A 112,683-nucleotide genomic window follows, 5' to 3' on the forward strand; every position below is an offset into this window, starting at 1 on the left:
GACGGGCCGTGTGAGGCGGATGCGGGATGATTTGGATTGGGTAGCGGTAGACATAGTGGATAAAAACTGCGTTTTAATTGGTTTCTGAAAGGTGACGGGCACCGATGATCGGGGCCCCGTATTGGTGGCACGCTGCGGCGATGGCCGCGCGGTAGCTGAGAGCCGTCGCCGGATCCGGCCGTGGCTGGTATTCGAGCCGGTGCGTGTAGCGGCCGATCTCGTCACCGCCGATGCTCTCCAGGATGACATCGCGGCCGGGCAGGATTCCGCTGATGCGGTAGGTGATCGTGGGCGTGTCCGTTTTCATGTGAGAACGGCAGCGAGTTGGATCAGCAGAACTAGGCCTGTCGCCGTGATGGCTGCGAGTGCCAGGCGGCGGGTCTGCAAAGCCGCTGCAAACGGCGTGCGGCGGTCGTCCAAGGGCAGGTGCGCGTGGGTGTGGTAGTTCATGCAGCCTCCTTCAGCTCGACGGCTTCGGGCCGTAGCACACCCAACTCAACCAGCCAGCGCTGGCGGCATTGGGTGGCCAGTTGCTTGGCTCCGGCCTCGCCATTTTTACGGATGGAAAACTGGATCACACGCACCACGCCGGCCGCCATGATCGAGGCGACCCAAAAGGCGGTCGGGTTGCCGTAGCCATCGATACGCACCTGTCGAGACACCCCTTTGGTGAGCGAGGTACGCGGGCGGCGGTAGCGACCCACGTAGTCGCAGATGCTGAGGTAGCCATGGCCATTGCGGGCCCGCTTGAGCGGACGATCGGTGATTTTGTGGCTCATGGCTTCAGTTCCAGTCGTTCTCGTTGGTGGCGTTCTGGCGGATCGTCAGGTGGGCGCGCACGAAGTGGCTCCACGCGATCGACTCCTCGCCCTTCTTCGCGAACTTCGCCGCGTAGCGCAGCCGCTCGGTGATCGCCTTCAACCCCTCCTCCTTGCCGATCTGCTTCAGGATGGCGTAGGGCTCATCGGTAAAGCTCACCCCGCCCACCTTGACCGTGACGGAGAAACCCTTCTCGGGCATGTCGAGCCCGAGGTGCTCGCAAATCGCCGCCACATCGCCCCGACTCGGCTGGTCCGGTAAAACTACCCGGTGCACGCCCCGGCGCAGTAGCTGTTCGAGATCGCTCCGGTTATCCTTGATCGACTTGAACAGCAGCTCGGTGCCGCACAGCACGATCCCCACCTCGGTGTGGTCATAGATTTCGCGCAGCACCTCCAAGCAGGCAAAAAAGCTCTGCTTGCGGTACGTGTACATCAGCTGGTGGAGCTCGTCGAAAATGAGCAGCGTGTTGGGCCGCTTTTTGAGCGCCGTTTTTATCCGCCCCACCAACGCCGGGGTAGCCGATTTATCCGAAATCCCCAGCGACTCCGCGATCGCGCGCACCATACCCATCAAACCGGACGCCGCCGCCATGCGCACGTAGACCGTATGCCCATGGTTGTTGCGCTCCTTGTACTCGATCAGCGACCACGTTTTCCCAATATGCGACGGCCCGATTAAAAACACCGGCGAGCGCGACTCACGCGCCAGATCGCAGGCGGTGAACATCCGCCGCGCGGTGGGCGTCAGCACGAAGTCCTTACGCGCCGTCCGCGCACCCTCGGTGCAGAGCTCGCGGAAAGTCCGCATCGCCTTCACCAACTTGTCGCCGATCGGCAGGCGCACCTTGGTTTCCGGGTGGATGTAGGTGCCCCGGATGATGCGGGAAATCGTCGTCTTGTCCGAGTGCACCTGGAGCGCGAATTCGGCGAGCGAGACCGGGTGCATATCGTCGATGCACCACAGGAAGCACCACGAGAGGAGCTCCTGCGCCTCGGCGGCGGCGTGGGAAATGTTCTTCTGGAGATCGTCCAAGGAAATGTTCCAGGACGCGCGAGCGTTGTTGCCGTTGCCGCCTGCGGGTTCGTCTTGCGGGGCCGGTGCGGCGGGAGTTGTGTCGTTAATAGCCATGATGGATGAGGTGTTTTCTTTGCTGATTATGCTGTCGTTGTGGTGAGCCTGCCGCCGGTCGCGCTAACGGCCGGTGGCAGGCGTTTTTTTAGTTCTCTAAAACCTCAGAGGAGGTCTTCGCTGGGAAGGTGGGTGACGCTGTGCGGCTTCATCGCCGGAGCGCGGGTGGTGCTGGTGGTGGCTGGGGTCGGCTCGTCGATCAGGCTGGCCGATTCGTCACTGGCCCGTTGCAGGCCCTTTTCCTGGGAAAAACGCTGGGCCTGCTGCTGGGCGACTTCGCCCGCTGCCATGCCGATCCGCTCGGCCTTGGTCAGCCCGGCCGTCTCGATCTTATGTGCGGCGATGATCGCATCGTTGTGCTCCCGGTCGGCCTTGAGTTCGGCATCCTCACCAGCGTGCCGCTCGCGCAGTTCGCCTACTGCCCGGTTAAAGACCGTCGCCGTGAGTGCCGCCGCCTCACTGAGTTTCTCCTTGTTGCGGATGTCGACTGCGCCCTTGGTCCCGCCGAGCCGGACCAGCTGCCCCAGATGGCGACCCGTTGCCGTCGCCACCACTTGGATTATTTCAGGCGTGGCTGGGTTAAGATAGGCCAGCAGCTCCGTGCCATCGGCCAGATCCCGCAGCACATCGCCGGAAGCATCAAGGTAGGTATAGCCCGTGCGATCATGGATAAAAGCGACCTGGTGGTTACGGTAGGTCACCCGCTTGGGCGTGAGTAACAGCAGCGCGAGCACCACGGGCGGGATCACTGAAAATTTAACCCCTACGCAGAGGGCCGACCAACGTTCTGCCACGCTCTCCATGCGCTCGACTGGCACCACTGCGCCGAACTGCTCCGGCTGCAAAGTAGCCAGTGCCTCGTAGGGAACTGGAGCCTCACCCTCTGCTAATAAAAACTCGGTAACTCGGCGGAACCCGATGTAATTGTGATTCGTGCGCTGTTCGGAAAGTGCGATCACGCCCTCGAACGCTGCCACGGCCTCATCGGGTGAGGAGAACGGCAGGCGTAGGCGTGCTACGGCCTCGGGTGGCAAGTTGAGCGAGCGCTCACCCACGCCGATCAACATGCGCGTATACTGCAACTTCTTCTCCAACTCAGCCGGCCCATTCAGCCGCTCGTTGCTGCCCTTATAGCCCTTCATTGAGCCGAGCATGTTCCAGAGCTGGTTAAACGTGCTCTCGATCCAGCCCTTTTCCCATGGCTTACCGCCGCCCTGGGCAAACCCATTGGTCAGCGTCTTGTTGTCGATCAGCCCCGTGCGCTCGATTTTAACGCGACCCTCAAACAGCGTCTCGATGCACAACTGCATCTCTGGTGAAATCGAAGCCGCCGCGTTTTCGCACAAAATGGTTACCGGGTAGTCGGGCAGACCGTACTTCTCGAAAAGAGAATAGAGCAGCAGCTGAACGTCGATGCGGGCGATGCCGGTACGGATTGTTTTAACTGTGCCATCAGCCTGCTTCTCCTCGCGCTCCAAACGCTGCCCCAGACCCCACACCAGATTCTTTCGGGTGCCTACATCCTTTGCGAGCAGCCCAGCCATGCGCCCGATCTGGCCCTTATGACCGGCGCTGGGCGGGAATATGCAGTAGCAGTCTAATTCAAAGTCGTCGAACGTGATCAACTCCAGCGGGCGTAACTGCGAAGGGTCGCGCTTCACACAGGGAAAGTGTTTTTTGGAGGCGGCAACCCCACGCTGTAGCAGTGACCGGGTCCCCTTGCTTGGGCCGTAGCGGAGTAAGTTGCGCGGACTCCAACCCTGGGGATAAAATCCACGTGGCCATGCCTTGGGTAACGGTGCACCGGGGAAGCGGACCAGATAGAGTTCCATCCACGTCCCCCAGCCGGGCACAACCTCGCCCCGTGTCCAGGCCTCGCGCAATTGTTCCAGCGCTTCCGTCTGCGATCGGTGGTTAAGCTCACACCGACGACGCACCTCCTGTGCGAACTCCGCTGGCTGTTTACTCTGCGCCTTGTAACCCTTGATCAGCGAGCGCCAGCCACCGGCCAGATACGCCTTGTATTTGCGATCAAGCGACACCTCCGAAAGCCCCCGCAGCGCATGCCGGTGCAAATTGGCCACCTCCGCGAGCGCCGCCATTTTGCCAACGTTCGGGATGAGCTCATGCAACCGCTCCAGCACCCGCAGGGTGTACAGCATCTCCGTGCGCCACACCTCCGCAATGGCCGTAAACTCCTCCATCTCCGCCATCGGCACGGCAAATACCGGGACGGTGGCAAGGGTGTTGCAGGTGGTGTGCAGGGAGAGATCAGCGACCATGGCAGAGGCGGGTTAAAGGGCTAGGGGGTGTCGGAAAGAGACGGGTGAAAAGCCGCAGATCAGGCAGCCTGCAGCAGCGGTTTGGCGGCCTTCTCGACCCTAGTCGCGATGCTATTGAGCGCCTCGACTACACCCCGGATAAATTCAGGGCGACGGATCATGTGCTGGAGTACGTTTTGCTGGATCAGCAGCGACTCGATCCGTTCGATCGCCTGACCCACTTCGTCGCTCGTCTGATTGGCGAGCTGCTCGGCAGTGAGGACCGGCAAGGCGATCTTTTCTCCCGGCGTGCGAGCGCCGCCCAGTTTCGGCGTGATGATACCAAGTTCTAACTGCAAGCCGCGCATGGACTTGTTGGCGATGAAGTCCACCACCGCAGCCCGCTTATCTTGATCGTCTTGATCGAGTTCCGAAGCGGGAAGGGAAAACACTCGCACGGGGTCGGCGATCTGGAACTTGCGGGCCGTGGCCTCCGCGATGTCGCGGTAACGGCGGGCGGTGGTCTCTGCAATTTCAGGTGCGTGCGAACGCATCCAGAGCTTGAAACCGCCCTCATTTCCACGTCCTCCAGAAACCGCGCCACACGTGGCGCGGATTGTTTGTTCGACCGCCCAGAAGGCGGCACCGAATCGCAGGATGGCGAGTTCGGCGGCCTGCGCATCGTTATAAAGCTCGGTCAGTTTTGCGCCGATAACGGCATCTGCGCCGCCCGTAGGCGTGCCGGTGAGTTCGAGCTCGGTGAACGAGCGGATGACGGGGACGAGTTGTGTTTCTTTTTTGGACATGGGAGAGTGGTGAGGTTTGGTTTTGGCGCGCGCTTCTGTTCGGGCGGCGTCCAGGCAGTCCGCGGCGATGCGGCACTTGGCGACGTGTTCCAGGTCATGGATCACTCCGACCGGGATGCGGGCAGCGACCCCATCCGCGTGGCAGACGTGGGCCCGCAGACCCCGCACGGAGAACTTGGGCGTATGGCAGCGCGGGCAGGTGAGCAGGATTTCAGGCAGGGGATTCATCGGAGGGCTTCGTTGAGGGAGTGCATCAGGCCCTTGCGGGCGGCGGCGGGGAAAGAGCGGGCAACCTCGATAAACAGCTGCTGGCGGGTGGCCTCGGGCATGGTCGCCAAAAACTTCATGCGCAGGTCTACCGGTCCGCTCAGGTTGGTGAGCACGTAGTCCCGGTAGCACTCGATGGGCACGCGGGCGGCGAGGCGGTTGGTTTTGAACGTGGCGATATTGATCACGACCAGCTTGCCCTCCTCGACCTGGGTGCAGAGGTGGCGCACCGAGCAGCCGATCTTTTCGCCGATCTCACGCAGCAGCAGCGTCGATCGACCGGGGAAGTCTAAGCTAGAGAAAAACTGGAGCTGCTCGGTCATGAATTCGGGTTACGGGCAGGTGAGCGCTCAGGCGGCGAAGCGTTGATCGCGGACGAGCGTGAGGCGGACTGCTTTTACCGCGCGGAGAGCAGCCTCACGCATTTCACGGCGCATGAACGAACGCTGGAGCTTGGAACAACGACCTTTGGCAGCCGCGCGCTCGCAGTAGCGGTAGGCTAGAGCCTCAAACAGATGCGCTCGTGGCTCGTCGCGATAGAAGTCGAGGTTGGTGATCTTGCGTAGTGTCTTCATGGCGTTCAGGCGGCGGGTTTGATGGCGTTGCGGTAGAAAAAGAACGTCTCATCGGGTAGCCCTAGGGCGCGGGCGCATACGCGCAGAGTTGTGCGTGGCGGCACGCCGCCCGATTTCCAGCGCTTCACCGTCGCAGGTCCGACGTAGGTCCCACGAATGACCGAGTTGAGATCAACTCCGCGCTGCTTGGCTATGCGCTCAAGAGCTTCAAAGAAGGTGCCGATACGAGCGTAGGCCCCGATGCTGTTGAGCACTTCAATATAGATTTTCATGCGGCGAGCTGTTCGAGTTGTTGTTTCAGTTTGGCGGACTTACCGCGTACGCCGGGGCGCACCCCAGTGATCAGGCGGCTAACAAGGACGTCGGATACCCCGTGGTGCGCGGCGAACGATTTGATGGAATGCCCCACCATCATCAGCCCGGCGCGAATCCTTAATTGCTCGCGTCGGCTGCGCTGATGGAACTTGTTCCTTGAGTTAGTTACTTTAACCATGGCGTCACCATCAGTCACCACTTGTCATCACGTCAAGCGGTTATTGTGACATTTAATGACATTCATCGAAAAATTAGTGACACTCTGCACCCGGCGTGGGGTATCTCCACGGGCGGTAGCTCTTGATATTGGGTTTGATCCAAGTGCCATCGCTCAGTGGAAACGCAGGGGGGGGTTGCCTCGACCTGCTGTTTCGGCTCAGATAGCCGATTACTTCGGTATCACCGTGGAGGATTTGCTCGACGATTCGCGTGTTTTACTAGGACAGGAACCGGTAGTCGCGCCGGTCGTAGCCGCTCCCGTTAAATCCGCCCCACCACCCGTAATACCCGTGGCGCGCCAGAACGAACACCCGGCCATGAACCAAGCAGCCGATGCGCTGCGTGCGCAGGCTGCTGCCTTGTTTGCACAGGCTGCAGCGCTGGTGGCGATAGCCGATCAGATCGACCGAGAGCCGGTGCGCCCACCGAGCATGTTCGATACCCCTGAGTCGCGGGCCGAGGGACGCAGGCTCACAGAGGAAATCCTGGCACGGGCTGCGCAGAGGCGACCTTTCGACTCAAGTAAAGGTTCAGCTCGATCCGCCTAACGAGATCATAGGAGATCGTCCCGATCTCGCGCAGTTCATCCTGAAGCCGGAACAATTCAGCCCGCAGTGCCTCGATCTCGGTTTCCTTCTCCACGTTAAAACGGAAGATCAATTGCCCCTCGGCATCGGGTCTTTTTCGTTTGGGCTTCGCAGCAATGGGCACGTCTCATTTTAGCACGGCAAACGCCCTGAACCGTACCCACCCTAAAATGAGTTGAAGTTTTTTTGCGTGCTGCGCTCCTCGCGAGCCGAGGTTTTTTATGCCTGGTCAACCGATATTTTTAAAAATCAGATTTCGAGTTGATGGACACGAGCGGCGGGCCGATATTCCCAAAAGCCACAATGACTTTCCGTAGAAGCATTCATCATCTCATCATCGGAGCCGGTTCCTTATTGGCCCCTTCGGTTCCGGTCGTGCATGCAACGAGCCCGCTTGATTCGATCGGCAATGATTTCCGCCGAGTCGGCTGGGATATCAGTCAAGCGATGCAGGCCACCCCTCTTCCAAATGGATCTCCCCGTATCGCCCAGCAGCTCGAATTTGAAGAAATCGCCCGCGCCGCCCGTCGTTAAACCCCAGCCTGCCTTAGGGACAAATCTGGCCTTTCGGGCTGAATCATTCAGCGGGCCGCTGCCGCCGCCCGATCTGCTTGAGGCCTATGAGAGGACCAGTTCAGGGTTGGCCGACCGCATCGTAAAAATGGCCGAGGCCGAGCAGGCCCACCGACACCGGTATGAGGCGCATGAACTAAGCTGGGTATATTGGCTTCAGATGGTTGGTTTGGTCATGGGGGGCGGCTTGGCTATCGCCGGATTATTTTTGGGTGCCTGGCTGGTTTACCACGACAAAACGCTGGCTGGTTTCACCTTATTTCTAGGTGCACTTGGCGGGCTCCTTGGCACGGCAATCTATAAACACCGCCAAGGTAAAACACCTCCACCGGTTTAACCGCTAACGGTCTTTTTTTACCCCGCTCCCACCCGAGCAGGGCTTTTTTGTGCCCAGTTACCTAGGTAAAGCGGGTCAGAATTCCACCAAATCAAAAGTCCACCGCATGAACTTGTCTACTTTAGTGGAGAACTGATTGAGCCCGGTGAACCGTGGTAAAGACGAGTCTCGGCGCTTCGTTTAAGGTGGTGGCATCCAATCGATGCCAGCTCACCCGATCAGTTCAACCCAGCAGCAATCGCCCCGCCGCACAAGCACGGGGCGTGAGGGAGTGTGCGCGTGATTCACTCGCACTATCCCACCTTATCCCTGCGCGGTTTGGCCCCCGAAGCCGGTGATCTTGCGGCTCTCCGTGGGAACTCTGGGCAGTGTGACCACGGTCACATTCACTTGGGTATGGTGCAACAGCATGGTGGCAGCTTGCCCCATGTGATGCCCTCGAAAAGCAATCAAGCCACCATCGAGAACGGCGATTTCACCAGCCACAAAAGCCCCCCCCTGAAGCGTGGCCAATACGTGAAACTGATCACCGGCACGGGTGGCGATGGAGTTGATCTCGCTGCGCAAAGTTTCAGCCGCGATCTCGCCGGGGGAAACAATAGTAGGCAGCTCAAAATCCGGCAGGTGCAAGGAGGGCAAGTCGCCAAACAGCCGGTCGAGATCGAGTGCGAAGGGCAGGCCAGTGGCCCCCCCGTTAATTTTCGGAGTGGTAGTCATACAACCCACGAAACTGTACGGGCTCGGGTGTCGCCGCAAGGCGCACCGATCCCGGACCAGGAGCCCCACGCATGAACCGCTCCATTCAAATCTTCGGCTTCACGAATCCCGTCCGTCGCAAAGACGGACTCGTGCAGCTCGACGTTGTTTTCGGAGCGGGGCAGGCCGGAACGATCACCGCCACGCCCGCCATGTGGGACCGGATTACCGGGGCCTTCCTGGTAGCGATCAAGCCCGCTGCCTCCGCCCCGCTCAACCCGCAGATCGGCCAGCAAGGCCTGCCCAAGACCCCGGCCGGTGCCCACACACCTGCCCACGGTGCCGCCTGCGAAAAGTTCGGCTGCGACTACGTCTGCGAGCGTCTCGCCCCCATCACCAAGCCCTCGTGCTCTCTGCTTTGATCGGACCGCTCCTAACTCCGAATCCGGCTACTCACTACCCGCTACTCACTACTATGCAAAAAGACACCATCCTCTCTCTCATTCGCCACGCCATGACCTTTGGTGGCGGTTTTCTGGTCGGCAAAGGCCTCCTATCCGGTGAGACGCTCTCCATCGTCATCCCGGCCCTCGTCAGTGCTATCGGCGCGCTCTGGGGCGCGGTCGACGAGTTCCAGGCGGCCAAGAAAGCCCAGGCCGTTGCCGTTCCTGCTGCTCCCAGCCCCGAGCTTCCCGCTCATAACGCCTAAGCTCTACCCATGCTCGCACTGCTCACCGCCTTGGCCGAGGCCCTGCGTCTCTGGCTCCAGCTCAAGGGGGTGAGTGCGAGCTACGATCTCCAACGCCGCATCGAAGCCGACATCGCCGCCGATGAAGTACAAATCAGCATCCTGCGTCGTCGTGGCGACGATGATAACAACCGCGCTGCTGACCGGCTGCGCGAGCGTGTCCTCCGCGCCCAAGGCATCGTGGCAGCTCTACCAGCCGCGCGTGCTCCAGCTCAAGGCGGGGCAACCGGTGCAAACCCAAGCGGGGATCTACACCCCGCAGGTGGATGAAGTCTGGCACAGCGCTGCCGCTTACGAAGACCTCGAAACCGAACTTTTAAACACCGCCGCCGCCCTCGCCCAGGCACGCAACGACACGCAATGATCCCCCTCCTCGCTGAAGTACTCCCCGATCCCAACTCATCCAGCTCCATTGGCTGGGTGGTGATCATCATCCTATCGCTGCTGGTGAGCGGGAGCGTCATCTACTCGAACTTGAGGACCAACCCCGCGCTCCATCGCCAGTTCGTCACCCGCGAGGAATTTGAAAAGCACTCCGAGGACATCGGTGCCCGCCTCGATAAGATCGAAGAGGCCGGTGAGGCCCGCGTCATCCGCCTCTACGACAAGATCGATCAGACCTCAGAGAAGACCGTGGACCGCATCATCAAACTAATCAGCGAACAAAAGAAATCATGAGCCCACTCGTCATCCGCCGCGCCATCCTCAACGAGCTGAAAACCTACGGCTCGGGCCTCACGCCCTCCGGCCTGCACCAGCTCATCAAGCTCAGCCTGCCCGCCACCGCACTGGCTGATGTCGTCGAAGAGCTCACCTGGCTACGCGATCACGAGCTGATCGCCTTCACCCCAAGCCCGCTTGATGCCGACGACCGCAGCCTGCGCCAGTGGACGATCACCACGGCCGGAGAACTCGTTCTCAAGAAATAACACCCACCTTCCTGCGCCGCCATGCGCAGGGCAAACAACCAGTCGGACGGTTCCGGTAGTCATAGACCGGCGCGGGGTCCCGTTTCTAACCCGCGAAAGCGATAACCAAGCTGCCGCCCGACTGCCCCCTCTTTTAATCCGCCCTCCGTCCCCCGTCCTCCCTCCGACCCGATGACCTCCACCAAAAAGCCCCGCTCCGACTCCAAGGTAGCCGGTCTCGCCCCCGAGATCCGCGCCGAGGTGGCGCGTCGGCTCGGTGAGGCCAACGAGAGTTACAAGGACGTCGCCGCCTGGCTCAAAGCCGAGCACGGCGTAACTGTCTCCGATGGTGCCTTGTGCAACTGGTACAGCATCCACAGCTGGTCGCAGAATGCGGCCACCGCCCGCCAGTTTGCCGAGCAGGTCAAAGCCGAGTCCAAAGCCCAAGGCAACTATGACGCAGCCACCCTCGCGCTCATCCAGGAGCGCGCCTACATCATGGCCCGCACCCAAGGGGCCGACGTCAACGCCCTCGCCACCCTCGCTGGCATCATCGGCGACAGCGCCAAGCTCCGCCTCAAAGAGCGCGAGGTGACCCTCAACGAAAGCTCCCTCAATTTAAAGCTGCGCCAGTACGAGGACAAGATCAGCGCCGCGCGCGCTTCGCTGGAAAAGGCTAAGAGCAAGGGCGGCCTCAACAAGACCACGCTGGAGCTGATCGAAGAACAGCTCCGCCTCCTCTAATGGCCCGCCCCGTCAAATCCAAGGCCAAGCCAGCGGACGCCTCCGCCTTCTTCCTCGGCTACCAAGCCCGCTGGATCAAAGACGGGTCGCGCCTCAAGCTGATGGAAAAGAGCCGCCAGATCGGCTTGTCCTGGTCGTCTGCCTACCGGCTCGTCCGCGAAAAAAGCGGCGAGGGTGCGCGCCAAGACGCATGGATCAGCAGCCGCGACGACTTGCAGGCCCGTCTGTTTAAGGAGGACTGCAATAGCTTTGCCGGTATTCTTAACACGGCGGCGCAGGATCTCGGCTCGCAGGTGATCGACCCCGAGCGCGCCATCAGCGCTTACGTGCTCCAGTTCGCCAGCGGGGCCCGGATCAATTCGATGTCGTCCAACCCCGACGCGCAGGCGGGGAAACGCGGCGACCGTATTCTCGACGAGTTCGCCCTGCACCCCGATCCGCGCAAGCTCTACGCGATCGCCTATCCCGGTATCACGTGGGGCGGCTCGATGGAAATCATCAGCACGCACCGTGGCTCGGCCAATTTCTTCAACCAGCTCGTCCAGGAGATTAAGCACAAGGGCAACCCCAAGGGTTTCTCCCTGCACACGGTCACCCTCAAAGACGCGCTCGACGCCGGCTTCCTCGCCAAGCTGCAAGCCAAGCTCCCGCCCGACGATCCCCGGCAGGACATGGACGAGGCCGCTTACTACGATTTTATCCGCTCCGGCTGCACCGACGAGGAATCGTTCCTGCAGGAGTACATGTGTATCCCTGCCGATGATGCGGGCGCGTTCCTCACCTACGAACTCATCGACGGCATCAAGTACAAGGCCGATGAAAAGTGGGAGTACACCCTCGCGCAACTCGCCGCCTGCAAAAACGAGCTCTACCTCGGCGGCGACATTGGCCGAGTGAAGGACTTGACCTGCTTCTGGGTCAACGAGCGCGTGGGCGGGATGAACCTCACCCGCAAACTGGTGCGCCTTCAAAATGCGACCTTCGAGTCGCAGGAGGCCGCTCTCTACGAGCTGCTCGCCTTGCCCATGCTGCGCCGCGCCTGCATCGACAACACCGGCATCGGCCGCCAGCTCGTCGAGCGTGCGCAGAAGCGCTTCGGCGACTACAAGGTCGAGGCAGTGACCTTCACCGGCCCGGTCAAAGAGGAGCTGGCCTATCCCGCCCGTGCTGCCGCCGAGGACAAGAGCGCCCGCATCCCCGACGACAAACAGGTCGTCGCCGCCTTCCGCGCCATTCGCAAAGAGACCACGGCAGCGGGCAATATCCGCTTCCTCGCCGAACGCACCGACGGCGGCCACGCCGACGAGTTCTGGGCGTGGGCGCTCGCCCTGCATGCCGGAAAGTCGCCCGCCACCCCCGGATCCTTCCACCGCTTCCAACCACACCGGGCTGCCCGAGCCCTCGCCGCCCGCCGTGACCGTCAACTGATCGCCTAAATGAAAACCCGCGTTTTAAGCCGTTTTAAGCCCTGGGGTGCTACCTTGACCCGTTTTGGGGCCGATACCCGTCTTGCATCGAATTGCAGGGGCATTGCAGCGCGGGTTCTGGAGGTCCGCTCATGAGTATTCCCCGCCAACTCAAGGTCGCTGCCAAGTGGCGTGCCCATTTTAACCCGCTTCGTTCGCTCACATTCCAGCGCGCCGTGTCGCTGCTCGAAGAGGGCGAGCGCGGGGCCTACGCCGAACTCCAGTGGACTTACCGCTTCATCGAAAAGCGCGAGGCGACCCTGCGTGCGCTCAAACACCTGCGCCTCTCTGCCCTCGGCAAACTCGACTGGGACATTAAGACTGTGGACGATTCGCCTGCCGCCAAGGCGCAGGCCGCCAAACTCCGCGCCGCTTACGACCGCATCGACAATCTGCGTGAGGCCATTCGCTTCCTCGGCCTCGCCTCGTTTCGTGGTTACGCTCACCTAGAAAAGCGCTACGAAGGCGATAACCCCGCTGCTGCCCTGGTGCGGCTGGAGCCCGTCGAACAGTGGTTCATCGCCCGCGACACCGTCTACGGCCCGTGGGTGTACAACGAAAAAGCATCGAGCGGCACCGTGAGCGGCACGCCCATTGACAGCTCGCACTTCCTCATCCGCGAGATCGAAGACCCCATCAACGAACTCGGCCTGATCTGTTTTTTGCGCAAAAATCTTTCGCAGAAAGACTGGGACGCCTTCATCGAAGTGTACGGCATCGACCCGCTTTTCGTGGAAATGCCCGCGCAGGTGCCGCCTGAAAAGGAGGCCGAGTATCAATCTCTCGCCGAGGCCGTCGTGGGTGACATGCGCGGTGCCCTGCCCAATGGGGCCAAGATCCAGACCGTCACCAGCGGGGCGCGCGGGGTGAACCCGTTTCAGCAGCACCTCGATTACCAGGATGCCCAGCTCGTGCTCGCTGGCACCAGCGGCAAGCTCACCATGCTCAACGGCCCCACTGGTCTCGGTGGCGGCCAGAGCGAGAGGTGCATGCCGACACGTTCGCCGAGCTCGCCCAGGCCGAAGCCGGTGAGATCAGCGAAATCTTTCAGCGCCAGCTCGACCGTTCGATCCTCGGCCTTGCCTCCGGGGTGCGCCCGCTCGCTTATTTTGAACTCGCCGCCAAGGACCAGACCGACGTGGGCCAACTGCTTGATCACGCCGTCAAAGCCACGCAGGCGGGTTTCCGCCTAGATGCCGCCGAGCTCTCCGAAAAGACCGGCTTTAAACTCACCGCCGCTCCCGTGCCCGCCGCGCAAGGCTTCGGTGGTGGTGCTGCCTTTAACCGCGCCTCCTCGGCCTCTGCCGAGGCTGAGACCCTGCGCCGCGCCTCTCTCGACAAACTCACCAAGGCGATCCAAGCCGACCTCGCCCCGCTCCACGCCGCGCTAAAGGACGCGCTGGCTAAAGAGGACGACGCTGCCTTCCGCGCTGCCGCAGCCGAGATCCGCACGCAACTGCCCTCGCTCGTGAAGAAGCAGGGGGCCGACAGCGCGACCACCAAGGTTTTTGAAGAAATCCTCGGCACTGCGCTGGGCGGCGCGGGCGCAGAGGCCACCTCAACCCCAAACCGCTAACCCATGCACACCACCAGTCTGCCCATCACGCTCAACCGCTCCGGCGACGCCGCGTTCACGCTCCCTGCCGACGGCTGGGTGCACCTCGCGCCCTACGGCGAACAGCCCGCCCCCATGCAGCTGCCGGGCGGCCGCGAGGTCGCCATCGTGCAAGTGCTCGACCGCGCTGCTGCCGATGGGCTCGCCGCCCGCTTCCGCGAGAGCGCTGCCGCCGTTAATTTCCCCGGCCTGCTTGTCGACTTTGATCATTTCTCCCACGACACCGACAAATCCACGCGCGCTGCCGGCTGGATTGAGGAAGTCGCCGCCCGCGATGACGGCCTGTGGGGCCGGGTTAAGTTTTCCGCCTCGGGCAAGGCCGCACTGGAGGGAGGCGATTACCGCTTGTTTAGCCCCGTGCTCGGCTTCGCCCCCGGCAACTACACGCCCGGCGCACGCGTCACCCCCGTGGCGCTCCTGCGCGGCGCACTCACCAACGATCCCCGCCTCAAGGGCATGGTGCCCATTTCTAACCGCCTTTCCCCTGAATCCTCCCACACCATGGACTACAAAGCCGCACTGCTCACCCAACTCGGGCTCCCGCCCGACTCCACCGATGAGGCCATCCAAGCCGCCATCACCAGCCAGATGAACGAAGTCGAGAGCCGCAAAACCGCGCTCGGCACCGCCCACAATCGCATCACCGCGCTTGAGACCGAGCTGATCGGTCACGATCTCGACCGCGCCGGTCTTCAGGGCGAGGCCCGCACGGCCGCCACCGCGCTGCTCACCAAGAACCGCACCGAGGGCCTCGCCTTCATTGCGGCCCTCGGCAAGCAGGGCAGCGGCTACGCCCCCGTGCATAATCGCAACGGCAAGCAAGCCCCGAGCTTCACCCCCGGCGCAGATGATACCGGCGACCTGGGCGAAAAGCGCCGCAAGGCGATCCATGATCACCAGACCGCCAATCGCTGCTCCTTCGACATCGCCTTCCACGCTGTGCGCGCCGCGCAGCCCGCACTCTTCGTCGAGTAAACTTTTCCGTTAACCACCAACCCGTAATCCTCCCATGTCTAAACTCGTATTCGATGTCCCCATTCTGTCGATCAGCAATGGTGCCCAAGATCAGAGCCTCTCGCGCGGCTTTTTTGTTCAGGCCTCCGGCCAGCTTGTCAGCGCTGCCACCGGCCAGCTCCCCCTCGGCGTGATCCTCGACGGCGGCGTCGCCAATGTCGGCCGCAGCGCCGTGCTGCTCTCCGGCTCCGGCAAAATCGCCAAGGTTAAGCTCAACTCCGTCCCCGGCTCCATCGTCGTGGGTTCCTTCCTCACCCTGCGTGCCGACGGCACCGTGGGCCTCGACCAAGGCACCGGCACCGCCCGCGTGCAGGTTGCCCGCGCCCTCGAAGCCGGTGCGGCCAATGAACTCATCGACGCGATCCTGCTGGATACTGTCGCCCTCGCTTAACCCCAGAACTCACCACCATGTCTCAACTCGCCTCCTCCACGGTCCTTTCGACCCTCACCGACTACGCTCGCGGCATTTTCCCCGAGATCGTCGCCGCCCAAGATCCCATCATCCAGTGGCTCGCGCCCTTTACCCAGGTCGCCAGCGCCACGGGTAAGTACAAGGAGTTCTCCGACAAGAGCGCTTTCCAGACTGTGCAAACGGCCCGCGCCATCGGCGGCACCGCCAAGCGCCTGGAGTTCCTCGCCACCGATCGCGACTACAGCTGCCTACCGCAGGCACTTGAAATCGGCATCGACGACCACGAGCGCAAAGCGGCTGGCGGTCTCGAAGCTCTGCTGGAGAGCGCCAAGACCAAGACGCTGCTCACCAGTGCTGCCGTCTCGCACATCAACGATGTGGTCACCGCGCTTAACGCCGCCCGCTCGGCCGATGCGACCCCGGCTTGGTCGGTTCCTGCTTCCGGCAATCCGGTCTCCGACCTCGACACGCAGATCCAGAACATCGCCGACGACATCGGCCAGTTCCCGACCCACATCGTGTTCGGCCTCACCGCTTGGCGCTGGTTCCGCAACAGCAACGCCGTCCTCGGCCGCTTCCCCAACGCTGCTGCCGTCAACGTGAGTTCTGATGCTGCCGCTGGCATCCTGCTCAACCCCGCGATCAAGGTCGGTGTCACCACCGCGATCCGCGATAGCAACAAGCCCGGCACCACGAAGGCCACCGCCAACATGCTCGCGAGCAACGTGTGGGTGTTCTACTCCTCGCCCAACCCCGACCAGTTCGACGCATCGTTTGCCAAAACCTTCGTCACGCCCGGCGCAGGCATCGACTCGGTGCGCAAGTACCGCTCCGAGAGCAACCGCTCGGACATCCTCGCCCTCGACTGGGCCCGCGACATCCGCGTGACCAGCACGATCAGCGCCCGCCGCCTCACGCCAACCTAAAGCCCCGCGTGGTGGTTTCTTCGAGCCTCCCCGCACCAGCGGGGCGGCTCCCTAGAACTCACGACCCTTCGAAAACCCATGTCCTGGATCACACTCACCGAGGCCAACGTCCTCACCAAGCTCTCTGGCCCGGAGCTAACTGCGCTTAAAACCGCAGCCCTCGGCTCGGGGCAGATCAACCCGCTGCCCGAGATCACCTCGCAAATCGTGCGCGAGGTGCGCGGCTACGTGCGCGGCTGTGCGGGCAATACCCTGGGCAGCGGTGAGACGATCCCCGACGAGCTTCTCGGCCCGGCCATCACCCGCATCCGCTTCGAATTGGCCACGCGCCTGCCCGTGTCGTCGCTCCTCACTGAGGATCGCCGCTCGGCCAACGCCAACGCCCTCGCGCTCCTGCGCGACGTTGCCTCTGGCAAGTTCTTCGTCGTCACCCCGGCCGTACCCACCACCGAGGCCACCAGCACGCCCTCCCCAAGCTGGTCGGGCCGCGAACGCACCACCACCCGCAGCCAGCAAGCTGGCCTCTGATCATGCCCACCCTCACCACTCAACCGCTGCCCGCCGCCGTGCGTCGTCTGGAGTCCAAGACTCCGGTCGCCTCGCCGCTGCGCTCGGCTGAGTGGGCTCAGCTGCAGCTCGGACACCGTGACCGCGCATTCTTCAGCGCTGGAGTGGAACAGGCCCGTACGATCGCGCTCCTTCAGGACGGCATTCGCCAAGCCCTCGACCAATCCGGCACCACCACGATGGACCGGTCTAAATTCGTCGCCACGATCCGCCAGGCCCTTGGTGCGCCCGAGGGCGACAGCGGTGAATTGACCGACCTCGTGAGCCGCCGCCGCCTAGAAACCATCTACGACTTCCAGACCGAAGATGCCTTAGAATACGCACGCTGGGATGCCGGCAATGCCCCCGCCATCCTGGACGCTTTCCCCGCGCAGGAACTCGTGCGCATCGAAGACCGTGAAGATCCGCGCGATTGGGCCGAGCGCTGGGCTGAGGCTGGAGGCGAGTTTTTCGGCGGTCGTATGGTTGCGCTCAAGGATGATCCGTTATGGACCAAGATCAGCCGCTTTGGCCGCCCGTGGCCGCCCTTCGACTTTGGCAGTGGCATGGGCTTGGAAGACATCGCCCGCGACGAGGCCGAAGCCATGGGCCTGCTCGGCCCCGATGACTTGGTGCGCCCGCCGGATCTCGATTTCAACCACGCCCTAGAAGCCTCGATCCCCAAGGCCACCCCTGCCGTCATGGAAGGCTTTAAGCAGCTCTTCGGCGACCAAGTCGATGTGGGGCGCGACGGTAAAGTCGTCTGGCAAGGCCAGCGTATCGTAAAGCTCTACGAAGCCGCCCTCGCAGATCCTGGGGTCAAGTGGTCCATCGACCTCGGCACGACAACCGCTGCAGCCCGCGCCCAAGCAGCCGCCGCCGGCGTAGAACTGCGCCCTGAAGCCGTCCTCAACCTCGACGCCGACCACCTGCGCCATGCTCAGGCGCGGCATGGCGCGGGCGAAGCGCAAGGCGACCAACGCCCCCTCACACTCATAGACTACCAGCTCATCCCCCACGTGTGGCGCGAGCCCGATGTCGTGCGCACGGGCAACCAACCCGGTGACCTCATCTTTGAAAAAAAATTGGCCGGGAGACTCGCCATGGTCACCTGGAAGCCCGCCCCCATCACCGGCAACATGCGCCTGCACACGCTCTACGTAAAAAAAGAAGGAGGCACCCCGTGAAGAGAGCCTCCCATGCCAGCCAGTGCCCGATGTCGTTTCACCCCAGGCTTTACGTCCTGCACGTCTCAGACTGCGCACCTGCCAAGCAACCCGCCTGCACGCCCATTGCAACCGCAAAGCAGGAGGCCCGCCCATGAGCGTCGAAGTCAAAGTCGTCACCGACGAGGCCTCGCAGCTCCTGCGTGGCCTCACCACCACGCTCGGCCCCGGCCAACGCCGCCCGCTCATGTCCGTCCTCGGTCGCACCGTGGAAAAGGAATACCGCGAATGGTTCAAGATCGCGGATGCCGAAAAACCCAACCGCAGGGGCTGGAAGCGCCAGCACTTCTGGGCGCAGATCCGCAAGGCCACCGCCTTCGCCTTTGCCACCGATGACTCGGCGACCGTCACGATCGCCGATCCGCGCATCCGCACCCAAGTCTACGGCGGCACCATCCGGCCCAAGGAGAAAAAGTTCCTCGCCATTCCCCTGCGTGCCGAAGCCTACGGCGTGCGCCCGTCGTCGGGATTAATCGAGGGGCTGTTCCCGTACCGCTCCAAACGCGGCACGCTCCTGCTTGGCCGCGAAGAAGGCGGGAAGCTCGTCAATTTCTACAAGCTCGTGCGCTCGGTCACGGTGAAGGCCGATCCTTCGGCCCTGCCACCGCCCGCACTCACCAGCCAAGCCGTCCTCACCGCCGCACGCTCCTTCGTCCAGCGCCAGCGCTGATTTTTTAAAAATGCCCAACGCCTTCATCGATCTCCAGTCCCGCCTCGCCGCGCTGCTTGCCGTCGCTTTCCCGACCGACACGATCCTCACCGAAAAGCTCGGCGACCTGCCGCAGCAGATCGAAACCACCCTGCTCAACATCGGCTTCGGCATCGTAGTCACCACCGCACGCGGCACCGCTCAAAACCTCGATCAAGCCGGCTGGAGCCAGCCCATGCCCCTCGTCTTCCAGGAAGAGCTCACCGTTGCCGTTATCCACGCCCCGCTGCTCAAGACCGACCGCAATACCCTCGACGCCGTCTCCACCGCCATCGCCGCCCTCCACAACCAGCCCGTCGCCTTCGGCCAGCGCTCCACGCCCCTCATCCGTGTGACCGGGCACGAGCTCGCCACCGACGCGCCCGACGGCGTCGTCGTGCATCACCTGCTCGTGCGCACCGTCCTCCCCTTTTCCGTCTGATTAGCAAAAACCAAACCTAAAGCACACCTCCTCCAATGGCCGTTAATTCCAACCTCCAAAACATCCGCAGCATGGTAATCGGCACCACCGCCGAGTTCGCCTTCGCGGAAAATGCCACCTCCGCTGCCCTCGCTGGCGGTGTTTCCTTCCCGTTCCGCGATTTCGGTAACATGACCGTCGTCGATGTCGACTCCACCGTCGAAACCGAGGGTCGCATCGTCTCCGTACGCGGCATCCGTCGCCAGATCTCCAACGAGCCCACCCTCACCAAGCTGTCGTTTAAGTTGAAGAGCAACGAGGCCGACCCCTACAAGCTGGCCTACGCTTTTAACGCCAACATCGTCGGCGACTTCTTACAAGCCGCCCTGACCGCCACCGCCGGTCAGCCGCTCGACTTCAGCGTCGCCCCCGCCGTGATCGGTCGCTGGTACCAGCTGCGCACTGCAGGCGGCGTCTCGGTGCGTAACGTCACCGCGTTGACCATCACGACCCTCACGGAAAACACCGACTTCGTGGTGGACCGCGACCTTGGCCGCGTGCGTTTCCTCACGTCGCAAGCGGTGAGCCGCACGCCCACGATCACCGCCTCGGCCATCACCGCCGATCCGTCGAACTTGGCGATGACTCAGCTCAACCCGATGCAGACGGCCATCCGCCGTGGTTACGGCCGCTTGGCCTTCTTCGACCGCGACAGCACCAACAAAGTGTTCCTCGATTATGTCGACTTCAACTGCGAGGTCATCCTCGACGGCAACGGCCTGAATGCGCAGGACGGCAAGAGCGCCGCTGAAGTGAGCCTCATGGTCACGATCCTCGACGTCTCGGGCAGCCTCTTCGTCCGCAGCTAAGCCGAGGAACTCAACCCAACTGCGCCCCGCGAATAAACCGTGGGGCGCAACCCATCCACCATGTCCCTGCTCAACCACACGCCCTTCACCGTCGCGAAGACCGACGGCACCCACGAACAGCTCGCCCTCGGGCGCCTCTCGATTCGCAACCTCTATCTGTTCGCCCAAAAACTCGCTGCCACCGATGGCGTCGGGCTGGTTGTTTTGGCCACGGGTAAGAGCGCCGACTGGGTCGATACGCTCACACCGGCCGCGTTTGGCGAACTGCACAAGAAGATCATCGAGCTAAATTTTCCAGCGGCGACCGAGATCGCGAAGGGCGATCCCCGGCTCGCCGCCCTGCTCATGCCCTTCATTCAAGAGGTTCAGATCCTGAGCGTGATCGCGGTCTCGGCTGGGATGAACTTGCCCGCCTTGTTGCCCGTGCCTGCGCCCTCGGAGTCGAAGGTGGATGCCGCGAGCGAGTCCTCGACCTCTGCCCCGATCATCTGATGGCGATCCTTGCCGAACATCATCGCCTCCGGGCTGAACAAAACCTGCAGCTGCTGCTCTGCGTGAACCACGGTTTCAACGGCGGCGATGGGGCCACGAAGCTAGCCGAACAGTTCAGCGCTGAAGCCTCTAGTTCAACCCGCTAGGTCCAAGTCCCTGCGAAGCCCGCACCCGCTCACACTCCGCACGCCGCTGTTTGGCGGTCGCCTTATCTCCCACCCAAAGCACCGCCAGGCACAGGCCGCAGGCCAGCATCACCGGCAGCACATCACGCACCATCAACGACGCTATAATCCCCCCGAAAAAAAACAGGATTAGCAGCGCCTTCATTCCCACACCATGAGCCAAGTAGACCTCCAAATCAAGATCGGCGTCGCCACGCAGCTGGAGCAACTGCGTGCCATGGAGTCTCAGTTTGCCAAGAATATCGTGCAACTGCGCACCCTTGGCACAGGGGGTGCCGAAGCCTTGCAGAAGGTCGAAAAGAACCTCGGGCTGGTGCGTAGTCAGCTCGCCAGCATTGGCGGCATGGGTAAGGTCAGCGAGGCTGTGGGCGATGTGTTTAAGTCCATCCCTGTCGTGGGAACGGCGATGAACATGCTCAACGGCTCCGCTGCCGCCGTGGGCGTGGGGCTCACAGCTGCCGCTTATGCCGCCAACCAGTTTCACGCCTCGCTCCAGTTCGCCGATAACCTCCAGGATGTCTCCGAGCAGCTCGGTGTGTCTGCCTCCAATTTACAGGCTCTCAACGCCCATTTCGGCGACGCCGGTATCAAGGCCCCGCAAGTCGCGCAGACAATGCAACGCCTCAGCCTGGCACTGGCAGGGGCGGCCTCCGGGAGTCAGCCGCTCATCACGGCGTTTTCATCGCTGGGTCTGTCGGTTGAAACGCTTCGTGGGCTCGCTCCCGACGAAGCACTGGCCCGCGTTGGTGCCGCCTTGGCGGCGCATGCAGGCAGTGCCGAAGCTGCGGCCGCCGCCACAGCCATCCTTGGGCGGGGTACAGGCAAGCTCCTCGCCGCACTCAAAGAACTAGGCGCGGCTGGGCTGGAAAAAACCACCTCCGCGATGACGGAGGCGGGGCGTGTCCTCGACGATGCGATGGTTAAAAAGCTGGCTGCTGCCAACCAGAAGCTCGAAGAGCTGGACCAACGCTGGACCATTTTTAAGGCCGGTCTGGTGGGCATTGTTCTTCCGGGCGACCCCATCACCGGGCCCCGTGGCCGTGCCGGGGCCTACGCCAAAGTAAATCAGCCCCCAGCACCTGCGGCACGATCTGCCCTCGAAGCCCTCGCCGCCCAACCACTCAAGCCGGTTAAGACCGAAGCCGAGATCCTTCGCGCCACTCAGTCCTCCCGTCGGGTAGCCCCCGAACTGCTAGAGGAAAATCGGGGCAAACTTCGCGCCGAGTCGCAGGCCAACCAGCTTTCCAACGCTCCGATCCTCGCCGCCCGCGCTGAACTCGCCACGCTCGCCGCCACTAAAAAGGCGACGCTGGATGCTGCCGAAGCCGCCAAGGCACTCGCCGAGGCCAAGGCCCCGATCCTCGCCGAACAGGCAAAGCTCGATGCCGCCATTGACGCTGCGCAAACCAAGCAACTCGACCTCGCCACCCAGCTTGCCCTGGCTGAAGACGCCCGCCACCGCGTGATCATGCAGATGCCGGCCGCCGAAGATCAATCGGTGCAGGCGGCCAAGGACCGGCTGGCTCTCACCACCCAGCTTGCCGCGATCGACGCCGACATTGTTGCCACGAAAAACGCCCAAGCTGAAGCCGACAAGGCACTCGCCGAGAAGGCTGCTAAAGCCATAGCAGACGCCAAAGAGCTAAAGCTAAAAGAAGAGCAACTCGCGGCCGCTCGCAGGATCGCCACTGGGGATGCCGCGATTTCTAATCTTAAAAATGATCCGCTCGCTCTTAATGAGACCAAGCGCAAAGGTGAGATCGCTCTGTATGCGGAACAAAACCGCTTCATCAAAGAGCGGATCGACCTGCTCAATAAAGAGCGGGAATCAGCGACCGATGTTCGCCGTGGTCAAATTGACTCCGAGGTCTCTGGACTCAATGCCAAGGCTGGCGAGAACAACATATCAAGCATCAACGCGCAGGCTAAGTCTATAGGCACCGGCGCGACCCAAGGAGCCGTGGAATACCTTAACAGCATCCCTGATGCCGCCGGTCGGGCGTCGGTTGCCGTCTTGTCCGTTGCCCAGGGCTTGGAGAACGGCATCGGCTCAAGCCTGCAAGGACTGATCAATCAAACAATGACTTGGGGGCAGGCGCTGGCTAACATCGGCCAGTCCATCGTTGATTCAATCATTGGGGCATTTGTGAGGATGGCCGCCCAGTGGATCACCCAGCAAATCGTCATGGCGGTATTTGGTAATGCCATCCGCGCCGCTCAGCTTGCAGCGCTCCTGCCCGTCACCTCGGCAACCTTGGCAATGTGGGCTCCAGCGGCAACCGCAGCGAGTATCGCAACCATGGGCGGCGCAGCAGTCACCGGCGCGGCCGCCTCTAAAGCCGCGATCATTAGCAGTGTCGCCGGTTTTGCCGAAGGCGGTCGAATCTCAGGGCCCGGCACCGGTACCAGCGATGATGTGTTTATTAGGGCATCAAACGGCGAATTCATGATGACAGCTCAGGCCACGGCCAAATACGAGCCGCTGCTAAAGCAAATGAATGCGGGTAACTTTAACCCCGGCCAGTTGGCGACAAACACAGTCAGCAGTGGGGCTACATCGCCCGTGCAGGCAGGCGGCAACACGCAGATCAACATCGGCCTCATGGGCTACATGACCCCGCAGCAGTGGGCCGCCAGCCAAGAAGGCCAAGCCCACATCCTCGATATCGTGTCCCGCAATATCCACACGATCACCGGCAACGGCTAACTTCGAAGCTCCCAGCTCATAGCTCCGCATGATCCCGCTCACCTACAATTCCCAGAGCCTCTACCTGCTCGACGACCTGCCCGACTGGGGCACGCCGATCAAGGCGACGGCCTCGCTCCTCACCGCTCAGGAGTCGGGCCTGACCGACCGCGAAGCCCGCCGCGCTCACGGTGAAACCCTCCGCCTGCGCCTGCGTTATCAGATCAAGGTGAGCGGCACCGATGCTCGCCAACTGGCAGCCGGACTCCGAGCGCACCAAAATGAGCCGGTATGCGCCCCGCTCTGGCCTGCCGCTTGCGCATGGTCCGCCCGTGCTTCGGCTGACATCACCGGCGGACTCAAGGCCGTGTTCCCGGCTGCCGGTGGAACGCCGCGCATTTACCAAACGGGCGACACCGAGCCCTCCAGCCCCACGCCCTCGGCCAACGACACCCTTGTCCCGCTCGTCGTCGGCTATTTGGAAAGCCGCGACCTACGCTGGATCACCGACGGCTTTTGCTCCTTCGACGTGGCCCTCGTCGAAAATTCACCTGCGATCTGGGCGATCACGCCCGCAGCCTACACCGCGCCCGCAGGCCCGTTGCCGAGTGGCTACGGCACCGCCCCCCGCCTGTTTCCATTTTTAACCCATTGGGACGGCCCGCGCACCGGCTACACCCTGCGCATCGCCCGCGACGAAATCGGCTTCGGCCGCCAGACCTCCGACGTCGCCCGCGCTGCGGCCGTTGCCCGCACGGTCGAACAAACAGCGTGGGCCTCCACTGCCGACGGTTGGAGTGCCTCCAAGCTGCTGGCCTTCTTCGCTGCCCACGGTGCGGGCGCGTCTTTTTGGGCCTCGGGCCAGCAGTCCGCCGCCGTCCTCGCCTCCAACCTTGCGGCCTCTGCCACGACCGCGACCGTCACCGACACGACTGGCCTCGTGATTGGTGACCGCTTGGGCCTCGTCCAAAAAGGCCAGCTCACCGGCTGGGTTGGTCCGCTCACGACCATTGCCAGCCCCACGATTTCCTTCCTTTCCTCGGGCAACGCTGCGAGCCCTGCCGCCACGACCTCACTCGTGCCGCTGCTGCTGGCCCGTTTCGACAGCCCGAAACTTGAGCTGGAATGGATCACCGACCGCCTCGCCACGGCCTCCTTCCGCGTGCGCGAGCTGCCCCCCGAGCTGGCACTGCCCGCCGGTGAAACCCTCGGCACGACCCTCGGCAACCTCACGCCCCGCGCATGGATTTATCTGTTCGAGCGTAACTACGAAGCCGGTGGGACAATCCCCTATTTCTTCACGTCGTATGAGCGCGATTTGTATGTCGATGACGCTGATCCGGTCTTAGGCGGCGCTACGATTGCGTTTACGCGGATCACCCACGGCGACATCAAGACCGGCCTCGCCCTCGATCGTGACGAGCTTTCAATCGACTGCGACGGCCTTGATGTCGCCCCGCTGCTCGATGTCGCGCTTCTGCGAATGGACGTGCCGCTGACTCTTAGGGTCTATCGCGCTATTTTGATAGGCGGCATCGCGTACAATCTCACGGCCGCTTGGTCGGGCGAAGTCGTTTCAGCCTCGATTAAAGGCAAACGTATTTCCGCCAAGGCGACCGCCCTCGGTTCGGCCTTCGACCGCAAAGCCCCGCGTTTTTACCTACAGCCCGGCTGCAATCACGGCCTATTTTCTATGGGTTGCGGCCTGAGTAAGTCCACTTTTGTGCACACTGCAATTTTGACCGCTGTGGGCACGGCAGGTTTTCCGTACACCTTCACCATTGGCTCTCTCGCCCGCTCGGGCGGAGCCGTGCTCACCGCTGCCGATATTTTCGCAGGTGGGTGGGCCGATATAAATCCGGGCATGGGTAATCTCCGCGCCATCCTCGCATCGACCGCTGTCGTGGGCGGCTCCTGCGTGCTCACGCTTTCCGGCGACCCTTCGCCGTTCCCGAGCAACGGCACCGCCATCCTAATCTATCCCGGCTGCGACGGCCGCCGAGAAACCTGCGCGGGCACGTTTAATAATTACGCCAATTTTGGCGGCCACCCCTTCGTGCCCACCGGCAACCCCAGCTTGTTTAAACTCTCCAGCGACGCCGGAAGTGGCGGCAAAAAGTAAGCGCCGGACAATTGACGACCCATTAAACAGACATGCGCCCCGAAACCCTCAACATCGACGCACTCACCACCAATGCCTTCCTGTGGCGCGGCACGCCTTTTGCGCCCAACTCCTGCGAGCGCGGCCCGCGTGGCGGCGTGTGCTGCCACCTGCTCGTTGCCGAACTCTACAAGTCGGCTGGCCTCGATCTGGGCGAAGTCCCCCACGGCCCTCCCGGCCACGCCCGCAGCGGTGCGCCCTCGATCATGGTGCCGTGGCTCGATGCCAGCCCCCTCTTCCAGCTCCTAGCTCCAAGTTCCCAGCTCGAACCCGGCGACCTGCTCGGCTTCACCCTTGGCAGCACGATTCACCACCTCGCGATCCTTCTGCCCGGTGACCAAATCGTGCACGCGATTAACCACATGGGCGTGGTCATCACCCCGCGCCTCGACGCCACTTGGGCGAGCCGCCACGCCGCCACTTGGAGGCCCATCGCATGAGCTTTGGCGGATCTAAAAAACCCAACCCGACGCCTGACACGGGCAACGTGCAGCAAAACGAGGTCGCGACCAATCAACAGGCCGTCGCCATCCCGCTCGTCATGGGCACGAACAAAGTCGCGCTGCGCTGGATCACGCCAGCCACGAACCAATTCACCAAACCCGCGCCAACTCAACGGCCCGGCAAAAAGTAGTCGTTAAAACTATGGGCGGCTCATCATCAAAAGGCGGCGGCGGTGCAGGCGGTGGCATGAACGATTACTTCGGCGATGTCGCCGGGGTGATTTGTTCCGGCCCCATCGATCGCCTTGTCGCCATTTTGGTCGACGGCAAAAAGGTCTGGCCCGATTCCGGCACCGGCCTTGACCGCTCGGGCCAGCCGAACCCCGTGCAACTCACCGTCACCGGCTACGGCGAGGCATGGCTTTATTGGGGAACGGCAACGCAAACCCTCGACGCCTCGGGCGAGGCCAACTTGGCAACGGGCGGTCATCCGGCCTACCGCCGCCAAGCGGTTCTCAGCCTCAAGAAATTCCTCTTCGGCCGCGAAAAGGTTTCTTGTCCCTCGGTCGCGTGCATCGTCCGCCGCACGCCGGTTCAGTCCATCGTGACCGGCACCGCCGCGCTGCTTGATGCCGATGGCCAAGCCAACCCCTTGGCGGTGCTCGCTGAACTGCTGACCCATCCCGTGTTCGGCCTCGGGCTGCCGGACACCGACTTCGACCTAGACTCATGGCAGGCGACCGCCGATGCGCTCCTTGCCCGTGCGTCGACGACCTACATCAGCCCCGTGTTTGATCGCCCCGCCTCGGCGCGTTCCTTGGTAGATGATTTGCGCGGGTATTTCGACGGCTGGTTCCGCGCCGATACTGCCGCCAAGATCGTGGCGGGCCGCTTCCTCCACGGCGAGGCTGCGCCGACCTTTAACTCATCGAATACCCTCACCGCCGACGACCTCCTCGAAGAGCCATCGATCACCTCCAAGGGCTGGGCCGAAACCCTCAACGAGTTGGCAGTCAAATTTCAGGATGCCGAGAACGCCTACAAAGACTCCGCGTTTACGATCACGTCAGGCTATAACCGCCAAATCACCGGCGAGCCCCGCCAGTCCAATTTTGAGCGCCCGCACATCACGCGCCGCGCCCAAATCGCCGCCCTCGCCAGCGAATACCTCAAGCTCGCCGCCGAGCCGGGTTTCAGCGCCACGCTCGTCGTGCGCGCGCCTAAAGGCGTGGCCTACCCCACCGGCACCATTTTAAAATTCACCCACGACCTACTCGGCGTGGACTTGATTTGCCGTGTCACCGAACGCACCGAAGCCGCCCCGCCCAGCGAGCGCGTCACCCTCAGAATCGAAGCCGAGCGAGGGATCACGGCAACGCCGGTGCCCGTGGTGGCAGGCGTGAGCATCATCACCTCGGGCAACGGCGTGGAACGCCTGCCGCGTTTTTATTTCGCGATGCCGCCCGCCAATCTTTTTGGCGAAAGCTACCTGCTTGTCCCGCTCGTCGCCCGCCGCGTGGCCGCAACGCTGGGCTTCAATCTGTTTTACCGCAGCGACGATGCGACCCAGCTGCAAGAGCTCGGCACGCAGGGCACCTTCGCCGTGCGCGGCACGCTGACTCAAGCCTACGCCGCAAACCTCGGCACACCGGACGACAACAGCGAAACCCTGCGCATCGCCATTGATGCCGAAACGACCGCAGGCGACCTCGAACGCGTCACGACCGCACTCACCGAGGACGAGGTGCAAGACGACACGCTTTTGCTCTGGATCATCCGCGCCGACAACCCGAATACCGTCGAAATCCTCTCCGTTCGCGCCCTGCGACTCGTCTCGGGCCAATGGTACGCCAAAGTGCGCCGCGCCCAAGGCGGCACGGTGGCGGCATCCTTCGCCGCTGCCGACGAATGCTGGCTGATCCGTTACGAAGACCTCATCACCTACCGCCACACGCGCTTGCCCGAACTCGCGGCTGCCGGTGCGACGGTCACGCTACGCCTCCAAGCTATCGGATTCGCTGGCGTTGAGGCCGCTCTCGACGACGCTACGCTCTGCCCTGATTTAGCGTGGAAGCTGCGCCCCGGTGCGCCTGCCGACGTGACCACTTTCACCGTCGAAGGCGGGCGGTTCTCGTGGTCTGCCATAGCCGACAAATCCGTCGTTGGCTACCGGCTGCGCTACCAGCCCGGCACACGCCAAGAGTGGAGCGATGCCACCGACCTGCATACCGGCATCATCACGACCAACCCGTTCGAGCCGACGATTATCCCCAAGGGATCGACGACCTTCCTCGTCAAAGCGGTGGATGTCACCGGGGCGGAAAGCCTCAACGCTGCCGTGATTGTCACCAACCTTGGCGACCCGCTCGTAGCCAACGTGGTAGAAACATTCGACCGCCGCGCCGCCCTTTGGCCCGGCACGCGCTCGGGTTTCGCCATCGACGGATCAAACAACCTCGCCGCAAACTCGATCACGACCATGTGGGCCGCTGACGAAACGGCCCCGATGTGGGCTGGCGATGGTGCCTCCGTAATGTGGCCCGCGCTTACCTATGCCGCCGCAACCTACATCGACAGCGTGACGATCACGCAGGCTTTGGCCGGTTCGACGATGACCCTGACCTCAACGGTTGCGGGCGACCCGTGGAAAATCGAATACCGAGAAAACTCCCCTGCATCCATGTGGGCGGTCGATGCGAACGCAGCAATGTGGAGCGACGATGCGTCCGCATTTTGGGACGTGCCCGACTGGCAGGCATGGCCGGGCCAAGTCACGGTTTCCGGTAACACCATTTACGATTTCCGAATCTCGACGGGCGAAGCGCAGACGCGGGGCACCGTGTCTGCGTTCGCCGTGGTGGTCGATGCCCCCGACGTTATCGAGTCGATCAATAACGCCGTTCTGGTGAGCGGCGGCACGCGCTTGGCCCTAACCAAGACTTACAAAGTCATCAAAAACATTTCCCTGACGATCCAGCAGGACGGCAACGGCGCGGCCTCCGTGCAAATCCTCGACAAGCTCAACACCGGCCCGCTGATCCGCGCGTTTAATTCCGCAGGCACGGGCGTCGCCGCGCTCATCGACGCCACCGTGCAAGGATACTGAGCACCCAATTTCAACCCACTTAAACCATGTCACTTACTGTCGCACCCAACGTCGATTTCACCAGCGCGCCCTCGCAGGCTGCTTTCAAAACGGCCCTCAATACGCTCCTCAACGAGATGCGCACCAACGGCGCGGCCCTTGGTGACATTCGCGGGATTAAAAACAGCTTCATCAATGCCGCGATGCGTGTTGACTGGCGCAACCGTGGATCAGCCCAGACAATCACCGCTGGTGCCGCTTTGGCCTACACTGTTGATCGCTGGTATGCCTATTGCACCGGGGCTAACGTAACCGGCCAGCAAATCACGGCTTCGGGCCAGAAGCGCTACCGCTTCACGGGCGCGGCCTCGGTCACTGGCGTTGGCTTTGCCCAGCGCATCGCCGCTGAAAACTCCGCGCACTTGGCCAGCACCACGGCAACAGTGCAGGTCAAATTAGCCTCGTCATCCCTCACCTCAATCGGCTGGGCGGCCTATTACGCCAACACGACCGACACCTTCGGCACGCTCGCCAGCCCCACCCGCACGAGCATCGCCTCGGGCACGTTCACGATCAACTCCACTGAGGCGACCTACTCCGCACAGATCAGCGTCCCATCGGGGGCGATCACCGGCATCGAGATCGTGTTCACGGGCGGCGCTCTACTTGGCTCGCAGACGCTCACCATCGGGGATGCGCAGCTTGAGGCGGGTGCATCCCTGACCCCATTTGACCGCATCCCCTTAACTGCCGACATCGCCGCGTGCTCATATTATCTCCCTGTGATCAATTTCGGGGGTTATGGGTTTACGGGTCAGGCATATTCCGCCTCGTCAACCCGTACATGGGTGGCGTTCCCATTCCCTGCGCGGGTTGCTCCAACAGGTTGCTCTTCTCTCACTGGCCTCACTGCATCAGCCGCCAACTTGGCATCTGCGGGCGGCACCCCGACTTTCGCGTCGGCAACTACAAGCGGAGCGTCGATCGACGTTTCTGGTGCTTCTGGCCTCACTCTTGGTTATGCTTCTGCCCTGCAAGGGACCGCCAATGTTCACTTCAACGGTTGCGAATTATGAAAACCTACAAACAAAACCCTATCGGCACATTTGATAAATATTTTGAGGGCATTCTTGTCGCTCACTGCATCAGCACAGACGCCGAGTTTGTCGCATGGTGCGAAGCAGGCAACACGCCCACGCCCTACGTCCCGCCCGCGCTGACGGTCGCTGACTACATCGCCGCCACGCAGATGCACCTCGATGCCCAAGCTCAGGCATGGGGCTACGACGACCTTAAGAGCGCCTGCACCTACGTTGGCGATCCGTACCCGCGTTTCGCTGCCGAAGCCCTCGCCCTGCGCAACTGGCGCTCCCAAGTCTGGGCCTACCTCGACTCCACCAGCGCGGCCCCGCTGCCCGAAGTGCTACCGACCGTGGCGCAGTTCATCGCGCTTCTGCCAACCGCTCCAACGCGCCCTTTAGTCGAGTGATCACAACGGAGAACAGAACCTTTTCCGCACCCGCCAAGGGCATCGCTGACACCGCTGCTTATGGCGTTTCGGACGGCGAGGCGATAACCCGTTGCACGTTCATAGGCGGCAAGGGCAGCGAGGCGCTTAAGCTCTCAAGCAACGTGGCCAGCGCCCTTATTCAGAGCTGCACGTTGTCGGGTGGAGTTGAGGATTGCGTGGACATCCTCGGCGCAAGGCACGCTACGTTTATCGGCTGCGTGTTTGCCCGCTGCAACGCCGTGCGCGACTGCACCATCAAGGGCGGTGCTCATTCGATCATGTTCGTCGATTGCCACGGCCTGCGCTACATTAAGGCGGGCGACTGCACTATCTACGAAAAGGCGGGCCTCGGCGAACCCGTGAGCGGTTGCCATGTTAAAAACCCTGACGGCCGCAAAACCCTAGTGCTCTGCCTCAACTCGGAACCTTTCACGGGCGACGTTGTTAACCTTCGCGTGCCCAGGCTGATCGTACGCCTCTATTTCTGGGCGCGGTGGCGGTTCTTCCCGAACTGATCGCGTGACCGCAGTGGCCTTGCATCACCCCTGCAAGACTAGCGCAGTGCGTGGGTAGATGAACCGGAATCAGGCGAATGAAACGGCCTGATTCATCAAACCTTTGTCCAAACTCGTCAAACCTGATGGCGGTTTACACTAGTGGACGGTAAATACCGTCGCTTTTTATTGATGGCTGCTCGGGCTCACTGAACCGTGGCGAAGTCGCCGGCGTACCTTGGTCGTCCAAATGAAATGTGGGGTGCGTGGTGGTGATCGGCCCCGAAGGCTTAGCTGCCACTGCCTACAAACGCCGTGCGGCACCGTTGGTGATCATTTGATTTAAGCACAAAAAAGCCGCCACCGGTGAAGGTGGCGGCTTGGGGATGAAAACAAGTGTACCGTTAAGGCTTACTTGCCGCCGCGCGAACGCGACTCGGGACCGCCCGGGGTCACGATCGTCTGGTTCTGGAAGGTCGAACTCGGCGCGACGCTCTTGAGCATCTGCTTCTTCGGCGAACCACCAGGGCTGACCAAGTTGGCCGTCACAAAGATCAACAAGTTGCGCTTGCTGGTGGATTCGCCCTTGGAACGGAACAGCGCACCGAGGAAGGGAATGTCACCTAAGACCGGAACCTTGTCGCTGGTCTTTTTGACCTCTTCACGAGTCAGACCGCCCATCACCAAGGTAGCGCCATCCCATACCGTGACTTTGGTGGTGATTTCGCGCGTTGAGAAAATAGGCTGATAAAAGCCGGATGGCAACGTGACGGTGCTATCGCCTCCGATCGCCACACTTAGCCCGCCATATTCAACAAATCCTTCGAATTCGGTCACCTTGGGACTTAAATCAAGAGTGATGCTATAATCATCCTCCTCCACCGTTGGGGTCACCTTCAGCTCCACACCGACATTACGCATGGTGAACTCCTGAGGGGTGCCCGCCGTGATACTCACGGATCCACCACCACCGCCACCAGTAGTTGCCGCCGCCACAGTGCTTCGCGTCTCACCATACGACTGGGGATATCGCATTTCCTGGGCTACCACAATATTGGCGGGACTACCGGACAGAACCGTAACCTTTGGCGAGCTTAGCAGGTCTGAACCTGTTTTTTGCGATAATGCGCGAATCGAAGCAGCGACCTCTAATTCACCAAATACGGCGGTACCAGCAAACAAATTGCCAGACGCAGCCCCCAAAGCATTAGTACCCGGAAAAGTCGGAGCGCTTCCGAAGCGATCAGACGAATTAGTTGCATTGTCGCCGTTAAGATCCACTAGGTTTCCGTTGTCTAATAGCGCGCCTTGAGAGGCTCCACCCGTAGCGGAAAATGAAGAGGCCAGCGTACGATTAGAAGTTCCTAGCGACCGTCCAGTGATTCCAGCCACTGTTGCATTACGATTGGCCTGTCGAGCTGACCAGTTAACACCTAGTTCCTCGAGCGCGCCCTCCTGCACTTCCATGAACTTGGCCTCGATCTCAACCTGCTTCACATTGTCGTAGCGGTTAAGGATGTTACGGATTTTTTCGATATTCCGAGAAGTTTGATTCACCAGAATCGCCGAGCCGTCATAAACGAGACTGGAACCGGCGGTGGTGCTGAACTTCACACCGGCCTGCTCCAGGAAGTTCTGGATCGCACCGGATTCACCACCCGCGCTCGAACCGCCTGCACCAGCTCTACCGGCGGAAGGCGTCGCAAACGGATCAGCAGCTGCAGCGGGAGTCGCGCTGGCAGCACCGATGCCGGTCATACGGATCACGGTCGCCTTGGTGACCGAGAAGAATGCGCTTTCCAGCATCGAGGTGTCGCCACCCGGGCGCATAACGATGGTGTCAGCCTGCACCTCGTATTGGTAGCCGGTGGAGTCGGAGATCAGGTCGAGGATGCGCTTGAGCGACAAATTGCGCAGGGTGATACTAACGCTGGGGTTCTTGTTGGTGGGATCGACCAGGATAATGTTAACACCCTTCACGCCCTCGCTCTTGTCATACTCCTCGGAAACGGCGGACAAGGTGCTCACAACCTTAGCCAATTCTACGCCTTGGAAGTTGACGCTGGGAATGACGATGCTGGCGAGCTTTTGGGCGAGCGCCTGAGGGACAGCCGCCCTGGTGGCGTCAGCCCCACGGTCCACATAAACACCGGGGCGCTGCCAGGCATTGTTGACCTCCTCGAGCATCTGGGCACGGGACTTGCCGCGGTTGAGCTCACCAACCTTGGCCTTGTCAGAAGCAATGCGCGTGAGGAACGACTTAGCCTCGGGGCTGCCCGCGTCGATGGTCTCAACCGCGCGGAACGACTCCTGAGCGCCGTCGAGATCGCCGGCGAGATATTGGCTGCGGCCCTTGGCGACCAACTTGGCGATTTCCTTTTGGTCTTTGATGAAACCGGGGCTGACCTTTTCGATCGGCTGGAGAGGGGGATTGAGTTCGGTCGCTTCGATGGAACGGGCAACCTTTTCGACCTTCTTGGTGTCCGAGGTGGCGGCGGCGTAGGCGTCGAGTGCGGCACGCGCGCCCTCGGTGTGACCCTGCTTGAGGGCGGCCTGGGCCTTTTCCATGTGCAGGCCGTTCTTTTCAGCCTGCAGGTCGGCGATCGTGGACGTGGTGGCGGGATTTTCGGGAAGTGATGCAATCGCACCGGTTAGAACGACGGCGGCATCGTCAAAGCGGCCATCCTTGGCGAGCTTGCGGGCCTCGGAGCGCTTGGCTTTGGCGTCGGCGAGCAGGCCCTTGATCCGCTTGTTCTCCTCTTTGACCAACTGGTCGGCTTCCGCGGATTCATCCTTCTTGGAACCGGCCTTAGCAGGCGCGGTTGCGGCGACAGCGGGTGCAGCAGCCTCGCCCGTGGCAGCGGGGGCGGCAGTCTCGCTCGCAGCGGCGGGGGCGGCGGTACGAAGGGCGATCTGGTTTTCGACACCGGCCAGCAGGCGCTGAACCGTGGCATCCGACGGGGCGATGGCGAGCAGCTCCTCCAGGTTCTTCTTCGCGGTGTCGAGATCCCCGGAGTCGCGGGCGCGCAGGGCCTCGGACATGAGGCGGATTTTCGTGTCTGTTTGCCCTTGAGCCAGCAGCGAGGCGGCGGGGACCACCAGCGCGAGCATCGCGGGGGCAGCCAGACTAAGAACGAGGGGTTTGGGGAGCTTGGGTAGTTTCATTGAGAGTTTCTCGAAGGATCAGGGTTCTAAGCTAAAGGTATGGGAAAGATGGAAATGGAGAGGCTGAGCGCCGTTTATAAGGCGAAAGGCTATGCGCCCGACGGGGCTGCTGCCGGGGTTGCTGCGGGTGCGGGCACCGGAATGGCGGGGGCTGGAGCGGCCGGTGCCGCTACGGTCAACGTCTTGGTCAGGGGTTCTTTTAATAACGGTGACTCCTTGGTGACGACGACCGCGTTCGTTTCGAACGCGACCGAGTTAACCGTAAAAGTCGCATCCCCTACGGTGAACTTGGCGCCTGCCTTGTAGGCAACCGGCTCAGAGGCGCCATCGGCCTTTAGATAAGCGATCGGGGTACCTTTGGTGAGGCGGGTTTTGTTGGTGAGATTAAAGACTTCACCAGTTTTATCGTCGGAGACTTGGGCAACGGCTTCGGTTTCGATAATCACCGTTTTGCCCGTGCCTTGCTCGGTGCGGTTCTGCTTCACCTCAAAGCTCACAATCGTCAGCCCGAGATCGGGGATCTTGCGGCCCGCTTGACCGAGAATGGTTTTACCGGAAACCGCATTCTCGAAAGTGCCCCGATAGTTACCCGGCTTGCCGGTGTAGCCGACGAGTTGAAGGCGGAATGCGTCCTCTTTAACGTTGACCAGCTCAACTCCGAAGGGCGGTTCCACGGGCTTAACCACCACGACTTCAGCTGAGCTGGGCGGAGTGACCGAAAAGCGCTTATTGGCCAAGTCGTAATAGATTTCCGGGGGAGTGAACACGTCGTACACCCAAAGGGGGCCGCCGCTCTGTGCAGCAGCAGGGGACCAAATTTGGGTGGTCACGCGGAATTCGCTTAGGTTTGCCGGCACATAAAGCGGCGACTCGTTGGTGGCGCGAGCAGAGCCATTAGCTCCGCCCTTTTTACCGCCTTGGTTATAGGTCCAAGCAAGCGATGCGAGCAGCACTAACAGGGCGGCACCGCACAGGATTTTATCTAGGGATTTTGCGGCCATATCAAGGGGTCGGGGTGGCTTGGGTAGGGGTGTTGTCAACGAGGTCGATCAACTCGACGGTGACGGTGAACTTGGATAGCACCTTTTCCACAAGGGGCTTCGGCTTAACAGGTTCAACTGCTGCCGCAGCAGGGGTGTTGCCAAAAATACTGCTTAAGGTGTTGGCTGGCGCGACCTTCTCGGGGGCTTGAACTTTGATGATCGGGTCGACTTCTACGCCGCGCACCACCAAGGGGAGTTCGAAGGTGGCGAGTTTGTTCAACAGGGCACGCAACGATGCCGTATCACCGATAAAGGTGAGACGAAATGCGGAGGCATCCACAAAACCGGGGACGCGGGCTGTGATGCGCGAGTCCATCTCAAACAAGTCGTTGTTGGTGGCGGGGGCAGCCGTTCCGGAGCGTGCGGCGGGCTTGGCCGGATTAACGGAATCGGTTGGGCGTTCGCGTTGAAAGGAAACCAGCTCGCTGGGGGCGGCCTGGAACAAGGCGCCGAGCAGGTACTCGGCAACTTGGCGCTGGCGATAGACCAGAGGGATCAAGTCGCGCTCAGGGCCGGCGTTGGCATAGGTGGTAAAGCCGAAGCGCTCATCGGCCTTGATTTTAATCTTAGCTGCTTGGGCGTTGTCGCGCATCAACTCGACAAAGGTCGCGATGTTAAAAAACAGATGCGTGGGCTCGAATGGGACTTTGGCCTCGCGCAACAGCTTGGAACGCTCGTCCGACTTTAGGGTGGCCGCTTGGGTATAGGCCGCCTTCGCCTTGAGCAGGGCTTCGGCCGCAGGACCGCTGCCCTTAAGCTCTGCACGCATCTGACCAAGAGCGGCGATGCTACGGGTCAGGTCAGTATTCACCAAGGCCTTGTTTTCTTCGCTGGGAGTGGGTTGGCTGCTCGTGAGAGCGGTCAGCTCAAGGCGTTTTTTGGCCAGCGCTTTAGCACTCGAGTGAGCCGCCTGGCTCCGCTCGTAAATGCACCAGCCTGAACCGACTGCCGCCAACCCGAGAGCGGCGAGCAGGGAGTAAAATACGGGGTAGGACTTAAAGGAGGCCATTGGGCGTAAATCAGAGCGGCTTTTTGGGATTAACGACCAGAATGAAGTCGAAGCTCAAAATGCCTGGCTGTGTGGGGTTGAATTTTTCCTTCTCCACCGAGGAGATAAATTGCGATTCGCCGAAGCTCTTCAGCAGCAGTTTCACGCGCTCAAAGGAATCTTCACTGACGCGGGAAAGCGGGTTGTTTTTATCCAACAAACGGCCGCTGAGTTGAAGCCGGAGCACTGCGGGCGCAGGAGCGGGAGGGGCACCCGAGTTGCCCGCATCAACAGCCACAACGGAATCTTCGGCAGACGGACGGACCACTTGAAGTTTTTCCAGCCAAACATCCTCCACCTTGACCAAGCGCTGCTGAAGATCGGTGAAGAAGTTAATCCAATTGGATTTGGATTCCACCAGGCTTTGAATGGCAGTGATTTCCTTGCGGATCGACTCGATGCGCTGGAGATCGGCATCCTGTAACGCTTTGAGCGCGCGCAAGGGCTTGAGCTTGGCCTCGAGATCGATCGTTTGCTTGGTGGCATGGTTAACGCGGTCGTTAAAATGAACGATCGGCAACACAAGGGCGCCCACCAAAAGAACTGCGGCGGCAAGGAAGAACGGCTGCTGTTTGCGGAATGCCAGCACTTCACCAATAGCCGGGGGCAAGAGCGTAAACGCCTTCTCGTCTTTGCCGGCGGGGATCGCCAGACCGACCAGATCGGCCAGCTGAGCCGATGCGTTGCGGGCGCCAACGGCCGCAGGGGCGACATCAACGTTACGCAGTGCGTCGAAGATCTCGACGCGTGTCTTGAGCTTTTCCGCCAGGGTCACCTCGATTGAGGGCAGCAGTGCGCCGCCGCCAGTGAGGAAAATAACCGTGGGCTGCTCGGCGCCGCTTTGACGACGATAATTGACCGTTGAGCGGGTGATTTCGAGATGGAGGCGGCCAATAAAGGAATTCGCTGCGTTCATCACGGCGGCGCGGGCCGGTGACGTTTCTGGCAAATCGCTGTTACCGCCCAAAACCTGAAGCTTGAGGTTTTCGGCGTGAGCAAAGTCTTGCTTCACCTCATCGGCGATGAGCTGGGTGACGCTATTACCCGCTAAGGCGATGGTGCGGACAAAGAAACGATTGCCATCGATGAAGAGTAAATTGGCGGAGCGGGCGCCGATGTTGATCAGCAGCGTGGTGCCGGTAACATCGGGGTAGTTGTACTTGAACGCTCGGTAAAGCGCCAGGGTGGAGGGCTTTATCGCAACAGCGGAGAGACCTTCCTCGCGAACGGACTCACAGAGCGCCTCGGTGACATCCAGCTTCACGGCGGCCAACATGACCTCGAGATCAAGACCGTCGTCGCTGACGACCTGATAATCCCATACCACCTCGGCCAAGGAATAAGGGATGCCTTGTTGGGCTTCGAATTGAATGACCTGGTCGCGCTTGGTCTTATCAATCGCGGGGGTTTTGACGAATTTGGTTAACGTCAAGTGGCCGGGAACCAACAGGATGGCTGGACCTTTGGCCCCGGTGCGCTTGGCGGCGGAAGCCAAGGACTGACCAACGAGCGCGGGCCATTGCGACTCGAGCGCAACATCGGAGTTAAACGACTCAATGGCGAACTGTTCGAGTGCGAGGCGGCCGTTTTTTGCGGTATTGAATATACCGCAAGCGACGTGGCCGGCACCGCTGTCAACAGCAAGAACGCGGGGGGAAGTCATAGGGGGGTGGTAAGTGTCGGATTCAGGGAGGAGCTTAAACCCGCAAGCGGAAGTCTAAGCCGGCATGATTACCGAGCGGTCTCTAAACGGATAAAGGAGGGGGCGGGGGGCGAACCGCCATTGGCAAAGGGCGTCAGATACTGGGGAAGCAGGATGCCATCGTTAGCACCCGCGCTGCCGGACACCTTACCGCGGAAGCTTTCCACAATCTCGGGCTTGGAAAGGGTTGAGATCGGGAAGTTGTTTTTACCCAAGGGCAACGCTTTGCCGTCAACAAACACCTCAACCAAGTAATACTTAAGATCACCGTTGATTTGGTCGCGTTTTACGATCTCGGGCGGCAGATAAAAGCGGTAAACCGAACGGCTTCCGGTGGCTTCCACGGCGACCGCTTCGGCGGAAGCGCGATAGTAAGTATCAGGCACCTTGGAACCAGCTGGTGCCATCACACTGAATACCCCGAGGTTCAAAGTGACCTTAACGCGGTTAATGAAATTGCGGTTTTTAGCGCCCTCACCGCCACGCGGCTGCAACTCAATCTCGGTCACAAACCAAGTCCCGGCATCCGCACGTACAGAGTTAAACCGAACGGTGGCGACTTCGATGGGAAGTGGCGCGTTCGGGGCCGGAGCAACAGTCTGGGCTACGGCCGTGACTAAGGAGGCCAAAGCAATTGCAACGACACGGACTAAGGCACGACATGCAAGGGGGTTCATGTAGATTAGAGGGTAAGAATTTTCAGACATTGTGGAGCCGACGACTTCTGTCACGTTGAAAATCCCCGCAGGACTACGATTTCACCCCTTTTTTATATTTCCTCCACCCAACCTCCGCATGCAGCCGCCCTTCGCCCACAAAATCGCCGTGCTAGTCTTCATCCAAAACGAGCAAGGCGAACACCTACTGCTTTTACGGACAAAAGCGCCCAACCAGGGTGCATGGAGCCCGATTGGGGGTAAATTGGAGACTGCAACCGGCGAATCGCCCTTTGAATGTGCCGTTCGCGAAACCGCTGAAGAGACCGGCCACACGATCACTACCGCAGACCTCCACCTTTTCGCCATGATTGCCGAAAAGTCCTATGAAGGGAGCGCGCACTGGTTAATGTTCCTCTTCGACTGCAAGCGCCCCCTCACCAACCTTCCGCCGGCGATGGCCGAGGGTCGCTTCGGCTTTTTCGCACGAACGGCCATCGAAGCCCTCGCCATTCCTGAGTCCGACCGGAGCGCGCTTTGGCCGATCTACGATAACCACCGTAGACACTTCGTCGCGTTACGCGCCGACTGCCACCCCGATTCCCCGTTAAAGATCACGGTTGAGCAAATCACGCCAAGCTTCGTAAGCGGTAGCGGGCTGTAACGGGCATCTTCGCGGATTTTGACGCAAAGGCGCGAAAGACACGCAAAAATCGCCAAGAAATCCCCTGCCCGACCTAGCGGCATTCGGCTCGATCTTTGCTGCTTTGCGTTAAACCTGAACTCCGTAGCTGGCAGCGATGAGCTGGCGCAAGATGCTGGAGCAGATGCGCGTGACTGAATCCCCGAGGCACACTAATTAGTGCATCGAGCGGATGAATGAACGGTCAGGTGCCCAGTAGGTTGCGCCAGATCGCGATGGCCAGCTTTGGAGTTCAGGTTAAAATTCCGCCTCCTGGCTCCATCACCTTCAACAAGGCGGTTCGATCCGAAACTTGGCGTTTTACGGCCGACTGCCGCCGCTGGCACTTCGACGCATCCCCCAAAAGCCCCCCGCGCTTCTTTTATACTAGCCCTTAAAACCGAACTCCCGCGATCCGGCTTAAAATGCCGATGCACACAAACTGGGGATACGCCCAATGATTACGTCCACCTACCTCTGCGTTTGCATGTTTCTAGCCATTCGTTTCCATCCCCCTCCATTTCGTTCGTTTTTCTATGGTTTTGGTCTTGTCCTTATTTACTGCTGGGATTCTGCGCCGGGTTTCAATCGGCGTTGTGATTGGCGTGTGTGGGTGGCTGCTGGCAGCGGGGTTTGTGGTTTGGCATGCCCGCGCCATGGATGGCTATTTGACACGGGCGACGGCTACGCTCTTCACGGATGTTCCTGTGGCGACGCCGCTGAAAAGTGTGCCCCAAGCCATCGCGCCCGACGGCCAGGTGTGGATTCGGCACGCTCTGGCGTTGGTTGAAAACGGTGCCTGGCGCCTCCGCACGACCGACCTGGATAACGCTCCGGCGGGGCGGGAAATTTATTGGAACTCGGGATGGGCGCTATGGCTGGAGGCGTGCGGTCGATTGCGCCGCATGTGCACCGGTGAGCCGTTGCCTGCAGCGGTGGAGGAGGCTTCGCGCTGGGCGCAGCTGCCTGTGTTTTTATTGGTGCTCACGTTGGCTACGGGTTGGATTGGGCTTCGCTGGGGCGGTTGGGCTGCGGCGCTTACCGCTGTCGCCCTGGCCGGACATCGTGGGTTTTATGAGGGGTTTTATCCGGCATATTGTGATCATCACGGCCTGATTAATGCCGCGGTGCTGGGGCTGGTTTTAGGGGCGGTTTTTGCCGGTGCGGGATGGTGGCAACGCCGGTCAACCACGGGGTTTTCGCCTTTGCCGGGATCTGAAGCCGAGGTAATGCGGGCGGCGACGTTTTCGGCGGTGGCTGGCGCGCTGGGCCTGTGGGTGAGCGCCGCCTCGCTGGTGGTGCCGATCGCGTTAACCGGCTTGAGCGTACTCATTGCCTCGTTGTGCTGTGGACGCGCACCAGTGGGCAACAACGCCCCCGTGTGCGTACCCTTGGCTTGGCGGCGATGGGGACAGGTAGGCGCGTGGGTGAGTCTAGGCCTCTATCTTTTGGAGAACGCCCCCGACCGCTTGGGAATGCGGATGGAGGCCAATCACCCGCTTTACAGTTTGGCGTGGTATGCGGGTGGCGAACTCATCGCGGTCTTACTCATTTGGCGCAACGAGCAGCGTTCGGCCGCCTGGTGGGGCCCGCGCCTGATCGGGTGGGGGACGCTCGTGTTGGCGGTGCCGGCGCTGGTTTGGGCGAAGGGCTCCGCGGTGTTTATCCCGCTGGATCCGTTCATGTTGCGGATCCATGCTTCGATCGATGAATTTAAAGGACTTTTGCCGGCGGCGGCACAATCGGGTTGGTCGTTGTATGCCGACACGGTATTCATTTCAGCAGTGGCGGTGGTGCTTTTGATCATCTGGTGGGTGCGCAAACCGCCGCTAGCGCAGCGCATCGTAGTCACCCTAGCTGCCAGTGTAGCCTTGACGATGACCGTGCAGGGTTGGTTTCAGCGCCGTTGGTTACTGCCAGCGAGTAGCCCGCAAATCATCCTGATTATTGTCTTACTTGTGGCCTTGGTCGTTCCGTTACACCGGCTATGGCGTGCGGTTATCTTGATGGCAGTCGGTGCGCTGCTGTTTTTTCCCGGCCCGTGGTTACTTGCAACTGACCTGCTCAAGATGAAGCGCTTAAATGACTTCTTTGCGGGTGAAGCGATGCAACTGCTGTACCGCGAAATAGCAGGAGCTTTGCGCAAGGCAGGAGCTGATGAGCGCTCGGTTGTGCTCGCCAGCCCCAACGCCTCGGTCGGGGTCGGTTATTACGGTCGGTTGCGCACGGTGGGCACGCTATATTGGGAGAATCACGCGGGTTTGAAGACGGCTGCGGAGGTATTCGGTGCCCGCGACGAAGCGGAGGCAGCGGAGCGTATCCGTGCCGCCGGCATTACCCATGTGGCAATGGTGTCGAGTTACGATTTTCTCGCCGAATATGCCTACGCACACGACGGGGTTTGGCTTTCGCCTGAAGCCGGCCGGGAACGGTTCGGCTCGCGGTTACTTTATCAGCATCGGGTGCCCTTGTGGTTGCGACCCTTGCGCTACCAGGTGCCTGCGTTGCTTGCGGGCCTGAGGAGTCAAGTTGCCTTGTTTGCGGTCGATTTTACCACTGAGCCCGCTATAGCGCATGAACGTATTGGTCGTTATCAACTCGGCCTCGGTGCGCAGGATTTGGCGGAGGCGAGTTTTCTTGCATCACTGGCGAGCGATGCGAACCGCCCCGGAGCTTGGCTATGCCAAGGCGAAATTTTGTTAGCGCGCGGACGGTTTTCCGAGGCGGGGAATTTTATTCAAGCGGGCATCCAGCGAACCCCTAACGAACAACGGGAGCAATTACTCCACGATGCAGTCGTCATGTTGGCGCGTCAGGGTCCAGCCGGCCAAGCCGAGGCAGACCGGTTGCTCGCTTTGCTCACACAGTGAAGTCGGTTTTGGATAGTCGAAAATCCGCGAACTGGGGGATGTGTACATCGGCAACCTATAACCCGTAAACCATAACCTGCTGTGTTTTAGTTGAGTAGAGAGCACAGCGAAGCGGTAATCCGCGCAAAGCTACCCTCTTTACGATACTAAACAATTCTTGATTTCTAAGCCATCCAACAAAGACTCCGCCCTTTAACAACCAACTCGATTTAACCCGTGAGTAATAAAGCTGTACCCAACGCCGACCAAAAAGTCGAAGCCCCCGTCGCCTGCGCCGGCTCCCACGCCTCGGCACCGATCAACTCCGCGTTGTCCAACGAAGGTAAAATCGAACTCCATCGCAAGATGGTGCGCATCCGCCGTTTCGAGGAGCGTTCATTGCGCGCCTACCAGTCCAAAAAAATCGGCGGCTTCCTCCACCTTTACATCGGCCAGGAAGCAGTTGCCGTGGGCTGTTGCTCGCTGATGGGCCCGAACGACCACGTCATCACCGCCTACCGCGACCATGCCCACGCCATCGCGGTGGGCATGGACACCAAGGCCCTCATGGCCGAGCTTTACGGTAAAATCACCGGTTGCTCCAAGGGCAAGGGCGGCTCGATGCACTACTTCGCGCCCTCGCTCAACTACTGGGGCGGCCACGGTATCGTCGGCGGCCAAATCCCGCTCGGCACCGGCCTGGCCTACGCCGTTAAATACCGTAAACTCAAGGGTGCAGCCATGGCGTTCATGGGTGACGGTGCGGTTAACCAAGGTGCTGTCCACGAGGCCTATAACCTCGCTGCGCTGTGGAACCTGCCAGTGGTCTTCGTCGTTGAAAACAACGGCTACTCCATGGGCACCAGCCAGGACCGTTCCTCGGCCGGCCCCGGCCTCGCCCAACGCGCTGAAGCCTACGGCATGAATTGGGGAACCTGCTTCGGCCACGATGTTTACGAGGTCCGCGCGACGATGGACAAGTTCCTCACCCTCGCCCGCGAAAAGAACCTGCCCTCCGTCGTCGAGATCGACACCTACCGCTACCGCGGCCACTCGGTCGCCGACCCGGACAAGACCTATCGCACCAAGGAAGAAATCGAAGAGTACCGCCGCACCAAGGACCCGATTCAGGTCTTCCAGGCCGCCCTCCTCAAAGAAGGCGTGCTCACCGATGCGCTGATCGAACAAATCAACACCGAGGCCGTTAACGAGTCCGAACACGCCGCTGAATTCGCCGAAATGAGCCCCTTCCCTACCGTCGACGACATCCAAAAGGACGTTTACTGGGAGGTCGACAACCCCAGCCAGCGCACCTCCAAGGGCCGCTTGTTCTTCGACTAAGCCCCCACGTCATCCTGGGCTTTTCACTCCACCTTATCGCTTTATTTTCCATCTCTTAACATGGCCGTTTTAACCTACCGCGAAGCCATCCGCGCCGCCCTTGCCGAAGAACTCGCCCGCGACGAAAACGTCGTCCTTTTGGGCGAAGAAGTCGCCCAATTCCACGGAGCCTACAAGGTCTCCGAGGGCCTGCTCGAAAAATTCGGCCCCGACCGCATCGTCGACACGCCCATTTCCGAAGCCGGTTTCATCGGCATGGGCGTGGGCGCCTCCATGCTCGGCATCCGGCCGGTTATGGAGCTCATGTTCTGGTCGTTCTACTCGGTCGCCTTCGACCAGATTTTGAACAACGCGGCCAACGTCCGCTACATGTCCGGCGGTCTGATCAACTGCCCGATCGTCATTCGCGGGCCGGCCAACGGCGGCACCAACGTCGGTGCCACCCACTCCCACACTCCCGAAAACGTCCTCGCCAACCACCCCGGCGTTAAAGTCATCGTGCCGGCCACCGCCCGCGACGCCAAGGGCCTGCTCAAGTCCGCCATTCGCGACAACGACCCGTGCTTCTTCCTCGAAAACACCATTCTCTACGGTGAAAAGGGCGAGGTTCCCGACACCGAGGAGCTCATCCCGCTCGGCCTGGCCGACGTGAAACGCACCGGCACCGACCTGACCATCGTCACCTACGGCCGCTGCGTCCTGCACTCCTTGGCCGCCGCCGAAGTTCTGGAAAAAGACCACGACATTTCCGTCGAGGTGGTCGACCTGCGCACCATCCGCCCGCTCGACTTCGACACCGTGCTCGCCTCGGTCAAGAAGACCCACCGCGTGCTCATCGTCGAAGAGCAAAAGCCCTTCGCCAGCGTGGGTTCGCAACTCGCCTACATGATCCAGCGCGAAGCCTTCGACGAGCTCGATGGCCCCATCCACCGCCTCGCCACCATCGACGCCCCCGCGATCTACAGCCCGCCCGTCGAAACCGAACAGCTCCCCAACGTGCCGCGCGTGATCAAAGCCGCCCTGGCCGCAGTCGCCTGATTTCCTAAAAACACACCACTTTACTACCATGGCCAATATCATCGAAATGCCGAAACTCAGCGACACCATGACGGTGGGCACGCTGGTCAAATGGCTCAAAAAAGAAGGCGATGCCGTACAATCCGGCGACATCCTCGCCGAAGTTGAAACCGATAAAGCGACGATGGAGCTCGAGTGCTTTTTCGACGGCACGATCCTCAAAATTTTCGCCGACGCCGGCGCCCAAGTAGAACTCGGTGCCCCTTTGTGTGCAGTGGGTAAAAAAGGCGAAGTCGTCCCCACCCCCGCCGCCGCCCCGAAGGCAGAGACCAAAGCTGCAGCCCCGGCCCCAGCCCCTGCTCCCGCACCTGCGCCTGCGCCCGCCCCGAGTCCGGTTGCCGCCCCTGCCCCCACAGCAGCCCACGCCCCAGCCACCCCAGCGCTGGCCTTCGGTGATCGCGTCAAAATCTCCCCGCTCGCCAAAAAGCTCGCCGCCGAGCTCGGCGTCGATGCCTCCACCGTGCAAGGCTCCGGCCCCTCCGGCCGCATCGTGCGGGCCGACATCGAGGCTGCTGCCAAGGCCGGCTCCGCCGGCAAATCACAAAGCGCAAATCCCAAATCCCAAATCGGCACCGTTGGCAGCGTGGGCGCCAAGGGCCCGATCCAAGTCGAGCGCACTGTCGCGGTTTCCACCATGCGCGGCGTGATCGCCAAACGCCTCGTCGAATCCAAGACCACCATCCCGCACTTCTATCTCGAAATCGAGATCGACGCCGAGCCGCTCCTCGCCTTACGCGAACAGCTCAACAAGGGCCTCGCCGACGCCGGCGTAAAGCTCTCCGTCAACGACTTCATCCTCAAGGGTAGCGCCGAAGCCCTGCGCCGCGTGCCCGATGTGAATGCCGCGTGGGAAGGCACCCAGATCCGTTATTTGGCCGCTGCCCACGTTTCCTTTGCCGTGGCGCTGCCCGACGGCCTGATCACTCCGGTCGTGAAAGATGCCCACGACAAGTCGATCTTCCAGGTCAGCAGCGAAGCCAAATCGCTGGGCAAATTGGCCAAAGACAAGAAGCTTAAACCCGACCAATTCACCGGCGGCACCTTCTGCGTGTCCAACCTCGGCATGATGGGCATCCCCAAGTTCTTCCCGATCATCAACCCGCCCAACGCAGCTATCCTGGGTGTCGGCACCACGGTGACCAAACCGGTGGTGAAGAACGGCCAGATCGTGATCGGCCAGACGCTCACGCTCACCCTCTCCGCCGACCACCGCGTGGTCGATGGAGCGGTCGGCGCGCAGTTCCTCGCCGCCCTCAAATCCGTTCTCGAAAGCCCCGCGTTGCTCTTGGTGTAAGGGAGTGCCCTCGGCGCAAACACCCTGAGCTCACGCTCAAGGCCACGAGGAGTATTTTCACGAAGAGTATCGGATCGAAGGGTGTGGCCTTGAGCGTGAGCTCAAGGATCTCGCCCCCCCCTTCATATCAGCCGATTAGTGCCACAGCCAACGCCCTGCTCAGTCCCAAAGAAAAACCCCGGTCGTCCACCACGACCGGGGTTTTTCGTTTCCTGAAGCAGCGTTGCCGCCCGACTCACGCCAGCTCGCAGGCACCGCCGGCGCAGGCAACAATGTCCTTGAGGCTGGTTTCGTCCGTGTGCTCATGGAGTTGGGTGTAATCCACGGGACGGGGACGCAGGGCGTTCCACTTGGCGATATCAGAGTCGGTGGAGACCTCTTCGCGCGGAGCCTGTGCGTACACTTTGTCGCCCGCGTCCTGCAACAACGACACGCCCGTAAACAGCGCCCGATTCGACCAGATGAAATCCGCCACCGCCGCCCACTCGTCGGCGCGCACCGTGCAGGTATTGGAGACGTTGTGATGCAGCGTTGAACTGCGCGACTCGGGATCGCCGCCAGGAATCACCCACGACTGCTGGACCAACATCACCAGCTGCAAAAACTGGATCGCATTGAGGTCCTTGCGCAGAATCGCGCCCTCCGGTGCCGACACGGGAAAGGTGATCACGTCGTCGGTCTGCGGGCTGTAAACCGAGGGCTCGGTCATCTGCGAATTGAGATTTTTAAAGAAGGCGTAGATCGGCTCCTTGCGGTTGGCTTGCACGCGGCGGAAGTAGTGGCGCGCGTGGTGCGGGTGGATGCCGGAGGCGGCGTCGAGCAGCAGCGAAGCGGTGCCCTCGGGTTTGCAGGTGGTGATCTTCGCTGCGGGGCGAATGCCGATGGCCTCGGCCACAAGGCGGTTGGTCGCCCGGCAAAGGCTCGCGCCCGCACGCAGGATCTCGGGGTCAAAGAGAACGCGGGGGTTGTCCATGAAGCCGCAGATGGAAACGCCCAGGAGCGCGTCGTGTTCATTGATCAGCCGGGTGATCGGCCCAAGGTAGGGCATGTCGGTGTAGGCGGCCTGCAGGGTGCCCACGGTCGTGGCGGCGATACACGCCTCGAAGAACTTTTCCGGGGTGGTGGCGGCGCGGCCGTTGATGGTGGTGAGGTTGCAATGCTGGAAACCCGAGAGCCGGGTGGTGCCGGGCAGGTCGCCCTTGTAGCCCCATGCAAACAGCTTGCTCAGTTCCTCGCCGGAGAGCTCCCAGTCGATGACCGGCAGCAGGTTAATCTCGGCGCAGGGATTGCAGCCGGCATCGGGGTGGTCACAGAAGAAAAACCCGGGCTCGCCGAACTCCTTTTGGGCTTTGAAGAGGCGGTGGAAATACACCGCGTTGTCGGCCGAACGGGCGAGGGAAACGGAGTTGTTGGAGGCGGAGCGCTGGGGATGGGTTTCGAACCAGTTGCCGGTCTTGGCATCCATCATCTCCTCGTCGTCGGGGGAAAACAGGCAGATCGTAGCCGAGCGGCGAATACCGCCGGCGAGCACGGCCTTGGCGACAAACATGTTGATATCATAGACCTCGATCGGCCGCAGGGTGCGACCGGCAGCCTGATCCAGGATTCCCTCGATGCGCGTAAGGGCCTGCTTGAGCGGGAGATGCCCCGGGGCCTTGCCACCCGAGGTGCGCAAGGGCGTGCCGCGCGAGCGCACGCCGGAGTAGTTAAACTCGATCTTCTTGCCCTCGTAGAACGAGCCGAAAAGCGCGTGCAGGGAATCGGCCCAACCCTCGATCGTGTCCGCAACCGTGTAATGCCAGACGGGCAAATCATGGGCCGGCAGGCGCGAGGGCAGCGAGGGGAGCAACGCGACGTGGTGTTTCTGAACCGAGAAGCCCACGCCACAGCCGCTCAGCAGAAGGAAGAAGTATTCGCGGAAAAACTCCACCCGATCGACGTTGGAGAAGCTGCAATTGAACATGCGGCTGTGGTTTTTGAGGATGGCGTCGCCGCCAAACTGCATCGAGCGCATGCTGGGAAGAATGCGCTTGGCGGCCACATCGGTAAAAACCTGCTCGATCACCTCGCCCAATTCCTTGCCGCAGAGCTGACGGGTCAACAACTTGGCGTTGTCGCCGGCCAGCGCGGTGATTGCCGAGGGTAATTCGGCGGGCAGGCGCTCCGACAACTTGGACTGAAAGAACGTCTGGTGCATCTCCGCCACACGCTCGACGCCCTCGGTAAACGTTTCCCGGCGGCCCAGTTCGGCGCGGTAGCGGGAGTATTTGGCCATGGCGATGTAGTCGGCCAGCCCGCTCTGATTGTACTCAGCGAGGCGGGTAAGCGCATGCCGTTCGCGGTAAAGCATGTAGGAGCGGGCCACCTCCCAGTGACCGGCTGCGGCGATGGATTTCTCCACGGCGTCCTGCACCTGTTCAATCGTGGGGTGAGTGCCCTGCCGATAGTACAGCTCGAGCATCTTCGAAACCGCCTCGGCGATCTTGGCCGCCGCGATGAAGCGGTCGCTGTCTAACCCGAAGCAGGCCAACAGGTCGTCGCGATAGGGATTGGGGGTGTTGTTGGCAAAAACCTCGCGGAACGCCAGGGCGATGGCGCGGGTGACCTTATTTTGGTCATAGCGAACGAGCGAACCGTCGCGCTTGATGACTTGGCGCTCGGCGGCGGGGATGTGGCGTTGCAACAGCTTGGCGCCGTGGGCGGGCGCGGAAGGGGATACGGGGCGGATAAAATCGGGTGCGGAGGACATGGAGGGGGAAAGTTCGAGAAAAGGGTTTGAGCAAATCGGCCCGAGCGCGAAGCCCCGGCCAAAGAGTGGAGATCGTCGCGTGGCAGGCCTTGGTTTGACCAAGATAACACGTCTGCCCGAGAAATCGAGCGCCACCACATATTGGGCTAAATAATCGGTCAACCCCTACATAGAGCCTGTCCCGAAAGCATAAAAACCTAGCAGTGAACTATTAGCATAAGTTTAATGATGCCTAAAGAGGGGTAATTCCCTGGTTTTGGTCAAAAAAAAGCCGCTATAATCGGCCATGAAGTCAAAACCCGTATCCGCCACCTCGGCCATTGCCCTGCAACGCTGGTTGCGTCCGGCGCTAACGCCAGTCGGTGCCAATAAAGATTACGCCGAGTTTCGCCAGCAATTGGAAGGACTCGACGCGTTGTTGCGTGGCAGCCACTTGGAGACGATGGCGATGGACTTTGCCAAGGCGGGGGCAGGCCAAGCCAGTGTCGCACAACTACGCCAGCGTATGGAGTTTGCGCTCAAAGCGTTACGCTTTGAAGTGTTGCGGGTGCATTTGGGCAACATATCCTTTCGCGAGCTTTCCCGTAGCATTGCCTCAAGTGATTTACTGGCGGATTTTTGCGGTGTTCGCACGCTTGAGGGAATCAAGGGGGCGTCCAAAAGTGTGCTGGAGCGGGCCTCGAAGTTTTTCACCGCCGAACAGGTGCGCTGGATGGGGCAAGTGTTGGTGGAGATGTGCGGCGAGAAGGATCGCGCCACTGAACTCGGGTTGAGCGCGCCGCTGGACATGGATGTTTGCCTCATCGACGGCACGTGCTTGGAGACCAACATCCACTTCCCGGTGGACTGGGTGCTGTTGCGTGATGTGTCCAAGACTTTGCTCAAGGCCATGATTTTAATCCGCCGCGCTGGACTGCTCCACCGTATGCCTGAAGAGCCGGAGTGCTTTGCCAAGCAGATGAACAAGTTGTGCATGTCAATGACCCACGCAGGCCGCCGCAACGACGCCAAGCGCGCGCGTAAACAGATCCTGCGCAAGATGAAGACGCTGTTACGCACGATCGGAGAACATGCCCGCCGCCACCGCGACCTGTTGGCGCAGAAGTATAGCCAAACCCATTACAGCCAACGCCAAACCAAGCGGATAACCACCCGCATCGACGCTATGCTCGGCCAACTGCCCGCCGTCATCAAGCAGGCCCACGAGCGCATCATCGGCGGACGCCCGGTGCCCAACGACCAAAAGATCCTCAGCGTGCATGAACTTGATGTGAACGTACTGGTTCGCGGCAAAGCAGGGAGCCAAGTCGAGTTTGGCAACTCGTTGCTGTTGAGCGAGGCGCTCTCCGGTTTAATCACCGACTGGCAACTCTACCAGGGCGCGGCTCCGGCAGAATGGTGCCAACTCGAGGAAAGCCTGGCGCGGCAGAACCGCTTTGACCTGAGTGCGCCGATTAGCGCGGTCGGCACCGACCGCGGCTTCGCCACCAAAAAAACTTCCGCAATGCTCAAGCAACAAGACGTTTACGATGCGGTATGCCCGCGTGATCCGCACGCGCTCAAGGAGCGTTTGAGCGAAAAACGCTTCGCCCAATTGCAGCGGCGCCGTTCGGCGACCGAAGCGCGCATTGCGATCCTCAAACAACGCCTCGGCGGACGCTTGCGCTGTAAAGGGTTTGCCAACCGCTACCGTTCGGTGGGTTGGAGTGTACTCGGTCACAACCTCTGGCTGGTGTCACGAATCCTTGCCGAGGAAATAACACTTCCGCTGGCCGCTTAATTCAATTTTCCGGCAAAAATGTGAATAACCCTGGGGCTCGCCCCGGCTTTGCCGTACCTTACTACCGCGCTTGGGGGCGGGAAAAATCGATTCGGGCCGCCGTTTAACGTCGCTGGGGTGATTCGTGCCACCTCGTTCGCCCGCAATCCCAATGGACCTCTGCGCACTTTTTAAAAATCCGTAAATTTGGGACAGGCTCTACATATAGTGGAAATCAGGGTATTAACTCAGGTTTTGAGTCCGTTCAGAAACCGCTTTAAACCGCCGCGAAAACGCCCGTTTTTTGGCTCCTGGGTGCTCATGCCCGCATCTTGGACACCGTTAGCCTCCACTGCAGTTTAAAGCTAGTAGACAGTACCATTCAAGTTGTCGGATCTACCGCCCCAGTAAAATCAACGGAATACTTCGATCCTTTTAGCCGCGAAAGATCGCAGAGAACGCATAGAAATACAGGGTTTGTTCTTTGCGCTCCTTGCGTTCTTTCGCGGCCAAACTGCCTTGGATTTTTGATCCGACACTTTGAATGTTACTGCATACAAGGACGGAGGCGGCGAAGCGCAGGTTTTAACGCAAGGATAGGGAAACGAAACGGCTTCTGGTTTACGGATACGAATCGCGTCCGTTTTATCAGTGGCACGCAGTGCTAACCAGTGGTTAACCGCCTCGATTCCCGTGTCCGACTCCGAATATGCACCGAAACGGGGTTAAATCTTCAGGTGCCAACGCAAGACACCCGACTCACGCCCCAATCAACGCGCGGGGCTTAAAAAATGGTGGACACCACTGGACTCGAACCAGCGACCCCATCCGTGTGAAGGATGTGCTCTAACCAACTGAGCTAGGTGTCCCAAAGGTCGGCCAACGTGGGGAAGCCTTTCGCGCAAATCAACACCGATTTCACGCGATCTGTGCCCAAAACCGAATCCATCCCCGAAAAGTCGGTGGCAATCCGGGGCTTTTTCGGAAACCTGTCGGCATGCGTTTCCTCGTCGTTATGACCGCTCTCGTCGGTGCCGCCGCAATACTCACCGGAGCGTTCGGCGCGCACGCCCTAAAAAGCAACCTGCTCGCCTGGGGCACCTTGGCCACGTGGCAAACTGCGGTGCATTACCACTTGATGCACGCCGCGGCCTTGCTCGCCGCCTGCCTCTATGCCAGTGGCAACGCGCCCGCTGCTGCCCGCCGCTGGCTGTTGCGCGCCTGCTCCTGCTGGGGCCTCGGCATCGCCCTGTTTTCGGGCTCACTGTACTGGCTGGCGGTAGGCGGCCCCCACTGGCTGGGCCCCGTGACTCCCTTCGGCGGCCTGTTGCTCATTGCCGGCTGGCTCTGCGTGATCGGCGCCGCCCCCACGCGCCCCGCCTCCGATACGTCTGCCTAACGTCCCGCTTCGCCCACGCCCTTCCGCTCGCCCCACCCCACGATGGAACTCCCCCCTGAGCTGCGCCCCGTGCTGGACGCCCTGCGCCGCGTGGCCCGCCCCCGGCTCGCCGGTGGCTGCGTGCGCGACGCCCTCCTTGGGCTGAGCCCCAAGGACTTCGATGTCGAGGTGCAGGGCATCACCTTCGACGCGCTGCAAAGCGTCCTCGCCCCCTTCGGCGCCACCGACGTGGTGGGCCGCAGTTTTGGGGTAATTAAACTCCGGCTCAAAGGAGCCGAATACGACTTCAGCCTGCCCCGGCGCGAATCTAAAACCGGCTCCGGCCACCGCGGTTTCGCCGTCACCCCCGACCCGCTGCTCAGCGACGCCGATGCTGCAGCCCGGCGCGATTTCACGATCAACTCGCTTACCTGCGACCCGTTTACTGGCGAAATTTTCGACCCGCATGGCGGTCAACGCGACCTGCGCGACCGCGTTCTGCGCCACACCAGCCCCGCCTTCGCCGAGGACCCGCTGCGGGTGCTGCGCGCCTTCCAATTCGCCGCCCGCTTCAACCTCACCCTCGCGCCCGAGACCGCCGCGCTCTGTCGCAGCATTGCCGATACCTACCGCGAACTCCCGGTGGAGCGCGTGTGGGGCGAATGGGACAAATGGGCAACGCAGGCCACCTGCCCCTCCCGCGGCCTCGCGGTGCTGGAGGAAACCGGCTGGCTGGTGCATTTCCCCGAAATCGCCACCCTGCGTGGCTGCCCCCAGGATCCCGAATGGCACCCGGAAGGCGACGTGCTCACCCACACCGCGCATTGCTGCGACGCCCTGGTGAAACAGCCCGACTGGGTTAACTCCCCGCCAGCGCGCCGCCGCATTTTACTTTTGGCGGTGCTCGCCCACGATTTCGGCAAACCCGCCACCACCGCCCAGTCCGAGGTGCGCGGACGCCTGCGCTGGCGCAGCCTCGGCCACGAGTCCGCCGGCGGGCCGCTCGCGGACACCTTTCTGCGCCGCATTGGCGCGCCCCACGCGGTTCTGGATGCCGTGCGACCGCTGGTGGTCTTGCACCTGGCCCACCACCACGGCAGCGGCGAATTCAGCGACAGCCACATCCGTCGCCTCGCCCGCAAACTTCACCCCGCCACCATCGACGACCTGTGCGCAGTCATGATCGCCGATTCGCTGGGCCGCCCGCCGCTCAGTGGAACCGAAAGCCTGCCGCTGATCGAAACCCTGCGCAAACGCGCCCACGAACTGAATCTCCGCCAAAACCCGCCCCGCCCCATTCTGCTGGGCCGACACCTGATCCACCTCGGTCACACCCCCGGGCCGCAGTTTTCAGCCATTTTGCACGCCGGCTTCGAGGCCCAGCTCGACGGGGATTTTACCGATGCAGAAGGCGCGCTCATCTGGTTGAGAAACTATTTGCAGAAAATCCCTCATCCCGAGTCGTGACAAAACCCGCGCAACGCGTTCTCGTTGCACTCCCCTTTTTCTCCCAAAACATGTCCAACCAACTCGACCAGCTGAAGCAGTTCACCGTCGTCGTCGCCGATACTGGCGACTTCGCCTCCATGAAGGAGTTCGCTCCCCGCGATGCCACGACCAACCCGTCGCTCATCCTTAAGGCCGCCGCGATGCCCGCCTACGCCTCGCTCATGGATCAGGCCATCAAGGCCGCTGGCGCCACCGCATCCTTGTCCGACGTCATCGACCGCCTGCTGGTCGTCTTCGGTCTGGAGATTTTAAAAATCGTCCCCGGCCGCGTCTCCTCCGAGGTCGACGCCCGCCTGTCCTTCGACACCGCCGCCACCGTCGCCAAGGCCCGCGAGATCATGGCCCTCTACGAAAAAGCCGGCATCGGTCGCGACCGCGTGCTGATCAAGATCGCCTCCACCTGGGAGGGCATCAAGGCAGCTGAGCAGCTCGAAAAGGAAGGTATCCACTGTAACCTTACCCTGCTGTTTTCCTTCGCCCAGGCCGTCGCCTGCGCCGAGGCGAAGATCACCCTCATCTCGCCGTTCGTTGGCCGCATCCTCGACTGGCACAAGGCCAAGAACCCCGCTGGCAACTTCGCCGGCGCTGCCGATCCCGGCGTGATTTCCGTCAGCCAGATCTACACCTACTACAAAAAGTTCGGCTACAAGACCGAGGTCATGGGCGCGTCCTTCCGTAACACCGGCGAGATCGTCGAGCTGGCCGGTTGCGACCTGCTCACCATTGCCCCGACGCTGCTGGCCGAGCTGAAGGCGTCCAACGAGCCGTTGGTTCGCAAGCTCGACCCGGCCGCCGCCGCCAAGGCCGACCTGAAGCAGGTTTCGTTTAACGAAGCCGGCTTCCGTTTCGCCATGAACGACGACGCCCTGGCCACCGAAAAGACCGCCGAAGGCATCCGCCAGTTCTCGGTCGACATCGTGAAGCTCGAGCAGCTCATCGCCCAAAAGCGCGGTTAATTCGCCGACTACTGAAGTGGCACGGGCGTCTCGCCCGTGATCGTCGATCGACTCAGATTCAAAAGCCCGACGCCCTCACCGGCGCCGGGCTTTTTGGTGCGCACGCGAAACCCATGTGCTCAGGACCGGTCGACGAGCTTTCGGACTCCGACAGCCCCTCATTCCAGCCATCCGTCCTCCGATCACACCCCGCCTACGCAAACGCTCGCCTCCTTCGTTACGCTCGCCTTTGTGTCTTCACCCATGGACGGCACTTTTTTCATTCAAGACCTCGCCATCGTGCTGCTAGCGGCCGGCCTCGCCGGTGCCGTGTGCAAACGCCTCGGCCTGTCCGTCATCGTCGGCTTCCTCGCCGCCGGAATCATCATCGGCCCCCATTCGCCGCCGTTCTCTTTGGTGACCGACGTCGAACGCATCCAAACGCTCTCTCAGGTCGGCTTGGTTTTCCTGATGTTTTCCATCGGCCTGGGACTCAGCTTGACGAAGCTCGCGCGGCTCGGCCTGCCCACTTTGGCGGGCACCGCGCTGGGCGCCTTTGCCATGCTGCACCTCACCCAGCTCCTGGGAGCCTTGGCCGGCTGGTCGCCGCTGCACAGCCTGTTTGTCGCCAGCATGCTCATGGTCTCCAGCTCGGCCGTCATCGCGAAAACCGTCAGCGACCTCAAACTCACCCACGAAGGGGCCGCCCAACGCGCACTCGGCATCTCGGTGATGGAGGACGTCGTCGCGATCGTCATGCTCACCCTGCTTGCCAGCCAGGTTCAGATCGGCGACCACGGACACACGCCCCACCTGGGCATTCAACTCGCCACCCTGAGCGCCTTCGTAGTCCTGCTGGTGGGCGTCGGGCTGTTTTTCATCCCACGAATTTTGCGCCGGCTGGAGGCCCGCGCCGACCCCGAGTTACAGACGATCATCGTCGCCGGCGTGTTGTTCATGCTCTCGATCCTTGCCGTGAAAGCCGGCTACTCGCTGGCCCTGGGGGCATTCCTACTCGGCGCGATCATCGCTGAAATGCCGCAGAAAATCGCCGTGGAAAAAGCCTTCCTCGGTCTGCGCGACCTGTTCAGCAGCGTGTTCTTTGTCTCCATCGGCATGTTGATCGAACCCGCCCTGTTGCTCCAATCCAGGGCGTGGATCCTCGGCCTGTTTGCCTTCGTGCTGATCGCCCGTCCGCTCTGCACGACGGTGGCCATGGTGTTGACCGGCACGGCCCCCGCCGAAGCCCGTCGCGCCGGCTTACTGCTGACCCCCATCGGCGAATTCTCCTTCATCATCGCCCAGCTCGGCGTAAGCAGCGGCGTGCTCCCGCATACTTATTACCCGATCGCCGTCGGCACCTCGATTTTAACGGTGTTAACCACCCCGTTGATCAACCGCCACGCCGACGCGATCGTGCACTTTTCGCACCGCCTCGAACCCCGCTGGCTGACCCGCACGCTGGACGCCTACCACGGCTGGATTCAACAGCTGCAAAACCGCAAAAACACCCCGCTGGCGTGGCGGCTGGTGCGCACCCGCCTGCTGCAAATCACCGTGGAAATCCTGCTCGCCACCGGCCTGATTATTTTTTCCAGCCCGCTGCTCGCCGCCATCAAAACCACCTTCACCGAAGACCACGTCCAGGACACCGTGCTCGCCTCCGGTTTCTGGGCGGTAGTCGGACTGCTGATGCTCATCATGCTGGTCGCGCTGTGGCGCAACGTCACCGCCGTGGCTATGATCCTTGCCGAGGGCCTATCCGCCGGCACTCGCTTACCGCCCCGTGTCCTTTTTAACAGTCTGCGTACCCTCGCCCTGCTCGCGCTCGGCTACTGGCTCTACGCCATCCTGCCCGTAGGCGCCCTGCCCGGCTGGGGTTGGGCCTTGGTCGCCTTGATCGCCGTCGCGGTGGTCGCCGTGAGTTCCAGCCGCCTGATCTACTGGCACAGCACGTGGCAATCGTCCGTCCACGATGTTTTCATTCCCGACACCCCTACCCCGGCCAACCTCCGCGCCTCTGCCCGTGTTGCCCTCGACCAAGGACTGGTATCTTGGGACCTCCACCTTGACGACTGCATCGTGCCCGATGACGCGGCCTACGCCGGCCAAGACCTCGCCCACCTCGCTATCACGACCCGCTTCGGCTGCTCGGTAATCGAGCTGGAGCGCAACGGCTACGTCATCACCCGCACCGGCCCCGAGCTGCGCGTGTACCCCGGCGACAAGCTCCTCCTGCTCGGCAAAGCCGCCAACCTTGCCACCGCGCGCTCCTACATCGAGGGGGAAAAAAGAACTGCGTCGGAAGGTGCCGACGCCTTCAACGGCTCCGTCCTCCAGACCCACGCCCTTCCAGCGGGCCCACACGCCGGCAAGTCGCTCGCAACCCTGCAAATCGCCCGCATCACCGGCGTGCGCGTGGTCGGTATCCAGCGCGGCCACACACAAATCATCAACCCTTCCGGCGACCAACGCCTGGACGCCGGCGACAACCTGCTGGTGGTCGGCACCCTCACCGAACTGCGCGCTTTCCGCCGCTGGCTGCGCGGCGGCACCGAGACCCTGTCGCCCTTTGCGATGCGCCCTTCAACAGCCGCTGACTCCGCTTCATGATTCGCGCTTTTCAATGGGACCTCGCCCGCCAGGTCGAGCGCCTCGATCACCTGCTCGCCCTCCTGCCCCGCTACGCCGACTGGGGTTATACGCGCTTGTATCTGCATCTTGAAGACGCCGTGGATTACCCGTCCCTGCCCGGCCTGGCCCGTGCCGACGCCTACACCTGGGCGGAGCTGGAAACACTCGTCGCAGCCGCAGCCTCCCACGGCATCCAAACCGTGCCCATCGCCAACCTCCTCGGGCACACCCAGTACGTGATCAAACACCCGGACTGGCGCGACCTCAACGAGCTGCGCGATCCGGCCACCGGCGAAGCGCTGCCAACGGGACAAATCTGCCCGCTGCACCCGCGCACGGCCGATTTGGTGTCGCGACTTTTTGGCGACCTCGCACCTCTCTGTACCGCCGGCGAAATCCACGCCGGGCTCGACGAAAGTTTTCATCTGGGCAAACACCCGCTCTCCCGCGCCGAGGTGGCCGAGGTCGGGCTGGCGGCACACTTCGCCCGCCACGTCACCCGGCTGCACGCCTCAGCCACCCGCCTCGGCCTGCGCCTCGGCCTGTGGGCAGACATGCTGGCATTGCTCCCCGAGGCCATTCCGCTGCTGCCGGCGCACGCAGGACTAGCCGCCTACGACTGGTATTACCACCCGTTCGGCCGCCACCCGCGCATGGAGTTGTATAATTTTGCCGAGTACGACCTCGCCCCCGCACTCGCGGCGGCCGGCATCGCCTACTGGGCCTGCCCGATGAACGGTGCCTTCCGCCACGAGTCCGCGCCGGTGTGGACCGACCGCCTGCAAAACCTCGCCGCCTGGAACCGCCGCGCACAGGACACGGGAGCGGCCGGTTATTTGGTGACCAGTTGGGAGCCGCACCGACTGGCCTTTCCCACGACGTCGCTCATGGACGCGGCTGCCGCCACGCTCTGGCTCGACCCGAGCACCCCTGACGACCCCGCCAGCCTGCTCGCCGCCGGCCTGCGGCGCTACGAACCGGTGCTCGGGGCTGTCGCGGCCCGTAGCCTCGCCCGCCGTATTCTAGCCACTGACGCGCAGGCGTTTGTGGGCAACTCGCGCTGGGAAATTAACAACGGCTGGGCCCCAGTCGCGTCCCGTCGCGACAGTCCCCTGCCCTTCGCCCGCGCCTCACGCCGCCTCTCCCGCCTAGCCACTACGCCCGAGTTAACCGAACAGGACGGCCTCAAATTCCCGCTCCAATTCCTCGCTGCCACCGCCCGCTTCCTCGCCTACCTCGCCGAGCGCGAGGCATTTGTCCGCATCTGCGTGGCTCATATCCACCGCCTGCGCCGCCTGGTCAACAGTGAGGCCGCGGACGACTCCGCTGCGATGCACGAAACACTCCGGCTGGCAGACGAGCAGGCCGCCCGCTTCGCCGACTCGCTCAGCCACGCCCGCGAGGACGCCCGCCTGCTCTGGACGACTTCGCGCTCCGCCGACACCTTTGCCTCCTCGCCCAACGCCCGCCTGCTGGCTGTCGACGAGGCCCAACTGCTCGCGCTGCGCGCATGGTTCGACGCCTGCGGTGGACAACTCGCCCACGTCTTTCGCGCCTCGCCGGTGTGCGGCCGCTGGACGCTACGGTTCATCCTCCACCACTTCGCTCCGGCCCACCAAAAAGTGGTGATCGAACAACAGTCGCCCGACGGCACCTGGCGGGAGTTACACAGCCGGGTGTTGATCGAATTCCGCGGCCAGTCGGCGCAGGTGAACACGCCGAAACTTCGCTTCGAATTCGCCTGCCCGGTGGAAAACCCCGACGCCCCGCTACGCATCGCTTCGCGGTGCTTGGGGGAATTTGCAGTGAGCCACATCGAGTTGACCGACGGGGTGGACACGCGGCGGATGCGGAAACCGGAGATAATCCATGGGCGAGACGCCCGTGCCACACCGGAGCATCAATCCCATGGGCGAGACGCCCATGCCACGCCGGGGCATCAATCCCCTGGGCGAGACGCCCGTGCCACACCGGAGCGCCACCGGCTCGGCCAACCCGCGCCGACCTCAGGATGGCCCAAAATCGATTGGTTGACTAACACCGGCGAGCTGCCGCTGAACTTCGGCTAATCCACGGCCAAATAAAACACCTCGGCGAGGAGCGGCAAAGCGAAGGAATGAAGTAGCGCAGGCTTCCAGCCTGCATTCTGTTCGGAGCAGACTGGAAGTCTGCGCTACTTTCACCGCCTAGGAGCGACTAAAGTCGGCGCTACTTCGCGACCTTCTTCGCTGCCTTTGCCTTCGGTTTACCTGTGAGCAATGCGTCAATCTGCGCCACCGCCTTCGCGACTGCCGCGGCGGACTTAACGACTGCCGATTCCTTACGCGGACTGACCCGCACGGGCTTCACCGTAACCTTCGGCACCCGCTTGGCGGACTTAACACCAACTTTCGCGGCCGACTTCGTTGGCTTCGTCCCCTTCGGCTCAGGCTTCGCAACATTCTGCGCGGGCTTCACCACTGGGGCGGACTTCGCCACCTGACGCCCCTTGGCGCGGACCTTTAAGGCGGGCAACGCCGGCGCGGTCGCCTTCACCGGTTTAAGCGGCGTCACCCGCGCCAACACCGCAGGCACTGTCGATATAACAGGTGCTGCCGCACCGCCAATATCGATGCCAAACACATCCGCCAAATCCGCGTCTGCCAAAGAGGCGGTGGCCGAGTCTGAGGCGAGGACCGAGCTCCGCGACACCGCGCTAAGCGCCTCGGCAACGAGTTCCTGATGGTCCACTCCGCGTAGTAAAAACAATAACTCCGGGCGCGAATCCAGCCGTGCACCCACGCCATAAAGCACGGCGGCCAGGTGCTTGCACAGGCTCGCCGAATCAGGGCACGAACAGTCCAACTCAATCTCGTTCGGGGCCGGAAACAATCCGCTGGCCCGGTCGGTGATTACCCGCAACACCTCGTCGGGCAGGCGGCCTTGGAGCAACCCGACAAGCGAAGTGATTTTACCCGCGCAGGCCGCCTTGATCGCCACCCAGCGCGCGGGAGCGAGCGGTTTGATTTTAATGCTTTCCTCATAAAGCGAGGAGCCTTGCACGCGCGCGGTGATGAGGCCGGCAGTAATTTGCAGGTCCACCACGGAGCCGTTGCGCACGTAGGTGCGGCCACGGGGCAGACGGTTTTCGTAATCGCTGTAGGATTCCAAATGGTCGCACCACGCCTTACCCCAGAAGGTGGTGGCGATTTTTTTACCCGTGATAACGACAGGGCTCCAACCGGAGCCGTTTTTGGCGGCCTTGGCGGCGGCCTTTTCCGCCTGAGCGCGGCGTTGAGCGACCGGCACATAAGGAGCGAAACCGGAATAACTGCGCGAACGGGAGGAATACCAGGCCATGAGCGAGGAGGTTAACAGTGAAAGTATGCGAGACGCGGTGATCGCGAAAGCGGGTTACTCTCCCCGGCCTCCAAGTGGATGCAAGACTCCAATCCCGAGCCAAAGCCTACCCCATTGTGTTAGGCTTTTGCTCGGGCTGCGGTGGGGGAAGCGGGTTCGACATGGACGGCGCGGACGACACAGAGGTCGTCCCTCCGGGGGCTCGGGATCGAGGGAGGGTCCACCTCCGTGTGGGCCGGCTCAGGCGTCCGCGAAAAGTAGCGCAGACTTCCTTGTCTGCCTCGGGCGCTTGCCTGGACTGACGCGGAGCAGACTGGAAGTCTGCGCTACTTTCCGATCCCGAACGACACGGAGGTCGTCACTCCGACCGAAGGAGGGCACACTTCCGTGTGGGCTAGCTCAGGTGGCGTCCGCCGCCGTCGCGGTGCGCAGGTCCAGCGCGACAAACTTCAACAGTTCGTCGTCACCCATCTCGGTCAACGCCACCTCGCCGCCCGCACTCAACACGGCGTCGGCCATCGCCCGCTTTTCCGTGATCAGTTTGTCGATACGCTCCTCCAGCGTGCCTCGACACACGAACTTGTGCACCAGCACGTTCTTCTTTTGCCCAATACGATACGCGCGGTCCGTCGCCTGATTCTCCACCGCCGGATTCCACCAGCGGTCAAAATGAATGACGTGCCCCGCCTCCGTGAGCGTGAGCCCGGTGCCGCCCGCCTTGAGCGAGAGAATAAAAAAGGGCGGTCCGTCCGGCTGCTGAAACTGCTCCACCAAGCGCCGCCGCTCGGCCACCGGCGTGCCACCGTGCAACACCAGTCCCGGCTTTCCAAATACGCCCGCCAGAAAATGCTGGAGCGGCCCGGTCATCTCGCGGAATTGGGTAAACACCAAAACTTTCTCCTGCCGCTCGGCTATTTCTCCAGCGAGCTCGGCCAGACGCATGAACTTGCCGCTTTCCTCCGGCACGTAATCGCCACCCGCTTGCGCGCCGGCCCACTGCGCAGGGTGGTTGCAGAGTTGCTTGAGGCGCATGAGCAGCGCCAACACCAGCCCTCGCCGCTCCATCGCGTCGGCGGCCGCCAGCTTCTCCTTCAGCTCATCGACCATGCCGGCGTACAGAACCGCTTGGCGTTTGGAGAGGCTGCACAGGGCGTTGACCTCGGTCTTGTCGGGTAAATCCGCGATGATGCTGCGGTCGGTTTTCATGCGGCGCAAAATGTACGGTGCCACCAATTGGCGCAGCGGTGCGTAGCCGGCGGGATCAGCCGATTGCGTGAGCTTTTTGGCGAAGCGGGTGAACTCGGCGGCTTTGCCCAGCAGGCCGGGATTAAGGAAATCAAACAGCGACCACACATCGCCGAGGCGGTTTTCCACCGGCGTGCCCGTTAAAGCGATACGCCGGGGCGCGCGTAGTTCTTTAACCGCCCGGCTTTGGCGCGAACCGGAATTCTTGATCGCCTGGGCTTCGTCGAGCACCACCAGGGACCAGTCGCGGGCGCGCAGGCCGTCGAGCTTGGCCACCAATCCATAGGTCGTGAGCACCACGTCCACCCCCGTCAGCGCAGCCGGTGGCGGTGCGGTGAGCACCGCCAGTTCTGCTGGCGTGCAGGCCGAACCGTGCGCCACCCGCAGGCGCAACGTCGGGGCGAACTTGGCCGCCTCCGCGCTCCAGTTGCCCAACAGCGAAGCGGGCAACACCAGCAGCGCGGGCGGGGCGTCCGGCTGCGCGGCGCGGGCGTGCAACAGCAGGCCGAGCACCTGGATGGTTTTACCCAGCCCCATGTCGTCGGCCAGACACGCGCCGAGGCCCAGGCGGCTGAGAAAGCGCAACCACTCCACACCCGCCGCTTGATATGGGCGCAACGTCGCCAACAGGCCCGGCGGCAGGGGCGGGGCGGACGGAGCCTTACCATCCGCCGCAGCGTCGCCATCCGTCTTTTCGCCATCGGCGCCGGCCTCCGCACGGGTGGACGCGCCGGGATTACGCATGGCCGCCAGGGTGGCGCGCAACCATTCGCCGGGCTGCACGCGGGTCCAGCGGCGCACGTCGTCGGACTCGGCCTCGGGCGCACCGGTGCCGGTCTGCGCCCCCGCCAGCAAACGCAGGCCCTCGGCAAAACTCACCCCGCCCGAGCGTCGGCCTTTTTCCAACTCGCGCCAATGCGCCAGAACCTGGTCGAGCTTTTCGCGGTCCACCTCGACCCAGCGGCCCTTTAACAACACCAGCCCCTCGGAACTGGCGGCGAGTTGCGCCCACTCCTCGGGAGAAATGGTTTCGCCGTCCAGGGTGAGTCCCACCTGAAAATCGAGCATGGAGTCCAGCCCGACGCCGACGGGCGATTTGCCGCCCACGGTCACCGACACCGCTGGACGCGCCGGTTTACCGCCCCGCCACCAGTCGGGTAAGCGCACGAGCACGCCGCTGTCTTCGAGCGCGGCCACGTCGCGCAAAAAGCGATACGCCTCGGCCGGCTTCCAGCGCTGGGGTTGAAACACGCGCTGCGAATCCACCAGCTCGCGCACACAAGCGCTGCGCTCGGCGGCGCGTTGCACGGGTGCGAGCAGAGCAACGAGGGCGGGGCGCTGCTCGGCTTGGGCGTATTCCTGCAACGCGCGTCCGAGGGGCAGGTATTGGGGCTTGGCCTGCTCTGAAAGGCGGTGGGTGTAGGTGGCCAGAAACGCGAAGGGGAAATCGGGATCACGTTTATTTTCCGCCAAGTGAAAAGTCACCCGGCCGACCTGGTTCCACAGCGGATTGCGCTCGTGCAACCAGCCGCCCGCCCCGCCCGCATGCAACCGGCCCAGCGCCGCCACCGCCGCATCCATGTCGGCCCACAGAGCGGCCAGCACCTCGGGGCTTAGGTATTCACCGCCAGGCAGGGGCGGCGCAGATAACACAACGTCCATGCCCACCGCTTCCAGGGGAGCGACGAGCGCGCCAGCGGACTCGGGCTGTTGGCAGAGTTGCGAAAAGTAGCGGCGGGCCAACTCGCGCCAAAACACCCCGGCCACCGGCAACGGCTCACCCAACGCCTCGGTGCCCAGCCAGATCAAAATCCGCGCCGAGCCGCTCGCTGGTGCCGCGAGGTCGTCCGCGATGGAACGCTCCGCCGTGGCCCGTGCGAGTCCGTCCGCCACCGCCGTCGGCAGCGCGGCCAGCTCCGCAGCGTAGGGCCGCAAATGACCGTGGGGCGTGAGTAAAATCGGCATGTTAACGGGGCAGCGTTGCCCGGCCCGTCCGGCTGTCAAATCCCCCGTGTTTTCCTCCGCAATCCCCGCCCGCTAGCCCGCCCTCGCCCGCTCGCATAAGCCCAATTCGCAATCAAGGTGAGATTAATTAACCTGGTCTCAGGGGATAGGATACCGTCGGGAAGCACCCTGCGCTCACGCTCAAGGCCACGAGGAGTGCATTCGCGAAGCGTGTGGCCTTCAGCGTGAGCTCCAGGATGCCGTAACACTCAACTTGAATGCTCATTGGCCTCAGCGGCGCGGTCGCGCGGGCGGATGCAGGCGGGGCGCCGAGTGGTCAAAGACCGACTTAGCGCGGCGGAAAATGCGGCGGGTTAACCGGGCCTGGCGGACCTTGACCTCCGCCAAGAGCTTTCGGGGAGGCCGCCGCCTGGCCCGCTTCAGCTGGGCCCGATAAAGGTCGAGATCCAGCCGATGGCCGAGGAGCGCACCGAGTTGGTGGGTGCGCCGGAGCCGTTTGGGGCGCCGCAACCAGCGCTGGAGGGCGAGTGTTTGGTAATAGAGATCCTTCACTCGCTTGCGCCAATCGTGAAGCGGCTCCCCCTCGGGTTGGTGCCGCGCCACTTGCCAGGCCTGTTGCGCGCGGCGGCAGGTTTTTTGGTAGCGCCGTTCCACCCGCTCCCAGGTGAGCGCAGCTAAATCCAGCGCATGGACTTGCCGGGTGAGCGCGTAGGCCAGCCGGAGTATCGGCACGGGATCGATGGGAGCGCTTTGAGGCGGACGGGTGCGTCCGCCAAGGTCCCGGCCCAATGCGCTGAGCACATCGGTATCGCGCTGGGCAGCGACGGCGCCCTTCAACTTGCGGATGGAATCCCGCAGTTCGCGTAGCGCCGCAGGCTGCGCACCGGGCGGCACCAACCGCAGCAGGGACTGGAGTTTTTTCATGCGTTTGCGCAACGCGTGAATCGAGTTCGAGGGCCAGAGGGGAATTTTAGCCACATCTTTAACGGCTTGGGCGCACAACTGCAGGAGAAGCTGTAGCAGCCAGGCCCCGGCCTCGGTGCTGGGCAGAGGCGAACGACGCGGGCGCGTAACAGGGGGCTTCATGGCAAAACGGGGTGAGGCGGGAAGTTCGCCCTTATTCCCAAGCCGTCAACCCGCCGCGCCATTCAGGACAGCAAGAAGGCCGTAATATTTAGTCGGCACTGAAAAACGCGCGGCTTTAGCGCTCGGGCTAAGGACGCATCCAACTTCATCAACCGCCGCCCCCCCTTATTGATACTGAGATTCCGTCTTAAATGCAGTTGACTTGAGTACGAGTCTCAATCTTAACAGCGATCTTCTTTCGAAATGAAAAACCTAAATGACTGTATGAAGTGGGGTGTGGCGGCGGGGGTCAGTGCGCTTTTGAGCGGCGCGGCGATGGCCGATACGCTGCCGAGCGCCGAGGAGATGTGGGCGCTGATCCAAAAGCAGCAGAAGCAGATCGATGAGTTATCGCGCAGTTTGGCCACGGCCACCGAGCGCACGGCGCAGGTGGATGCCCGCACCAAGAGCGTTGAGCAAAAGGTTGAAGCGACTTCGGCGCATGTGGAGTCACTCGCCACCGAAACCGCCGGCAAAGGCGGCGGCTTGATTGAAGGCACGACCATTGGCGGCTACGGCGAGTTGCACTACAATAGCGGGCCCACCGACATGATTGATTTTCACCGGTTCGTGCTATTCGTGAACCACGATTTTAATGAAAAAATGCGGTTGGTCTCCGAGCTGGAGGTCGAGCACGCCTTAGTGAAAAACGCCTCCACAGGCCAACCCGGCAGTACCGGTGAACTGGAGCTGGAGCAGGCGTATGTGGAATTTGACCTGACCGCCCAGTCGCAGGCCAAGGCGGGTTTGTTTTTGCTGCCGATCGGTATTCTTAATGAGACCCACGAGCCGGCCACGTTTTACGGCGTGGAGCGCAACAAGGTTGAAAGCGATATCATCCCCACCACCTGGTGGGAGGGCGGCGTCGCCTATTCACGCCAATTTGAGAGCGGCCTGAGCTACGACGTTGCGGTTCATTCTGGGCTCACAAAAACTGCAGGCGCCGACCTTGGCGATATCCGCAAAAGTCGCCAAAAAGTGGCTAGTGCCGATGCGCAGGACGGCGCCGTCACCAGCCGCGTCAAATACACCGGCATCAAGGGCCTGACACTGGCCACTTCGGTTCAGTATCAGCAGGACATTGCCCAGAGCACCTTGGCGCGTGAAAACGCGGACGCCTTGCTGACCTCGGTGCATGCGGATTGGCGTAAAGGCGGCTTTGGACTGCGGGCGCTGTATGCCCGCTGGGACATTAACGGGCCGACGGCGCAATCCACCGGCCGTGATGTTCAGTATGGTTACTACATCGAGCCGTCCTACCGCTTCCCCATCAGCGTGGGTGAGTTGGGCTTTTTTGCCCGTTACAGCGTGGTGGACAATCAGGCCGGCAATTCGGCGGCATCGGAAAAGCGTTACACGGACCTCGGTGTAAACTACTGGCCGCATGCGCAAATCGTGCTGAAAGCCGATGTGCAGTTCGTCGATAATCCGACTGCAATCGACGAAGAAATCTTCAGTCTCGGGCTCGGCTTCCAATTCTAAAAAGGATGGGTTGTCTGCGACTGTAATGAAAGCGTTCCGCCTGCTTATTGCCTGGAATATCGGTCTACTCGCCTGGGTGGCGAGGGCCGAGGACGATGTCTATCTGGCTCCGGAACGCTTTCTTGAGGAGACGTTTGTCGAAGCTGCGGGGGTGCCAGCCCCGCAGTTGGTGTGGTTAACCAAGGAGGCGCGCGAGCAGGTGCGGTCCATCCTCGGTCACGATTATCCGTCGATGCGGATTCGTTACTGGTCGGCGGGTGCGCGCACGGCGTGGATATTGGAAGAGGTGGGCAAAACCAAACCCATCACAATGGGCCTGGTGGTGGCGGGGGGGCGCCTTGAGCGGATCAAGGTGCTCATCTACCGCGAGAGCCATGGCTGGGAGGTAAAGTATCCGTTTTTCACCGATCAATTTAACGGCATCGGGCTGGATGCGTCTGGAAGGCTCTCGCGGCCGATCGACGGGATCTCGGGTGCGACTTTGTCGGTGAATGCGTTGACCAAGCTGGGGCGGCTTGCTCTGTTTTTGGATGCTTTTGTGCGCAAAGCGCAGGCCCCTTGATGCGGACGCGATACGATGAAAAAAAACACATTTAAGGATTCGCACGGGCGTCGTGCACCGATGGCTTGGCATCGGCGGGTGGGCGTGGCGTTTGCCGTGGTGTTTGTCGCGGTGGCGGTGACGGGACTGGCGCTCAACCATAGTTTGCGCCTTGGGCTGCAGGAGCGCGTGCTCGAAGCCGACTGGATTTACCGCTGGTATGGGATGCAACCGGCGGGAGAGCCCGTGGGGTTTCAGCTGGCAGGCGGGAAGCGGGCGGTGGGACTGGCGGGCGCGTTGTACCTAGAGGAACGGGCCGTGGGCAGTCTGCATGAGCTGCGCGGCGCGGTGTCGCTGGGCGACACCTGGGTCGCGGCGGGTTCGCGGGAGGTGCTCATGCTGTCGCGGGACGGAGACGTGATTGAACGGCTCGACGGTGCGTCGTTGCCACCGGGTGAGGTGCTGGCGGTGGGCCTGACGCAGACGGCTGAAGGCCCGGAGGCGGCGCGGCTGGTGTTAACCCTGAGTTCCGGGCGATATAGTTTTGACCGTGAGCTGGTGGGCTGGAAGGTGCTGGGCTCGAAGGCGCGGGTCGCGGCGGTGGCACCTATCGAGGTCCCAGCGGAATTGCGCAACCGCATCGTGCGGGCGTACCGGGGCGATGGGCTGTCCGTTTACCGAGTGGTGCTGGATGTGCATTCGGGGCGCTTTTTTGGGGCGCTCGGCATTGGGATCGTCGATCTCTCGGCCCTGGCCATGGGGTTTCTCACGTTGACGGGTGTTTACCACGTTTACCGCCGGCGGCGTTAAAGGCACAGGGAGTATTTTTTCTGTTTTTATGATCAACCGGCGTCGTTTTATTCAGATCGTGGCCCTCGGGTCGTTGGTGGGCGCGCGCGGCCTGCGCGAAGCCTGGGCAAAGGCGGACACCCCTGAAATGACCGTGACGACTTGGCAAGGGATCGCCTTGGGGGCCGAGGCGTCGATCCAGATTCATCACCTGGGCCGCCCGGAGGCAGAGCGGTTGCTCGCTACGTGCCGGGCGGAGATGGTACGGCTAGAGGGAATTTTTAGTCTCTATGACGAACACTCGGCGTTGGCCCGGCTCAACCGACTGGGGCGCCTGGCGGAACCGCCGGCGGAGTTACTTGAGGTGCTAAGACAGGCGCACGCACTGAGTGAGGCCAGCGGCGGGGCGTTTGATGTCAGCATCCAGCCGGTGTGCGCTTTACTGGCTGCGGCCGGAGCGACCGAACCGACGACAACCGAGTTGGCCTTGGCACGGGGGCGAGTCGATTACCGGCGTATACAGATTGAGGAACGTGAGATCGTGCTGGCGGGTGAGGGTATGCAGCTGACGTTAAACGGTCTAGCCCAAGGGTATATTACCGACCGGGTGGCCAGCGTGCTGCAGGCCGGAGGGTGCCGGAACACGCTGGTTGATTTAGGCGAAAAGCGGGCGTTGGGCCCCCACGGGACGGGTCGGCCATGGAGCTTGGGCATCGAAGCGCCGGGGCAACGAGGGCGACTGGCCGGAGTTTTGGAATTGGCAGATGGCGCGCTGGCGACGTCGGGTGGGTATGGAACGGTCTACGGCGGGGGGCGGCATCACCTGCTGGATGCGAGGATCGGAGACAATCGGCCGGACGCACCAAGCGGGGTAACCGTGATGGCGCCAACAGCACTGCTGGCCGATGGACTCTCGACCACACTGGCGGTGCTCGCCCCACGGGAAGCGAAGGCGCTGTTGACGCGTTATCCCCACTGTTCGGCGTACGTGATCAAGCAAGGCGAGCCCGAGCGGTTGTGGCGACTCGGGGGGTAGGCAAGACACCGAGGCAGCAGGTGCTGGATTTAAGGGCCGGTTTTGGCTTTGAATCAAGCGGTTGCGCAAGGTGGCGGGCTGGCGGTAGGGCTTTTCCGGCGTGATTTGACGCTGATAAAGGAACAATCATTTTAGTAGAGTAGAGAGAGCCGCGCGTCGGTAACCCGTCAGCGCGACCCTCCCCCTCGTCAAACCGTGCAAGCGGTTTTCCCGCACACGGCTTACCGAGTCCCCATTCTTTCGGCTTGGTTTCAGCGGATTTCATTGCTTCCAAGCCGCCGTAAGCGGCCAGTGCCATAGTTTGTATTGACCATGCAAACGGTCGTCGGTGAAGAACTCGAAGAGTCCGTGGGTGCGGCTATACTTTCGCCACAGCCATCGGCGTAGCCGGTTACGAACAAAGACCTGCTGGTTACTAAACACGTGCGTGCTGTTGCCGTAATGAAACGCCGTCGCCCAACCGCGAGTGATTTGGTTGACCTTGCGGACCACCGCCACCGCCGGTTGGTTGCGCGTTCGCACATCTAGCTCCATCCGCACTTTGTCGCGTAACTTGGCCAGACTTTTCGCACTGGGTTCCACGTGCGGATACCTTCGTTTGCTCTTCATGCCTTGCCGCCATGCGACGGAAAAACCGAGGAACTCAAAGCCTTCCTTTCGTGTATCCACCAGTCGGGTTTTCTCTTCGTTGAGCTTTAACTTACGTGCCTCCAGCCACCGTTTCAGTCGCGTTTGCAGCCCCGCCCCTTGACCCGGTTTGCACAGGATCAGGAGGTCGTCGGCGTAACGCACCATCGTCGGCTTTTGTTCGCACTTCTCATTCACCGCGTGATCAAGGTCGTTGAGGTAGAGGTTCGCCAAGAGCGGTGAGATGACTCCGCCTTGCGGCGTGCCACACCCGTTCGGGAGCACCTTGCGGCACCCCGTGTCCCGGTCCTCTTCCACGATGGGTGCGCGCAGCCATGTTTTTATTAAACGCAACACGCTCCCATCGCTCACCCGTTTGGCCACCAATTGCAGGAGTTCGCGGTGCGGGATCATATCGAAGTAGCTCGATAAATCCGCGTCCACCACCTCCACCTTTCCGCTCAGCATGGCTTCCTTGACCTTATCCATCGCCTGATGGGTCCGACGTTTCGGCCGGTAGGCGTAGGAATGGTCATGGAAGTCCGCCTCTAGGATTGGCTGCAACACGATCACCGCCGCGCTTTGCACCACCCGGTCTTTCACCGTAGGGATGCCCAGCGCACGACGTTTGGTCCTGGCCTGATCCTTCCATATATAGACGCGCAGGACCGGACTGGGTCGGTAGGTTTTCGTTCGCATTTCCTCCGCCAGCGCAAGCAGCCATGCCGCCCGATAGGCTTCGTTCTTTACGAGCGTTTCCACCTCGAACCCGTCCACTCCCGGCACGCCGTCATTGGCGATCACCTGATCGAGCGCATCCGACAGAATGTCCTGCCGATACAGCTCTCCATACAAACTATAGAACCGCCAATGCTGTGAGCGGCGGCGCGAACACCGTCTATTTCTGGCGGTTACAAAATCACCTGTCGTAAAAGCCGATGACCGGCCCCGCCAGGGGCCGATCATCAGGCCCGGTCAGCTTGCAGGTTCGTCGGCCAGGCGGTCTTTCATGCGGTAGGATTTGCCCTCGATGACGACGGTCTGAGCGCGGTGCAGCAGGCGGTCCAAGATCGCCGCGGTGATGCCAGCGTCGTTGTTAAAGATCCCTGCCCAGTGTTTGTAGGCCTTGTTGGTGGTGACGATCAGCGAGCCGCGTTCGTAGCGTTGGCTGACGATCTGGAAGAGCAGGTCGGCCCCCGACTTGTCGAGCGGCAGGTAGCCGACCTCATCGAGCACGAGCACCGCAGGGGTCATGTAACGCTTCAACTCGGCTTGCAACCGGTGCAGGGACTGGGCGGTGACCAGGGCGTTGATCGCGTCCACCGCCGTCGTAAACAGCACCGTGTAACCCGCCTGGCAGGCCGCGTAGCCCAACGCGCTCGCGAGATGTGTCTTCCCAAGCCCCACACCACCGCAAAACACCACGTTGGTGCGCTCCTTCACAAAGCCCAGTTCGAAGAGGTGCCGCACCTGCGCTTCGTTCAACTCCTTGGGCCAGTCCCACTGGAACTGGTCGACGGTTTTCTTGACCGGGAAGCGCGCCGCCTGGATACGCCGCTCCAGCGCCCGGATCTGGCGGTCCTGGGTCTCGGCCTGCACCAGTCGGCGTAAAAATTCGGCGTGCGAACAGCGCGCCTTGGCCGCCTCGGCGGTCAGTTCGCCGTGGTGACGCAACAGGTAACCGAGTTTCAGATACTTGAGCTGGTCTTTTAATAAATCGGGTTTTTCGGGTTCTGTTTTCATTGGGTATAGGGGCTTAAATCCGGGGGACGCAGTTCGAGTTCCAGTGCGGCCAACGCGTCGGCGCGGGTGAGGTGGATCGGCCCGGCTTGCGGCAAGGCCCGCGCGCGTTGTTCGAGCAAGTTGAGGATGTAATCGCTGGAGTAGGCGCCGAGTTCATGGGCGCTTTCGATCGCCCGGCCGACTGCCTCCGTTCCATACAGGGCCACCAAACCCACGATAGTCGCCAGGTGGTGTCCCGCGTTGAGCCGGCGCTCCTCCAGCCCCCGTTGGTAGGCGGGTGCCGCCGGGCTCAGTTCCAAAAACCGTAGCCGCAGGCGCTGCCGCGCCCCCTGCCGTTTGCGCTCCTCGAGTTCGCGCACATGCTCGGGGTTTTCCACATCGGCGCGGCGGGCAAAACTGCGGGCGTGCTCGGCCACCAGGGTGCGTTCCGCAAAAAACCTCACCTGCGCCCCCTCGATCTGCGCGGTGAGTAGCGCCCCGGCAAACTTCGTGGGCACCGAGTAGCGGTTCGTTTCGATACTCACCCGGCACCGCCGCGACGCCCGCACGCTTAAGGTGCGCACCGCCGGACTGGCCACCGGGTTAAGCGGCAGGAGCGCAGCGCGCTCCTCGGGCAGCCGGTCCACCGGCCGGCCCTGGGGTTCAGCGTGAACGCGCACGTTGGCCACCGTTTCCAGCCACAAGCTGGCGGCCGGCCCCAGCTCGGTAAACCCATTCATCTGCCTCCCGCCAAGGAAGCTTTTTTTCACGTAACCCACCGCGTTTTCCACCATGCCCTTGGACTGCGGATGCCCCGGCCCGCACGCTTTTATCGTAAACCCGTAGTGCCGGGCAAAGTCCAGGTACTGGGCGTTGTACACCGGGTCGGTCCCGGGCACATGCGAGAGGACGGCCGTCTTGCAGTTGTCCACCATCACCTCGCGCGGCACCCCGCCGAGTTTTTCAAAGGCGCGCCGGTGACAGCCCAGCCACCACTCCTGGCCCTGCCCGAGGGTAAATTCCACATGCAGGAACCGGCTGTACCCCAAAACCATGACGAAAAAACTTAAAGCCCGCCGGGTGCCGTCCACCTCCACCGCGCCAAAACTGCCCCAGTCCACCTGCGCGGTCTGGCCGGGGGCGAACTTGAGGGTAAGAAACGCCTCCAGGTTCCGCGGCCGCACCCGCCGCACGTAGTCTTTCAAAATTGAATACCCGCCCGTGTACCCCCGCTCGCGCACCTTTTGCCAGAGCTGCATGGCGGTGAACGGATGGGCCTCCAGCCACCGCGCGATCGCCGGCTTGTGCACGTCGAGCTTGCTTGGCCTAGGCACCTGCGCGGCCTGGCTGCGCGCGTACTTTTCCTGCGCCTGCCAGCGCCTCACCGTCTGCACGTGCAACTGGAGCGAGCGGGCGATTTGCGGCGCACTGTGACCGGCAGCCTCCGCCTGTTTTATCCGGCAATACAGTTCGTAATTGATCACGCCCCCACCTCCCGGCTCGGCGACGGCGTTACCGCCAGCGTGTGCGATGGCCTGCCCCGGTCCAAGGAAAGCACCTGGTAAAGTGGCGCGGCGTAGGCGATCACCCCGGCCTCGATTAACTGCCGACGCGCCTCGACCAGGCCGTCCTCGCTGAGCGTGAGCAGCCGGGCCAGGGTGCGCGTGGCGTAGTAACTCAGCCCGTCGGCGTCACCCACGGTTACCAGGACCAGATAAAGTCCCCAGGCGGGGGCACTGGCCCGCCCCAGGTAATTGCCCCGCACCAGCCGGTGGTCCAGCCAGCTAAACTGGGCCGGCGTGCGCCGGAGTTGTTCGCGATCGATCGGTTGTTTTTGCATAATCGGGCGGCTGGACGTCGATGCCCAGGATCACCCGCCCCCGGGAGTGCAGGTGTCGCAGCATGGGTTCGAGGTCCTCTTGTAACGTCACTCCGGCGAACTGCGCGATAAGCCCCACGAGCACAGGGTTTTGCGACTCCCAGCTGTCTTGTAACGCCGCGCAGGGATTCGGTAACGCCACCTCGGCGACCGGCTCGGCTTTAGGCTGGTGCACAACGGATTGCGTAGTTGGGATGTCTTGTAACGCCACCCGCCGTCGCGGCCCCCTCCGCCTTGAGTACCCCGGATTGGCCTTCCGCCACTCCTGCACCCGTTGGACATTTTCTGGGCCTTTCCAGTGGTCGAGGTTCTCCGGCTTCGCCAACCATTTGGCCTGACTGGCCGCCCGGCTCGCCCGTCGGCATCCCGGCTTCCCGCAGTAGCGCTGACGCTCGCGGTTATGCGCGTCGGGCAGAAAGAAATCGACACAGTGCAAACACTTGCGTGAACCGGCTGGATGCATCGCTGTGCATCCGCCAAGCGTCCCGCCGGTTCAATCTCCACCCATTCGCACCCCTCATATCCCCAGCCGGACAGGGAAGAAAACCCACCCACGGAAGAAGAGTATTACTCTTTTTAAGGGGAAGAAGATCCACCGAAGAAGAAGTGCATTCCTAACCGCCAGAAATAGACGCTTTCCCGCTCGCCGCTCACAGCCAATGCGGCTCCGCTTTTGCTTTCCGATATAGCACACGTTGCAGCTTCCGAACCTTCGGTGACGTTTTTATCCAGAGTTCATCACCCCAGCCATCGTCGGGTCCTTTGCCGCTCTGTGATGCGTGGGAACAAGTGCCCTCCCTTCGCTCCCCGGCGGTTTTAATGTCCGCTAGATCATCACTACTATGGAGGTCTCCGACTCCTGCCACGGCCCGTCCGGCCTTACGAGGTTTTGCCGCGCTTGTGCCGGTGGTTGAGGCATCGCAAGACGCCCCACCGCCGCAGGTCTCACCACTTAACCTAACGACCTTTCCCAACCCGCCGCCCCCGCTGACTCCGCCGACGTGTTGATCGGAAATCAACGATTTAGGTCCTACGTCTTTGCGAGACTGCCTTTTCCGATCCTTGCAGTCTTCACCGTTCAGGTAGCGGCTGGACTCGTCGGTTGTTTCGGTAACGGAGCTCATTGAATGGGGTTCACCTTCGTTGCGGCTGACTGGTTCGGGCATACGGTCGTGCTTTCCGGCGAGGCCTCGCGGCCTGCATCCGTGACCGGGCCCTTCGACCGCGAATCGTTAAATTCGGTCGAACAGACTTTCACTGTTATGGTTGTTAGTTTCATGGTCGCACACCCAAATTCCTGAGTTGGTCGGCGCGATCTGGTGCAACCTGCTGGGCATCTGACCGTTCATTCACCCACTCGAAGCACTATTTAGTGCACCTCGGGGATTCACTCACGATCATCTGCTCCAGCATCTTGCGCCAACTCATCGCCGCCAACTCAGGAGTTCGGGTTTAAAAAGGCGCGCGGGATCAAAAGCCGCTTCTTGCAACTGGCCGTGTTTTGGCCGCACTTCAACGCAGGGAATTGGGCACAAAAAAGCGCCGAAGATTGCTCTTCGGCGCTTTGACGGGACGTAGGAGGCGCCCGGAGGCGCTGCTTACGACTTAGGCTTGGGCCTCGGGAGCGGCTTCCGCAGCGGGTGCGGCAACCTTCTTGGCTTTGGCAGGCTTCTTGGACTTGGTGTAACCCTTGTCGTCGGCCTTAACGAACTCGATGATCGCCATTTCGGCGGCATCGCTCACGCGGGGGAGAGCGAGCTTGTAGATACGGGTGTAACCGCCGTTACGGTTAACGAACTCCTTGTACTTTTCGTTGAACAGAAGGGTGATCATGTCTTCGTTGCGCACGTCCTTGAGGGCGAGGCGACGGAGATGGACGGCATCCTTCTTTTCGGTCTTCGCGGCGGCCTGTTTGGCCTTCGTGATGATCTTTTCGACAAAGGGACGGAGGGCCTTCGCCTTGGCGAGGGTCGTCTCGATACGGTCGTGCTCGATGAGCGAGGCGGCCATATTGGAGAGCATAGCAGCGCGGTGAGGCGAGCTACGACCGGCGAGGGAGTGACTGTGTTTTTTGTGGCGCATTGTGGTGTTTTTTTAAGAGCGGTGCCCGATCGGCAATCCGGACCGCAGCGTTGAGCGGCACGGACGGCGCAAGCACCGCAAAAGTGGAATTAGGTATCGGGTGACGAGTTGTCGGATGAACGGAGTAGGCGGGGAGCGAGCAGTAGGCGGATGCTCGCTACTCACTCCCCGCTATTCGTTACGTCCGATTAGGCGTCTTTTTTGACGGCATCGAGGAGGCGCTCGTCGATCTTCATGCCAAGCGAGAGACCGAGGGCCTCGAGCTTGTCTTTGATCTCGTTGAGCGACTTCTTGCCGAAGTTGCGATACTTGAGCATTTCCTGCTCAGACTTCATCGCAAGTTCGCCAACGGTCGTGATGTTGGCGTTGTTCAAGCAGTTAGCTGCACGAACCGAAAGCTCGATTTCGTTAACCGACATGTTGAGGAGCTTACGGAGCTTATTCTGCTCTTCGCTGACCTCAGACTGCTGGTTCTCGAACTCGAAGGACTCGTCGCTGACGCGATCGAAGACATCGAGGTGGTGCTTCAGGATCGAACCGGACTGCTTCAAGGCGTCGTCCGGGGTGATGCGGCCGTCCGTCCAGATCTCGAGAATGAGCTTATCATAATCGGTAATCTGGCCGACGCGGGTGTTTTCCACGGCGTACTTGACGAGACGAACAGGGGAGAAAAGCGAGTCGATCGGGATAACACCGATGGCCTGCTCTTCTTTCTTGTTCTGCTCACCAGGATAGTAACCGCGACCGGTCTTGATCTCGATTTCAGCCTCGAAAGAGGTGTTTTTCTCGAGGGTAGCAATGACCTGGGTCGGATTGACGATGGTGATGTTGGAATCACCCTGGATGTCAGCGGCCGTGACATACCCGGCACGGTTCTTCACCTTGATGGAGAGGGTGATGGACTCACGTTTCGTGGAAACGATGAGCACCTTCTTCAGGTTGAGGACGATGTCGGTGACATCTTCGACGACCCCATCAATGCTCTGGAACTCGTGATTAACCCCCTCGATCTTGATCGAGGAGATGGCAGAACCCTCGATCGAGCTCAGAAGAACGCGACGCAGAGAATTGCCGATGGTGTGACCATAACCGGCTTCGAATGGCTCGGCGATGAACTTGGCGTAGGTCGGCGTGGAGCCTTCCTCAACCTTGTTAAGTTTATTGGGCAGTTCGAACTTTCCGAGGCGTTTGGGCATGGAGGTGAGTGTTTGCTGCGTTGGGTTGAGAAAACTCCGGCTTAGAAGCGGGAGTAGAACTCAACGATGAGCTGCTCGTTGATGTTGGCAGCGATTTCGTCGCGGTTAGGCAGACGATTGACCACGGCCTTGAATTGCTCGGCGTTGAGCGAGAGCCAGCCCGGGACGGGACGGCCGCGGTTCTCTTCCAAGTTGCGCTGGGCAAGCTGGCGGGAGGACGCGAGGTTCTTGATCTCGATCTCGTCGCCGGCCTTGATGACGGCGCTGGCGATGTCGAGCTTGTGACCATTAACGCGCACGTGGCCGTGGCCAACGAGCTGACGGGCGGCGGCGCGGCTCTTGGCGAAACCAAGGAGGTAAACGACGCTGTCCAGACGGGTCTCGAGGAGCTGCAAGAAGCGCTCGCCGGTGACGCCGCGCTCGCGCTTGGCGATTTCGAAGGTGCGGCGGAATTGACGCTCGAGCAGACCGTAGGTGTAACGGAGCTTCTGCTTTTCGTTCAAGCCGACGGCGTACTCGGAGAGCTTGCGGCGGAGCTTGGGGCCGTGTTGCCCTGGGGGGAAGTTGCGTTTCTCAAACGCCTTGGTCGCGCCGAAGATCGGCGTGGCGAAACGGCGGCTGATGCGGGTGGTAGGACCTGTGTAACGTGCCATGATGGGTTACTGTTAAATGAATTCCGTGATGAGGATAAGCGTCAGATTAGACGCGACGGCGCTTACGGGGACGGCAGCCGTTGTGCGGCACCGGGGTAACGTCGATGATGGTGTTGATTTCCAGACCGATGGCCTGGAGGGCGCGAATGGCGCTGTCGCGGCCGAGGCCGGGACCGGAAACCTTGATCACGACATCCTTAAGACCATGGGACATGGCGTTACGGGCGGCGTCTTGGGCGACGACCTGGGCGGCGTAGGCGGTGGACTTACGCGAACCGCGGAAGTTGCACTTGCCTGCGCTGGACCAAGCGATGACCTGACCTTTTTGGTCGGTGATCGAAACGATCGTGTTGTTGAAAGAAGCGAGGATGTTGGCGACGCCGGAAACGACGTTCTTGGAGCCCTTGGCCTTGCGGATCTTGATCGTACCGAGCTCTTCTTTGAGAAGGTCTTCGGCGGTGGGCTGCTTGGCGACGCCACCGATGAGCTCGACGGGCTTCTGCTCAGCCGCAGGAGCGGGAGCAGCGCCTTCGGCACCATCGGTTTTGGGGGCCTTGGAAGCCTTGGCAGGCTTATCGGCAGCGGGAGATTTGACCTCGGCGCCGGCAGCGGCGACCTTCGGGGTCTTTTCTTTCTTAGGAGCGGACTTTTCTTCAGCCATGGTAGTAAATTTTTATTCTTTGGCCTTGGTGACGCCGACGGTACGGCGCGGGCCCTTGCGGGTGCGGGCATTGGTGCTCGTGCGCTGACCGCGAACGGGCAGGCTCTTGCGGTGGCGAACGCCACGGTAGCAATTAATCGCCTGGAGGCGCTTCAGGTTGCCCATGAGCTCACGGCGGAGATCGCCCTCAACCACCCACTTGTTCTCAGTGATGATGTGAAGGATTTTGTTGAGCTGCTCCTCAGTGAGGGCTTCAGCGCGGGAGTCGGGATCAATACCGACTTCTTTAACGATCAGGTCCGCGCGGACGGGACCGATTCCGTAGATGTAACGGAGGGCAAACGCGATTTTCTTCTTCGCGGGAATATCAACACCGAGAATACGTGGCATGGATGGTTGGGTTTAGGGACGTTGGAAGGTTGAGCAACAGGACCGCAGCGCAAGGCATTTGGTCCGGAAAGTTTTAGGGAAAGTGTTTAATTAGCCTTTGGGATCGTGAGGATCTCAGGGCCGGTTTCAGTGGTGAGCACGGTGTGTTCGAAGTGTGCGGAGGGAGAGTTGTCAGCGGTGACAATCGTCCAGCCGTCACTTAGGGTCTTGGTCCGATAGGTCCCCAGATTGACCATGGGCTCGATCGCCAATGTCATACCTGGCTTGATTTTTTCACCTGCATTGCGGCGGCCGAAGTTGGGGATTTGCGGGTCTTCGTGCATCGAAATACCAACCCCATGACCGACCAGATCGCGAACGACGCCAAAGCCGTGGGCTTCGACGTGAGTTTGAATGGTATGGGAGATATCGCCGATGCGATTGCCGACGATCGCCTGCTTAATCCCGAGGTAAAGCGCCTCTTCAGAGACGCGTAACAACTCGGCAATTTTAGGGGAAACCGTGCCCAGCGGTACGGTGGTGGCGTTGTCACCAATGTAGCCGTTATATTCAATAACGACATCCAAAGAGACCACATCGCCATCGTGCAAAACGCGCTTCAGCGAACCGATTCCGTGTACCACTTCTTCGTTAACCGAAAGACAGGTGTAAGCGGGAAACCGGCGGCTGCCGATTTTGTAACCATAACAAGCGCTCCTAGCTCCGTGCTGCGACATAAAGTCGCGTGCAGCTTGATCCAAGTCATAAGTCGTAATCCCCGGACGAACGAGCTCTTTGAGCTGTTTTAACACGAGGGCGGCAATCGCACAGGATTCACGCATCCGCATGATCCCTTCTTTATTTTTAATGGGAATCATAGGACTGCAAATTCAGGGGCTTCGATGAGAAGGCCCAAAGTGCGATAGTGCTCAACGAGTAACTCGGCGGAGTCAGATAAAGGAATGACGCCGTGAAGATTTTCATCACGGGCATCAAGCCACTCGTCGAACACTTTGGCTTGGAGCAACGTAGCCGGGAAGCCAATTAAGGCGAAACCCGCATCAGGTTTACGTGCCCAAAACCAACGACGCACGAGTGCGAGGGTGGTTTCGTCCGACAGGGGTGATTCCTGGCGGATCGCCCGTTCGACCATTTGGCCGAGGGACGATGCACGTGAAATCTCTCGCTGAATCAAGTCAACGAGAGAGACGTGCTCAATATTCAAAGAACGAAGCTGATTCTCCCACATTCCAGTGGAGCATGGAGAGGAACCGAGCAGTAAGAACTTCTGTTGGGCCGGAGGGCCGTAAGAAGAAAAGAGGTCAAAGCTTTCAGTCACTACCGACGAAGTAAAGCTTTATTTCAAAAGAATTCGATAAGCCCAAATACCCACACCAAGCGCGAGGAGCACAAGGACGGGCACGGCCAACTTCATCACGGCCTCGGAACTGAGGGCATCACTTGTGGCACTGGGAGAATTCGAACTGCGAGCGCGTACGCGGCCCTTCTTAAGGAATCCGTCGTAGTGGCGCTGCAACAGGAAGGTCTCGATCTGCTTCATCGTATCCAAAATCACGCCCACCGTGATCAGCATGCCGGTGCCGCCGAAAAACACAGCCAATCGTTGAGGAACGTTAAGCTCGAAGAGGAAAATGTCGGGCATAACGGCAATCAGCGTCAAAAAGATAGCGCCAGCCAAAGTCATGCGGGTCATGATGAAATCCAGAAACTTTGCGGTGGGAGCACCGGGACGCACGCCAGGAATATAACCGCCGTATTTCTTCAGGTCATCGGCAATCTGAATGGGTTTGAACATGACCGACACCCAGAAATAGCTGAAGAAAAGGATCAGGGTCGCCATGGAGGCGTAATACACCCAGTGGCCACGCAACAAGTTTTGTGCAAACTCGGTGAGGAACTTCATATCGAAGGCAGCCCCCACTTGGGAGAAAATCTGCTGGGGAAAAAGCAAAATGGCGCTGGCGAAAATCACGGGCATGACACCGGAATAATTGACCTTGAGGGGAAGGAAGGAGCTTTGACCGCCCATGACCTTGTTACCAACAACCCGCTTGGCATACTGAACCGGAATCTTACGCTGGCCCTGCACAACCAGAATGATTCCCATCGTCACAAGAACGAACAGAAGGATCATAACAACCGCCTGCGGCAAACCAAGGCCCTTAACACCAATGGCCGGGAAAAACAACTGGTAGGCGGTTGCGGCTGCACCGGGGATGTCGGCCAAAATACCAACAGAAATGAGCAACGAAACGCCGTTACCGATGCCGCGCTGGGTAATCTGCTCGCCCAACCACATGAGAAGGAGCGTACCGGCAGTCATGAAGACAACCGAAGTAATTAAGAACCAAGCTTTTGGCGCAATCACGATTGAGCCATAGACATTGACATCGAAATTAGACCCGAACAGGCGCGCCGGATTTTCCAGGGCCAAAATCAAGAGCGTACCCTGAACCAAACAAATGATGAGCGTGGCGTAGCGGGTATACTGAGTGAGTTTTTGGCGGCCCACATCACCCTCTTGCGAGAGGCGGCTAAGGGCGGGAACCACAGCCGTCATCAATTGAAAGATGATCGATGCGCTGATGTAGGGCATGATGCCTAGGGCGAAAACAGCACCTTTAACAAGTGCGCCACCCGTGAACATGTTGTAGAGACCAACCAAAGCGCCGCCGTTACTGCCGGCTTGGTCCTTGAAAAAGGCAGCCAAGGGCGCGGGATTGAGGCCGGGGAGCGGGATATGCGCACCCACACGGGCGACAAAAAGGAGTGCCAACGTATAAAAAATACGGGAGCGAAGCTCAGGGATCTTCAGGGAATTCGTGAATGCAGAGAGCACGGCAATAAATCGGAGGACAGGAAATCAGAATAAAAAAAAGGCCGCGCGATATAATTTCGCGCGGCCTGCACCTAATATTAGGCGACGATGGCCTGGCCGCCTGCGGCCTCAATCTTGGCCTTGGCGGTGTCGGAGAACTTGGCGGCAGTCACCTTGAAGGCGCGCGTGAGTTCACCGGTACCGAGAACCTTGAGCAGTTTTTTGTCACCGCGAACGAGGCCGAGCTTGGTGAGGATCTCGGAGTTGAGCTCCGTGATGCTAGCGTCAAGCTTGGCAAATTCGCCGATGTTAACCACCTCGGGAGCATTGCGGAATGCAGCCTGGTTGAAGCCGCGATGGGGCAACTTACGATAAAGGGGCATCTGGCCGCCTTCGAAGCCGGGACGGATGGAGCTACCGGAGCGGGCCGATTGGCCCTTACCGCCGCGACCGGAGGTCTTACCGTGGCCGCTGCCTTCGCCGCAGCCTACGCGCTTCTTACGGTGGACAGCGCCTTTAACGTTCTTAAGTTCGTGGAGTTTCATGTATTTTCCTAAATGGGTCGCCCCACCCTACTATATAGTAAGGTGGGACTCGGATTATTCTTTAACCAGATTAAGCCGAACGGGCGGCTTTGATTTGCTCGGCGGTACGCAGCTGCAAGAGACCGTTGAGGGTCGCATGCACCACAGCAATGTGATTGCTGGAACCGCTGGACTTGGTGAGGATGTTCTTGATGCCAGCAGCCTCAAGCACGGCGCGAACGGCACCACCGGCGATGAGGCCGGTACCGGTCGAAGCGGGCTTCAGGAGGACCTTGCCGCCGTCGGCAATACCCATGACATCGTGCGGGATCGTGTCGCCCTTGAGCTGCACGGTCACGAAGTTCTTCTTGGCGTTCTCGGTGCTCTTTTTGATAGCATCGGGAACCTCGTTGGCTTTGCCGTAACCGACACCAACGCGACCTTTACGGTCACCAACTACGCAAATGGCGGAGAAGCTGAAGCGACGACCACCCTTAACGACTTTAGCGCAACGGTTAATGAAAACGATCTTTTCAACCAACTCGTTACCATGCTCGTCGTAGGACTTCGGGATCTCGCGAGGACCGCGATTTTCCCGACGGGGCGGACGCTGCTGCTGATCACCAGCGGGAGCTGCAGGAGGAATAGTGCTCATAGATTAGAATGCGAGACCACCTTCGCGAGCGGCATCTGCGAAGACTTTAACTTTACCGTGGTAGAGAGCGCCGCAGCGATCGAACACAACGGAGGTGATACCGGCGGCCTTGGCCTTAGCGGCGAAAGCTGCACCAAGGGACTTGGCACCGGCGATGTTGGCGGAGAGCTCCAGCTTGCGCAGGTCGGCATCGAGGCTCGAGAGGAAGGCCAGCGTGGTGCCGGCTTGGTCGTCGATAGCTTGTGCGTAGATGTGCTTGCTGGTGAAGCGAACAGCCAAACGGGGACGGAGGGCCGTGCCGAAAACCTTCTTGCGAATGCGCCAACGACGCTTCTGGAGTAGGTCAGCTTTGCGAGTAGTGGACATTTATTTTTTATGCTCGGGAGAGCTAGTAAATTGTTATGATTACAAAGGTTAAGCGACCGTCTTGCCTTCTTTACGGCGGACGCGCTCGCCAACGATACGGACGCCCTTACCCTTGTACGGCTCCGGCGGATAGTAGCTGCGGATGGTCGCAGTCACCATGCCAACAAGCTGCTTGTCAGCGCCCTCAACCTTGACCTTGGTCTGGTCGGCGACGGTGATTTTGATGCCCTCGGGGATGTCGAAAAGAATCGCGTGCGAATAACCGAGCGCGAGGTCAAGTTGCTTGCCCTTGAGGACAGCCTTGAAACCGACGCCCTGAATTTCGAGATCCTTAACGAAGCCTTCGGATACACCCTTGACCATGGCGGCGATCACCGAGCGAACGGTGCCGAACATGGCGCGGGAGAAACGACTCTCGTCGAGGGGCGCAATGGTGACAGTTTTGTCAGCATGCACAATGGAGACAACGGGAGCAAAAGTCTTAGCGACTTTGCCCTTGGGGCCTTCGACCGACACGGTGTGTCCGGTAACGACGACCTTAACCTTGTCAGGAATGATAACTGGAATTTTGCCTACGCGTGACATGTGGGTTTGTTCCAGGTTACCAGACTTTGCAGAGCAATTCGCCGCCAACTTTTTGGCGACGGGCATCTTGGTCCTTCAACAGGCCCTTCGAGGTCGAAAGGATGCTGATGCCGAGACCGTTCAGCACGCGGGGGATCTCCGTGTAGCTGTAGTAGAGGCGGCGACCGGGGGTCGAAACGCGGGAGAGATTTGTGACTGCCGGAGCGTTGTCCACATACTTGAGCTTAACAACCAGGGTCTTGTGACCACGGTCATCAGTCGAAAGGGAAACGCCGGAGACAAAGCCTTCGGATTTAAGGATAGCGGCTAGGCTTTCCTTGAGGTTGGAGTGCGGCGATACGCACTCGGCGAGACCAGCTTTATACGCATTGCGTAGGCGGGTCAGGAAGTCGCTGACGGGATCTGTCATGGTGGATGTTGTTTTAGTAGAGCTCGCGGGTCATATCCGACCCCCGTGGCCCTGAAATTGTTACCAAGAGGACTTGGTCACGCCCGGGATCTTGCCGTTCAGAGCAAGCTCGCGGAAGGTGATACGCGAAACGCCGAACTTGCGAATGAAGGCGCGAGGGCGACCGCTCATGGAGCAACGGTTACGAATGCGATTCTTCGCGGAGTTACGGGGGAGTTTCTGAAGCTTTTTCTGTGCGGCGAAAAACTCTTCGTCGTTCGTGACAGGATTAGCGAGGATGGCTTTGAGCTCGGCGCGTTGAACGGCGAACTTAGCGACGAGAGCCTTGCGCTTCTCGTTTTTGTTGATGGCGGATGTCTTCGGCATAACGAAAAAGGATTAGGCTGCGTTGTTCTTGGCGGCGGCCGCGTCGGCGGCGACCTGCTGCTCGGTGCGACGGAAGGGCATGCCGAGGAGCTTGAGGAGTTCGCGGCCTTCGTCATCCGTGGATGCGGTGGTCACGATGGTGATATCAAGACCCATGGCCTTCTTCACATTCTCAACGGTGATTTCCGGGAAAATGGTGAAGTCGGCGACGCCGAGATTGTAGTTGCCCTGACCGTCGAGCTTGGAGCCGACGCCGCGGAAGTCGCGGATAGTAGGAAGTGCTACCGCGAGAAGGCGATAGAGGAAATCCCACATGCGCTCACCACGGAGGGTGACGTGCGCACCGACGACCTGACCCTCGCGCAGCTTGAAGTTCGAGATAGCCTTCTTGGACTTCGACAGAACTGGTTTTTGACCAGCAATGAGGGCAAGATCGCGCTGAATGTCGGCGATCTGGTTTTTGTCGGCTTCTGCATCAATACCCGTGTTGATGGAGATCTTTACGATCTTCGGCAACTGGTGGGTGTTTTTGTAGCCGCGGCTTTTGACCAAGGCAGGGACAACCTGCTCGGTGTAGTGTTTTTTAAGGAAAGGAGTGTTATTGCTCATTATGGTAAGAGCCACCGGATTACCGACCCGGATGGCAATTAGAGAGTGTGTAGAGGCGGAAAAGGGTCGAAGTTACATGAAGTAGCTTCGACCCTGGCAAGCCCTAATTTAATTATTTAGAGATTAGGCCTTGGCGGCGCGTTTTTTGGACGCGTCGAACACGGCTTTCTTCTGCAGATTGGAAACGTGGACCGAACCCTCGCGCTCAACAATAGCGCCGGCGGGGTTGGCCTCGGACTTCTTCATGTGGCGCTTGAGCATCGCGACGCCTTCAACGCGAACGCGATCCTTAGCGGGAAGGATCTCGATGACTTTGCCCGATTTACCTTTTTGGGAACCGGCGATAACGACGACATCGTCGCCGCGTTTTACGTGATATTTAACGGACATGTTAGAGGACCTCCGGAGCGAGCGAGATGATCTTCATGAAGTTTTTCGCACGCAGTTCGCGAGCGACAGGGCCGAAGATACGGGTGCCCTTGGGATTGCCATCCGCAGTGAGGATGACGACGGCGTTGCTGTCGAAACGCAGGTAGCTACCATCGGCGCGGCGAACCGGAGCCTTGGTGCGGATGATGACGGCCTTGTGAACCTCACCCTTTTTCACGGAAGCATCGGTGGAGCTTTCCTTGATGTGGAGGGTGACGACATCACCGACGCCAGCGGTGGTGGTGTTCTGACCTTTTTTGCTGATATACATCGCGCGACGAGCGCCTGTGTTATCAGCGACTTCTACCCATGAACGGAGTTGTAGCATGACGGGTGTCTTTGTTAAATGTTATGGGAATTAAGCCTTGGTCGTCTTGGTGGGGACGAGATCGGCAACATCATTTTCGCTGATCGCAGCGCCATCGGCGGCAACGGCAGCTTGAATGATTTTGACGATGCGCCAGCGCTTGAGGCGGCTCAGCGGACGAGTCTCCATGATCTCGACCTTGTCACCGACCTTGGTCTCGTTCTTCTCGTCGTGCACGTGCACAACGGTTTTACGATTGATGGTCTTCTGGTAACGCGGATGCGGGATCTTGTAGGGAACGGTAACCTTGATGGACTTGTCGCCAGAGCGGCTGGTGACGAAACCGGTGAGGTCCTTGCGAGAATTGCGGGTCGTGGTGGACATGTGGATATACGATTAGGCGGCGGCCTTCTTATTCTTGGCGGTGCGCGCAGTCTCGAGACGGGCGATATCCTTACGCAGGATACGCAGCTCGTGGGTCTTCTCGACCTGGCCGGTCTGCTTGCGCAGGCGGAGGTGAAGAAGCTTTTCGCGGTTTTCGGTCAGCTTGGCGTCGAGCTCAGCGGAGGCTAGCTCGTTAATGGGATTGATCTTCTTGCTCATGGCGATTTTTTCCAGCGGGTAGCCGGAGTTTGGTTAGGCGGCGGTGCCTTCGCGCACAATGAAGCGGCAACGGAAGGGCAGTTTGGCGTCGGCAAGGCGGAAAGCCTCTTTTGCGACGGTCACGGTGACACCACCGAGTTCGAACAGGACTGCACCTGGCTTGATCTGGGCGACATAATATTCGACCGGACCTTTACCAGAGCCCATGCGCGTTTCGGCAGGTTTCTTAGTGATTGGCTTGTGGGGGAAAACGCGAATCCAGAGTTTACCCTTGCGCTTTAGATGGCGCGAAATGGTGACTCGGGCGGCCTCAATCTGTTGGCCGGTCATAGGACCACGGCTGAGGGATTGGAGACCGAATTCGCCGAAGGAAATCGTGTTACCACGCTTGGCGTTACCCTTACGGGAACCCTTTTGTGACTTACGATATTTGGTGCGTGCTGGAGCGAGAGCCATGATGGTTTCTCTTTAGTTAAATGGTTAGGACGGGCGACGGGTTTAGAGCGTCGTGTCAGCTTCCTTTTTGCAGATCCAGCATTTGACGCCGATCTTGCCGTAAACGGTCTTCGCTTCAGCGAACCCGTAGTCGATGTTTTCGCGGAGCGTGTGGAGAGGAACACGACCCTTGCGCTGCCATTCGCGACGAGCGATGTCGGCACCACCGAGACGACCGGAAGATTGAATACGAATGCCCTCGGCACCGAGCGCCATGGCCAACTCAACGGCCTTTTTCATGGCGCGGCGGAAAGCGATGCGGCGTTCGAGCTGCAAGCATACGTTTTCGGCAACAAGCTGAGCTTCGATCTCGGGCTTCTTGACCTCTTGGATGTCAAGGAGGACGTCCTTGCCGGTGAGCTTTGCGAGCTCGGCCTTGATGTTCTCGATCTCGGCGCCCTTGCGGCCGATCACCAGACCCGGACGGGCGGTGTAGATCTTGACGCGAACGCGGTTGGACGCGCGCTCGATGAAGATACGGGGAACAGAAGCCTGCTTGAGCTTCTCCATGAGTTTCTCACGGATGATTTGATCTTCGAAGAGGAGCTTAGCGAAGTCCTTCTTGGAAGCATACCAGCGGGATTGCCAGTTGCGGCGAACGGCTAGACGGAAGCCGATTGGATTGGTCTTTTGGCCCATGGTGGTAAATTAGTTGGAGTTACCGTCGGAGAGGACGATGAGGATGTGGGACATCTTCTTACGGCGGGGCATCGCGGTACCGCGGGCACCGGCCTTGAAGCGCTTCAAGACGGGTCCGTTTTCAACCAACGCGCTCTTCACGAACAGATTGTCGGAGGAGAGGTTGTTGTTGTTTTCGGCGTTAGCGATGGCGCTCTTGAGCGTCTTCACGATCAGGCGGGCGGACTTACGCGGGATGAGCGTAAGGAGATCGACGGCATCGTTGGCTTTGCGACCTTGGATGGTACGAACGACTTCGCGCACCTTTTTAGGGGACATGCGCGCGTAGCGAGTGAGGGCTTGGACTTCCATTTGATTAAGATTCCCTTTTGGGGCGACAGCAGGACCGAAGTCCCCTGCCCTTTTTGTAGTTATTGATTATACCTTGAGAGTTTTTACGTTGGCAGTGTCTCCGGACCGGATCGTTTGACCCGGGAGTAAGTGGATAATGATAGCGGCACTGGCGCGGGGGCGAAGTTCGACGAGTACGACCTCGGCTATTTTCACTCCTGAACGCATGATGCTGAATACCATCCCTTGACGAAGGCCGGTTTCGAAGCCGGCGCCGAGGAGAACGACATCCGCGATGCGGGTCGGCTCTACGGCCACTACCAAAGCCCCCGAGATCGTGCGGAACGCCTGGAGTTGTTCTGCTTTGCAGTTCACCGAAGTGAAAAACAAAGCAGCCAAAACGATGGCGATCCGCAGGATCACGAGGGCGGTTTAGCGTATTAGATTTCCTTGCGGGTCATGCCACCGTGGCCCTTGAACACGCGGGTGAGCGCGAATTCGCCGAGCTTGTGACCGACCATGTTCTCGGTGACGTGAACCGAGATGAAGGCTTTGCCGTTATGAACGCTGAACGTGTGGCCGATGAAATCGGGCGTAATCGTCGAGCGGCGGGACCAGGTTTGGATGGGTTTCTTGGAACCACCGGCCTTGATGGCCTTCTCGATTTTCTCGAGCAGGTGGTAATCGACAAAGAAACCTTTTTTGATGGAGCGTGCCATATTGGTAAGGTGTAGAAATTACTTCTTTCCGCGGGGCTTGCGACCGTTATGGCGAACAAGGATCTGGGAGCTGGAAGGCTTGGAGCGTTTGCGCGTCGGGAAACCCTTGGCGAGCTGACCCCAAGGAGAAACGAGGTGTTGGCGACCGCCACCACCCTTGGATTTACCCTGACCACCACCGTTGGGGTGATCGACCGGGTTCATCGCCACACCGCGCTGGCGGGGGCGTTTGCCAAGCCAACGATTACGACCGGCTTTACCGAGCGAAGCGTTGATCTGGTCGGCGTTACCGACCTCACCAATGGTGGCGCGGCAGTTGGCGTTGACCAAACGAACTTCGCCAGAGGGAAGCTTGATTTGGGCAAAACCGTTCTCGACGTTGACCAACTCAATGGAGGTACCAGCGGTACGGCCGAGTTGCGCCCCGCGACCGGGAACGAGCTCGACGTTGTGCAGCTTGGTGGACGGAGGGATGATCGAGAGCGGGAAATTGTTACCCACGTTGAAATCATTCAACGCAGCCTTGTTCGAGGTGACGATGGTGTCGCCAGCCTTGAGGCCCTTGGGGGCAAGGATGTAACGCTTTTCGCCGCTCGAATAAGCGATGAGAGCGATGTGGGCAGTACGATTCGGATCATACTCGATGGCCTGCACGCGGGCGGGCATGTCGAGGATGTCGCGCATGAAATCGATGATGCGGTAAAGCTTCTTATGGCCACCGCCGCGACGACGGCAGGTGATGCGACCATAGACGTTACGACCACCGCTCTTAGGCTTGGGCTCGGTGAGCTTGGCCTCGGGGCGTTTTTTGGAAAGACCCTCAGGCTTGTTCAGCTGCGTGAAGCGCTGGGAAGGCGTGAGGGGACGACGTACAGGAGTGAGAGGCATGGTGTGTGTTCTCCAGATTAGACGAGCTCGATCTTGTCGCCGGCCTTAAGAGTCACGACGGCCTTCTTGTAGTTAGAAGTCATGCTCGGGCGGCCTTGACGGCTCTTTTTGTTTTTACCGCGGATGACGGCGGTGTTGACGCGGGTAACCGTGACCTTGAAGGCTTTTTCAACGGCTACGGCGATCTGGTGCTTGTTGCTGGTGATCGCTACTTCGAAGGTGTACTGGCCAAGCTCGGAAGAGAGCTTGTTGGACTTCTCGGTGAGACGGACGAGTTTCAGGACGTTAGGGATCATTAGTTCTTACCTCCGTTGACGCGGGCGATGATAGCCTCCAGAGCGGTGGTGCTGACGATGATCTTCTTGTATTGCGCGAGATCGAGCGTGTTGAGCGTGCAGGCTTCCTGGAGCGAGATACGCTGAAGGTTGCAGGCGGCGCGGGCCGTGTCGGCGGTGAACTCGGAGTCCACGATGAGGATCTTGCCTACGGGAGCGATGCGGGCGATGACCGCGTCCAAGACCTGGGTCTTAACGGGGGCAACTTCCCAACGCTCGATGACGTCAACTTCACCAGCGGAAAGACGATCGAACAGCGCGCGGCTGAAAGCGAGGGCCTTGACCTTGGAGTTGATCTTCTTGGAGTAGTCGCGGGGCTTGGGCCCGAAGACAACGCCACCGCCGACCCAGATCGGGGAGCGGGTGGAACCGGCGCGAGCGCGACCGGTGCCCTTTTGGCGCCAGGGCTTTTTGCCGCCGCCGGACACTTCGCCACGGGTTTTCGTGGAGTGGGTGCCGAGACGGTTGTTGGCATTGATCGCGACGATCACTTCCTTGACGGCTTGGAGGCCTTTGTCGCCTTCGAATACGGGGATACCGGCGAAATCTTGTTCGCGGGAGGTCTTACCGTCAGAGCTGAAAACTTTGAGTTTCATGTGCAGTTATTCTCCTTAAGGGTTAGGCTTTCTTGGGCTGACCCTTGATGGCGGTGCGAACGATGACGTCGTCACCATTGGCGCCAGGGATGGCACCTTTGACCAAGATAAGGTTCTTCTCGGGAAGAACTTTAACGATCAAAAGGTTCTGAAGGGTGCGCTGGAGCTGGCCCATGTGGCCAGGCATCGCTTGGTTCTTCCAAACGCGGCCAGGAGTCTGGCGCATACCGATCGAACCGATACGGCGATGGAACATGGAACCGTGCGTGGCCGGACCGCCACCAACACGGAAACGCTTCACAACGCCCTGGAAGCCTTTGCCCTTGGTGACGCCAGTGACGTCAACAAGCTGGCCTTCAGTGAAAGTGGAGACGGTGATCACATCACCGACTTTGTTGGTCGAAGGCGCATCGAGGCGAACTTCGCTAAGAACGCGCGGAGCGTCTTCAAGACCAGCCTTGGCGGCGTGGTTCTTTTCGGCCTTGGAGGCGTTCTTGGATTTCTGCTTGGAGAAACCGATCTGGACGGCGTTGTAACCGTCGACCTGAATCGTCTTGATTTGGACGACCGGGCATGGGCCGGCTTCGACCACGGTGACGGGGACTAAGACGTTTTGTGCGTCGTAGACCTGCGTCATCCCGATTTTTTTACCGAGTAGGGTGCTGATTGACATGGCTAAGTGGTAGGTGGAAAGTTTTCCGTTTAACGGCCTACATTAGAGAAGCCCAGCGGTGCACGGGGTGCACATGGGACGCTGCTAAAATGTAAATTACGTGTTCTGGGTCGGTCGATAACTCACACCGTGATGGTGATGTCAACGCCGGAAGGAAGATTTAATTTCTTGAGCTCGTCGACCGTCTGGGCGGTGGGCTCAATGATGTCGATAAGACGCTTGTGGGTCCGCGTTTCGAACTGCTCCATCGACTTTTTGTCGACGTGCGGCGAACGGTTAACCGTCAGCTTTTCGATGCGCGTGGGCAACGGGATGGGCCCGGAGACACGAGCGCCGGAGCGCTTGGCTGTTTCTACGATTTCGGATGCGGACTGGTCGATTACGCGATAGTCGTAGCCCCGAAGTTTGATGCGAATGCGTTGGCCTTTCATGGCGGTAAAAAGAACGAAGGGTTAGGTGCGAGCGGGAGCCTTGGTGGAAGACTCGACGATCTTGGTGAGGAGCGAGTTCGGAACCTGCTCGAAATGGGAAGGAGTGATGGATGCGCTGGCGCGGCCCTTGGAAAGGGAACGGATGTCCGTGACGTAGCCGAACAGCATCTCGAGCGGAACGTTCGAGTTGATGATGCAAGCCGCGTTCTTGGACTCCATGCCGTTGATACGACCACGACGACGATTGATGTCGCCGATCAAGTCGCCTTGATACTCTTCAGGGGTCGTCACTTCGACGCCCATGATGGGTTCAAGCAAGATGGGCTTAGCGGCCTTCATCGCATCCTTGAACGCGAAGATACCAGCCATCTTGAACGCCATTTCCGAGGAGTCGACGTCATGGAATGAACCGTCGACAATGCGGATAATGACATCGACCACGGGATAACCAGCGACGACGCCATTGTTGGCGGCCTCGATGATACCTTCCGTGGAAGGTTTGATGAACTCCTTGGGAATCGAGCCACCAACGGTTTCGTTGAAGACTTCGACGCCCTTACCCTTTTCGTTGGCTTCCATCTTAATCACGACGTGGCCATATTGGCCCTTACCGCCGGACTGACGGATGAACTTACCTTCGCCATCAGCACTTGCGGTGATGGTCTCGCGGTAAGCGATCTGCGGTTTGCCCGAGGTGGCCTCAACCTTGAACTCGCGCTTCATGCGATCGAGGATGATTTCGAGGTGAAGCTCGCCCATGCCGGCGAGAATCGTTTGGCCGGTATCGACGTCGGTCTTAACGCGGAGGGTCGGATCTTCAGCAACCAAGCGCTGGAGCGCGGTGCCGAGTTTCTCCTGGTCAGCCTTCGAGTTCGGCTCGATGGACATCGCGATCACCGGCTCAGGGAAGGACGGCGGCTCGAGGCGAACGTCGTAGTCCTCATTGCACAGCGTGTCGCCGGTGATGACTTCCTTGACGCCAACCAACGCGCAGATGTCGCCTGAGTAGGCGGTTTCGATTTCTTCGCGGTCCATGGCGCGCATGAGCACGAGGCGGGAAACGCGCTCCGAACGGCGGGTGCGGGGATTGTAAAGGGATGTGCCCTTTTGCAGGGTGCCGGTGTAGACGCGGTAGAAAACCAGTTTGCCGACGAACGGGTCGGTCCAGAGCTTGAAGGCAAGACCGGCAAGCAAGGAGCTGTCGTTAACGGTGACGGAAACCTCTTCGCCGTCGAGGTTCTGACCCTTCATCGGGGGAACGTCGAGCGGGCAAGGCAGGAAGTTAACGACGCAGTCAAGCAGGCGCTGAACGCCCTTTTTCTTGAAGGCAGAACCGGGGATCACGCCGGTGAACTTCATCGACACGGTGGCCTTGCGGACAGCGAGCAACAAAGCGTCAGCGGTGATCTCTACGCCATTGAGATAGTTATCTGCGAGAACATCATCGAAGTCGGACGCGGCTTCGATCAGCTTCTCGCGGTATTCCTTGGCCTGAGCGGCGTACTCAGCGGGAATCGGGTGGATCTTCGGATCGAGATCCATGTTCGCGGGATCCTCGAAGTAGTAAGCGAGGTTCTGCACGAGGTCGATGACGCCCGTGAAGTTTTCTTCCTTACCGATCGGAATGAAGAGGGCGTGGGCATTTGCGCCCAGCTTCTCACGCATTTCGGAAATGGCGCGGAAGAAGTCGGCACCGACGCGGTCCATCTTATTGATGAAGGCAACGCGAGGAACTCCGTACTTGTTGGCCTGACGCCAGACCGTCTCGGATTGGGGCTGCACGCCGGCAACGGCGCAAAACACCGAAACCGCACCGTCGAGAACGCGCATCGAACGCTCAACCTCAGCCGTGAAGTCCACGTGGCCGGGGGTGTCGATGATGTTAACGCGCTGCTTGATTCCCTTCCATGGACCGCACGAGGCGTTCCAGGCGCAGGAAATGGCGGCGGCGGTGATCGTGATACCACGCTCACGCTCCTGCTCCATCCAATCGGTCACCGCAGTGCCTTCGTGCACTTCGCCCATCTTATGCACGCTGCCCGAGTAGAACAGAATGCGTTCGCTGGTGGTGGTCTTGCCGGCGTCAATGTGCGCGACAATACCGATGTTACGAGTCCACTCGAGAGGGAAGGGACGGTTCTTGGAGTTAACCGGAGAAACCTTCGACTTGTCGGTGACGATAGAAATGACGGGAGCTTCAGACATGGGTGGTAATGAACTGACGGATTACCAACGGAGGTGGGCGAAGGCGCGATTGGCCTGGGCCATCTTGTGGGTGTCTTCCTTCTTCTTAACAACCGAACCGGTGTTGTTGTAGGCGTCGACAATCTCGGAGGCCAGAGCGTCCTTCATGGGAACACCCTTGCGGCCGGATGCGGCGGTGACGATCCAGCGGAGCGCGAGACTCTCTTGGCGCTCGTAGGAGATTTCCACGGGAACCTGGTAGGTGGCGCCACCAACGCGGCGGCTCTTGACCTCGAGACGAGGACGGGCGTTTTCCAACGCGCCGATCATCAAATCAACGGGATCACCCTTTTCGAGTTTCTCGGAGACCTTCTCAAACGCACCGTAGACGATGCGCTCAGCGGTGTTCTTCTTGCCGTCTTCCATGACGACATTGACGAGATGGGCAACCAGCGTGCTGTTATAACGGATGTCCGGAGCGGCTTGGCGCTTATCGGCTTTGTGACGGCGTGACATGGATATGGTTCTCGGTTAAATTACTTCTTGGGAGCGGCCTTGGCGGCCTTCGGGCGCTTAACACCGTACTTCGAACGGCTGCGGCGGCGTTTTTCAACACCGGTGGCGTCGAGGGTACCACGGACGATGTGGTAACGAACACCAGGCAAGTCCTTCACGCGGCCACCGCGCACGAGCACAATGGAGTGCTCCTGGAGGTTGTGGCCCTCGTCAGGAATATAGGAGATCACTTCGCTACCATTCGTCAGGCGAACCTTGGCGACTTTACGGATAGCGGAGTTCGGCTTCTTAGGGGTGCGGGTCATGACCTGCACGCACACGCCGCGACGGAAGGGGTTGCCTGAGAGCGCGGGGGACTTGGATTTCGCACGAATTTGGCGACGTCCCTTGCGTACGAGTTGGTTGATGGTGGGCATATCGAAGTATGGCTATGAAATGAGAAAAGAGGCGGAAGCTACCAAACCCGAGGTCACCGGCAAGAAGATTTTGGATAAATTGTTGACTCCCCCAAAAATCGCCTCCCGTCCGCCTTCTTTACCCTCCCTTAACCCGCTCCATTGCAAGCTATCTAAGCCCAAATCACCCTGCATTTGATTCCCCTCAGTCACCTATGCTGTTAGCACTGATTTTCGTCCGGTAACCACGGTTTGCAGGTGCATATTAAAACTCCGCGCCTTCGATTTCTCGCCTTTGGCCGAAAAGATCTCCTCCGCGCTTAAACCGCCCCGCTGTATTCCGCCAAAACCGAAACATCCGCCTCCACCGCCTGAAACTCGCGCAACCGCTCGACTCCGCCCATCCTCCGCACCGCCCACACGGCATGGGCCCGCACCACGGGCGACGTGTGACCCGCCAACGCCACCAGCGATTCCAGGCAATCCAACGCACCGGTATTCGCTGCCACAATACAGGCGTTGCGCAACAGACCGGCCAGCTTCACCCGCTTGATGGCCGTGCCCTTGAACACCGCTGCAAATCGCTCCGGCGTCAGCTCCAGAACCTCGTGCAGCGGCATGTCCGCCAGCCCGTAACGCGCCGCCAGCAACACCTGCCGGCCTGCCTGCGCAAAGCGGTTCCACGGGCACACCTCCAGGCAGGTGTCGCAGCCGTAAATTCGCTGCCCAATCCCCACTCGCAGTTCGCGCGGGATAATCCCTTTGTTTTCAATGGTCTGGTACGACACGCAGCGCCTCGCATCAACCACACCAGGCGCGGGCAATGCCTGCGTCGGACACGCGTCCATGCAGCGCGTGCACTTGCCGCACAATAATCCCGGCTCCAGCTCCCGCCCGGCCGCCTCTTTTCTCACCGGCTCGTCGGGCTCGAATTCCAGCGTGGTCAGGACTGCGGCGAGGAACAACCAGTTGCCGTGTCGACGCGAGATCAGCATGCCGTTTTTGCCGATAAATCCTAAGCCTGATTTGGCCGCCCAACCGCGCTCAATCACCGGTCCCGTATCCACATAATAACGATAATCCGCCGCCGTCACTGCGCCGAGTTCCTCTAGCACTTTTCCCGCGTCCACCAGCGCCGCTTTGATCGTATCGTGGTAATCATCGTAGAGCGCATAGCGCGCCCAGGCGGGCCGCACCCGTGAGCTTCCGCCCTCTGCATCGTCCCCCACCCGCTCCGCACCGCCCTTCGGAGCATCGCCCCCCCCCACCTGAACCGCACTAGTCGGCGGCAGGTAATTCACCCCGAGCATGATCACCGAGCGTGCCCCTGGCTGCACCAGAGTCGGGTCACTGCGCTTAGGCACACTGCGCTCCATCCAGTTCATTTCCGCATGGTAACCGGCCGCGATCCAATCACTCAGGCGCGGCCCGAAACCGCTCTCCACGCGGGCAAATCGCACCTCATCGAAACCCAGCGCGTGCAAACGCGCGCGCACTGCCTCGCGCTCAACCGCCATGCGCTTTTTTCCGGTTCATTTCCCGCGAAAACTCCACGGCCTCTCGCCGGTACGCGCGCAGCACGTGTTGCATGATGTCGAGCATCGGCCGCCCGTCGGTCAGGATCACCGTGCCCGCCTTGCTATAAATAGGTTCGCGCGCCGCGTACAGTGTGCGGATGCGCTCCATGGGGTCGGCCACGTCGAGCAGCGGCCGGTTGCGATTTCCCTGCGTGCGTCGCATCACGGTTTCCATCGAGGCATGCAGGCAAACCACCACGCCTCGCTCGCGCAGCGCCTCCGCCATGCCCGGCTGCACCACCAAGCCACCTCCGCAGGCCACCACGGCGCGGGTTGCCGCATGCCCGCCAAAAACAAAGTCGTACTCCATCTTCCGAAACGCCGCCTCACCGTCCTCCTCAAAAATCTGGGGTATCGACCTGCGCTGAATGCGCTCGATTTCGTGGTCGCTGTCGAGCAACGCGAATCCCAGCCGGTGCGACACGATCCGCCCGATGGTGGTCTTGCCGGTTCCCATGAACCCGACCAGATAGAGATTAACTTCGCTAGGTGACATTGCTCGTTATTCACCCAACTCGTACTGAGGCTACTTGCCAAACCCGAAAAAGATTATCCGCACCGCACCCTTAATCTTGCCCCGTTAAAAGCGCCAAACGCAGCGAACGCCCCTCGCTTTGGCCCACGCCGCCAGCAAGCTCGCGGAAAATCCCGCACTTCGGCCCGCTAATTGCTTAGTGCAACCACACCTCACGCCCTCTCCCTTTTTCGAATGAAGCTTAAAGTCTCCCACCTCACCCGCTACGAGTATGCCCGCGAGGTCTCCTATTCGCCCCACCTGCTTTACATGCGCCCCCGCGACAGCGCCCTCCTTCGGGTTAACCACTTTAAGTTCAACATTTCCCCCGATTCCAAGGTCGTCTGGACCCGCGATTGCTCGGACAATCTCCTCGCTTGGGCCCATTTCTGGGAGCGCTCGCCCACCCTGAGCATCCGCTCCGAGTTCGAGGTCGAAACGCTCGAAACCAACCCGTTCGACTTCATCCTCAAACCCTACGCGTTCACCGCCCCGTTCGAGTACGAGGAGCTCCACCGGTTCACCCTCGCCCCCTACCTCGCGCAACCCTTCGGTGAAACCCAAGCCATTTTGCGCACCTGGCTGGATTTCCACTTCGTCGACCGTCCCAAGGAAACCGTGCCCTACCTGGTCGCGCTCAACACCCTCGTCCACACCTCGCTTTCCTACACCCGCCGCTACGAGCGCGGTATCCAACCTTCACACACCACGCTCCAACTGGGCACCGGCTCCTGCCGCGACTACGCCGTGCTCTTTGTGGAGCTTTGCCGCACCCTCGGCCTGGCCGCCCGCTTTGTCAGCGGCTACCAATTCGACCCCACTCCCGACGCCCCCGCCTACGGGGCAATGCACGCTTGGGCTGAAGTTTATCTTCCGGGCGCCGGTTGGAAAGGCCTCGACCCGACCCACGGCATGTTTTGCGATGCCACGTTTATTCCCGTCGCCCACGCCGCCGTCGCCGAAAGCGTTAATCCCATCCAAGGCTCCTACTATTCGCCCGATCCCGTACCGTCCGAACTCAGTCACAGCATCCTCGTCGAACAAATCTCATGAGTGCGCCCGCCCCCTACTCCACCTCCACTTGGTCTGCCGTCCGCGCCTGCGCCGACGCCGTCGAGGCCTCCTTCGCCCAGAGCGGCGTGCTCTTCACCATGGGCGGCGAACCCACCTTCATCCCGCATGATCCGCAGGGGCCCGAATGGAACACCGCCGCGCTCGGCCCGACCAAACTCGGCTACGCCCGCCGCTTCGCCCGCCAGCTCATCCAGTCCGCCTACCCAGGCTCGGTCGTTCTAGAAACCTCCGGTAAACACTACCCGGGCGAACCGCTCCCGCGCTGGGCCCTGCTCGTCCAATTTCGCGCCGATGGCCAGCCGCTCTGGAACGACATCACGCGCCTGCGCGCCGATACCGAAACGGGAAAACACACGCTCAAAAACGCCCTCGCCGTCATCACCGCGATCGCCAAAAAAATCGCCGTACCCGCCGCCGGCATCCTGCCCACGCACGACCACGCCACGCCCGACAAAAACGCGGGCTTCGTTCTCCCTCTCGACCACGACGACACCACTTGGGTAAGCGACAACTGGCGCGCCGCCCTCAAACAAGACTCCGCCTCGCTTTTCCCCGGCGACAGCCTCATCGGCCTGCGCCTTCCCCTGGGCGAACTGGGCGAGGACAACCTCCGCCGCGCTCTCACCGTCGAGGTGCTCAACGGCTCGGTCACCCTGTTTATCCCGCCGCTTAAACTCGCGCCTTACATTGAACTGATCGCCGCGATCGAGAGCGCGTTCACCTCGCTCAAACTCAAAGACGCCGTGCTCGCCGGCTACGCCCCGCCCCTCGATCCCGCGCTGCCCACCATTGGCTTCGCATCCGATCCCGGCGTCATCGAGGTCAATCTCGCCATCTGCGAAAACTGGGCGGCCTACGATCGCCAGCTCGAACACCTTTATGCCGCCGCCGACGCCATCGGCCTGACCGCGCGCAAACTCCAGCTCAACGGCCGCGCCACCGGCACCGGCGGCGGAGCCCACCTGGTTTTTGGCGGACCGCTCGGACTGGTTTCGCCGTTCTTCGCCTTCCCCGCGCTCCTGCCCTCGGCGATCCGCTACTTCCAGCATCACCCCGCGCTCAGCTACGCCTTCTCCGGCCAATACATGGGCCCCAGCTCGCAGGCCCCGCGCATCGACGAGTCCACCTTTGAGGCGCTCTACGAACTCGAAATCGCCTGCGCCGGCGCCGAGCAATTTGGCAACCCGCAGAACTTCGCCCTCTTCGACCTGCTCTTCCGCGACCTGCTCATGGACCGCTCGGGCAACACCCACCGCGCCGAGATCAGCGTGGACAAGCTCTGGAATCCGTTCGCCGGCAACGGCCGCGCCGGCCTCGTCGAATTGCGCGCCTTCGAGACGCACCCCGACCGTCCTGCCATGTCGGTGGTGGCACTCTTTATACGCTCGATTTTCGCCCGCCTCGCCGCCGATCCCTTCAAGCCGGCCTTCATCCGTTGGGGTGGCGAACTGCACGACAAGTTCTTCCTACCCGCCTTCGTCTGGCAGGATTTATCCGCGATCTGCGCCGATCTGCGCGCCCACGGCATCCCGTTTGAAACCGAGTGGCTGCGCCCGCTCTGGGAGTTCCGTTTCCCCACACTCGGCGAATTCGTCTTCACGACCACCCCGCCGCCCGCCGCTAAGTCCAAAGGTAAACCCCAAGCCGAAAGTGTCACCCATAAGGTGACACTCCGTCAGGCGCTGGAAGCCTGGCCGCTCCTTGGCGAGCAGCCCAACGGGGGCGGCGGCACCTCGCGTTGCGTCGACGCCAGCATGGACCGCATCGAGGTTTCCGTGAGCGATCCCGCGCTCCTCGAAACCGGCCTACTCCTGGTCAACGGCCTGCCCTGCGAATTCCGTCCGCTTCCCGCAAGCTCGGAGCCTTCGGCAGCTCCAAGCTCCCAGCTCCCAGCTCAAAGCTCTAGGCTTGCCGCTCCCAGCTCCCAGCTCATGCCCCCGGCTGCGGCCGCCGGTGTGCGTTACCGGGCGTTTTTCTTAAACCCCGCGCTCCACCCGCACATCCCGGTGCATGCGCCCTTGCTCATCGAGTGGGTCGACAAAGCCACGTTTGCCGTCGTCGCCGCCGCCCGCTGGCACGTGTGGAACCCGCGCAGCGAATCCTACACCGACCGTCCCATGACGCCCGACCTAGCGAAACGCCGCTTCGCTGACCGCTGGGAAGCCTGGCCGCAGACGGTCGGTCAGCCGCGCATGATCATGAAAGTCGATTTCCCGCCCGAAGGCCGCCACACGCTCGACCTGCGCCGCTACCCGGCACAAGCCCGATGAGCGTTACGCCGAATCCGCGCCTCGTTCACTTCATCGCCGGCGCCACGGGCGCTTGGCGTATCCGCGAAATCCGCACCGTCGTGGGCGAAAGTTTTCCTTTGGCCGCTCGGCTAGACGTAACCGCCACCCCGCCGCCAATCGCACTGCCGACTGCGTTGGACTGCGCCTGGTCTTTACGTGGAGCGACGAGCAATGAGCGCTACGTCACCCAAGACGAAAAACAGCAACTCATCGCCAAACAAGAGGGGCTCGGTCGCCCCGACTCGACTTACGCCGCGTTGATACCGATCAAAAAATCGGCGGCCTGGTGGGCGCTCACGCAAGAAGCGCGTCGGGCGATTTTCGAGGAGAAATCCCACCACACACAAATTGGGCTACGTTACCTGCCTGCGATCGCGCGTCGGTTGCACCATTGCCGCGATTTGAGCACCGCCGAGCCGTTCGATTTTCTGACGTGGTTTGAGTACCCGGCGGCCGCCGAGGCCGATTTCGACCATTTGCTGCACGAGCTACGCGCCTCTCCGGAGTGGAGCTACGTCGAGCGCGAGGTCGATATCCGTTTAGAGAGGGCGTGCTAATAAGTGCGCCCCCCCCCGTTCAGCCTGCGCTGTGTTGGGGTGGCAACATAAAGACCGAGGCTCTTGTGGAGGCTGGTTGCCGATTAAGTGATCTTAAGGGCAGCGAGGATTCAGCGATGAAGGCCTGTTAACATTTAACCCGCTTCATTAGTTTGTCATTCACGGCTGCGCATGGGAGACCCCTGCATGTTAAATATTTCGGTTCTTGATTTGGTAACGCTGGTGGGCGGCGAGTTGTTATCCGGTCGACCTGAAGTTCTGATCACGAACTTTGCCTCACTTAAAGATGCGCAGCAGGGCGATTTGAGTTTCTTCAGTGATACCCGCTACCAAGTTCAGCTCAGTACGACCAAGGCGTTTGCGGTACTGGTCCCTCGCGATTACAGCCATTTCCCCGAGGGCGTCGCCTGCATCGGCGTCGCCGATCCTTCGCGCGCGTTTGAGCTGATCGTCGAGACGTATGGTGTCCAGTCCGTGCCTTTCAGCGCGGGTGTTCATCCGTCTGCGGTTATCGCGGCTACGGCGAAACTCGATCCGACAAAAGTCTGCGTCGGTGCTCATGCGGTCATCGATGAAGAAGCGGAGATTGCCGATGGCGTTGAGATCGCGGCGGGATGCTATGTGGGGCGCGGCGTTCGCATCGGCCTCGACTCGAAACTTTTCGCCAACTCCACCGTACACATGGGGTGCGTTTTGGGTGAGCGCGTCATTTTGCATTCCGGCGTGGTCATCGGCGCAGACGGTTTTGGCTATGAATTCTCCAAAGGTCGCCACCGCAAGGTGCGCCAATCGGGCATCGTGCAAATTGATAACGATGTGGAAGTGGGGGCCGGCAGCATGATCGATCGCGCCCGCTTTGGCCGCACGTGGATAGGCGAAGGCACGAAGATCGATAATCTCGTGCAGATCGGCCACAACGTCGTCATGGGACGGCACTGCATCGTCGTCGCTTGTGTTGCCATAGCTGGCAGCGCGGTGATTGGGGATTATGTCGTCATAGCTGCACAAGTCGGCATCGCCGGCCATGTGACCATCGGCTCACAGAGTAAGCTCGGTGGTCGCGCTGGCGTGACCAAGGACGTTCCCGCAGGTGAGACTTACCTGGGCTTCCCAGCCGTTCCCGCCAACGAGGAACGCAGGCGCATCGCGAGCGTTAACCGTCTGCCTAAACTCGTTGCACGAGTGAGCGAATTAGAGGCTCGGCTCAAAGCCCTTGAGCAACCCAACAAGGCCTGATTCTGGAGCATGCGGCGAGGACAAGGAGTAGAGATGGGCGTAAGAGCCTACGGAATGGGGCTACGATCTGCGCTGCAATGGCCGTGAAGGGGATCGGGGTTGGATCCACGATCGTAACGCGAACCGGCCCGCCTGAGTGCAATTGCTTAGGTAACGTCGAGGCCCCCCTCCTTTTGGCCGTGAAAAAACGCAGCGAAATACAGGGTTTGTTTTTGCGCTTCTTGAGTTCTTTTACGGCTAAACCCGATCCAGTCTGAGGCCAATGGCAGGCCAAATCACTCCGGTATGCACACCTGCTGGCGCCGCCGTCCGGCCAACAAAAAGCCCTCCGCCAGCAAAGGCGGAGGGCTAAGGCGAGCCAGCGGCTGAGGCCGCGAGCTCAGCGGGATTACTTGGCAGCGGGGGCGCTCACCGGGGCGGTGGTGGCGCTCACCGGCGCAGCGGCCTCGGGGGCAGGAGCGGGAGGCGCCTTGAAGTCGAGCAGTTCAACTTCGAACAGCAGCGTGGCGGCCGGGGGGATGGTCGGAGGACGGCCCTCTTCGCCGTAGGCGAGCTGGAAGGGAACGTAGAGCTTGATCTTGCCGCCCTTGGCGATCTTTTGCACGCCCTCAGTCCAGCCGGGGATCACGCCATTGAGGGGGAATTCAACGGGCTCGCCGCGTTGCACGGAGCTGTCGAACACGGTGCCGTCAACCAGGGTGCCGGTGTAGTGAACCTTGACCACATCCGTGGCCTTGGGGAAAGCGCCGGTGCCGGGGGTGACGATCTCGTAGTTCAGACCGCTGGGCAGGGCGACCACGCCGGGCTTGCCCTTGAGGGTGTCGAAGAACTTGGCGCTCAGGGCGTCGTTCTTGGTCTTCTGTTTGGCGGTGTATTCGGCCTGTTTGGCCTGCATGAATTTGTCGAGCTCAGGGCCGACTTCGTCGATCTTGAACGGCGACTCGGCGCCGCTGGCGGAAGCCTGAATGCCCTTGATGATGGAGGCGGTCTGCTCGGCGGTGAAACCGAGTTCGCTCAGGCCCATGCGACGGCCGACGAACCAGCCGAAGGTTTCGAGCAGCTGGGGCTCGGTGAACTTGGCAACCGCAGGGGCGGCGGCCGGGGCAGCCGCTGCAGGAGCGGCATCTTGAGCGGACAGAACAGCAACCGAGCTAATGGCAAGCAGGGCGGCCTTGATCGTGGAGGTTAATTTCATAGTTTGGGGAAGATAAGAAACGGGAAAACGGAATTTGTGCCGTTATAAGTAGTAACTTTACGAACAATCCCACGGCCTATGGCAACTTTTTACTCCCGACTCGCGTAAGTTCTTAACTCCGCACCTAGTTCCCCAACACCCCATGCACCCCGATCTCTTTTGGACGAGCCAAGATGGTCAGATTTTAACCGTTAAAAACAAAGATGCCCGCACGGTCAGCCTCCAGCTGGCCTTCTGGCCTCGCAACGTCGGCGAGCTGGAGTTCTGGGGCGAACACCTAGGCCAGCTCAACTTCACCGAGCGCAGCACCCTCGCGCGCATCGGCATCGAAATGATCCCCACGGGTCCGGGTGTCATCGAGGAAGGCCGCCTCATCATTGAGGCCGAAGCCTTTCTCTACGACGACAGCTTCCCCAACGCCGGTTACTGGAAAAAACTCCTCCGCCCCGGCGTAGGCGTGGGCCGCCTGTTTTACGCGCCGGAGTCGGCCAAGCTCGCCACCGCCGAAATTTGGGACGCGGTTCAGACCAACCGCATCAAGCTGCCCAACACCATCAGCATCGACCGGCTCGGGCGCGTTTTCCTCACCCCGCATCACGTCCGCTACACCCTCAACGCCCGCCTCAAACGCCCCGACTTCGAGCGCATGGTCAGCGGCGAGGCCGGTCGCGCCTACCTCGACAAAGTTCAGATTCGCCAGGAGACCAATCTGCTCACCATCGGCCCGCGCTCAGGCGTGCTCACCAGCTGCTCGATGTACCTGAAAGAGCACTACGTCCTGCTCAACCGCGGCGAGGGCAACTTCGGCATCCACACCAGCGCCGTCCTGCTCGACCCGGTAAAAACCTTCGGCACCAACATCATGTTGGAGATCTACAACACCGGCACGCAGCCGGTGGTTAACCCCATGGTTTCGGTGGAGATTTTCAACGCGCCCACCGTCACCACCAACGGCCAGGCGCCCGCCGACCCCGTATTTAAATCCCTGCTACGCCGCCGCACCCGCCTGCTGACCACGGCCACCGAGGTGTTTGCCACGATCGACACGCTGCCGCCCCAAACCGCTCCCGCCGCCAAGCCCCGCACCCGCATCTCCGTGCGCGGCCAGAGCGCCACCATGGAGAACTTCAGCCTGTTCCTGCGCACCGCCGGCGGCTCCGCGCCCAAACCCGATACGCTCACCACCTGCGGCTACCGCACCATGGTCGACGCCCTCGCCGCCGCCCCCGCCGATACCGACACCCTGCTCATCGACTACTTCCCCAACCTGCTCGAAAACATCGAGCTGTTGACCCATCTGCCCGAGCTCAAGCTGCGCCGCATCATCTTCCGCCAGCCCTCGCGCACGCACGGCTTCTTTTTATCCAACAACGCCCACGGCCGCCTCCAGACCTACAACGACCTCGGCATCGACGTGTACTGGTTCAACACCGCGATGGGCGACCTGTACCGCCATATTTATAAAAAACATCACGGCTTCTTTGTCCGCGAGGAGCTCGGTCGCGTTTTTCAGGAGTCCACCATTCTCGCCTTTTATGGTTCAGCCGTTGGCCTGGAACAAGGCGACACCGACCGCATCTCCGGCCTGATCGACAAACTCACGGGCTTTATCGGCCCCAACGTGGGTATCCTCACCGGTGGTGGCGGCGGCGTGATGCGCCTCGCCACCGACCAGGCGCGGGCCAAGGGCGCGCTCACCGGCGCGTGCTTCCTCGAACTGGAGGCGCAACCGCCCGAGCTCGGCGTGGACTTCTTTAACACGTTTCAGGAAACCGCCCGCCATTACCGCCAAAAGTGGTTCGAAGTGGCCGACTTCTGCGTGTTTAACGTCGGCGGCGTGGGCACCCTAGAGGAGGTCGGCATCGAGTTGTGCAACCTCAAGCTAGGCATCCGCCCGCGCACGCCCTACGTGTTTTACAATTCCGCCTGCTGGACGGATTTGCGCCGCCAGCTCAACGAGATGGTGAAGTCCAAACGCACCCCCGCGTGGATGCTCGACTACATGCTCTTCACCGACGACCCCGACGAGGTCGTGGCCTTTTACCGGAAGACCCTGCAAGTGCTGTAGGCGGAAGTGACATCAGAAATATCGGATCGAAAGTAGCGCGGTGCTTTAGCCCGCATGAAGTAGCGCAGACTTCCAGTCTGCTTTGATAAAATCCCCTCTCGGCAACTCAGAGCAGACTGGGAAGTCTGCGCTACTTTTCGACCCGTTACTGCCGACTCGCCCCCCCCACGCCCCCCCCCACTCCCGAAAACCCGCCCCTCCGGTTCACGCCTTGACGCGTAAAGGGGGGCGGCGTTGGTTGCCCCGCATGCGCAGCCTACCGTCCCCCACCCCTTTAGCATGAAGGATAACCCCTCCACCGCTCCTTCGCGCCAAGTCTGGCTGTGGGTCATTGGCGGCTATTTATTCCAATCCATTCCGGCCGCCGTGCGCGACGAAGCCCTGCCCGTTGCCCTCAAAAACATCGGCTACGGCGACGCGATGATCACCCGGTCCGTCGCTCTGCTCGGCCTAATTTTCGGTTTTAAAATCCTCCTCGCACCCGTCGTGGCGGCGTTTCGCCCGCGCCAGTTTATCCTCTCGGCCGAGCTCACGGTCACGCTGCTGCTGGCAGCCATTGCCGGCCTCGTGTGCGCCCAAACCCCCTCGGCACCGCTCATCGTAACCGCGCTCGTCTTGCTCTCGTTCGTGGCGGCCGCGCATGACTTTGCGCTCGATGGCTATTTCGTCACCTCGCTCGATGACCGCACCCGCGCGACCCAGTCCGGGTTGCTCAATTTCGCCTCCAAGCTCGGCATGGTGCTGGCCGGCCCCGGACTCATCTGGCTGGCCGGGCGCATGATGGACAACGGCGCGCGCTCGGTGACGGCCTGGGCGGGTGCGCTCAGTGCAGCCGCGCTGTGCGGGTTATTCGCCTTCGCCGCCAACTGGGCCGGCCTGCGCCGCGAACCGCCACCGCCTGCCGACATCCGCACGGTCAAGGAACGTTACCGCGAGATGGCCTCCGGACTCGTCCAACTTTTTGCCGATGTCCGCCTTCCCGCCATGCTCGGGCTGATCTTCTTTTACCGGGCGAGCGAGATCCACATGGCCAAAATCCTCCCGGTTTTCGCAGTCGACGTGAACCACGGCGGGCTAGCGCTGAGCAATGAAACATACGCCGTGATGCGCATCGCCACCGCGGTGCTCGGGCTGGCGCTCGGCGGTTTTGTTGGATCTATGGTGGTGGCGCGCTTGGGCCTGGCCCGGGCGCTCGTTCCCCTGGGCATTGCCATGCACCTACCACTGGTGGCGGTCGCCTGGCTGGCCGCCAACGGTTCGCACGCCACGCCGCTGATTGGCGCCGTTTTTCTCATCGAATACTTAGCCTACGGCGCCGGCTTCTGCGCGCTGATATTGGCGATGATGAAGGTCGCCGCAGGGCCGGGAGGCGCGGTGCGTTACGCCGCGCTGTCGACCTTTGCCCTGCTCGCCAATTATCTACCCGGACTATGGGCCGGGCAGTTGGCCGAACAGCTGGGCTACGCGCATTATTTCCTCTTTGCACTCGTGCTTGCCCTGCCCGGAATCGTCGCCTCGGTCATGGCCCGAAAGCACTTCGCCGAACCGGCCTGATACCAAGAGCTCAATGATTTTGGACTTTGTTTGATACTGGTGTGAGCGGCGGCGCGAACACCGTCTATTTCTGGCGGTTACAAAATCACCTGTCGTAAAAGCCGATGACCGGCCCCGCCAGGGGCCGATCATCAGGCCCGGTCAGCTTGCAGGTTCGTCGGCCAGGCGGTCTTTCATGCGGTAGGATTTGCCCTCGATGACGACGGTCTGGGCCCGGTGCAGTAGGCGGTCCAGGATCGCCGCGGTGATGCCAGCGTCGTTGTTAAAGATCCCTGCCCAGTGTTTGTAGGCCTTGTTGGTGGTGACGATCAGCGAGCCGCGTTCGTAGCGTTGGCTGACGATCTGGAAGAGCAGGTCGGCCCCCGACTTGTCGAGCGGCAGGTAGCCGACCTCATCGAGCACGAGCACCGCAGGGGTCATGTAACGCTTCAACTCGGCTTGCAACCGGTGCAGGGACTGGGCGGTGACCAAAGCGTTGATCGCGTCCACCGCCGTCGTAAACAGCACCGTGTAGCCCGCCTGGCACGCCGCGTAGCCCAACGCGCTCGCGAGATGTGTCTTCCCAAGCCCCACACCACCGCAAAACACCGCGTTGGTGCGCTCCTTGACAAAGCCCAGTTCGAAGAGGTGCCGCACCTGCGCTTCGTTCAACTCCTTGGGCCAGTCCCACTGGAACTGGTCGACGGTTTTCTTGACCGGGAAGCGCGCTGCCTGGATGCGCCGCTCCAGCGCCCGGATCTGGCGGTCCTGGGTCTCGGCCTGCACCAGTCGGCGTAAAAATTCGGCGTGCGAACAGCGCGCCTTGGCCGCCTCGGCCGTGAGTTCGCCGTGGTGGCGCAGCAGGTAACCGAGTTTCAGGTACTTGAGTTGATCTTTTAATAAATCGGTTTTTTCGGGTTCTGTTTTCATTGGGTATAGGGGCTTAAATCCGGGGGACGCAGTTCGAGTTCCAGTGCGGCCAACGCGTCGGCGCGGGTGAGGTGGATCGGCCCGGCTTGCGGCAAGGCCCGCGCGCGTTGTTCGAGCAAGTTGAGGATGTAATCGCTGGAGTAGGCGCCGAGTTCATGGGCGCTTTCGATCGCCCGGCCGACTGCCTCCGTTCCATACAGGGCCACCAAACCCACGATAGTCGCCAGGTGGTGTCCCGCGTTGAGCCGGCGCTCCTCCAGCCCCCGTTGGTAGGCGGGTGCCGCCGGGCTCAGTTCCAAAAACCGTAGCCGCAGGCGCTGCCGCGCCCCCTGCCGTTTGCGCTCCTCGAGTTCGCGCACATGCTCGGGGTTTTCCACATCGGCGCGGCGGGCAAAACTGCGGGCATGCTCGGCCACCAGGGTGCGGTCCGCATAAAACCTCACCTGCGCCCCCTCGATCTGCGCGGTGAGTAGCGCCCCGGCAAACTTCGTGGGCACCGAGTAGCGGTTCGTTTCGATACTCACCCGGCACCGCCGCGACGCCCGCACGCTTAAGGTGCGCACCGCCGGACTGGCCACCGGGTTAAGCGGCAGGAGCGCAGCGCGCTCCTCGGGCAGCCGGTCCACCGGCCGGCCCTGGGTTTCAGCGTGAACGCGCACGTTGGCCACCGTTTCCAGCCACAAGCTGGCGGCCGGCCCCAGCTCGGTAAACCCGTTCATCTGCCGCCCGCCAAGGAAGCTTTTTTTCACGTAACCCACCGCGTTTTCCACCATGCCCTTGGACTGCGGATGCCCCGGCCCGCACGCTTTTATCGTAAACCCGTAGTGCCGGGCAAAGTCCAGGTACTGGGCGTTGTACACCGGGTCGGTCCCGGGCACATGCGAGAGGACGGCCGTCTTGCAGTTGTCCACCATCACCTCGCGCGGCACCCCGCCGAGTTTTTCAAAGGCGCGCCGGTGACAGCCCAGCCACCACTCCTGGCCCTGCCCGAGGGTAAATTCCACATGCAGGAACCGGCTGTACCCCAAAACCATGACGAAAAAACTTAAAGCCCGCCGGGTGCCGTCCACCTCCACCGCGCCAAAACTGCCCCAGTCCACCTGCGCGGTCTGGCCGGGGGCAAACTTGAGGGTAAGAAACGCCTCCAGGTTCCTCGGCCGCACCCGCCGCACGTAGTCTTTCAAAATTGAATACCCGCCCGTGTACCCCCGCTCGCGCACCTTTTGCCAGAGCTGCATGGCGGTGAACGGATGGGCCTCCAGCCAGCGCGCGATCGCCGGCTTGTGCACGTCGAGCTTGCTTGGCCTAGGCACCTGCGCGGCCTGGCTGCGCACGTACTTTTCCTGCGCCTGCCAGCGCCTCACCGTCTGCACGTGCAACTGGAGCGAGCGGGCGATTTGCGGCGCACTGTGACCGGCCGCCTCCGCCTGTTTTATCCGGCAATACAGTTCGTAATCGATCACGCGCCCACCTCCCGGCTCGGCGGCGGCGTTGCCGCCAGCGTGTGCGTTGGCCTGCCCCGGTCCAAGGAGAGCACCTGGTAAAGTGGCGCGGCGTAGGCGATCACCCCGGCCTCGATTAACTGCCGGCGCGCCTCGACCAGGCCGTCCTCGCTGAGCGTGAGCAGCCGGGCCAGGGTGCGCGTGGCGTAGTAACTCAGCCCGTCGGCGTCGCCCACGGTGACCAGGACCAGATAGAGGCCCCAGGCGGGGGCACTGGCCCGCCCCAGGTAATTGCCCCGCACCAGCCGGTGGTCCAGCCAGCTAAACTGGGCCGGCGTGCGCCGGAGTTGTTCGCGATCGATCGGTTGTTTTTGCATAATCGGGCGGCTGGACGTCGATGCCCAGGATCACCCGCCCCCGGGATTGCAGGTGTCGCAGCATGGGTTCGAGGTCCTCTTGTAACGTCACTCCGGCGAACTGCGCGATAAGCCCCACGAGCACAGGGTTTTGCGACTCCCATCTGTCTTGTAACGGCACGCAGGGATTCGGTAACGCCACCTCGGCGACCGGCTCGGCTTTAGGCTGGTGCACAACGGATTGCGTAGTTGGGATGTCTTGTAACGCCACCCGCCGTCGCGGCCCCCTCCGCCTTGAGTACCCCGGATTGGCCTTCCGCCACTCCTGCACCCGTTGGACATTTTCTGGGCCTTTCCAGTGGTCGAGGTTCTCCGGCTTCGCCAACCATTTGGCCTGACTGGCCGCCCGGCTCGCCCGTCGGCATCCCGGCTTCCCGCAGTAGCGCTGACGCTCGCGGTTATGCGCGTCGGGCAGAAAGAAATCGACACAGTGCAAACACTTGCGTGAACCGGTTGGATGCATCGCTGTGCATCCGCCAAGCGTCCCGCCGGTTCAATCTCCACCCATTCGCACCCCTCATATCCCCAGCCGGACAGGGAAGAAAACCCACCCACGGAAGAAGAGTATTACTCTTTTTAAGGGGAAGAAGATCCACCGAAGAAGAAGTGCATTCCTAACCGCCAGAAATAGACGCTTTCCCGCTCGCCGCTCACAATACTGGAGGGCCAAACTCCATGTCGGCCGTGTCGGACATGCGCGACAGACCAGACGGAGCCGGTCCATCCAAAAGCCTAAACCTAAATCCGGCAATAGAAACTAGCCAAAAATCACGCAGGTGATTGTTTGGCTGTCATATGCCGCCGTTTTTACCGCCGGAAAAAGCTCACCCCGAGGGTGAGTCAGAAAACCCTGATCACAAGGCAACGCCAAGCGATGCCGCCGAGGTGTTGATTGTGGATACACCCGGAGGACGTTTTCGTGCGCAGTTCGCCCCAGAGTTGCCGGTGAGCCCCTTGGGGGCACTGGTGTTTTTCACGCAGTACTTGTGTGCGACAGGAGGCTTCGAGGCACTGGTTGCGGACACGCCGCTTTGTTACAGCAGCAACCGCGCACACCGCCCTCGCGACGTGATTGGAACCCTGCTTTTGGGGATGCTCTCCGGGCACTATCGCTACGCGCACCTCGCGGCCCTGCGCGGCGACGACATTGCCCCGAGCCTGCTCGGACTTAAGTCGATTGTCAGCGAGGATTGTGTGCGCCGGGCGCTGGCTCGCATCGGTGCCGAGCAGGGGCAGGACTGGTTGCGGCGTCACCTCGACCAAACCTGTCATGGGTTTTTGGATAACCAGTGGATCCTCGACATCGATGTCACCATCAAGCCCATCTATGGACGTCAGGAAGGTGCCAGCATCGGCTATAACCCGCAAAAGCCCGGACGCCCCAGCCACGCCTACCACACCTACTGGATCGCCACCTTGCGCCTGTGTCTGGACGTGGAGGTGCACCCCGGCGATCAATCCGCCGCCGGACATGGTTTTGCGGGGCTGTGGGCGCTCATCGACCGACTGCCAGCCGAGCGCCGGCCCCATCTTTTGCGCGGTGACTGCGCCTATGGCCAGGAGGCGCTGCTCAGTGAAGCTGAAGCGCGTAAACTCAACTATTTGTTCAAACTGCGCCGCACCGCCAAGGCCCGCGAGCTGGTGGCCGCGCTTGAACGCACCACCACCACCGCTTGGACCGACGCCGGACAAGGCTGGCAGGGCTGCGAAAGCTGCCTGCGCCTGCAAGGCTGGAACCGGGCCCGACGTGTGGTGGTCTTGCGCCGTCGCCTCAACGACCAACGCCACCCCCGGGCCCGCCGCCGCCTCGTGCGCGAGCAAGCCGACCACGCTTTGCTGCTGAACATCCCCGACGCGGCCGCCTGCGAGCCGATCATCTACGAACATCAGATCCTCGTTACGAGCCTGCCCTACGAGATCCTTACCCTTGCCACCCTGTATCGGGAACGTGGGGGCGCGGAAAACCCCTTCGACGAGCTCAAGAACCAGTGGAGCTGGTCGGGGTTTACCTCCCAGGAGCTAAACTCCTGTCAGCACGCCGCGCGTTTGGCCGCACTGGTTTACAACTGGTGGACGCTCTATCACCGCCTGCTTCAACCCGGTCAGCACCACGAGGCGGTGAGTACACGTCCCCGTCTGCTCTGCGGAGCGACCCGGCAGAGCGAACACTCCGGTCAACGCCGCCTGGACGTGCGCTTGAGCCATGCCGAGGCACCTCGCCTGAGTGAACTCATCACAAAGCTGGCCAGATGGTTACATGGTATCCTTCATAATGCGGAGCAATGGAGTGTCGCCCAGCGCTGGGGGCAAATCGTAGCGAGGATTTTACAGGAAAACTTCCCTGTACTCGGCCCTGAACCGCCTTTGGCCACCGCCCCAAGCTGATCGCGCTTCCGTTCAGCCTGCCGCAGCACTCTCCACCCTCATCTATCCGACGGGCAACGCCCGCCGGCCGCACTTTCTATTGCCGGATTTAGGCTAAATGCAAGGAAACGTTGGCATTAGAAGCGGGCAAGCGGCGGAGACTGGTTGCCCGCCCCCTACCCGCCCCCTACCTTACGCAAAACCCAATCGGCAACCGTGCCGCCAGCCGGCCTGCGCAGCAACGCCCGCAGTTGTTCGGCCTGCGCCTGAGTGGCGATCAACCGCTCGATATTCCGCAGACACCCCGTAAGTTCCCCGGCGAGCGCGGCGGGCGTGGCGGCACCTTGGATAAACTCCGGGTACATCGGCGCTTTTAACAACAAGTTGGCAATGCCCAGATACGGCACTTTGACCAGCCAACGCCCGAGCAAGTAGGTGAGCGGATTGGCCCGGTAAACCACCGCGCCTGGAATCGCGGCCAGCGCGCAGTGCATCGACATGGTGCCACTCGAGGTAAGCACAGCCGAAGCCGATACAGGGACTCCCGTTGGCATCAGTTTCACATTCGCCGGAAGGACTTCGGATTGAAGCACAGTTTTGACAAACTCGCTCGGATACAGGACAACCGCATCGCGGTTACCCGTCTTGGCGTAGGCAGCGTGACTGGCCAGCAGCAGCGGAAAAATCCTCGCCACGGCCTGTTTGCGACTTCCCGGAAGCAGCAAAACTGGACCGGCCGGATCATAACGCACCGGCGCCTCGTGCGACTCGTCCAAAAACGGATGGCCCACGAATTCAACAGGAAGGGTAGTATCGGCATAGCACTCCACCTCAAAGGGAAAAATAACCGCCAGCGCATCCAAATCGCGCGCCATGGTGAAACGCCGCTTGGCCTTCCACGCCCAAATTTGGGGCGAAATGTAAAAGAGCGTCTTGATTGAGCCCCCGCCCTGAACGGAGAGCCCCCGCTCTCGAAGCACCTTGGCAAGGCGAAGATTAAGCCCGGGGTAATCGACAAAACAAATCGCCCGCGGCCTGAATTCGGCGATCCACCGCAAGGTTTCCTCAAAAAGCGCCTTAAAAAAGGGGTAATTCTTCAAAACCTCAACCAAACCGACGACCGAAGTGGCAGTCATGTCATGTAAAACCTGGGCACCAGCATTGGCCAAAGCAGGGCCCCCGAGAGCGACGACCTTAAAACCGGGCCGTTGCAGTCGCAAGTCGCGCACAAGCGTGGCGGCATGTTGGTCGCCCGAGTGCTCACCAGCAATCACGAGTAAATCCACCCGACCGTTAGCGGGCGGTGGTAGGCGAAAGGGTGTAGTCGGTTTCATAAGGCGTGGCATAGCATTTCACAGACTGAGGAATAAAAACGATACTTTTTCTGCCGAACGTTTAAGCTCAGCGACGAACGTGCTTGGCGCGGAGCGTGCTGCTCGGAGCACGATCCGTGACAAGCATGTTCGTTCGCTGTAGCGCCTGGTTCGGCTCAGTGGTTTTTAATTTCCGATTTCCGGCTGTATAATGTTTCATACGCCGAATTATTATTTTTTGGATGCAACTTCAAAATGCTCTCCAGCGATTGAAATATGCAGAAATCCAGGATCAACGCGAAACGACAAATCCTTAATTCTACTTCGTTCGACATATTCCCATTCTGGACCCGGCGCGCCATTAATCTCAATGACACCAAATACTCCATTTTCGATCCTGATATGATTTGGTTTACCGCAGGACGGGCAAACATGCCAAATTGCCTGTAACTTCGGCCACGAAAATGGGGCGGTTTTTACGGCATCACGAAGAACCACTTCGATTCCGCAATGTTTACAGTGT

116 protein-coding genes and 1 tRNA gene (2 of these 117 running past the window's edge) are annotated in these 112,683 nt (G+C 60.9%); 50 read left to right on the forward strand and 67 right to left on the reverse strand.

What is annotated here, in order from left to right:
- The 12 genes from H2170_06760 to H2170_06815 all read right to left on the reverse strand — a co-directional run.
- Positions 1-54 carry the 5' end (the start) of a host-nuclease inhibitor Gam family protein gene (locus H2170_06760; GenBank protein ID MCS6299788.1) on the reverse strand. 483 nt of this gene lie to the left of the window's left edge, so only the first 54 of its 537 coding nucleotides appear in the window; it begins with the start codon at positions 52-54; its stop codon lies off the left edge, out of view.
- Between the two features lie 19 nt (positions 55-73).
- Positions 74-307, reverse strand: a complete 234-nt coding sequence (locus tag H2170_06765) for a hypothetical protein (protein ID MCS6299789.1) — start codon at positions 305-307, stop codon at positions 74-76.
- Positions 304-450, reverse strand: coding sequence for a hypothetical protein (locus H2170_06770; protein ID MCS6299790.1), 147 nt, complete (start codon positions 448-450; stop codon positions 304-306). The genes H2170_06765 and H2170_06770 overlap by 4 nt, the downstream gene beginning before the upstream one ends.
- On the reverse strand, positions 447-779 hold the full coding sequence (locus H2170_06775; protein MCS6299791.1) for a hypothetical protein: 333 nt from the start codon (positions 777-779) through the stop codon (positions 447-449). Before H2170_06775 ends, H2170_06770 begins: the two co-directional genes overlap by 4 nt.
- Before the next feature lie 4 nt (positions 780-783).
- Positions 784-1,950: an AAA family ATPase gene (locus tag H2170_06780; GenBank protein MCS6299792.1), complete on the reverse strand. Its 1,167-nt coding sequence runs from the start codon at positions 1,948-1,950 to the stop codon at positions 784-786.
- Positions 1,951-2,054: 104 nt separating this feature from the next.
- Positions 2,055-4,232, reverse strand: coding sequence for a hypothetical protein (locus tag H2170_06785; protein MCS6299793.1), 2,178 nt, complete (start codon positions 4,230-4,232; stop codon positions 2,055-2,057).
- Between the two features lie 59 nt (positions 4,233-4,291).
- On the reverse strand, positions 4,292-5,245 hold the full coding sequence (locus H2170_06790) for a hypothetical protein (GenBank protein ID MCS6299794.1): 954 nt from the start codon (positions 5,243-5,245) through the stop codon (positions 4,292-4,294).
- Positions 5,242-5,607 carry a hypothetical protein gene (locus tag H2170_06795; GenBank protein MCS6299795.1) on the reverse strand — a complete coding sequence of 122 codons (366 nt, stop codon included), beginning with the start codon at positions 5,605-5,607 and terminating at the stop codon, positions 5,242-5,244. The genes H2170_06790 and H2170_06795 overlap by 4 nt, the downstream gene beginning before the upstream one ends.
- Positions 5,608-5,634: 27 nt before the next feature.
- The gene (locus H2170_06800; protein ID MCS6299796.1) at positions 5,635-5,859 is read right to left on the reverse strand and encodes a hypothetical protein; all 225 of its coding nucleotides are present in this window, start codon (positions 5,857-5,859) and stop codon (positions 5,635-5,637) included.
- A 5-nt stretch (positions 5,860-5,864) separates the two neighbouring features.
- Entirely contained in the window at positions 5,865-6,131 is a 267-nt protein-coding gene (locus H2170_06805) for a hypothetical protein (GenBank protein MCS6299797.1), read from the reverse strand.
- Entirely contained in the window at positions 6,128-6,352 is a 225-nt protein-coding gene (locus tag H2170_06810; protein ID MCS6299798.1) for a hypothetical protein, read from the reverse strand. The genes H2170_06805 and H2170_06810 overlap by 4 nt, the downstream gene beginning before the upstream one ends.
- Before the next feature lie 512 nt (positions 6,353-6,864).
- Positions 6,865-7,104 (reverse strand): hypothetical protein, encoded by a 240-nt coding sequence (locus tag H2170_06815; GenBank protein MCS6299799.1) that lies wholly within the window; start codon positions 7,102-7,104, stop codon positions 6,865-6,867.
- 140 nt (positions 7,105-7,244) lie between these two features.
- Between H2170_06815 and H2170_06820 the strand changes: the two genes are divergently transcribed.
- Positions 7,245-7,514, forward strand: a complete 270-nt coding sequence (locus tag H2170_06820; protein MCS6299800.1) for a hypothetical protein — start codon at positions 7,245-7,247, stop codon at positions 7,512-7,514.
- Positions 7,483-7,890, forward strand: a complete 408-nt coding sequence (locus H2170_06825; GenBank protein MCS6299801.1) for a DUF2335 domain-containing protein — start codon at positions 7,483-7,485, stop codon at positions 7,888-7,890. Before H2170_06820 ends, H2170_06825 begins: the two co-directional genes overlap by 32 nt.
- 303 nt (positions 7,891-8,193) lie before the next feature.
- On the opposite strand, the gene H2170_06830 is transcribed toward H2170_06825, so the two are convergent.
- Positions 8,194-8,607 (reverse strand): hypothetical protein, encoded by a 414-nt coding sequence (locus H2170_06830; protein MCS6299802.1) that lies wholly within the window; start codon positions 8,605-8,607, stop codon positions 8,194-8,196.
- A 71-nt stretch (positions 8,608-8,678) separates the two neighbouring features.
- Between H2170_06830 and H2170_06835 the strand changes: the two genes are divergently transcribed.
- From H2170_06835 to H2170_06960, 26 genes are all read left to right on the forward strand, one after another.
- Positions 8,679-9,008: a hypothetical protein gene (locus H2170_06835; GenBank protein MCS6299803.1), complete on the forward strand. Its 330-nt coding sequence runs from the start codon at positions 8,679-8,681 to the stop codon at positions 9,006-9,008.
- A gap of 53 nt (positions 9,009-9,061) precedes the next feature.
- A complete protein-coding gene (locus H2170_06840) occupies positions 9,062-9,295 on the forward strand; it encodes a hypothetical protein (GenBank protein MCS6299804.1) in 234 nt (77 codons plus the stop codon).
- 121 nt (positions 9,296-9,416) lie between these two features.
- The gene (locus H2170_06845) at positions 9,417-9,698 is read left to right on the forward strand and encodes a hypothetical protein (GenBank protein MCS6299805.1); all 282 of its coding nucleotides are present in this window, start codon (positions 9,417-9,419) and stop codon (positions 9,696-9,698) included.
- The gene (locus H2170_06850; protein ID MCS6299806.1) at positions 9,695-10,012 is read left to right on the forward strand and encodes a hypothetical protein; all 318 of its coding nucleotides are present in this window, start codon (positions 9,695-9,697) and stop codon (positions 10,010-10,012) included. Before H2170_06845 ends, H2170_06850 begins: the two co-directional genes overlap by 4 nt.
- On the forward strand, positions 10,009-10,263 hold the full coding sequence (locus H2170_06855; GenBank protein ID MCS6299807.1) for a hypothetical protein: 255 nt from the start codon (positions 10,009-10,011) through the stop codon (positions 10,261-10,263). The genes H2170_06850 and H2170_06855 overlap by 4 nt, the downstream gene beginning before the upstream one ends.
- A 171-nt stretch (positions 10,264-10,434) precedes the next feature.
- Positions 10,435-10,986: a DUF3486 family protein gene (locus tag H2170_06860; protein MCS6299808.1), complete on the forward strand. Its 552-nt coding sequence runs from the start codon at positions 10,435-10,437 to the stop codon at positions 10,984-10,986.
- Positions 10,986-12,422, forward strand: a complete 1,437-nt coding sequence (locus tag H2170_06865; protein MCS6299809.1) for a hypothetical protein — start codon at positions 10,986-10,988, stop codon at positions 12,420-12,422. The genes H2170_06860 and H2170_06865 overlap by 1 nt, the downstream gene beginning before the upstream one ends.
- A gap of 122 nt (positions 12,423-12,544) precedes the next feature.
- The gene (locus H2170_06870; GenBank protein ID MCS6299810.1) at positions 12,545-13,645 is read left to right on the forward strand and encodes a DUF935 family protein; all 1,101 of its coding nucleotides are present in this window, start codon (positions 12,545-12,547) and stop codon (positions 13,643-13,645) included.
- Positions 13,591-14,028, forward strand: coding sequence for a hypothetical protein (locus H2170_06875; GenBank protein MCS6299811.1), 438 nt, complete (start codon positions 13,591-13,593; stop codon positions 14,026-14,028). Before H2170_06870 ends, H2170_06875 begins: the two co-directional genes overlap by 55 nt.
- A 3-nt stretch (positions 14,029-14,031) precedes the next feature.
- On the forward strand, positions 14,032-15,042 hold the full coding sequence (locus H2170_06880) for a hypothetical protein (GenBank protein MCS6299812.1): 1,011 nt from the start codon (positions 14,032-14,034) through the stop codon (positions 15,040-15,042).
- A gap of 34 nt (positions 15,043-15,076) precedes the next feature.
- Positions 15,077-15,472: a hypothetical protein gene (locus tag H2170_06885; protein ID MCS6299813.1), complete on the forward strand. Its 396-nt coding sequence runs from the start codon at positions 15,077-15,079 to the stop codon at positions 15,470-15,472.
- 17 nt (positions 15,473-15,489) lie between these two features.
- Positions 15,490-16,419: a hypothetical protein gene (locus tag H2170_06890; protein ID MCS6299814.1), complete on the forward strand. Its 930-nt coding sequence runs from the start codon at positions 15,490-15,492 to the stop codon at positions 16,417-16,419.
- 78 nt (positions 16,420-16,497) lie between these two features.
- Positions 16,498-16,947, forward strand: a complete 450-nt coding sequence (locus H2170_06895) for a hypothetical protein (protein ID MCS6299815.1) — start codon at positions 16,498-16,500, stop codon at positions 16,945-16,947.
- A gap of 2 nt (positions 16,948-16,949) precedes the next feature.
- Positions 16,950-18,152 (forward strand): hypothetical protein, encoded by a 1,203-nt coding sequence (locus H2170_06900; GenBank protein MCS6299816.1) that lies wholly within the window; start codon positions 16,950-16,952, stop codon positions 18,150-18,152.
- A gap of 133 nt (positions 18,153-18,285) precedes the next feature.
- Positions 18,286-18,861, forward strand: coding sequence for a hypothetical protein (locus H2170_06905; protein ID MCS6299817.1), 576 nt, complete (start codon positions 18,286-18,288; stop codon positions 18,859-18,861).
- Positions 18,862-18,871: 10 nt separating this feature from the next.
- Positions 18,872-19,321 carry a hypothetical protein gene (locus H2170_06910; GenBank protein MCS6299818.1) on the forward strand — a complete coding sequence of 150 codons (450 nt, stop codon included), beginning with the start codon at positions 18,872-18,874 and terminating at the stop codon, positions 19,319-19,321.
- Between the two features lie 35 nt (positions 19,322-19,356).
- Entirely contained in the window at positions 19,357-20,169 is an 813-nt protein-coding gene (locus H2170_06915; protein ID MCS6299819.1) for a hypothetical protein, read from the forward strand.
- 60 nt (positions 20,170-20,229) lie between these two features.
- Positions 20,230-20,661: a hypothetical protein gene (locus H2170_06920; protein MCS6299820.1), complete on the forward strand. Its 432-nt coding sequence runs from the start codon at positions 20,230-20,232 to the stop codon at positions 20,659-20,661.
- 339 nt (positions 20,662-21,000) lie between these two features.
- Positions 21,001-23,553, forward strand: coding sequence for a hypothetical protein (locus tag H2170_06925; GenBank protein MCS6299821.1), 2,553 nt, complete (start codon positions 21,001-21,003; stop codon positions 23,551-23,553).
- A gap of 28 nt (positions 23,554-23,581) precedes the next feature.
- A complete protein-coding gene (locus H2170_06930; GenBank protein ID MCS6299822.1) occupies positions 23,582-25,654 on the forward strand; it encodes a phage BR0599 family protein in 2,073 nt (690 codons plus the stop codon).
- A 32-nt stretch (positions 25,655-25,686) separates the two neighbouring features.
- Positions 25,687-26,133, forward strand: coding sequence for a C40 family peptidase (locus H2170_06935; GenBank protein ID MCS6299823.1), 447 nt, complete (start codon positions 25,687-25,689; stop codon positions 26,131-26,133).
- Positions 26,115-26,327: a hypothetical protein gene (locus tag H2170_06940; protein ID MCS6299824.1), complete on the forward strand. Its 213-nt coding sequence runs from the start codon at positions 26,115-26,117 to the stop codon at positions 26,325-26,327. Before H2170_06935 ends, H2170_06940 begins: the two co-directional genes overlap by 19 nt.
- A 56-nt stretch (positions 26,328-26,383) precedes the next feature.
- Positions 26,384-29,242, forward strand: a complete 2,859-nt coding sequence (locus H2170_06945; protein MCS6299825.1) for a hypothetical protein — start codon at positions 26,384-26,386, stop codon at positions 29,240-29,242.
- Positions 29,243-29,268: 26 nt separating this feature from the next.
- Positions 29,269-30,297: a hypothetical protein gene (locus tag H2170_06950; protein ID MCS6299826.1), complete on the forward strand. Its 1,029-nt coding sequence runs from the start codon at positions 29,269-29,271 to the stop codon at positions 30,295-30,297.
- The gene (locus H2170_06955) at positions 30,294-30,710 is read left to right on the forward strand and encodes a hypothetical protein (GenBank protein MCS6299827.1); all 417 of its coding nucleotides are present in this window, start codon (positions 30,294-30,296) and stop codon (positions 30,708-30,710) included. Before H2170_06950 ends, H2170_06955 begins: the two co-directional genes overlap by 4 nt.
- A complete protein-coding gene (locus H2170_06960) occupies positions 30,707-31,246 on the forward strand; it encodes a hypothetical protein (protein ID MCS6299828.1) in 540 nt (179 codons plus the stop codon). Before H2170_06955 ends, H2170_06960 begins: the two co-directional genes overlap by 4 nt.
- A gap of 390 nt (positions 31,247-31,636) precedes the next feature.
- Here H2170_06960 and H2170_06965 read toward each other — a convergent pair whose 3' ends face one another.
- The 5 genes from H2170_06965 to H2170_06985 all read right to left on the reverse strand — a co-directional run bounded on the left by H2170_06965 (position 31,637) and on the right by H2170_06985 (position 38,890).
- The gene (locus H2170_06965; protein ID MCS6299829.1) at positions 31,637-34,390 is read right to left on the reverse strand and encodes a type II secretory pathway, component PulD; all 2,754 of its coding nucleotides are present in this window, start codon (positions 34,388-34,390) and stop codon (positions 31,637-31,639) included.
- Between the two features lie 89 nt (positions 34,391-34,479).
- Complete coding sequence (locus tag H2170_06970) at positions 34,480-35,391, reverse strand: hypothetical protein (protein ID MCS6299830.1); 912 nt, start codon at positions 35,389-35,391, stop codon at positions 34,480-34,482.
- Position 35,392: 1 nt separating this feature from the next.
- The gene (locus tag H2170_06975; GenBank protein MCS6299831.1) at positions 35,393-36,442 is read right to left on the reverse strand and encodes a hypothetical protein; all 1,050 of its coding nucleotides are present in this window, start codon (positions 36,440-36,442) and stop codon (positions 35,393-35,395) included.
- A 10-nt stretch (positions 36,443-36,452) separates the two neighbouring features.
- Complete coding sequence (gene pilM / locus H2170_06980; protein MCS6299832.1) at positions 36,453-38,144, reverse strand: pilus assembly protein PilM; 1,692 nt, start codon at positions 38,142-38,144, stop codon at positions 36,453-36,455.
- Positions 38,145-38,212: 68 nt separating this feature from the next.
- On the reverse strand, positions 38,213-38,890 hold the full coding sequence (locus tag H2170_06985) for a hypothetical protein (protein MCS6299833.1): 678 nt from the start codon (positions 38,888-38,890) through the stop codon (positions 38,213-38,215).
- A gap of 88 nt (positions 38,891-38,978) precedes the next feature.
- Between H2170_06985 and H2170_06990 the strand changes: the two genes are divergently transcribed.
- From H2170_06990 to H2170_07010, 5 genes are all read left to right on the forward strand, one after another.
- On the forward strand, positions 38,979-39,503 hold the full coding sequence (locus H2170_06990) for an NUDIX hydrolase (protein ID MCS6299834.1): 525 nt from the start codon (positions 38,979-38,981) through the stop codon (positions 39,501-39,503).
- A gap of 566 nt (positions 39,504-40,069) precedes the next feature.
- A complete protein-coding gene (locus tag H2170_06995; protein MCS6299835.1) occupies positions 40,070-42,391 on the forward strand; it encodes a hypothetical protein in 2,322 nt (773 codons plus the stop codon).
- Between the two features lie 216 nt (positions 42,392-42,607).
- On the forward strand, positions 42,608-43,711 hold the full coding sequence (pdhA, locus tag H2170_07000; GenBank protein ID MCS6299836.1) for a pyruvate dehydrogenase (acetyl-transferring) E1 component subunit alpha: 1,104 nt from the start codon (positions 42,608-42,610) through the stop codon (positions 43,709-43,711).
- A 60-nt stretch (positions 43,712-43,771) separates the two neighbouring features.
- Positions 43,772-44,749, forward strand: a complete 978-nt coding sequence (locus tag H2170_07005) for an alpha-ketoacid dehydrogenase subunit beta (GenBank protein ID MCS6299837.1) — start codon at positions 43,772-43,774, stop codon at positions 44,747-44,749.
- A 28-nt stretch (positions 44,750-44,777) separates the two neighbouring features.
- Complete coding sequence (locus tag H2170_07010; GenBank protein MCS6299838.1) at positions 44,778-46,082, forward strand: pyruvate dehydrogenase complex dihydrolipoamide acetyltransferase; 1,305 nt, start codon at positions 44,778-44,780, stop codon at positions 46,080-46,082.
- A 235-nt stretch (positions 46,083-46,317) separates the two neighbouring features.
- Here H2170_07010 and H2170_07015 read toward each other — a convergent pair whose 3' ends face one another.
- The gene (locus H2170_07015) at positions 46,318-48,831 is read right to left on the reverse strand and encodes a recombinase (GenBank protein MCS6299839.1); all 2,514 of its coding nucleotides are present in this window, start codon (positions 48,829-48,831) and stop codon (positions 46,318-46,320) included.
- A gap of 286 nt (positions 48,832-49,117) precedes the next feature.
- Between H2170_07015 and H2170_07020 the strand changes: the two genes are divergently transcribed.
- Positions 49,118-50,611 carry a hypothetical protein gene (locus H2170_07020; protein MCS6299840.1) on the forward strand — a complete coding sequence of 498 codons (1,494 nt, stop codon included), beginning with the start codon at positions 49,118-49,120 and terminating at the stop codon, positions 50,609-50,611.
- A 771-nt stretch (positions 50,612-51,382) separates the two neighbouring features.
- Here the strand turns inward: H2170_07020 and H2170_07025 are convergent.
- Positions 51,383-51,459, reverse strand: a tRNA-Val gene (locus H2170_07025).
- A gap of 128 nt (positions 51,460-51,587) precedes the next feature.
- Here H2170_07025 and H2170_07030 point away from each other — a divergent pair.
- The 5 genes from H2170_07030 to H2170_07050 all read left to right on the forward strand — a co-directional run bounded on the left by H2170_07030 (position 51,588) and on the right by H2170_07050 (position 59,115).
- Positions 51,588-51,989 (forward strand): DUF423 domain-containing protein, encoded by a 402-nt coding sequence (locus H2170_07030; protein ID MCS6299841.1) that lies wholly within the window; start codon positions 51,588-51,590, stop codon positions 51,987-51,989.
- Between the two features lie 42 nt (positions 51,990-52,031).
- Entirely contained in the window at positions 52,032-53,435 is a 1,404-nt protein-coding gene (locus tag H2170_07035) for a polynucleotide adenylyltransferase (GenBank protein MCS6299842.1), read from the forward strand.
- A 50-nt stretch (positions 53,436-53,485) separates the two neighbouring features.
- Positions 53,486-54,433 (forward strand): transaldolase, encoded by a 948-nt coding sequence (gene tal, locus H2170_07040; protein ID MCS6299843.1) that lies wholly within the window; start codon positions 53,486-53,488, stop codon positions 54,431-54,433.
- A gap of 243 nt (positions 54,434-54,676) precedes the next feature.
- Positions 54,677-57,025 (forward strand): cation:proton antiporter, encoded by a 2,349-nt coding sequence (locus H2170_07045; protein ID MCS6299844.1) that lies wholly within the window; start codon positions 54,677-54,679, stop codon positions 57,023-57,025.
- A complete protein-coding gene (locus H2170_07050) occupies positions 57,022-59,115 on the forward strand; it encodes a family 20 glycosylhydrolase (GenBank protein ID MCS6299845.1) in 2,094 nt (697 codons plus the stop codon). Before H2170_07045 ends, H2170_07050 begins: the two co-directional genes overlap by 4 nt.
- Before the next feature lie 139 nt (positions 59,116-59,254).
- On the opposite strand, the gene H2170_07055 is transcribed toward H2170_07050, so the two are convergent.
- From H2170_07055 to H2170_07065, 3 genes are all read right to left on the reverse strand, one after another.
- Positions 59,255-60,385 (reverse strand): SWIM zinc finger family protein, encoded by a 1,131-nt coding sequence (locus H2170_07055; protein ID MCS6299846.1) that lies wholly within the window; start codon positions 60,383-60,385, stop codon positions 59,255-59,257.
- Positions 60,386-60,784: 399 nt separating this feature from the next.
- Positions 60,785-63,595, reverse strand: a complete 2,811-nt coding sequence (locus H2170_07060; GenBank protein MCS6299847.1) for a DEAD/DEAH box helicase — start codon at positions 63,593-63,595, stop codon at positions 60,785-60,787.
- A gap of 270 nt (positions 63,596-63,865) precedes the next feature.
- Positions 63,866-64,681, reverse strand: a complete 816-nt coding sequence (locus H2170_07065) for a CHAD domain-containing protein (protein MCS6299848.1) — start codon at positions 64,679-64,681, stop codon at positions 63,866-63,868.
- Positions 64,682-64,945: 264 nt separating this feature from the next.
- On the opposite strand from H2170_07065, the gene H2170_07070 reads away from it, so the two are divergent.
- The 4 genes from H2170_07070 to H2170_07085 are packed head-to-tail and all read left to right on the forward strand — an operon-like array spanning position 64,946 to position 68,568.
- Positions 64,946-66,202 (forward strand): porin, encoded by a 1,257-nt coding sequence (locus H2170_07070; GenBank protein MCS6299849.1) that lies wholly within the window; start codon positions 64,946-64,948, stop codon positions 66,200-66,202.
- 25 nt (positions 66,203-66,227) lie between these two features.
- Positions 66,228-66,764 (forward strand): FMN-binding protein, encoded by a 537-nt coding sequence (locus H2170_07075; GenBank protein MCS6299850.1) that lies wholly within the window; start codon positions 66,228-66,230, stop codon positions 66,762-66,764.
- A gap of 15 nt (positions 66,765-66,779) precedes the next feature.
- A complete protein-coding gene (locus tag H2170_07080; protein ID MCS6299851.1) occupies positions 66,780-67,553 on the forward strand; it encodes a PepSY domain-containing protein in 774 nt (257 codons plus the stop codon).
- Between the two features lie 28 nt (positions 67,554-67,581).
- Positions 67,582-68,568: an FAD:protein FMN transferase gene (locus tag H2170_07085; GenBank protein MCS6299852.1), complete on the forward strand. Its 987-nt coding sequence runs from the start codon at positions 67,582-67,584 to the stop codon at positions 68,566-68,568.
- Between the two features lie 261 nt (positions 68,569-68,829).
- Here the strand turns inward: H2170_07085 and ltrA are convergent, their stop codons facing one another.
- The 38 genes from ltrA to H2170_07275 all read right to left on the reverse strand — a co-directional run bounded on the left by ltrA (position 68,830) and on the right by H2170_07275 (position 95,723).
- Entirely contained in the window at positions 68,830-70,050 is a 1,221-nt protein-coding gene (gene ltrA, locus H2170_07090; GenBank protein MCS6299853.1) for a group II intron reverse transcriptase/maturase, read from the reverse strand.
- Positions 70,051-70,170: 120 nt separating this feature from the next.
- Positions 70,171-70,938: an ATP-binding protein gene (locus H2170_07095; protein ID MCS6299854.1), complete on the reverse strand. Its 768-nt coding sequence runs from the start codon at positions 70,936-70,938 to the stop codon at positions 70,171-70,173.
- Positions 70,935-72,401, reverse strand: coding sequence for an IS21 family transposase (locus tag H2170_07100; protein MCS6299855.1), 1,467 nt, complete (start codon positions 72,399-72,401; stop codon positions 70,935-70,937). Before H2170_07100 ends, H2170_07095 begins: the two co-directional genes overlap by 4 nt.
- The gene (locus H2170_07105) at positions 72,398-72,757 is read right to left on the reverse strand and encodes a hypothetical protein (protein ID MCS6299856.1); all 360 of its coding nucleotides are present in this window, start codon (positions 72,755-72,757) and stop codon (positions 72,398-72,400) included. Before H2170_07105 ends, H2170_07100 begins: the two co-directional genes overlap by 4 nt.
- Positions 72,758-74,401: 1,644 nt before the next feature.
- Complete coding sequence (gene rplQ, locus H2170_07110; protein MCS6299857.1) at positions 74,402-74,878, reverse strand: 50S ribosomal protein L17; 477 nt, start codon at positions 74,876-74,878, stop codon at positions 74,402-74,404.
- A gap of 188 nt (positions 74,879-75,066) precedes the next feature.
- On the reverse strand, positions 75,067-76,074 hold the full coding sequence (locus H2170_07115; GenBank protein MCS6299858.1) for a DNA-directed RNA polymerase subunit alpha: 1,008 nt from the start codon (positions 76,072-76,074) through the stop codon (positions 75,067-75,069).
- 41 nt (positions 76,075-76,115) lie between these two features.
- Positions 76,116-76,727 (reverse strand): 30S ribosomal protein S4, encoded by a 612-nt coding sequence (gene rpsD, locus H2170_07120; protein ID MCS6299859.1) that lies wholly within the window; start codon positions 76,725-76,727, stop codon positions 76,116-76,118.
- Between the two features lie 46 nt (positions 76,728-76,773).
- Complete coding sequence (rpsK, locus tag H2170_07125; GenBank protein MCS6299860.1) at positions 76,774-77,151, reverse strand: 30S ribosomal protein S11; 378 nt, start codon at positions 77,149-77,151, stop codon at positions 76,774-76,776.
- A gap of 249 nt (positions 77,152-77,400) precedes the next feature.
- Positions 77,401-77,778, reverse strand: coding sequence for a 30S ribosomal protein S13 (gene rpsM, locus H2170_07130; protein MCS6299861.1), 378 nt, complete (start codon positions 77,776-77,778; stop codon positions 77,401-77,403).
- Positions 77,779-77,864: 86 nt separating this feature from the next.
- Positions 77,865-78,635 (reverse strand): type I methionyl aminopeptidase, encoded by a 771-nt coding sequence (gene map / locus H2170_07135; GenBank protein ID MCS6299862.1) that lies wholly within the window; start codon positions 78,633-78,635, stop codon positions 77,865-77,867.
- Positions 78,632-79,006, reverse strand: a complete 375-nt coding sequence (locus H2170_07140; protein ID MCS6299863.1) for a nucleoside monophosphate kinase — start codon at positions 79,004-79,006, stop codon at positions 78,632-78,634. The genes map and H2170_07140 overlap by 4 nt, the downstream gene beginning before the upstream one ends.
- 108 nt (positions 79,007-79,114) lie before the next feature.
- Complete coding sequence (gene secY, locus H2170_07145; protein ID MCS6299864.1) at positions 79,115-80,617, reverse strand: preprotein translocase subunit SecY; 1,503 nt, start codon at positions 80,615-80,617, stop codon at positions 79,115-79,117.
- Between the two features lie 77 nt (positions 80,618-80,694).
- The gene (gene rplO, locus H2170_07150; protein MCS6299865.1) at positions 80,695-81,141 is read right to left on the reverse strand and encodes a 50S ribosomal protein L15; all 447 of its coding nucleotides are present in this window, start codon (positions 81,139-81,141) and stop codon (positions 80,695-80,697) included.
- A 70-nt stretch (positions 81,142-81,211) separates the two neighbouring features.
- Entirely contained in the window at positions 81,212-81,775 is a 564-nt protein-coding gene (rpsE, locus tag H2170_07155; protein MCS6299866.1) for a 30S ribosomal protein S5, read from the reverse strand.
- Positions 81,776-81,778: 3 nt separating this feature from the next.
- Positions 81,779-82,141 carry a 50S ribosomal protein L18 gene (gene rplR, locus H2170_07160; protein MCS6299867.1) on the reverse strand — a complete coding sequence of 121 codons (363 nt, stop codon included), beginning with the start codon at positions 82,139-82,141 and terminating at the stop codon, positions 81,779-81,781.
- 48 nt (positions 82,142-82,189) lie between these two features.
- Entirely contained in the window at positions 82,190-82,726 is a 537-nt protein-coding gene (gene rplF, locus H2170_07165; GenBank protein MCS6299868.1) for a 50S ribosomal protein L6, read from the reverse strand.
- 16 nt (positions 82,727-82,742) lie between these two features.
- The gene (rpsH, locus tag H2170_07170) at positions 82,743-83,135 is read right to left on the reverse strand and encodes a 30S ribosomal protein S8 (protein ID MCS6299869.1); all 393 of its coding nucleotides are present in this window, start codon (positions 83,133-83,135) and stop codon (positions 82,743-82,745) included.
- Positions 83,136-83,195: 60 nt separating this feature from the next.
- Positions 83,196-83,501, reverse strand: a complete 306-nt coding sequence (rpsN, locus tag H2170_07175; protein ID MCS6299870.1) for a 30S ribosomal protein S14 — start codon at positions 83,499-83,501, stop codon at positions 83,196-83,198.
- 12 nt (positions 83,502-83,513) lie between these two features.
- On the reverse strand, positions 83,514-84,110 hold the full coding sequence (gene rplE, locus H2170_07180; GenBank protein MCS6299871.1) for a 50S ribosomal protein L5: 597 nt from the start codon (positions 84,108-84,110) through the stop codon (positions 83,514-83,516).
- A 123-nt stretch (positions 84,111-84,233) separates the two neighbouring features.
- Entirely contained in the window at positions 84,234-84,500 is a 267-nt protein-coding gene (locus H2170_07185; protein MCS6299872.1) for a 50S ribosomal protein L24, read from the reverse strand.
- Between the two features lies 1 nt (position 84,501).
- Entirely contained in the window at positions 84,502-84,867 is a 366-nt protein-coding gene (rplN, locus tag H2170_07190) for a 50S ribosomal protein L14 (protein MCS6299873.1), read from the reverse strand.
- Between the two features lie 30 nt (positions 84,868-84,897).
- Positions 84,898-85,230, reverse strand: coding sequence for a 30S ribosomal protein S17 (rpsQ, locus tag H2170_07195; protein MCS6299874.1), 333 nt, complete (start codon positions 85,228-85,230; stop codon positions 84,898-84,900).
- Between the two features lie 12 nt (positions 85,231-85,242).
- Complete coding sequence (rpmC, locus tag H2170_07200; protein MCS6299875.1) at positions 85,243-85,449, reverse strand: 50S ribosomal protein L29; 207 nt, start codon at positions 85,447-85,449, stop codon at positions 85,243-85,245.
- 33 nt (positions 85,450-85,482) lie between these two features.
- Positions 85,483-85,905 carry a 50S ribosomal protein L16 gene (rplP, locus tag H2170_07205; protein ID MCS6299876.1) on the reverse strand — a complete coding sequence of 141 codons (423 nt, stop codon included), beginning with the start codon at positions 85,903-85,905 and terminating at the stop codon, positions 85,483-85,485.
- A 42-nt stretch (positions 85,906-85,947) separates the two neighbouring features.
- Positions 85,948-86,583, reverse strand: a complete 636-nt coding sequence (gene rpsC, locus H2170_07210; GenBank protein ID MCS6299877.1) for a 30S ribosomal protein S3 — start codon at positions 86,581-86,583, stop codon at positions 85,948-85,950.
- Positions 86,584-86,592: 9 nt separating this feature from the next.
- A complete protein-coding gene (gene rplV / locus H2170_07215) occupies positions 86,593-86,934 on the reverse strand; it encodes a 50S ribosomal protein L22 (protein MCS6299878.1) in 342 nt (113 codons plus the stop codon).
- Positions 86,935-87,000: 66 nt separating this feature from the next.
- Positions 87,001-87,336, reverse strand: a complete 336-nt coding sequence (locus tag H2170_07220; GenBank protein MCS6299879.1) for a hypothetical protein — start codon at positions 87,334-87,336, stop codon at positions 87,001-87,003.
- A 17-nt stretch (positions 87,337-87,353) separates the two neighbouring features.
- Complete coding sequence (gene rpsS / locus H2170_07225; GenBank protein ID MCS6299880.1) at positions 87,354-87,632, reverse strand: 30S ribosomal protein S19; 279 nt, start codon at positions 87,630-87,632, stop codon at positions 87,354-87,356.
- 18 nt (positions 87,633-87,650) lie between these two features.
- Positions 87,651-88,520, reverse strand: a complete 870-nt coding sequence (gene rplB / locus H2170_07230) for a 50S ribosomal protein L2 (protein ID MCS6299881.1) — start codon at positions 88,518-88,520, stop codon at positions 87,651-87,653.
- Between the two features lie 17 nt (positions 88,521-88,537).
- A complete protein-coding gene (gene rplW / locus H2170_07235) occupies positions 88,538-88,816 on the reverse strand; it encodes a 50S ribosomal protein L23 (protein ID MCS6299882.1) in 279 nt (92 codons plus the stop codon).
- The gene (rplD, locus tag H2170_07240) at positions 88,816-89,451 is read right to left on the reverse strand and encodes a 50S ribosomal protein L4 (protein ID MCS6299883.1); all 636 of its coding nucleotides are present in this window, start codon (positions 89,449-89,451) and stop codon (positions 88,816-88,818) included. Before rplD ends, rplW begins: the two co-directional genes overlap by 1 nt.
- Positions 89,452-89,473: 22 nt before the next feature.
- A complete protein-coding gene (rplC, locus tag H2170_07245; protein ID MCS6299884.1) occupies positions 89,474-90,124 on the reverse strand; it encodes a 50S ribosomal protein L3 in 651 nt (216 codons plus the stop codon).
- 122 nt (positions 90,125-90,246) lie between these two features.
- Positions 90,247-90,555 carry a 30S ribosomal protein S10 gene (rpsJ, locus tag H2170_07250; GenBank protein MCS6299885.1) on the reverse strand — a complete coding sequence of 103 codons (309 nt, stop codon included), beginning with the start codon at positions 90,553-90,555 and terminating at the stop codon, positions 90,247-90,249.
- Between the two features lie 21 nt (positions 90,556-90,576).
- The gene (gene fusA / locus H2170_07255) at positions 90,577-92,760 is read right to left on the reverse strand and encodes an elongation factor G (GenBank protein ID MCS6299886.1); all 2,184 of its coding nucleotides are present in this window, start codon (positions 92,758-92,760) and stop codon (positions 90,577-90,579) included.
- Between the two features lie 21 nt (positions 92,761-92,781).
- Positions 92,782-93,255 carry a 30S ribosomal protein S7 gene (gene rpsG / locus H2170_07260; protein MCS6299887.1) on the reverse strand — a complete coding sequence of 158 codons (474 nt, stop codon included), beginning with the start codon at positions 93,253-93,255 and terminating at the stop codon, positions 92,782-92,784.
- Between the two features lie 20 nt (positions 93,256-93,275).
- Positions 93,276-93,671: a 30S ribosomal protein S12 gene (locus H2170_07265; protein MCS6299888.1), complete on the reverse strand. Its 396-nt coding sequence runs from the start codon at positions 93,669-93,671 to the stop codon at positions 93,276-93,278.
- 299 nt (positions 93,672-93,970) lie between these two features.
- Complete coding sequence (gene queG, locus H2170_07270) at positions 93,971-95,167, reverse strand: tRNA epoxyqueuosine(34) reductase QueG (GenBank protein ID MCS6299889.1); 1,197 nt, start codon at positions 95,165-95,167, stop codon at positions 93,971-93,973.
- Positions 95,157-95,723 (reverse strand): shikimate kinase, encoded by a 567-nt coding sequence (locus tag H2170_07275; GenBank protein ID MCS6299890.1) that lies wholly within the window; start codon positions 95,721-95,723, stop codon positions 95,157-95,159. The genes queG and H2170_07275 overlap by 11 nt, the downstream gene beginning before the upstream one ends.
- A gap of 213 nt (positions 95,724-95,936) precedes the next feature.
- Between H2170_07275 and H2170_07280 the strand changes: the two genes are divergently transcribed.
- From H2170_07280 to lpxD, 4 genes are all read left to right on the forward strand, one after another.
- Positions 95,937-96,794 (forward strand): transglutaminase family protein, encoded by an 858-nt coding sequence (locus tag H2170_07280; GenBank protein ID MCS6299891.1) that lies wholly within the window; start codon positions 95,937-95,939, stop codon positions 96,792-96,794.
- Positions 96,791-99,085, forward strand: coding sequence for a transglutaminase family protein (locus H2170_07285; GenBank protein ID MCS6299892.1), 2,295 nt, complete (start codon positions 96,791-96,793; stop codon positions 99,083-99,085). The genes H2170_07280 and H2170_07285 overlap by 4 nt, the downstream gene beginning before the upstream one ends.
- Entirely contained in the window at positions 99,082-99,663 is a 582-nt protein-coding gene (locus H2170_07290) for a chlorite dismutase family protein (protein ID MCS6299893.1), read from the forward strand. The genes H2170_07285 and H2170_07290 overlap by 4 nt, the downstream gene beginning before the upstream one ends.
- A 186-nt stretch (positions 99,664-99,849) precedes the next feature.
- A complete protein-coding gene (gene lpxD / locus H2170_07295; protein ID MCS6299894.1) occupies positions 99,850-100,899 on the forward strand; it encodes a UDP-3-O-(3-hydroxymyristoyl)glucosamine N-acyltransferase in 1,050 nt (349 codons plus the stop codon).
- A 388-nt stretch (positions 100,900-101,287) separates the two neighbouring features.
- Here the strand turns inward: lpxD and H2170_07300 are convergent, their stop codons facing one another.
- Positions 101,288-102,094, reverse strand: coding sequence for an FKBP-type peptidyl-prolyl cis-trans isomerase (locus H2170_07300; protein ID MCS6299895.1), 807 nt, complete (start codon positions 102,092-102,094; stop codon positions 101,288-101,290).
- Positions 102,095-102,236: 142 nt separating this feature from the next.
- Between H2170_07300 and H2170_07305 the strand changes: the two genes are divergently transcribed.
- Both H2170_07305 and H2170_07310 read left to right on the forward strand, forming a co-directional pair.
- Positions 102,237-104,162 carry an LOG family protein gene (locus H2170_07305; protein MCS6299896.1) on the forward strand — a complete coding sequence of 642 codons (1,926 nt, stop codon included), beginning with the start codon at positions 102,237-102,239 and terminating at the stop codon, positions 104,160-104,162.
- Positions 104,163-104,441: 279 nt separating this feature from the next.
- Positions 104,442-105,716: a hypothetical protein gene (locus H2170_07310; protein ID MCS6299897.1), complete on the forward strand. Its 1,275-nt coding sequence runs from the start codon at positions 104,442-104,444 to the stop codon at positions 105,714-105,716.
- A 141-nt stretch (positions 105,717-105,857) separates the two neighbouring features.
- On the opposite strand, the gene H2170_07315 is transcribed toward H2170_07310, so the two are convergent.
- Genes H2170_07315 through H2170_07325 form a run of 3 tightly spaced genes read right to left on the reverse strand, consistent with a single transcriptional unit; the run spans position 105,858 to position 108,444 of the window.
- Positions 105,858-106,625, reverse strand: a complete 768-nt coding sequence (locus tag H2170_07315) for an ATP-binding protein (GenBank protein ID MCS6299898.1) — start codon at positions 106,623-106,625, stop codon at positions 105,858-105,860.
- Positions 106,622-108,088, reverse strand: coding sequence for an IS21 family transposase (locus tag H2170_07320; protein MCS6299899.1), 1,467 nt, complete (start codon positions 108,086-108,088; stop codon positions 106,622-106,624). The genes H2170_07315 and H2170_07320 overlap by 4 nt, the downstream gene beginning before the upstream one ends.
- Entirely contained in the window at positions 108,085-108,444 is a 360-nt protein-coding gene (locus tag H2170_07325) for a hypothetical protein (protein ID MCS6299900.1), read from the reverse strand. The genes H2170_07320 and H2170_07325 overlap by 4 nt, the downstream gene beginning before the upstream one ends.
- An 834-nt stretch (positions 108,445-109,278) precedes the next feature.
- On the opposite strand from H2170_07325, the gene H2170_07330 reads away from it, so the two are divergent.
- Positions 109,279-110,868 (forward strand): transposase, encoded by a 1,590-nt coding sequence (locus H2170_07330; protein MCS6299901.1) that lies wholly within the window; start codon positions 109,279-109,281, stop codon positions 110,866-110,868.
- Between the two features lie 155 nt (positions 110,869-111,023).
- On the opposite strand, the gene lpxB is transcribed toward H2170_07330, so the two are convergent.
- Positions 111,024-112,181: a lipid-A-disaccharide synthase gene (gene lpxB, locus H2170_07335; protein MCS6299902.1), complete on the reverse strand. Its 1,158-nt coding sequence runs from the start codon at positions 112,179-112,181 to the stop codon at positions 111,024-111,026.
- Positions 112,182-112,391: 210 nt separating this feature from the next.
- Positions 112,392-112,683 carry the 3' portion of a hypothetical protein gene (locus tag H2170_07340; protein ID MCS6299903.1) on the reverse strand. It continues 8 nt past the right edge of the window, so only the last 292 of its 300 coding nucleotides appear in the window; its start codon lies beyond the right edge, outside the window; it ends in the stop codon at positions 112,392-112,394.

This window comes from Opitutus sp. (assembly GCA_024998815.1).
Taxonomy (GTDB): Bacteria; Verrucomicrobiota; Verrucomicrobiia; order Opitutales; family Opitutaceae; genus Rariglobus.

Bases quoted from the DNA above. Each gene is read 5' to 3' on its own strand.
- H2170_06765 (MCS6299789.1), bottom strand. From the start codon at position 307: ATGAAAACGGACACGCCCACGATCACCTACCGCATCAGCGGAATCCTG.
- H2170_06770 (MCS6299790.1), bottom strand. From the start codon at position 450: ATGAACTACCACACCCACGCGCACCTGCCCTTGGACGACCGCCGCACG.
- H2170_06775 (MCS6299791.1), bottom strand. From the start codon at position 779: ATGAGCCACAAAATCACCGATCGTCCGCTCAAGCGGGCCCGCAATGGC.
- H2170_06780 (MCS6299792.1), bottom strand. From the start codon at position 1,950: ATGGCTATTAACGACACAACTCCCGCCGCACCGGCCCCGCAAGACGAA.
- H2170_06785 (MCS6299793.1), bottom strand. From the start codon at position 4,232: ATGGTCGCTGATCTCTCCCTGCACACCACCTGCAACACCCTTGCCACC.
- H2170_06790 (MCS6299794.1), bottom strand. From the start codon at position 5,245: ATGAATCCCCTGCCTGAAATCCTGCTCACCTGCCCGCGCTGCCATACG.
- H2170_06795 (MCS6299795.1), bottom strand. From the start codon at position 5,607: ATGACCGAGCAGCTCCAGTTTTTCTCTAGCTTAGACTTCCCCGGTCGA.
- H2170_06800 (MCS6299796.1), bottom strand. From the start codon at position 5,859: ATGAAGACACTACGCAAGATCACCAACCTCGACTTCTATCGCGACGAG.
- H2170_06805 (MCS6299797.1), bottom strand. From the start codon at position 6,131: ATGAAAATCTATATTGAAGTGCTCAACAGCATCGGGGCCTACGCTCGT.
- H2170_06810 (MCS6299798.1), bottom strand. From the start codon at position 6,352: ATGGTTAAAGTAACTAACTCAAGGAACAAGTTCCATCAGCGCAGCCGA.
- H2170_06820 (MCS6299800.1), top strand. From the start codon at position 7,245: ATGGACACGAGCGGCGGGCCGATATTCCCAAAAGCCACAATGACTTTC.
- H2170_06830 (MCS6299802.1), bottom strand. From the start codon at position 8,607: ATGACTACCACTCCGAAAATTAACGGGGGGGCCACTGGCCTGCCCTTC.
- H2170_06835 (MCS6299803.1), top strand. From the start codon at position 8,679: ATGAACCGCTCCATTCAAATCTTCGGCTTCACGAATCCCGTCCGTCGC.
- H2170_06840 (MCS6299804.1), top strand. From the start codon at position 9,062: ATGCAAAAAGACACCATCCTCTCTCTCATTCGCCACGCCATGACCTTT.
- H2170_06845 (MCS6299805.1), top strand. From the start codon at position 9,417: ATGAAGTACAAATCAGCATCCTGCGTCGTCGTGGCGACGATGATAACA.
- H2170_06850 (MCS6299806.1), top strand. From the start codon at position 9,695: ATGATCCCCCTCCTCGCTGAAGTACTCCCCGATCCCAACTCATCCAGC.
- H2170_06855 (MCS6299807.1), top strand. From the start codon at position 10,009: ATGAGCCCACTCGTCATCCGCCGCGCCATCCTCAACGAGCTGAAAACC.
- H2170_06860 (MCS6299808.1), top strand. From the start codon at position 10,435: ATGACCTCCACCAAAAAGCCCCGCTCCGACTCCAAGGTAGCCGGTCTC.
- H2170_06865 (MCS6299809.1), top strand. From the start codon at position 10,986: ATGGCCCGCCCCGTCAAATCCAAGGCCAAGCCAGCGGACGCCTCCGCC.
- H2170_06870 (MCS6299810.1), top strand. From the start codon at position 12,545: ATGAGTATTCCCCGCCAACTCAAGGTCGCTGCCAAGTGGCGTGCCCAT.
- H2170_06880 (MCS6299812.1), top strand. From the start codon at position 14,032: ATGCACACCACCAGTCTGCCCATCACGCTCAACCGCTCCGGCGACGCC.
- H2170_06885 (MCS6299813.1), top strand. From the start codon at position 15,077: ATGTCTAAACTCGTATTCGATGTCCCCATTCTGTCGATCAGCAATGGT.
- H2170_06890 (MCS6299814.1), top strand. From the start codon at position 15,490: ATGTCTCAACTCGCCTCCTCCACGGTCCTTTCGACCCTCACCGACTAC.
- H2170_06895 (MCS6299815.1), top strand. From the start codon at position 16,498: ATGTCCTGGATCACACTCACCGAGGCCAACGTCCTCACCAAGCTCTCT.
- H2170_06900 (MCS6299816.1), top strand. From the start codon at position 16,950: ATGCCCACCCTCACCACTCAACCGCTGCCCGCCGCCGTGCGTCGTCTG.
- H2170_06905 (MCS6299817.1), top strand. From the start codon at position 18,286: ATGAGCGTCGAAGTCAAAGTCGTCACCGACGAGGCCTCGCAGCTCCTG.
- H2170_06910 (MCS6299818.1), top strand. From the start codon at position 18,872: ATGCCCAACGCCTTCATCGATCTCCAGTCCCGCCTCGCCGCGCTGCTT.
- H2170_06915 (MCS6299819.1), top strand. From the start codon at position 19,357: ATGGCCGTTAATTCCAACCTCCAAAACATCCGCAGCATGGTAATCGGC.
- H2170_06920 (MCS6299820.1), top strand. From the start codon at position 20,230: ATGTCCCTGCTCAACCACACGCCCTTCACCGTCGCGAAGACCGACGGC.
- H2170_06925 (MCS6299821.1), top strand. From the start codon at position 21,001: ATGAGCCAAGTAGACCTCCAAATCAAGATCGGCGTCGCCACGCAGCTG.
- H2170_06930 (MCS6299822.1), top strand. From the start codon at position 23,582: ATGATCCCGCTCACCTACAATTCCCAGAGCCTCTACCTGCTCGACGAC.
- H2170_06935 (MCS6299823.1), top strand. From the start codon at position 25,687: ATGCGCCCCGAAACCCTCAACATCGACGCACTCACCACCAATGCCTTC.
- H2170_06945 (MCS6299825.1), top strand. From the start codon at position 26,384: ATGAACGATTACTTCGGCGATGTCGCCGGGGTGATTTGTTCCGGCCCC.
- H2170_06950 (MCS6299826.1), top strand. From the start codon at position 29,269: ATGTCACTTACTGTCGCACCCAACGTCGATTTCACCAGCGCGCCCTCG.
- H2170_06955 (MCS6299827.1), top strand. From the start codon at position 30,294: ATGAAAACCTACAAACAAAACCCTATCGGCACATTTGATAAATATTTT.
- H2170_06965 (MCS6299829.1), bottom strand. From the start codon at position 34,390: ATGAAACTACCCAAGCTCCCCAAACCCCTCGTTCTTAGTCTGGCTGCC.
- H2170_06970 (MCS6299830.1), bottom strand. From the start codon at position 35,391: ATGGCCGCAAAATCCCTAGATAAAATCCTGTGCGGTGCCGCCCTGTTA.
- H2170_06975 (MCS6299831.1), bottom strand. From the start codon at position 36,442: ATGGCCTCCTTTAAGTCCTACCCCGTATTTTACTCCCTGCTCGCCGCT.
- pilM (MCS6299832.1), bottom strand. From the start codon at position 38,144: ATGACTTCCCCCCGCGTTCTTGCTGTTGACAGCGGTGCCGGCCACGTC.
- H2170_06985 (MCS6299833.1), bottom strand. From the start codon at position 38,890: ATGTCTGAAAATTCTTACCCTCTAATCTACATGAACCCCCTTGCATGT.
- H2170_06990 (MCS6299834.1), top strand. From the start codon at position 38,979: ATGCAGCCGCCCTTCGCCCACAAAATCGCCGTGCTAGTCTTCATCCAA.
- H2170_07005 (MCS6299837.1), top strand. From the start codon at position 43,772: ATGGCCGTTTTAACCTACCGCGAAGCCATCCGCGCCGCCCTTGCCGAA.
- H2170_07010 (MCS6299838.1), top strand. From the start codon at position 44,778: ATGGCCAATATCATCGAAATGCCGAAACTCAGCGACACCATGACGGTG.
- H2170_07015 (MCS6299839.1), bottom strand. From the start codon at position 48,831: ATGTCCTCCGCACCCGATTTTATCCGCCCCGTATCCCCTTCCGCGCCC.
- H2170_07020 (MCS6299840.1), top strand. From the start codon at position 49,118: ATGAAGTCAAAACCCGTATCCGCCACCTCGGCCATTGCCCTGCAACGC.
- H2170_07030 (MCS6299841.1), top strand. From the start codon at position 51,588: ATGCGTTTCCTCGTCGTTATGACCGCTCTCGTCGGTGCCGCCGCAATA.
- H2170_07035 (MCS6299842.1), top strand. From the start codon at position 52,032: ATGGAACTCCCCCCTGAGCTGCGCCCCGTGCTGGACGCCCTGCGCCGC.
- tal (MCS6299843.1), top strand. From the start codon at position 53,486: ATGTCCAACCAACTCGACCAGCTGAAGCAGTTCACCGTCGTCGTCGCC.
- H2170_07045 (MCS6299844.1), top strand. From the start codon at position 54,677: ATGGACGGCACTTTTTTCATTCAAGACCTCGCCATCGTGCTGCTAGCG.
- H2170_07050 (MCS6299845.1), top strand. From the start codon at position 57,022: ATGATTCGCGCTTTTCAATGGGACCTCGCCCGCCAGGTCGAGCGCCTC.
- H2170_07055 (MCS6299846.1), bottom strand. From the start codon at position 60,385: ATGGCCTGGTATTCCTCCCGTTCGCGCAGTTATTCCGGTTTCGCTCCT.
- H2170_07060 (MCS6299847.1), bottom strand. From the start codon at position 63,595: ATGCCGATTTTACTCACGCCCCACGGTCATTTGCGGCCCTACGCTGCG.
- H2170_07065 (MCS6299848.1), bottom strand. From the start codon at position 64,681: ATGAAGCCCCCTGTTACGCGCCCGCGTCGTTCGCCTCTGCCCAGCACC.
- H2170_07070 (MCS6299849.1), top strand. From the start codon at position 64,946: ATGAAGTGGGGTGTGGCGGCGGGGGTCAGTGCGCTTTTGAGCGGCGCG.
- H2170_07075 (MCS6299850.1), top strand. From the start codon at position 66,228: ATGAAAGCGTTCCGCCTGCTTATTGCCTGGAATATCGGTCTACTCGCC.
- H2170_07080 (MCS6299851.1), top strand. From the start codon at position 66,780: ATGAAAAAAAACACATTTAAGGATTCGCACGGGCGTCGTGCACCGATG.
- H2170_07085 (MCS6299852.1), top strand. From the start codon at position 67,582: ATGATCAACCGGCGTCGTTTTATTCAGATCGTGGCCCTCGGGTCGTTG.
- H2170_07095 (MCS6299854.1), bottom strand. From the start codon at position 70,938: ATGAAAACAGAACCCGAAAAACCCGATTTATTAAAAGACCAGCTCAAG.
- H2170_07105 (MCS6299856.1), bottom strand. From the start codon at position 72,757: ATGCAAAAACAACCGATCGATCGCGAACAACTCCGGCGCACGCCGGCC.
- rplQ (MCS6299857.1), bottom strand. From the start codon at position 74,878: ATGCGCCACAAAAAACACAGTCACTCCCTCGCCGGTCGTAGCTCGCCT.
- H2170_07115 (MCS6299858.1), bottom strand. From the start codon at position 76,074: ATGCCCAAACGCCTCGGAAAGTTCGAACTGCCCAATAAACTTAACAAG.
- rpsD (MCS6299859.1), bottom strand. From the start codon at position 76,727: ATGGCACGTTACACAGGTCCTACCACCCGCATCAGCCGCCGTTTCGCC.
- rpsM (MCS6299861.1), bottom strand. From the start codon at position 77,778: ATGCCACGTATTCTCGGTGTTGATATTCCCGCGAAGAAGAAAATCGCG.
- map (MCS6299862.1), bottom strand. From the start codon at position 78,635: ATGATTCCCATTAAAAATAAAGAAGGGATCATGCGGATGCGTGAATCC.
- H2170_07140 (MCS6299863.1), bottom strand. From the start codon at position 79,006: ATGTGGGAGAATCAGCTTCGTTCTTTGAATATTGAGCACGTCTCTCTC.
- rplO (MCS6299865.1), bottom strand. From the start codon at position 81,141: ATGAAACTCCACGAACTTAAGAACGTTAAAGGCGCTGTCCACCGTAAG.
- rpsE (MCS6299866.1), bottom strand. From the start codon at position 81,775: ATGAGCACTATTCCTCCTGCAGCTCCCGCTGGTGATCAGCAGCAGCGT.
- rplR (MCS6299867.1), bottom strand. From the start codon at position 82,141: ATGTCCACTACTCGCAAAGCTGACCTACTCCAGAAGCGTCGTTGGCGC.
- rplF (MCS6299868.1), bottom strand. From the start codon at position 82,726: ATGTCACGCGTAGGCAAAATTCCAGTTATCATTCCTGACAAGGTTAAG.
- rpsH (MCS6299869.1), bottom strand. From the start codon at position 83,135: ATGACAGATCCCGTCAGCGACTTCCTGACCCGCCTACGCAATGCGTAT.
- rpsN (MCS6299870.1), bottom strand. From the start codon at position 83,501: ATGCCGAAGACATCCGCCATCAACAAAAACGAGAAGCGCAAGGCTCTC.
- rplE (MCS6299871.1), bottom strand. From the start codon at position 84,110: ATGAGCAATAACACTCCTTTCCTTAAAAAACACTACACCGAGCAGGTT.
- H2170_07185 (MCS6299872.1), bottom strand. From the start codon at position 84,500: ATGTCCGTTAAATATCACGTAAAACGCGGCGACGATGTCGTCGTTATC.
- rplN (MCS6299873.1), bottom strand. From the start codon at position 84,867: ATGCTACAACTCCGTTCATGGGTAGAAGTCGCTGATAACACAGGCGCT.
- rpsQ (MCS6299874.1), bottom strand. From the start codon at position 85,230: ATGTCCACCACGACCCGCAATTCTCGCAAGGACCTCACCGGTTTCGTC.
- rpmC (MCS6299875.1), bottom strand. From the start codon at position 85,449: ATGAGCAAGAAGATCAATCCCATTAACGAGCTAGCCTCCGCTGAGCTC.
- rplP (MCS6299876.1), bottom strand. From the start codon at position 85,905: ATGGCTCTCGCTCCAGCACGCACCAAATATCGTAAGTCACAAAAGGGT.
- rpsC (MCS6299877.1), bottom strand. From the start codon at position 86,583: ATGGGCCAAAAGACCAATCCAATCGGCTTCCGTCTAGCCGTTCGCCGC.
- rplV (MCS6299878.1), bottom strand. From the start codon at position 86,934: ATGGAAGTCCAAGCCCTCACTCGCTACGCGCGCATGTCCCCTAAAAAG.
- rpsS (MCS6299880.1), bottom strand. From the start codon at position 87,632: ATGGCACGCTCCATCAAAAAAGGTTTCTTTGTCGATTACCACCTGCTC.
- rplB (MCS6299881.1), bottom strand. From the start codon at position 88,520: ATGCCTCTCACTCCTGTACGTCGTCCCCTCACGCCTTCCCAGCGCTTC.
- rplW (MCS6299882.1), bottom strand. From the start codon at position 88,816: ATGATCCCTAACGTCCTGAAACTCGTCCGTCTCACCGAGAAGTCCAAC.
- rplD (MCS6299883.1), bottom strand. From the start codon at position 89,451: ATGAAACTCAAAGTTTTCAGCTCTGACGGTAAGACCTCCCGCGAACAA.
- rplC (MCS6299884.1), bottom strand. From the start codon at position 90,124: ATGTCAATCAGCACCCTACTCGGTAAAAAAATCGGGATGACGCAGGTC.
- rpsJ (MCS6299885.1), bottom strand. From the start codon at position 90,555: ATGAAAGGCCAACGCATTCGCATCAAACTTCGGGGCTACGACTATCGC.
- fusA (MCS6299886.1), bottom strand. From the start codon at position 92,760: ATGTCTGAAGCTCCCGTCATTTCTATCGTCACCGACAAGTCGAAGGTT.
- rpsG (MCS6299887.1), bottom strand. From the start codon at position 93,255: ATGTCACGCCGTCACAAAGCCGATAAGCGCCAAGCCGCTCCGGACATC.
- H2170_07265 (MCS6299888.1), bottom strand. From the start codon at position 93,671: ATGCCCACCATCAACCAACTCGTACGCAAGGGACGTCGCCAAATTCGT.
- queG (MCS6299889.1), bottom strand. From the start codon at position 95,167: ATGGCGGTTGAGCGCGAGGCAGTGCGCGCGCGTTTGCACGCGCTGGGT.
- H2170_07275 (MCS6299890.1), bottom strand. From the start codon at position 95,723: ATGTCACCTAGCGAAGTTAATCTCTATCTGGTCGGGTTCATGGGAACC.
- H2170_07280 (MCS6299891.1), top strand. From the start codon at position 95,937: ATGAAGCTTAAAGTCTCCCACCTCACCCGCTACGAGTATGCCCGCGAG.
- H2170_07285 (MCS6299892.1), top strand. From the start codon at position 96,791: ATGAGTGCGCCCGCCCCCTACTCCACCTCCACTTGGTCTGCCGTCCGC.
- H2170_07290 (MCS6299893.1), top strand. From the start codon at position 99,082: ATGAGCGTTACGCCGAATCCGCGCCTCGTTCACTTCATCGCCGGCGCC.
- lpxD (MCS6299894.1), top strand. From the start codon at position 99,850: ATGTTAAATATTTCGGTTCTTGATTTGGTAACGCTGGTGGGCGGCGAG.
- H2170_07300 (MCS6299895.1), bottom strand. From the start codon at position 102,094: ATGAAATTAACCTCCACGATCAAGGCCGCCCTGCTTGCCATTAGCTCG.
- H2170_07305 (MCS6299896.1), top strand. From the start codon at position 102,237: ATGCACCCCGATCTCTTTTGGACGAGCCAAGATGGTCAGATTTTAACC.
- H2170_07310 (MCS6299897.1), top strand. From the start codon at position 104,442: ATGAAGGATAACCCCTCCACCGCTCCTTCGCGCCAAGTCTGGCTGTGG.
- H2170_07315 (MCS6299898.1), bottom strand. From the start codon at position 106,625: ATGAAAACAGAACCCGAAAAAACCGATTTATTAAAAGATCAACTCAAG.
- H2170_07325 (MCS6299900.1), bottom strand. From the start codon at position 108,444: ATGCAAAAACAACCGATCGATCGCGAACAACTCCGGCGCACGCCGGCC.
- H2170_07330 (MCS6299901.1), top strand. From the start codon at position 109,279: ATGCCGCCGTTTTTACCGCCGGAAAAAGCTCACCCCGAGGGTGAGTCA.
- lpxB (MCS6299902.1), bottom strand. From the start codon at position 112,181: ATGAAACCGACTACACCCTTTCGCCTACCACCGCCCGCTAACGGTCGG.